Origin of the sequence: Prevotella sp. tf2-5 (assembly GCF_900115435.1) — a bacterium.
Classification (GTDB): domain Bacteria; phylum Bacteroidota; class Bacteroidia; order Bacteroidales; family Bacteroidaceae; genus Prevotella.
In genome coordinates this window covers 1-115,343 of the sequence record NZ_FOWK01000010.1, presented here as the reverse complement: position 1 = coordinate 115,343, position 115,343 = coordinate 1, and the positions used below count along the sequence as shown (strand labels likewise).

Here is a 115,343-nt window from a genome sequence, read left to right as displayed (position 1 = left end):
TCTGCCAATGGTTTCCGACAAACAACTCAAACGGTTGATAGGATAATATTTCCCAGATATACGTGTCTGACGCCTTCCTCCTCTGCAACCTGTTTGGCTGATTGTAATGTATGAAGAGGAGTTGGAGGGATGTCTTGCATCTTGTAGCGAGGGAAGAAACGGCTGAAATGGAGTGGTGCGTTGGCAAGGTTATTGTCTATGAGCCAACGACACATCCGACGAATCATATCCATATCGTCATTGATACCTGGAATCACAAGATTCGTGAGTTCAATCCACACACCAGCATTCCTCATAGCGAGGATGGTGTCAAGCACTGGTTGAAGATGCCCGCCACTGACTCTTTTGTAGATATCATCACTGAACGACTTCAAGTCGATGTTGGCAGCATCGAGATAAGGCAACAGTTCTTTTAATGGTTCCTGACAGACATAACCTGCTGTGACGAGGATATTCCAAAGACCAGCCTCGTGTGCCAGTCGTGCCGTGTCTGTGATATATTCGAGATAGGTAAGCGGTTCTGTGTAAGTATATGCGATGCCTGGACATTGGTGTTTCTGGCAGAGTACGACGACTTCCTCTGGTGTGAGGTGATAGTGGTCGACTTGTTCAGGTGATGCCTGCGAGATATCGTAGTTCTGACAGTTCAGACAACGGAAATTACAACCTGTACAAGCAATGGAGAGACACGTAGTACCTGGATGGAAATGATAGAGCGGTTTCTTCTCTATCGGGTCGATGGCAAGAGCGCAAGGCTTGGCATATACCTCACTGACAAGTACACCATTGTGGTTGCGACGACTGCGACAGAGTCCTGTCTTACCATCAGCGATATGACAGTGATGCGGACAGAGCAGACATCTTACCGCCCCCTCTTCCTCTCGCTCATAATATCGGCACTCGTTATATTTCAATTTTCAATTCTCAATTTTCAATTTAAAACACGATCGCTTCATAGACATATAGTTCGGCATCCTTCCAGCCATCCCAACCAAGTCCAGCCTTATCCTGCGAGCAATGCCCTACGAACTCTTCCTTCGTCCAGTTCACCTCATCGGCAACTTGAGGCAGGAAAGTTCCACTGCGATAACCCTTGCGGATATAAATACCATGCCGATGCAACTCAAACTCATCGAGACTCTGGATGCGACGCATGGGGGTGAGTACGGAAATCTCAATATCGATATCATCTAATTCCTCACGACTGACAGGCATGAAGCGTGGATCTTCGAAGGCAGCAGCACGAGCCATCTCTGCTACTATCTCATACAAAGGCACGTCTTCTCCGAAATGTCCGATACAACCACGAAGATGCCCGTGTTTGTGGAGAGAGACGAAAGCACCACATTTGCTTCGCAGTTGAGGGTTGAGCGTTAAGAGTTGAGAGTTTTCAATCGACTTGCCGTCAAGGGAGTCCTTGATGCTATTGAGGGCTATCTCCTTCAGTTGCTTCTTGTCTGCATCAGTAAGGGTGAAGCCTGCTTCTTTGCGAAGGAAGGCAAAGGAGTGATAGCCCACCACGCGAGAAGGATCATGGTTGTCAATATCACCCGAGTTCTGGTACATCAGGTGCTTGATATCGTATGGTCCGTCGAGCATCAGCATCAGTGTAATGATGGGAAATTCACCACAGGCACTCGTTGCCAAGTTGCGCTTACCACTACGTGCATTTGCTTCGATGGTGGCAATGAACTGTTCCACATCACCTGTCTCAATGGCTTTGCCTGTTATGGCATCCACCTCACAGGCATCCTCATACGACGGATAGTGGGAGAAGTCGCTGCTGATGATGAAGAGGTTCTCGTCTGTAAAATAGGATTTCAGCACTTCTGCCATCCGTTTCAACTTCTGAAAGTCGTTGGTGGAGATGATGATGGGGACAATAGGAGGCACTTCTTCAAACCTGCGCTGCAGGAAAGGCAGTTGCACTTCCAGACAATGTTCCCTGTCATGCGCCTTTGCTTGATAAGAGAACACGCTGTCTTTCTTCGTCAGTTCAACACAAGTCTCATGATCTACTTTCACATTGCCCAACGGTGTGGCGTAATAATCAGCCTCCGTGTTTATAGATGCTCCGTCGAGCCATTCGTGATGACTCGGTCCCAATAGGAATATCCGTTTGTATGGCTTATTGGTAGGAATCGTCATATAGGCGGATGCTGCCACATTACCAGAGAAATAATAACCAGCGTGGGGCACGATAAGGGCTGCCACATGCTCATACATGGTCCTGTCACGATGCAGTGCCAGGAAACTGTCAACCTCAGCACTCAGTTCCTTGGGGTTGCCTGTGTAGAAGCGATCTGCCTGAGTGGCAGGTCTCACCACAGGATTGTTTGTCTTTTCGTTACACGAATTCACCATCATCAATAATAATGAAACGATACTCAGAATCATGCCACAAATATACAATTATTTTGATAATAAACAAAATATTTGGGTATTTCAGAATAAAGATTCATCTTTTGTTATTCACGATTCTTGGTGTAATATTCCGATATGATACGAGGAAATATGCCTTATCGTCCTCGCCATCATCTGTGGGACTGAAATCATCGACATACCAGTCGTTACGCTCAAAACGAAGGGCAATCGTCGTTTCAGAGTCACTGAAATTATGAATGATAAGATCGACGAGACACGTAGAATCTGTAACGTTATAGACCTTTGCCACTTTGCAACTCCAATCGTCAGAGAAATCCTGTCCACAGACCCAATGGTCGTAGTCAAACAATATGTCATCCGTTTCGTGTCCGACTTCGACAGCCGCATTTTCTACGACCTTGTACTGCACTATTCCACGATTGGCGAGGACGAGAGCAATCCACGCTACTACCTGCACGACTGCTACCCAGCACAGTTCATCAACGACGAGCGCACGCAGGCCAACATTAAGAAGAATGCCATGCAGTGGGAGACTTTCACAAAGTATCTTGAGAGCAAAGGAAAGCTGAAGAAGTAAACGAACATGAACAAGCAAGAAAACTGGGGACTCTTGCTCTGGCAAGCGACTTTGTCGATGACTGACTGATCCACTTTCTTGTGTGATTATTTGAGGTGACAATGGACTATTATCTGCCGAGAATGAAATTAATATTAATTTATTTTGCATTCTTCTCGCTTATTCGTATCTTTGCAGCAAGATATAATGAAAGAAATGCGGAGGGTCAGCCCGATAACACAGGGACTATAAGATGAAGCATGACGAGATATATTCAGCAGCCCAACTGGACAAAAAAAAGAGCCGCAGATCTCAACATCTGCGACTCCTGGTTATTAATACTTTCTTTTTCTCTATTACTTCAGACCACGGTTGTTCATCGTTACGTTAAGCAGCATCACGTACTTCTTGTACTGATCGTGATTGAGCACGTAATTCATGAAACCAAGATCCTTCTTGACAGCAGCGTCGACACGAGCGTCACGCTCCTCCTTACCATACTGAGTGGCGAACATCAGCTCAGAGCAGAAGGTCTTGTGGATCTCAGCCACAGCCTCTACCTGGTCGTTGGCAAGATTCAGAGCCTTGCTCAACTGGTTCATGTTCACGCTCAGGTTGTAAGCCTCTGCGTTGTTTACACTGTTCATGTTCTCGTTCTCAGCAAATGTGAGCGTCATGCTCATCATAGCTACCATCGTTAAAAACAGCTTTTTCATTTTCGTTACCCTTTCTTTTCTTTACTCAGGGCGGTTGTGTTAATTCCGCTCTTACTTATTAATAATGTTATCCTGTTGCGCAGCCCTTTTGGCTTACGCTGCTTTCCCGTTTAACGGGCAAAGCTCAATTTTCTTTTGTCGCCCAGTTTTTTCTGTTTGACGATGCAAAGGTACGGTATTTTTCGATACACTCCAAACATTTGGGGGCACTGTGTGCGGAAACAGCCAAAATTCTTGACCTCCGTCAAAGAATCACAGTTTTCTTGTTTTTTTATCATTTTCGCATTAAACGTCCTCGTTTTTTGCCTATTTCAAAATAATTTCGTAACTTCGCAGCCAAATTGTAAAACTAAAGCAGACTATGAGTAATATGATTCATAAATACATTGCCGTGAGCTACCGTTTGTTTGTAGACGGCGATAACGGCAAGGAGATGGTGGAGGAAGCCACAGAAGAGCAGCCATTCCACTTCCTCACAGGTTTCGGCATCGCACTGGATGCCTTTGAGAAAAAACTGTTTGACGTGCCTCAGGGCGACAACTTCGAGTTCTCGCTCGACAAGGATGAGGCTTATGGTGACTATGTGCTGGAGCACGTGGTAGAACTGGACCGTGAGGTATTCTCCATCAACGGGCATTTCGACCATGAGCATATCTACGTAGATGCTGTAGTGCCTTTGCAGAACGAGGACGGCAACCGCTTCTATGGCAAGATTGTGGAGGTGGGCGAAGAGAAGGTCAAGGTTGATCTGAACCACCCATTGGCTGGTGAGACCTTGCATTTCGCAGGAAAGGTGCTGGAGAACCGTGAGGCTACTGATGACGAGGTCAAGGCAATGATTGCCCGACTGAGTGGTGGCGGCTGCGGGTGTGGCTGTCACGACTGCGAGGGAGACTGCGACGGTCATCATCATGATGGCTGCGACTGCGGACATTGCCATTAAGAGTGGAGAGTTGAAAGTTAAAAGTTGAGAGTTGAGGTGAACACATTTGGTAACATATTCACACTGACGACATTCGGAGAGAGTCATGGCGAGGCGATAGGCGGTGTCGTAGACGGCATGCCAGCCGGTATTCCCATCGACGTGGACTTCATCCAGAGTGAACTGAACCGTCGGCGACCTGGTCAGAGTTGTATCACAACAAGTCGTCAGGAAGGGGATGTCGTGGAACTGCTCAGCGGGGTGTTTGAAGGGTGTAGTACGGGATGTCCCATCGGCTTTATCGTGCGCAATACCAACCAACACTCGCAGGACTATGACAATATGCGACAATTGTACCGTCCCTCGCACGCAGACTTTACTTACGCTACGAAATACGGAAACAGAGACCACCGGGGCGGCGGCAGGTCTTCCGCACGTATCACCATCAGTCGTGTGGTGGCGGGGGCTCTTGCTAAGCTGGCACTGCGTCAGCTGAATATCAGCGTACAGGCATATACCTCACAGGTTGGGAATATCTTACTGGACAAGGATTATCGGAAATACGACCTGTCGATGACGGAGACGAATATCGTTCGCTGCCCAGACCCCGTGAAAGCGGATGAGATGATACAGCTGATCTCTGAGGTGAGAGCAGCGGGTGACACCATTGGCGGAGTCATCACCTGTGTCGTCAAAGGTTGTCCTGCAGGACTGGGAGAACCGGAATTCGGCAAATTGAACGCTGCTTTAGGCTCTGCGATGCTGAGTATCAATGCCGTCAAGGGCTTTGAGTACGGAGAGGGCTTCGACGGTGTCACCGCACGAGGCTCAGAACAAAATGATGTCTTCGTGAACAATTACGGACAGGTAGGTACGCTGACAAACCACAGCGGAGGTATCCAGGGGGGCATCAGCAACGGACAGGACATCTACTTTCGGGTGGCTTTCAAGCCTGTGGCTACCCTACTCCGCGAACAAGATACGATAGACATTTATGGCAATGCCACCAAACTGACGGCAAAAGGTCGTCATGACCCATGTGTACTGCCTCGCGCCGTACCTGTTGTGGAAGCAATGGCAGCCATGACCATTTTGGACTATTTTTTGCTCAATAAATCGACAAAATTATAGCTTTTTGAATTTTAATACAAAAAAACCAAAAAATTTTTGTAGTTCAAAATATTTGTACTATCTTTGCAATTGCATTTGAGGGGTTTGGGAAAATCCCGATATGCTTTAGTTAAGTCTAGTTTAGTTTTTGTGTTGGTTGAGAGCGGTTCATTTGACCGCTCTCAAGTTTTTCTACCCTAGACATCCTATAATCTCTGATATAGAACGGCATCCGTGATGGTCGAGCCAGTCATTAATACCATCACGCACCTGAATGGTGACTGCAGGATTGATGAAGTTTGCAGTACCAATCTCTATCGCCGTGGCTCCAGCCATGAAGAACTCGATGGCATCGCTGGCTCTCATGATACCTCCCAAACCCACAACAGGGATCTTGACGGCTTTTGCCACCTGCCATACCATGCGCAACGCAACGGGCTTGATGGCAGGACCACTGAGTCCTCCCGTATTGATGCTCAACAGAGGGCGACGCTTCTCGATATCTATCGCCATACCCATCAGGGTGTTGATCAATGACACGCTGTCTGCCCCCTGTGCCTCACAGGCACGGGCGATCTCCGAGATATTCGTCACGTTAGGAGAGAGTTTCACGATCAGCGTCTTATGATAACGCTCACGGACTGCTCTCACGACACTCTCGGCTCCCGCACAGGTGACACCGAAAGCCATACCACCGTCTTTCACATTGGGACAGGAGATATTCAACTCTATGGCTGGGATCTTCTCCAAGGCATCAATACGGGCGGCACATTCCGCATAGTCTTCCGGAGAGGAACCACTGACATTGACAATCATATTCGTATCGATATCCTTGATCTGCGGATAGATATGCTCACAGAAATAGTCAACACCCTTGTTCTGCAGTCCTACGCAGTTAAGCATCCCCTGCGGTGTCTCTGCCATACGGGGATAGTCATTGCCCTCACGAGGTTTCAGCGTAGTACCCTTCACGATAATACCTCCAAGACCATCTAAGGGAATAAAATCGGCAAACTCTAAACCATAGCCGAAAGTCCCTGATGCTGTCATCACTGGATTCTTCAGTGACATCTTACCTATTTTGACGCTTAAATCTGCCATAACAACTGTTTTACGTTAAACACTGGTCCTTCCTTACATACACAGAGGTTGCCATTCGTGGTCTTTTCAACACAACACAGACAGGCTCCCAATCCGCACGCCATCATATTCTCCAGCGATGCCTCACACTCCACTTTCGCTTTGTGAGCGTAACGCGCCACCGCTACCATCATGGGCTTGGGACCACAGGTAGCTATCCGGTCGAAATGTTCCTTCTGCAAGACTGAATGGTTGGTCACAAAACCTTTCTCACCCTCAGAACCATCCTCTGTCGTAATAAAGACACGTCCATACTGCATGAAAAGCTCTATCTCCAATAAATCCGCCTTTGTACGGGCTCCCAAAAGGAAGGTGGGCTCAATACCCGCTTTCCGCATCTCTGCACCCATATACAACAAGGGGGCTACACCAACACCACCGCCTACAAGCAGAATATGCTCCGCAGACTCCGCAGGCATCGTGAAACCATTGCCCAAGGGCAATACACAATTAACGATATCACCCACCTGGAGGCGACCTAACTGACGGGTTCCCTCACCAATCATTGCCACCATCAGCCATAACTCGTTACGTGTCTTATCCACAAAGTTTATAGAGATAGGACGACGTAGGAAAGTGGTCTCTGAACCGTCTACACGCACTTCCACAAACTGTCCAGGAAGCATGTCAGGAAGGGGAGCGTCATCGGTCAGTTTCAACAATACATGCTTAGGACTGATACGCTCAACTTGTTTGACGGTCAGGTCGAGAATATATTTCTTCATATACCTTATTATATTATAATTGGTGCAAAATTACGAAAAAAAAATGAGAACACCACTAGTGTGTCCTCATTTAGTCTTCATCGGAACGAAGGTTTCATAGGTCTGATCATCATAATAAACCCGTATTTCTGTTACCTTTCTTGGCTCTTTGTCAACTATTTTCAAAACTTTCGGTATGTTTTCAGGTGGTGTATTCCGTACACTCTGCGAGGAAGAGGCACCTGGATAGTCCGAAACAGGTTGATCGAAGTCCAGCATCTGTTCCGTCGATGACTGTTGGGTGACTTCAGAACCTTCTGAAAGTGGAGTCAAGTACATATTTCCATGACCCATCAACAACCAATCGGTGTTAATAGAGGGTAGTTTATTTTTGATCGCCTCGACCACATTCAGGGTGGGGCGGGTCCTACCAGTGAAAATACTACTTAAAGTTGCAGGGGATAATCCAATGAAATCTGCAAACACTTGTTGACTCATGTGCTGCTCTTCCATGATGCGTTTAATTCTGTCTTTCATCACTTATCAAGTCAATTTTGGGGTAAAATACTCATTTTTCTTTGATTTTACAAAGGTAAAACAAATTTTTGAAAGAAACAACAAATACGAAGAGATTTTTAAGATTTAAATTGTACATTTTGATATTTAAAGTTGTAAAATGTAATGTATAATCTGTATATTGTATATATTAGATTTGTAAATCTTAATTTAAAGATATAAAACGACGTCGTAACAAAATAGAGTATATTCATGTAACTAACTGATTTTGAATTTATTAATATTAATACACAAACGAAAAACACTAGATATATGCATTTTTGAGAGAAGATAATGCGATATAATTATCACCATTTACATGATTAAATACATATATCTATCTAGTTTTTAGAAATATATGATAGTTATACGGTCATGAATACCTATAAAACAGGGAGTTTTTTCGGATGCTTTTGAATGCAAAATTATAAATCTACATTTTAAAATGTGGATAATTTTGTAAATGAAGTATATTTTCAATTTAAAACAACAATTACAATTTCACTAGATTTAATTGTGTAAATTCACAAAACGATATCTTAAAAGAGTTTAAAACAAAATTTGGAACACCAAAATCAGCGAAAATTTAAAAATTTCGAAGAATTCCGAACGAGCGTTCAATTCATCAGAAATACGCAAAAACAGAGGGGGTAAAAAAGAGGAAAAACGCTTTATTTATCAGCGTTTGAAGCCCAAAATTTATGTTCAGGTTTTGAGTAAAAATAGAAAAAAAGGCATTAAAAAAATGCCATTTTTAGTGTAAAATGAAGAAAATTAGCTCCTTCATCAGCTCTCCAGAAGGGGTATTTGGGTTGTCTAAACCCTTACTTTTGGCATCAATTTCTCTTATTTTGCTGATAATTTGTAGCACTTTCATTCCAGTATAATTCCGCATACCTGTCATATAGTCTTTGGCTGCCCATGGACTACGTAGATCCAGCCATTGCGCTACCCCATCCTGAGAGTTTTTCTGGGGACAATAATGTGCTAACATTAGATTTTGGAAGTAATTAAAAAGCAACGGGAGAAAGGAATAGATACTTCCTGCCTTCGGATTTTCGTCAAAATATTTCATGATTTGGTTTGCTTTGAACACATTTCGGTTCACAATAGCATCCCGAAGCTCAAATCCGTTGAAATCTTTGCTCACCCCAATCTGATCCTGTACCACCTGAGGTGTCACTCTCCTATTATTTTCCGGAAGCGACAGCAAAACCTTGTCTAATTCACCCACCAGACGGCTTAAATCAGCTCCTACAGCGTCCGCAATCAGTTGGGTGGACTTTGCGTCAATACTGGCATTTTTAGCCGCCAGAAAGCCCTCTATAAAGGCAGGAAGGTCTCGATCACGTAATTTTTTGCTCTCAAAAAGCACTCCATTCTGCTGTATCGCCTTCACATACTCCTTTTTTCGCCCGTCTATCGTACCGTTTTTATGGCACATCACCAAGATGGTTGAGGGCATCGGAGACTTAAAATACTTCTCCAGAGGCTCTGTATTCTTCACGTTCTGGGCTTCCTTGACGATGATGACCTGGTATTCAGACATCATGGGATAGCGTTTAGCGGCATCCACTATTTGGGAAGCATTGACATCAGAGCCAAATAAGACGGTTTGGTCAAAGTCACGCCCTTCCGGTTGTAGCACATTGTCTGCCAACCAGTTACTGATCAAGTCAATATAATACGGCTCATCACCCATCAAATAATAGACAGGGTGAAAATGGCGAGTTTTCAGCTCACTCATTACAGAATCATATGTCACTGCAGCCTGAGCCATGTTGCAAAGTTACGAAAAGTTGAGAGCAAAACAAAAGATTTTATTCTTTTTTTGCCGAGACAGAGCAAGTTCGACGAAATCAGAGTTACAAAATATCTCAGGTGTGATTATCAGGAATTCTAAGGATAAAACGAGTTCCTTCCTTGTATGTATCATCTAACATTAAGTCCCCATTGATTTTTTGCGCTATACTGCGTGCCAACGGTAATCCTAGCCCTAAACCACGTTTAAATGAGTCCACTTTATAGAATTTCTCGAAAATACGGTCTCTTTGGTCCTCAGGAATACCTATTCCCGTGTCTGTCACACAGATATCTAGCATAGAGGAATCCTCACCCTTCCTGACCTGTAGTTTCACGCTTCCTTTCTCCGTAAACTTCAACGCATTACTGAGCAGTGGTCGCAGAATCCCCTCCAATGCCTTTAAATTGCTTATCACGGTGTGTTTATCATCTAGTTGCGACTCATAGGCAATCTCCAGTCTTCCATTATTGACCGCCTCAACCCTCTCCAGCAACCCCTGGCAGAACAGATAGACATTCACGCAGTCTTCCAATTTATAATTGTTCTGACTCTCTACCTCTGAGAAAATCAACAGTTCATTGACAAAGCTAGTAATCTCACGGGTATTCGTCTCTATGCTATTCACGATATTCCGACGTTCCTCCCCGTTCAGATGGTAGTCCGGGTTACCGATAACCTGCGAGAAGCCTGTTATTATATTAAGGGGAGTGCGTATTTCATGAGACACATGCTGGATAAAGGCAGTCTTCATACGATCACTCTCCTTAGAATGGTCAAGCGCTAGGGCAAGCTCGCGATTCTTCTGTCTTAAACGGTTCATGAAATAAAGCCCCAGCATCCCCATCAAAACTAAGGCTATGATAATCACCCCCAGCACAATATAGACTTGACGGGTCTTTACCTGTTGAGTCTCCCGCTCCATCTCATCCACTTTGTAAAGCGCATTAAACTCATTCAGTTGGTTTTTCACATCCTTGATATTCAGAGAATCCGACAGGAAAAACACCTGTTTGTAAAGGTCTGCAGCTTCCTCAAACTGATGCGACTGCAGCATGATTTCCGCCCGTTGTTTCTTGAGCATCAGCACACCCGACGGGTCTTCCTGGACAGTATAGCGCCCTATAATCTGGTTATTGAAGTTCAATGCTTTCTCATAGTCGCCCTTCTTCAAATAAAGTTGCCCAAGATTATAAAAAACAGATATCTGCGAGTTATCCTTCACATCCTTGGTCGCCTCATACGCTTTCATCAACAGATCCTCTGCCTCCGACAGTCGTCCCAGACCCATCAGGGCTGTGGCTCTTGAGTTATAATAATATGTATAATATGAGGAGCCTAATGATTTTCCCTGGTCCACTCCCAGTTCTTTCCGATGAGAATCCAAATAGACCCGCCAAAGATCCGTAATCTCCAGCATACGTTTATAATTCTTCACCTCCGAGAGAACCGAACAATAATACGGATAGACATCCAATAAAGTTGAACCTATCTTGGACTGATTCAGCGCCTTAATACACCGTTCATATGCCTGTATCGCCTCCTCGTGAAGACCAATATCCATATAGGCATTCCCCATGCCATAGGAAGCGAGTCCGATACCATAGCTGTTATCTCGTCGCTGGGCGTCCTCATACATCTTCTTTACCTCACGCAATGCCGTATTACTCTGACTGGTAAAGATATAATGGTTAACGATCAGCACCCATATATCATAATAGAGCTTCCAGTCAGAATGCTTTAGCATAAACATTTGGTGCTTGGGATACTCCGCCAACAGGGAGTCATCCTTATCAGTATTATAATAATAGTAAAGCAACGCTGTACGTGCCGTTGCCTGCATCTTCACATCGCCTTGCCGCTCTGCCTCTGCCAGTAAATCAGCAATAGTCTGACGTTCCTTCTGTGTCTCTCCCCCATAATAGTAGAGATTATATAACTTGTAATAAGCCTGTATACGTTCCTTACCCTCCAGTTTTGGCAATTCTTGCCGAATAGAGTCTACCCGGTTATTTAAAATCGTCTTTCCCTTCGCCGTATAAGAAAGTAAAAGCAGAAATAACAGACTTATTGTTATTAAAAAGCTTCTATTCCTCATAGTTTTCGGTTTTATTGGATGCAAAGATACAAAATAATTAGAAAATCTTCATACACAAAACGTTTAAAAAAGGATTAAAAAAATAGAAAATAGAGATTTTTTTGTACCTTTGCAATATGTACGAACTCAATCTGCCTACATATGAGGTACAACTAAGGGGTATGCGAGAGAAACCTGAGATTTTCGATTTTCTCCGACGCCGTTTTGTGAAACTGACTCCAGAGGAGTGGGTTCGCCAGCATTTCGTACACTGGTTGGTAGAGCATAAAGGATATCCTAAAGGGTTGTTAGGTAATGAGATAGAACTACAAGTAGGAGAAAAGAAACTACGTTGCGACTCCATTCTCTATGACCAACAGGCTCTACCCAAAATGATCATTGAATACAAGGCTCCCACCATTGCCCTTTCACAAAAGGTATTCGACCAGATAGCAGTATATAACCAACTCTTACACGTCGACTATCTGGTTGTCAGCAACGGGATACAACACTATTGCTGCAAGATGAACTATGAACGCAACAGTTATGAGTTCCTGATGGATATTCCTGATTATAAAACAATATAGGCGTGGAAAAATCCACGCCTATACTTTTATGCCTCTGTCTCAGGAGCCTGTGGCTCATCAGCGGCTTTCTTGGTGGTCTTGCGAATAGCACGCTTACGTGTCTTCTTTTCCTCTGTACCAGGAACCGCAACCTTCACTCCAGCAAGTTCTGGATCAATCATGATACGACCGCAATACTCACAGACAATAATTTTCTTATGCATCTTGATATCCAACTGACGCTGGGGTGGAATCTTATTGAAGCAACCACCACAGGCATCACGCTGTACATAGACGATACCCAGACCATTACGCGCATTCTTACGGATACGTTTGAAAGAAGTCAGCAGACGTGGCTCTATCTTTGCCTCTAAGTCTTTCACCTTAGCTTTCAGCTTATCCTCCTCGGCACGTGTCTCCTCCATAATCTCATCCAGCTCACCCTTCTTCACTTCCAGGGCTTGCTGACGGTCCTCTATGATATCCTGGTTCTTTGCCAGTTCCTCTTTCTTCTCCTCGATACGGATCTGAGCGTCCTTGATTTTCTTGTTACAAAGCTCGATTTCCAACGACTGGAACTCAATCTCCTTGCTCAGCGTGTCGTACTCACGGTTATTCTTCACGTCATTCAACTGGTTCTTGTAACGTTCCACACTAGCCTTTGCCGTCTCTATCTCACCTTTTTTCTGGTTGATAGCCATTTCATACTCTTTGATTTCGCTCTGAATCTTCTCAATACGAGTGGTCAAGCCCTCGATCTCATCCTCAAGGTCTTGTACTTCCAGAGGCAGTTCACCTCTCAACGCACGCTTCTCATCAATACTTGAGAGTGTGGTCTGCAGTTGATAAAGGGTCTTCAGACGCTCCTCAACCGGCATGTCCATAGGATCTTTTTTTGCCATAATTCTTTTTAATTTTTCGTTATTTCGTTATTTCGATATTTCGACTAAAGATAAATAATCGGATTCGTGCAGGTCTCTGCAATTTCCGTGCGTACCTCAGGACACTCCCCCTGGATGATGTCACGGAATATCTCGCTCGTAAACTGCTCGCTCTGATAATGGCCGATTACACATATCTGGAGACACTGCTCATAGCCGAAATACTGATGATAGTGCATCTCTCCTGTAATAAAGGCATCGGCACCTTGCTGAAGGGCATCACCCAAGAGGAAATCCCCTGCTCCACCACAGACGGCCACACGTTGGATAGGACGACGCAGGAGCTCGTTACACTGCATACACTCCACCCCAAACCGTCCCTTCACCAGATTGACAAAAGCCTGGGCATCCATGGCAGAGGGCAGACAACCTATCACACCGTTACCTGCCTCGATTCCCTCCACAGTCTTCTGAGCAAAGAAGGCACTGTCTGTCAAGCCTAATTTCTCTGCGATTTTCCAGTTCACACCGTCCAACGCATTATCCATATTGGTATGCATCGACACCACGACGATATCGTGTTTGATGACTTTGATGACACAACGCTGCACATAGTCGGCATCACTGATCTGCTTGAGTCCATGGAACAACAAAGGATGATGACTCACGATGAGGTTACACCCCTTCGCGATCGCCTCGTCCACGATTTGCTCGTTGACGTCCAGACACAATAATGCCCCTGAAACCTCCGCCTCTGTCAGTCCTACTTGCAGACCAGCATTATCCCAGCTTTCCTGCAAGGGCAGAGGCGCGAATCGTTCAAGGGCGCTCAGCACTTGCTTTATCTTCACGCTTCTAATATAATTACGGCACAAAGATACAGCTTTTTAAGCAGATATCAAACGCCGCAAACTATTTTTTAGAGTTATTTAAATATTTCGTCATCGTGCTCGTGGCAATAGCTAGAGCCATCGAAGCAGTGCGTACACAGATTCTCCTTGGGAATACCTATTGAGTCAATAAGATCCTCCAGAGAAGCAAATTTCACACTGGTCAGACCTAGTCTGCGGGCTATCTCATTCACCATCCGCTGGTATTCCGGAGTCCCTGTCTTGGCATATAACTCCAGGTTTTTCTTGTCATCACCTTCTATATCCTTAATGATACGACGGGTAATCAACTCCATATCCGTCTTCGACGAGGTGAAACCGATATAAGGACATCCATAGACCAATGGGGGACAGGAGATGCGTACATGCACCTCTTTCGCACCATTCTCAAAGAATGTGCGCACATTGTCACGTAACTGGGTACCACGGACGATGGAGTCGTCACAGAACACGATACGCTGGTTCTTCAAGATAGCAGGATTAGGAATCAGTTTCATACGAGCCACCAAATCACGACGCAGCTGGTTACCTGGGGTAAACGAGCGAGGCCATGTGGGGGTGTATTTCAGAACGGCACGCTTGTAAGGGATGTTCTTTCCATGGGAATAACCTATTGCCATGCCCACTCCTGAGTCAGGGATGCCACAAACAAGGTCGGCTTCCAAGTCCTTATCTTTCTCTCCGACAATCATACCATTCTTCTCACGTACATATTCTGTATTGATTCCCTCGTAATCACTGGCTGGAAAACCATAATAAACCCAGAGGAAAGAACAAATCTGACAGCGACTCAAGGGTTTTTGGAGTACCTCTTCCCCATCCTTCCGCAGTCTGACAATCTCCCCAGGACCAATATGACGCTCTATCTGGTAGTCAAGATTCGGAAAACTCGTCGTCTCACTCGATACGGCATAAGCCCCCTCCTTGCGTCCAATAACGATAGGTGTACGTCCCAGGAAATCACGGGCTGCAATGATACCGTCTTCTGTCAGAATCAGCATCGAGCAAGAGCCCTGGATCCTCTTATATACGTTATTGATACCCTCCACGAAAGAGTCTCCCATGTTAATCAGCAAAGCCACCAGCTCCGTCTGGTTAATCGTATTGGCAGACATCTCACTCAAGTGCATCCTTTGGGCAAGCAATTCATCGGTTATCTCACGTAAATTATTGATTTTCGCCACCGTCACCACAGCATAGCGTCCCAAATGGGAATTCACAATGATAGGCTGCGGGTCTGTATCACTGATGACACCAATACCCTGATACCCCTTGAAACTGTCAAGCTCATCCTCAAAACGGGAACGGAAATAATGGCGCTCCAATGAGTGGATAGAACGATGGAAACCGCTCTCCTCATCAAAAGTCACGAGTCCTGCACGTTTAGTTCCTAAATGCGAGTTGTAATCAGTGCCGTAAAACAAGTCGTTTACGCAGTCTTTTGTGGAAATAGTGCCGAAAAAGCCACCCATATTTCTTACCTTGATTATTAATTAATACCTTTTTAGGGCTGCAAAATTACAAAAAAATCAGAGATTATCTACTAACTATCTCATTTTTTTTGTAATTTTGTGGCGTTAATTGATGCACATGGGTATGTCACTACGACAACAAAATATGTTGGGATGGATATTGGTAGGACTGGGCGGACTGATTTATCTGGCTTTCCGTCCTACTACTTTACTCATGTTTCATGTCGCTGAAGGCATGGGACTGATGCCCTTGATAGCACAATGGAGAAGTTGGATGACTATCTGGCAACCTGCGGAGTTCTGGGTCTATTCCTTACCAGGGGGATTATGGGCGGCAGCCTATATCCTCCTCGCCTACGGGCTTCTGTCGCGTCAGTCAACCCTACTGCGACTAACTGTTGCCAGCAGCATTCCTATGACAGGTATCGTATCAGAACTTTTACAAGGGGGGCATTGTCTCCCGGGGGTCTTCGACTGGGCAGACCTGTTATGCTATGCTACACCATTGGTAGTATTATATATATATGTAATCATTAAAAATTTAAACATATGGCAAGTTTCTTTGACCGCTTCAACAGTAAGCAACTGACAATCGTTATCGTGTGTATTACAGCATGTTTTCTTATGATGGGCGCATGCACCATGGTCCTTGGCAATGAAGGAGAAGAAAGCAAGGAGAAAAAACTCGTCATTGACGACGATGACGATGGTTCCGATGTTGGTGGACGCAAATACAAGTTCACTGATAAGGAAGACCGCTCGGAGGGTGGTGAAGAGGGAGACAGCGTAAATGTCAAGAAACCTATTGAGGGTGATCCTTATAAGGAACTTGACGAACTGATTGGCTTGGATGCCGTCAAGGCGGAGGTACGTTCCCTCGCAAATTATGTGAAGGTGCAGAAACAACGTCAGGAGAAAGGTCTGAAGACACCAAACCTCAGCTATCACCTGGTATTCACGGGTAGTCCCGGTACTGGTAAGACGACGGTGGCTCGTATCGTGGCTCGTATCTATAAAGACTTAGGAATCCTCAAGAAAGGACACCTTGTGGAGACGGACCGCTCCGGACTCATCGGACAGTATGTGGGACAGACCGCTCCACGTGTCAATCAGATGTGCGACTCGGCACTGAATGGAGTTCTCTTCATCGACGAGGCATACGCCATTACCCAGAGCGATGCCGGCGCCGACTATGGTAAGGAGGCAGTAGCTACCCTTTTGAAACGTATGGAGGATGACCGCGACCGACTGGTAGTCATCGTGGCAGGTTACACCAACGAGATGAAGAAGTTTATTGACACCAACCCCGGCTTACAGTCACGTTTCAACCGCTATATCCATTTCCCCGACTATAGCTCCGACGACCTCTATAAGATTTTCCGCCAATACCTGAAGAAAAATCAGTATACCATTACCAAAGAGGCTGCCAGTTACCTGAAAGAGCAGTTAGACTATGCCGTCGAGCATAAAGACCGCAACTTTGGCAATGCCCGTTTCGTACGTAACACCTTCGAGAAGACCATCCAGGCACAGGCCAACCGTATTGCCAAGGCAGGAAAGGTTCCTGACGAAGAACTAGTGGAAATCACCCTTGCAGATATCAAGAGTGCGATATAACACCAATAAAGCCTGGGCGTCGCCCAGGCTTTATTCTTACCATTCAGAAAGATCAGACTTTGCCTCGATACGCCTCTCTATGTCATCATCAAGGACTGAGAAGAAATCGATACCTGTGAGCTGTTCTATCTCATCTATGGAACGGACTGTTTGGCGCATCGGTTGTCTGCTACCTACATTCTCGTAAATGAAACCGATGGCTGCAGGATTCTTGCCCGTGCGGAGCACTACTTTATAGAATGCCTCCGGGACTGTGATGCGTTTATTACGCTCACGTCCGATAGTCTTATGACTATTACCACGAAGGACGGGACCACAGACAATATAAATACGGTTATAGCGACGAGCCCAGGTGCGACACAACTGCTCCAAGTCGTTCCAGTCATTCTTGTTCAAGTTATGGTTCTGCGGACAGATATTGGTCATGAGGAATGTCTGTTCCTGAGCCGTACGGTTCCACTTGTTGTCACCAGCCGGACACATGTGACCACGGTCGTAGCCAGACTGCATATAGTCGAAAGTAGTGACTGGATTATGCGTATCTTCATCTGGCATAAAAGAGATACTCTTACGCTGACTCTTGCCATAGGTATGTTCCTTGGTGAGATACCACGACACGGCAAGGGGGATACGCATAGTCTCGGAATACCAAACTTTATAAGCATAACGCTGTAAAGGTGTGACATCCTGTCGAAGACGGACATCCGTGAGTCCCTTCTCTGAGGATGGAAGTTGTTCTACTTTCTGTCCACAAGACTGCAGACAAAGCAGCATTGTGGCTATTAATACGAAGGATAATCTTTTCATGTCAACTGATACGGGTATAGATATAGATGGAGAGTACTAAAATAAGCATCGTGCTGCTCAGTGCCGCTGCAGTCATCAGGACGAGGAAGGCAATGGCTTGCAAGGGCTGGATTCCACACAGGAGCATTCCACAAAGCAGGGAAGGCACGAAGACTAGTCCTACCAGTAATAACTGCTGTAAGACTGGTGTGAAGGCACGTGTAATCGCCTTCGTCAAGAAAGGACGTAATGCCTCCAACTGATGGGCTCCATTGCCACGAAGATACTCAAAGAGTTCCTTATGTGTTCGACGCTCCAGGACATAGGTCGTGATACCACGACGACAAACGAAGAGTGCCTCTGCTTGTAACATCGTCATGACAGGAAGGAAACAGGAGGCACCAAACAGATGGGGTACGTCCATCAACAAAAGGACTACTATTCCCATGATGAACGTCACCACCGTCATACTAATATAAATAGGTACCGACTGCCACCGTTTTCGACAGTAGACCGCTGTGGCAACACCACTGGACAACAGTACCCACAGGATGTTCACCCATGCCATGTCCCATTGGAATATATAGTAAAGACAGCCTGCCAACACCAATAATGTCACCGCCAACCGTCCAAGGACAGATGCTGACTGACGCAGGAAACGGCGGTCAAAGCGGAAAAGGATCAAGGCAGGTATCATTAGCAACAGGATACCGATAAGCATTCGTACAATCGTGATATTCATAGTTGTATCTGATTTTGTATGATTCGTGAGTTAACGGCAAGGACGGTAGTCCCCCTGCTTGCCGCCTCTTGCAACAGGCTGTCGACAGTCTCCATCACCTCCGCACTGATAGGCATGTCTGGCTCGTCGATGATCATCAAACGCTTGTCCAACTGCATCGCGTTCTGGAGTAACAGGAGGTAACGCTCATCCGCAGAGAGCTCTGTCCATCGACGTCCGTCTGCCGGTACCTTATAAGAGGTTCCACTCTTATTGACCCTCAATCCGAATAGCATCTCCGAGAGGTCAATAATACTGTCATAGTCCTCAATAGCCGACATGTGTTGCGGTACATAAGCTATCTGTCTGCGGAAATAGGGAGCCGACAGAGGGGTAAGCAACTCTCCGTCAATACTGATATGTCCGCTGTTGATAGGGATAAAACCCAGAATAGCACGTAGCAAAGTGGTCTTGCCTTTTCCCTCCGAACCACTTAGACAAACCAGTTGTCCATCACCTACTGTCAGTGACAGAGAATGTATCAATGGCTCTATCGTTACGTTGTGCAGTTCTAACATCATCGTATTTTTGTCGGCAAAGATAATAAATAATTCTCAATTATCAATTGCCAATTCTCAAATATTTCGTACCTTTGCACCCATGATTAAGTGTAAGAGGAGGATGCCTGCCGAGTGGGAACGGCAAAGTGCCGTGCAGCTGACTATGCCGCACGAGCATACCGACTGGGCTCCTATCCTGCCGGAAATACTTGCCGTCTATGAGGAGATGAGACGCGAGATCAGCAAGCGTGAGCCACTGATCATCGTTGATGACATCCCCCATAATGATACATGGGCAAGGGATCATGGTTTTATTACATGCCTAACCCCTAACCCCTCTCCTATAGGCGAGGGAGACGAAAAAGCCATTCTCCTTGACTTCAAGTTCAACGGCTGGGGGGAGAAATTCCCTGCGGAGTTGGATAATGAGATCAACCGCCATCTGTATGAGCGGGGTTTGGTGAAAGGTCTCTATGAAGACCATCTCGACTTTGTCCTGGAGGGAGGCAGTATTGAGAGCGACGGCAAGGGTACCATCTTCACTACGACCTGCTGCTTGATGGCTCTGCATCGTAACCAACCTCTCACACAACCAGAGATAGAGGAACGACTGAAGGAGTATCTGGGTGCTGAGCGCGTCGTATGGCTGAACCATGGAAGCCTCATTGGTGACGACACCGACGGACATATCGACACGCTGGTACGTATTGCTCCCGACGACACCTTAATATATATAGGGGGAGACGGCGACCATCCCGACTTGGTGGAAATGGAGAAAGAACTGATGGAACTACGGACGATGGAAGGAAAACCGTATAGGTTGTTGAAACTACCATTACCAAGACCCATCTACGACACGGCAGCCGGCAATCGCCTGCCTGCCACCTATGCCAACTATCTGGTCATCAACGGTGCGGTATTGGTACCTACCTACAACCAGTCCGACCTTGACGCAGAGGCGATGCGCATCATCGGAGAGGCGTTTCCTGACAGGGAGATCGTAGGCATCGACTGTCGTGCCGTCGTCCAGCAACATGGTTCTCTACACTGTTGCACCATGCAATATTATTGAAGATGAAAGATTAAAGATTAAAGATGAAAAGAGAAAGATGAAGATAGGACTGATACAACAGCACAATACTGCTGACCTTGCTGACAACAAGGCACGGCTTGCCAAGAAGATAGGCGACCTCGCCCATGAGGGTGCTGAGCTCATTGTACTCCAAGAGCTGCACAATGGTCTGTATTTCTGTCAGACAGAGGATGTCAACGTGTTCGACCAGGCTGAGACGATTCCTGGTCCCTCCACGGAATTTTACGGAAATCTCGCCAAACAACATGGTGTAGTGATTGTCACCTCCCTCTTCGAGCGCAGGTCAACAGGTCTGTATCATAACACGGCCGTCGTGCTGGAGAAAGACGGTACCATCGCTGGGAAGTATCGGAAGATGCACATCCCCGATGACCCCGGTTATTACGAGAAGTTCTACTTCACCCCTGGCGACTTGGGGTTCCATCCCATCCAGACTTCAATAGGTAAGTTGGGAGTCCTCGTCTGCTGGGACCAGTGGTACCCAGAGGCTGCACGGCTGATGGCACTGCAGGGAGCGGAGCTGCTCATCTACCCTACCGCCATCGGTTATGATCCCCATGACAGCAAGGAGGAACAGGAACGCCAGCGTATGGCATGGCAGACTGTCCAACGTGGTCATGCTGTCGCCAACGGACTTCCCGTCATCACTGTCAACAGAGTGGGAGAAGAAGACGGAGTTCCTTTCTGGGGCACCTCTTTTGTGGCTGGTCCACAAGGAGAACTACTCTACGAGGCACCCACCGACCAGGAGGTGGCTTTTGTCGTGGAGGTCAATATGCAACGTTCCGAACAGGTACGCCGTTGGTGGCCATTCCTCCGTGATAGGAGAATAGATGCCTACAAGGATATAACTAAACGATTCATCGATTGAACTAATAACTAAATAAAACTATATGAAGAAAATTTTTGTATGGATGCTTGCTACCAGCCTGTCGCTCTCTATGGTGGCACAGGAAAAATTCGAGTTGGGTAAGCCTGGTAATGACGACTACCGATACTTGGATGGGTATAAGGCTCTCAAAGACTACATTGATTACTCTAAGTACCCCAATTTCAAACTGGGCATCGGAACTATTGTCGACGACTACCTCAACAATTCCCTGGTCAAGAACTTGACTGAGAAAAACTTCACAGAGACAGTTGCCGGTAATGCGATGAAGATGGGTAGCTGTGTTGTTGATAATAATGGTACCATGAACTTCACAAAAGTGAAGAGCTATGTGAATACTGCCACCAATGCAGGGCTCAACGTCTACGGTCATGTCATCGCCTGGCACTCACAACAGCCTATTGGATGGCTCCAAACTCTCTTAGCAGATAAGCCAGACCCCTCTGGTGGTGATCCTGTATGGGCAACCATTACCAACAAGGATTTCCGTTCAGACAAGACGATTGGTTGGACATCCGATCAAAGCCAATACGGTTTCTCAACCAGTTTTAGCACCACCGAAGGATTGAAAATACATTGTACCAAGAAGAACCCCAACTACTGGGATGTGCAGATTGTCGCAATGGATAATATCCAAGTGCCTGCAGGCAAGACCTGCAAGATGATCATTACGATAAAAGGATCAAAAACAGGCACTATGAATTGCAAGATGGCAGGCAGCCTGAATGACGGCTACAGCACCGATTACTGTAAAGCCTTCAACTTTACAACTAGTTGGATAGATGTGGCCGTCGAGTTTAAACCGACATCTTCCAATAACATTATCATACTGCAGTGTGGCGACTTCATAGGCGATGTCTTTATCAAGAACATCAAGATAGAGGGTTACAAGCAAAAGACCATCCCCCTCACACAACAGGAGCGTCACGACATTCTCGTCGATGTTATGGACAAATGGATAAAGGGTATGATGGAAGCCTGCGACGGTAAGGTAAAGGCATGGGATCTTGTCAATGAGGCTGTTGCCGGCGAAGGCGATGACGGTGAGGGCAACTACCCTTTGCAACACTCTAATGGATATTCTGGTGGCGCATGGGATGTAGGTGGTGATAACTTCTTCTGGCAGGACCATCTGGGTGACCTGGACTATGTACGTCAGGTATGTCGCCTGGCTCGCAAATATGGTCCAGAGGGTGTAAAGCTCTTCATCAATGACTATAACCTGGAGTCTGACTGGGATGACAACAAGAAGCTCAAGTCGCTCATCAACTGGATTAAGAAATGGGAGGCTGACGGCATTACCAAGATTGATGGTATCGGTACCCAGATGCATATCAATTATTATGAGAACACAACCCTTCAGAAGAGTTCCGAAGACCACATCGTTAAAATGTTTGAGCTGATGGCCAATACTGGCAAATTGGTTCGTGTCAGCGAGTTGGACATGGGTTATGTTCGTGGGTCAAACAAATGGGCTACCCCTGTCTCTACCAATCAAATGACCGAGGCGGAGCACAAGAAGATGGCAGACTTCTACCAGTGGATCATCGAGGAGTACTTCCGCATCATACCTCCATCACAGCAGTGGGGCATCTGCCAATGGTGTCCTACCGACGCTCCCAACCACGGATGGCGAGCCAACGAGCCAGTAGGTATCTGGGACATCAACTACTATCGTAAACACGTCTATGCCGGTTTTGTACGTGGACTGAATGGTGGTGACCCCACAGGTATTAACAATATTAAGATGGACAAGACTACAGACACCTCAAAGGGTATTTTCAACCTCAACGGTGTACACATGCAGGGAACGTCACTCCATGACCTTCCTTCTGGTCTGTACATCGTTAACGGCAAAAAGATAGTCAAATAAACAGGAAAAAAATATGGCAAACAACTTAAGATTTCAGGTTGTAGAGGAGGCTTTCAAGAAGAGAGCACTTGATGTCAAAGTGCCTTCTGAGAGACCATCGGAGTATTTCGGCAAGTATGTCTTCAACAAACAGAAGATGTACAAATACCTGCCCTCCGATATTTACGAGAAGATGATTGACGTGATGGATAACGGTGCCCGTCTGGACCGTAGCATTGCCGACGCTGTTGCTGACGGTATGAAGAAATGGGCAATGGAGATGGGGGTCACCCACTATACTCACTGGTTCCAACCTTTGACAGAGGGTACGGCAGAGAAACACGACGCCTTCGTGGAGCATAACGGCAAAGGGGGTATGATAGAGAAGTTCAGTGGAAAACTACTCGTACAGCAGGAGCCTGACGCCTCCTCGTTCCCCAATGGTGGTATCCGCAACACCTTCGAGGCTCGCGGCTACTCCGCATGGGACCCGACATCACCTGTGTTCGTCATCGACGATACCTTGTGTATCCCCACCATCTTCATAGCCTATACTGGTGAGGCTCTCGACTACAAGGCTCCCCTCCTCCGTGCCCTCCACGCTGTCGGCAAGGCGGCAAAGGATGTTTGCCAGTATTTCTACAATGACGTGACGAAGGTACAGGTGAATCTCGGATGGGAACAGGAGTATTTCCTCGTCGACGAGGGACTCTATTCGGCTCGTCCTGACTTGATGCTGACAGGTCGTACATTGATGGGACATGAGAGTGCGAAGAACCAGCAGATGGACGACCATTATTTCGGCACCATCCCCGACCGTGTGCAGGCGTTTATGAAAGACTTGGAGATCCAGGCTCTGGAACTTGCCATCCCTGTGAAGACACGTCATAACGAGGTGGCTCCTAACCAGTTTGAGCTGGCTCCTATCTTCGAGGAGTGCAACCTTGCCGTCGACCATAACATGCTGTTGATGTCACTGATGAAGAAGGTGGCTCGTAACCACGGCTTCCGTGTGTTGCTGCATGAGAAACCTTTCGATGGCATCAACGGCTCTGGTAAGCATAATAACTGGAGTCTCAGTGCCAATAATGGTGTACTGCTCCATGCTCCTGGCAAGATAGACCCTTCGAATCCTGAGGCGACAGCCAACGAGACACTGCGTTTCGTGACCTTTATCGTAGAGACACTGATGGCGGTATATCGCCATAACGGACTACTGAAAGCCTCTATCATGAGTGCCACCAATGCCCACCGTCTGGGTGGCAACGAGGCTCCTCCTGCCATTATCTCGTCGTTCCTCGGGACACAACTCACGGAACTGCTGGATAAGATTGAGGAGTCAGAAGCCACTGAGCTCTTCACACTGAAAGGTAAGAAGGGTATGGAGATTGACATCCCACAGATTCCTGACCTTATCATTGATAATACTGACCGCAACCGTACATCACCCTTTGCCTTTACGGGTAACCGCTTCGAGTTCCGTGCTCCAGGCTCTACAGCCAACTGTGCCTCGGCAATGATCTCTCTGAATGCGGCAATGGCAGAGGCACTCGTCTCGTTCAAGGAACGTGTGGATCAGAAGATCGCTGAGTTCGCCGGGAAACCGGAATATTCCGCAGGCACTGGTCATACGGCGAAGTTCCATGCCATCGTAGAGGTACTGCGTGAGGATATCAAGACCTGCAAACCTGTCCGTTTCGACGGCAACGGCTATAGCGAGGAATGGGTGAAAGAGGCTGCGCGTCGTGGTCTCGATGTGGAGAAGTCATGCCCTGTCATCTTCGAACGCTATCTCGACGAGTCGAGTGTGAGGATGTTCGAGAGCACGAAGGTGATGAACCACAAGGAGCTGGAGGCCCGTAATGAGGTAAAATGGGAGATGTATGTCAAGACCGTGCAGATAGAGGCTCGTGTCCTTGGCGACCTCGCCATGAACCATATCATCCCTGTCGCCACTCACTATCAGAGTCAGCTCATCAAGAACGTACAGGGCATGAAGGATGTCTTCTCTGTGGAGAAGGCTGAACGTCTCTCTATCCGTAATATGAAACTCATCGAGGAGATTGCCGAGCGTACGGAGAAGATTGAGCAGTTTGTCGAGGAGTTGACAGAGGCAAGAAAGGTGGCTAACCGCATCGAGAACATCCACCAGCGTGCCATCGCCTATCATGACACGGTAGAGCCGCACATGGGTGCAATCCGCTATGAGGCAGACAAACTCGAACTCATCGTAGAGGACGGTCTCTGGACTCTCCCCAAATACCGTGAGTTACTGTTCATTAGATAAAGACATTTAGTTGAGGATATGTCTATTTTGACACACCCTCAATAACTTTAAACAATACAATTATGAAGAAAAGATTATTAGTATTGTTCCTTGCTGTCGTCGGAATGCAAATGTCGAGTGAAGCACAGACTGAATTAACGTATCCAAAATTCACAAAGGTTCTTGAAGTTACTTCAAAAAGCGTTAATATCAGGAAGGAGCCGTCCACGCAGAGTGCAAAGTTAGGGAATAGTCCAGAGTATCTGTTAGTACTTGATGAGAATGAAGAATGGTATCATGCATGTATCTTGAAAGAAGGTGCCGTTCTTCCACAGCCTGGTTATGTGTCAAAAAAAGTCTGTAAGGTAAAACCCTCTCCCAATCTTGACGATAATTATGTAAAACAGTGCTGGGATGGAGCCGGAGTAAGCATTGAGAACCGTACAAACGGGAAATATAAAGGATATTGTATTATTACATACTATGAGTTTTACTGTGGAGCGGAGAGAAACTGGATATTCATAGGGAAAAACAAGGGTAATGTTTGCATAGGCAAGCAATGTTATTATTGGCGTGTATGGTCGGACGATACGGAATATTCCCTGCAGTCTATTAATGGTGAAGCGCTGGAGGTTCCCATGAGTCGCATAGGCGATAGCGATGGTCCAGACTGGAACAAACTGACAGACCGTGAGATTGACAAGATTATGTCCTTTGATAGTATTGAACTGATGGTAGCTGGTAAACAGACACAGGCCTACAGGGATGGTCTGGGAACGACAACAGAGTCTGGGAAAGGTGTCGTTACATATTCTTTTGACAAAGCTAAATATATAGGTGAAACGATGATCACAAAATAAACATGATGAAACAGAAATTATTATCAATGTTTGTATTTCTGCTGATGGCGGCAGTGCAAGGTGAGGCACAAGTGACACTAAAGATTCCACAGTGGCAGAAGTTTGTAAAAGTTAATAAAAGTGCTTCTTTCAAGAAGGCTCCCAACGTAAAGAGTGCCACGCTTTGGGCAGACGGCGGCTCTACATCCGTCACTTTTTCCTGGAAGAAAGAAGAATACATGAGAAAGTATTACATGCCGAGTTTTTACCAAGAAATCTGCCCTGTCATCAAAGAAGTCAACGGATGGTATCTGGTGTACATTTGCGACGGCGGTCAGGGTCTTAGCGTAATGGAGGCTTACGTGCAGAAAAGTCAGTGCAGGGAAGTGAAAGTATCCTCCCAGCAGGTAACGCTTGACGATGACAACATAATAGCCAAAAGCAGCAAGGGTTGGCTGCGCAACCAAGGCTACGCCAATAGTCTGGAGTGGGCTTATATTGGTACGCGAGTTGGCAATCAGGTGGTGTGGATAGATTGCGGTGGTGTCTACGAAGGTCCCGCCATCGACTTCTTCACGAAGCATTGCGGAACACCCTTTGAGCCTAAGCCGTCTACGCTTAACGACAGGAACATCAGCGAGTTTTTGAATTCCAATACTCCACGCAGGTATGGTATAGAGTATCAATTCCAGGATGGTCATAGGGAAACCTTCTGGATAGAGGCTGACAGCTATAAATATCCCGTTAATACCATTGTAATATAATCCAAGTTTCGCAAGTTCCTAACTTGCCAGTTTTAATTGATAGATTTCAATAGCATATCTAGTCTTTTTCGAACTCACTTCATCCCCCTGTGAGCCTTGCAATACTAAATCAAAGCTGTTATGATACCATATAAGTGCAGAATACAGATAATGTTGCTTAAAGTATTCTGTCTTAAATTTGTTATCATAGTCTTTCTCATCGACTAAATCTGTATAAGGATGTTTATAAGACATGGCTAACATGAAACGTGCAGTATCAATTTCATGGATAAAATCGATTATGCGACGCCTTGTCTCAATATCGTTTGGTGTAATCGGCTACACAAGGTCTTTGTCTTCAAGGAAATGTGCAGGTTCTAGTAAACGATATGCTTCTTTAGTTGTCATGCTGTTATTTGTTTTTAGGGAAAAAATCGTCAAGCCAGCCTTTTTCTCTGGCTTTACTATATGCACCGCAAGAACCTTCTTTAAAATAGCTCCTCTTTTTATATTTGCATGCCTCAGCTTTACATGATTCGTACGTCCAAAAGTTTGTCAGCGGCTTAAACCATGTGTAATCATCTATCCAGCCATTCTTAAGAGCTAAGCTATGTGCTCTTACACAATGACGCTTAAATTCAGAACGGTTTTTATATTTCTTGGCTTCCTCATAACACGTTTCTCTATTCCAGTAATTGTACTTTTGTTTTTCGGAAAACCATATATAGTCATCAAGCCAGCCATTCTTTAATGCATTGTTATAACCAGAAACACATCCAACTTGAAATTGTTTTCTATTTTTGTATTTCTTTGCTTCCTCGTAACAATGTTCGTAATTATTCCAATAACCTACAGGTTTGGATTGGCGACTTTTTAGCCATGTGTATTCATCTAACCATCCCATTTTCCACGCTTTCCTATATCCTCCTCTGCAATTATTTTGAAACTCCCCACGTGTTTTGTATTTCTTTGCTTCTTCATAACAGGTTTTTTTATCCCATTTCTTCTCCCACAACACATCAAACCATGTATAATCTTTAATCCATCCATTTCTTCGAGCAGCATCATATGCACTACCATTAGCATTACCAAACTCGCTCGCAGATTTATATTTTTTGGCTTCTTCAAAGCAAGTCTTTCTATTCCATTTTCCATGGCTAATATATCCTAAAGAACCTTTACCTATTCCTGTAGCTAATCGGTTGAGCATAGTATACCCTTGCTGTTCATACCATTTTCGCCAATAATCCTCTCTATCTAATCCTTCTTCCAAAGTAAGATTGGACTCTATGATTTTCATTGGAGGGACTGGAACGTTATGCTTTTTTGCATACTTTGCGACATTATCGCTATCTTGACCAAAAACATGCTCTCTATCACGTTTCTTTTGCCTTCTCATCAAGGTTCTTCCGACATAAGCTGCTTTAGTTTCTTCAAATATATAAACATACACACAATCTATCCTATCTTTGATGATGTCAATTCGTTGGTCAATTAACCAATCATAGTCATCTAACCATCCATTAACAACTGCTGCATGATGAGCTGCAGAACAGCCTTTAAGAAATTCTCCTTTTGTATTGTATTTCCGAGCTTCTTCTTCACATCGTTTTCTTGTCCAATAACCATTGGGTTTCTTTATTTCCTCAAACCAATCAAATTCCTTGAAAAGCCCCTTATCGTATGCGTACTTAAAAGCTCCAGCACAATTTCTTTGAAATTCAACTTTTGTCTTATATTTCCTTGCCTCTTCGTAACAAGTCTCTTTTGTCCATTTCCTTCTTTTTATACCATTTTCGATATCCGAACATTTAGGACATCCGTGCCCCTTCAAGTGGCTTGATGGAATTTGCTTAAAAGAACCATGAATGGGACAAATAATATTGACATAGGTCATAGAATTGACATATTCAACAGCACTATAGTCATAAAAACCATTATGGACTACATTTGCTCTTTCTATGAATTTTTCTTTTCCGAGTTTATAACGAGTGGCTAAAGAAGCACGAAAACATTTTTCGCATCCTTGACCAGCAAGATGTTTTTGAGGAGATTGCATAAATTCTCCATGAGTAGGACATATTATACAAACTTTAGTTCTTTTATTTACATAGTTAACTTTGGAATAGTCGTACTTATTTCCATGTATTTCCCTTGCTAATTTAAGAAACTCATCAACAGGGTGTGTACGTTTTGTCCTTGTAGTTTCTATACCACAACTAGGACAACCAACACCACTCAAATGGTTACCTGCTTGTTGTAGAAACTCTCCATGTTTTTTGCAAATAATACAGACTTTTGTCGACGAGTTTACATACTCCACCTTGGAATAGTCATATCTATCCCCATGCACCTCGTGGGCTTTCTTTATGAATTCTTCGGTAGTCAGTTTTGCCATAAGAGCTGTAGCGTAAATTTAGGGACGTTTCTGCCTAATCCGATTGTGAATATACTTATTTGGAACATGAGTATTTTTTAAAAGTTACAACATCACAAAGGTACGGATTTAATTTCATTCTACAAAATTATTGAATAATAAAGTGAAGCTTTCGAAATTTTGGGACGGTTCTGAATGATCCACAAATGATAATAATCTCACGACTGGCAGAGCAACGATTCTGCCAGTCGTTTTCCTCCTAAAAAAAATCCTGCTATCCCTGCTACAAGGGGGCTGAAATGCCGATGTATAAAGGGTGGAGCCTGTAGCACGATTGGGATTTATCCTGCTACAATGGTGCTACAATCCTGCTACAGACAGCAACTCCCTTTGAGTTCCCTTTCATTTCAACTCCCTCAACAACAAATCCGTTTTTTGGGCATATCCCAAAAGGAAGGGTTACATCCTACTTTTTCCCAAACAACTCAGAATGGGAACCCAACGGACTAATTCTATAATGTCTGTATCAGGGTCTATCCAGATTAAAAGAAAGTCATTCTGGATATGACATTCCATACAACCCTTATAGTTACCATGCAACATATGGGGCAAATACTCTGCAGGAATAGGTTGATCATTTTGTAACTTTAGCAAAATCTCTCTAAGTGCCTCAAGTTTGGTAGGGTTGTTTTTGAACCGTTTTAGATCTTTCTTGTATTGAGTCGTTGGCTGAAGTTTTTTCATTCTTCGTTAAGAATATCGTTCATCATTTCATCCACATCTGTATACACCTTGTTGGGGTTCTTTCCTGACATAGCTTCGGAAATGGCTGATTTAGTTAGTTCATTAGGCTCATGATACACAACATCGAGCAAGACGCTCTCAACATAGTTGTTCAACGTCCTGTTCTCACGTGCTGCATTACGCTTCAGGCTCTCTAACAAGTCTGCCCTCAAGCGGAAAGATGCAGGTTTTCTGATAATCGTTGTCGCCATACTTTATATATTAATTGTAATACATTTGCATGCAAAGATAATACTTTTGCAATATATTACCAAATTATTCTTATCTTTTTGATGTTATTTCAACTCCCTCAACAGCAAATCGGGGTTTTGGGGCATATCCCAAAGACAAACGAGACCGAACCAATAGGGATAGCGACTGTTTTTGAGCGGTTTGCTTTCGGCTATAGCCGTTCAGTTGTTTGACTGGAGCCGTTCAGTCGTTTGGCTATAGGCAAACGGTTGAAAGGGCGTACCTTTCTCCCTCGAAGGTAGGCACTAACACCCCATCACCAGTAATCTTCTACCCATACACAAGGCAGTAAGATTGGCAGAAGTATCTACTATGAAAGTAAATTCAGTGTGTTTACTCAGTAAATTCAGTGAATTTACTCACCAAATTCAGTGAATTTACTGAGATAGGAGATATTGGAATGGTTCAGGGTTAAGGGTTAAGGGTTAAAAACGCCTCAACACCTCACCTGATATGGTTTAAACGAAGAAAGGCTTCAACAAGCATCGTTAATCAAAGAAACGATGAGAAAAACCTATGAGCCATGATTCTCATCATGAGCACTCATGTTCTTGATAAACAGATTGACAAGACGCTTCGTGATGATGGTATGACGAACGGCATGACGCGCCTTATCTGCCAATGAGTTCTTGTCGCCAGACGGTTTAGCAGCCTTTGCCTCTGCTTCTGCCACTTGTTGCTCGCGCTTGTCGATCTTAGCACGCAAGCTCTCTGAAGCGTGATTATAAAGGAAGGTATAGCAGGGTATAGCAGCCTTCATAATATAAGGTGTGAGGAAGGTGGTCACTACACTGGATGCCACGATGATAGGATAGATGATAGGATTGAGAACGCCCAGGCTGGTACCCAGACCTGCGATGATGAACGAGAACTCACCAATCTGCACAAACGAGAAGCTGGTAAGCATGGAGTCGCGCATCGTCTGACCGCCCCACCAGCAGCCCAAGGTGCCAAAGAGAATCATTCCGACGATAATTACCAGGCTGACATAGACGACACTCATCCAGTATTCCGCCAATGAAGCCGGATCAATCATCATACCCACAGAGATGAAGAAGATAGCAGCAAAGACATTCTTCAGCGGTGTCATCAGTTTTTCGATACGATGCGACTCCACCGTCTCAGCAAGGATAGAGCCCATCACGAAGGCACCGAGTGCACTGCTGAACCCTGCTTCCTCTGCCGTCAGCACCATACCCAGGCATAGACCCAAGGCGAGAATGATAAGCGTCTCGTCATTCAAATATTTTTTCACTTTGCGTATCAGAGTCGGGATAATCAGTATTCCGCAAATGAACCATGCCGCGAGTGTAATGGCAAGATCAAGGACCTTACTTGCCAGCTCGGCACCCTCGAACTGATGACGGATGGCTATACTGGAGAGCAATACCATCAGTACCACAGCCACCACATCCTCCACAATGAGGATGCTGGTCGCTCCCTTGACGAAACGCTCCTTACTCCAACCTGCCTCGTCAATGGCCTTCATCACGATAGTGGTGCTTGACATACAAAGCATGCCCGCCAGAAACAGGGAGTTGACCATATCAAAATCAGCATCCATTCCCACTGCGTAACCAAAGATCATCATACCCACGATGATTGTCAACGCACCTATTGCTGCCACCTTGCCGCTGCTGATGAGGTTCTTCAGGCGGAACTCCAGACCGATGCAGAACAAAACAAATAGTACACCGATATCGCCCCATGACTTCACATTGTCCGCATTCACAAAGGTCTTGCCAAACAGATACGGACCAACTAAGACACCCGCAACGATATAACCCAGCACCACTGGCTGCTTTAACAACTTAAACAGAATGCTGACTACAGCTGCAGTAATCATCAAAATGTATAAATCTTGTACCATATTCTTATATTTTTATATTATGCATTTCCAACGTTCCGTCGCCTACCCGTAACCTTTCAGAAGTAAAATTCTGGGTTGGAATTCTCTTATAACTTGTCTTGTTTTGGGTTAATATAGTATTACAGTTTTTGCAAAGTTAATAATTATCCTTTAAATAACCATACCAAAAAGCATTTTTATTTCAACTTCTGATAATTTGGGAACTCCGACCAATCCATTCGGTGAGGTTTGTCCAACAGATGATTTGATAAAATTCTCATGTCGATATCTCCCAAGGGGCGTGGCAATATCTGTTATCACCCATGGGAGATAAAAGAGAGCCCTGTCAACCGGCAGGACTCTCTTATAGGTATGCTTTCTATTCCTTTACTTCTTATTCCTGAAAGCCTCCAGTTCCTTGACGATGACATCGAAGTCGTCGGTGAGAGTCAGTTGGAGGTTCTTGTATTTCCCAAGTTTCACCATTTCCTGCAGGAAAGGATATACAGGCATCTCCTTAGTCCAGAAATCAGTGCCGAGGAAGATCATCGGACTGGCATAGCCGAACGACAGGTAGTGGTTCTGTACAGCATCCTGGAAGATCTCCTGCATAGTGCCCGCACTACCCGGAGTATAGATGATACCACCGAAGGCAACAGTGAGGATCAGGTCCTCGCGGATGCTGTTCTCGAAGAACTTGGCGATATGGGTAGCAAAAGGAGCGGAAGGCTCATGACCATAGAGATAGGTGGGGATGCCGAGGCTCACATAGTCACCCTGACGGGGGAAGCGCTTCATCACCTCAAAGGAAGAAGCCAGCCATCCCTTGTCGTTGAATGACGGAGCCACCTTCAGGATCTCGACGGCAGCATCCACATCAGCCTCCGTGCGTCCTGCAAGCCAAGCACCCAGATGGGTAGCCTCCATAGCACCAGGACCGCCACCGCTCAGCATAATGAATCCCTGTTCTGTGAGACGCTTGCTCAGGAGCACCACCTTCTTATACATCGGGTCGGTACGCTTCAAGGCGTGACCACCCATGATACCGAGACAGAGACGAGAATTGTATTTCTTAAAAAACTCGTTAAGAGCCACATGGATACCATTGTCGTGCAAAGAGCGGGCAAGAGACTCCTCTGCCGTCTGCGCCTGTTTACCCGTTGCCATGAAGTGCTTGTACACTTTCGTGTCGTAGCAGGTCTCGAAAGTCTCTGCTTTCTGGGGATCGTAACCGGCATAGAGTTCTTCCGCCGTGTAGAGTGACGTACGGTTGACATCAAAAGGTACAGCCTTCAGATAGTCCATCGCTTTCGGAGTGAACAGGTCGCTCATCGACTGTGCATTAACAGCTGTTGCAAGCATCATCATTGACATCATACAAATAATTCTTATTGTTTTCATAGCTATATTAATTAAATTATTACATTATTACATTTTTTAATTTTTACATTTTCTTCATTCGTCCCTGAGGCTGGGCATATTCCTGTCCGATATGTCCGTTGAGGTTCTTGGTGACATACTCAATGAAGATATCGTTATAGGTACGCTTCGTCTCCCATTTGATCTTACAACCCTTAAAGGCATTGTAGAGACCACCGTCCGTCACGCAATACTTCGTCGTGGCAACAGTATAGACACGGTCGAGGTTAATAGGCTCGTAATGCTGTGTATAGCTGTTGAGGACCTGTACGTCGCTCACACGATGCTCTTTCTCATGGATGACGAACTTCATGCCAGAGACCTGTGGGAACTGACCGTCAGGCTTGGGCAGGAAAGCCATCAACTTATTCAGCATGGCAACAATAGTACTGCCCTTCACCTCAGCCACCACGATATAGTTGTCGTAAGGCAACATCGAGAGGAGGTCGCCATAGGTCAGGTCACCAGCCTTCACCTCATTGCGGATACTGCCGCTGTTGAGGACGGAGATGTCAGAGCCTGTCACCAGACGGAAAGCATCCGTCACGATGTCGCCACCATTCGTCTCCCCCATACGGACAGCCTCACGCCCCTCGTCATCCGTAATACGCAGAGGTACCTCACTATGGCAGATCAGACGACTCGTCTGCGCATGAAGCATGGTGTTGATGCTGTCCACCAGATGGGCGACATAGGCGTTCTTCTCCTTCACACTCGCAATGGGGATGAGGGAAGTAGTCATCCTGCCATCCGGGGTGATGAGCAACTTACCGACATTGGCAAATTTCGTACCCGTCTGTGTCACGATGATGGGTTTTCCTGCCTTGTTCAGAACAGTATCAGCAGTGATGACGGCATGGGAATGACCATCCAGCACGATATCGATACCCGTGGTATTCGCCACTACCGTATGGGAGTCGGAATGACGGGCATTCTCATTCTCACCCAGATGCGAGTCCAGGATCACATAGTCGGCACCAGCCCTTCTCGCCTCATCAACGGCACGTTGTACCAAGACGGAGATATCCTCAGGTTGCAAGTCGTAGATGAGACTGTCACGCTCATCCTTGAACGCATACGCCTCATCCTCCATAGAGGTCGGTGTGACGACACCCACGAAGGCAATCTTCTTGTTACCCACCCGTTTGATGACGAAAGGAGCATACACCATCCTACCCGACCGCACATCATAGAGGTTGCAACACACGATAGGAGCAGGCACCTGACGCAGCAGTTCGAACATACGCTCCATGCCGTAGTCAAACTCATGGTTACCCAGTGTGACGGCATCATAGCTGAGAGCCTTCATCACATCCACCACATACTGTCCTTTTGAGATGGCACCCACCGTCTGTCCCTGGACATAGTCTCCATTTGACACCAGACAGACATCAGCGGTGTCGGCAATGGCGTCACGCAGTCCAGCCAGCTTGGCATAGCCGTCCATCGCACAGTGTGCGTCGTTCTCATAAAGGATGACGATGTTACGCTGTCTCAGACTTTGGCTGTACGTATACCCTGCATGGCAAAGCATCACATACGCCAACACAGAAATCCATACTATTCTTTTCATAACTTATAAGGTATTTGATTGATTACACACGCTCACGGCTTCTCGAAATGCTGATAGTCCTTGACGGTATTCCAGTTGCCGCCCCACTTGAACCCGTGCTTCATGAACAGGCGGTAGCAGAGGTCGCACTTCGTGATCTTGTATTTAAACTTCTTCTTACGGTCGACATAGGGTTTACCCGTAGCGGGCTGGATAAGGATAGTACCGTCCTTCTTCCTGCGTACACAAGGGTTGTAGAGCGGATTGATATCGATGGCAAGACCACGGGCATGGTTCGAGAGCTTGGTACTGCCTTCCACCACCCGGTAGCAGTAGCATGAGGTGTTGTTGGCACGCATCGAAGCCTCATCATCATCCCCATACTCGGAGATAGGACGCATGCGCTCAATAGGATATTTCGCCTTGTAAAGCTCCGCGAAGATTTCCTGCAGGTCCTTCGAAATCGTCTTGTTACAGACAAGGACACCCACCTGTGTCTTCCCCTCCCCGTCGATATGCTTAATATGCAGGGTGTCGAGGACAACACCGTCAGGCTGGGCCTGCGCTGTTAAATATAAAAATGACAGCATGAAAAATTGTATAACTATCTTTTTCATCTCTTTCTTCTCTCTATGTTTAGACTTTCGGGGACAAATGTACAACTATTATTTCAAATAAACAAGAAAAACATTTGGTTTTCTTGTTACTTATTCGTATCTTTGTCCCAACAAAACGAAGCAAGACGATGACTACAAAAAGACTATTCATGACGGCAATGCTGTTGACAGCAATACTGACCGCATGGGCGCAGTCAGTGGTAAGTGGAGTGGTGACCGACCGCCAGACGGGACGGGCACTAAGTCATGTGAGTGTCTCGGCAGAGGGTGGCAAGGCACATACCGTCACCAATGACGAGGGCTATTTTGTGCTGAAGACCAAGCAGACGCCGCAATACCTGCAACTGAGTCATATCGGCTACAAGACACGTCGCCACCAGTTGAAGGAGGGCACCCAGAACGTGCGGATCATGATGACCGCCAATGTGGTGGGGCTCCATGAAGTGGTAATTACCCGCAACGACCCTATGGAGATCGTGAAGGCTGCCATGAGTCGTATCGAGAAGAATTATCCTGACCATCCCGAACTGGTACGTTGCTTCTATCGTGAGACGGCACGTCGCGGCTCTCGTTTCATCGCTGTGGCAGAGGCTGTGGCGGATATGTACAAGAGCGGCTATAACCGTGGTCCTGAGCGTGATGCCGTTGCCATCCTGAAAGGGCGGCGGTTGATGAGTATGAAGGCGAAGGACACACTGGGGGTGAAGATACAGGGCGGTCCTGTGATGCCGCTGATGGTCGATGTGGCGAAGAACCCTGACTATCTGCTCAAAGAGGAGGAGTTCTACAAATATGCTTTCTCCATGGAGATGCCTGCCATCATCGACGACCGCCTGCAGTTTGTGGTGAGCATGGAACCCGTTGGGGCTTCACTCTATCCGCTGATGTACGGAAAACTCTATATTGACCAGGAGACACTGGCATTTACCCGTGCGGAACTGCAACTGGATACAAGAGACTGGCGCAGTGCCTCTGACTATATGTTGGTACATAAACCCTTCGGACTCCGTTTCCGTCCCAAGGAACTGAGTGTGACAATCGTCTATGAGACGGATGCACAAGGGGTTACACATATGAGCTATGTCCGTAATGAGATGCGTTTCAACTGTGACTGGAAGAAACGGTTGTTTGCCTCTCCCTTCACCACTGTCAGTGAGATGGTGGTGACCGACCGTCAGCAACAGGGTGATGGTGTGAAGCGACCCAAAGGTCGTAACTCGTTTGGTATCCGGGAACGCTTCTACGACAAGGTGGAGTATTTCGACGACCCCGACTTCTGGGCAGACTATAACATCATCGAACCGACGGAGAGTCTGGAACATGCCATTGGCAAGCTGAAGAAGCATGTCAGGAAATAGCAATGCAGGCCGTATCTCAGAAAAATGCAAATAAATTTGCTTTTTCGTTCATTTTGCACTACCTTTGCCCCCACAAACAGATTAAGACAATGGACAATAAGACAAACGAGATACTGCTGAAGAACGTCGCGCAGTTGTCGAAGCTCACAGAGCAGGAAGTGAAGATGATGCCCGCCATAGAGGCTCCGCTGCCCTCTGTGGAGCAGGTGAAGCAGATTGTGACGCTGGTGAAGAGTATCATCTTCCCCGACTATTTCAACAAACGCCAACCCGACGAGACCGTCCGCTCCTACTATATCGGTGTACACATGGAGGAGCTGTACGGGTTGCTGGTGAAGCAGATAGCCCACGGACTACAGTTCTGTGAGGACTGTGAGGAGATCACCACCAAGGAGAAGGTATACCAAGAGGCTGCGAGACTCGCCACTGTGTTTATCGATGAGTTGCCGGAGATCAAGCGGTTGCTCTATACCGATGTACAGGCGATGTTCGACAACGACCCTGCCGCCCCCAACTATGGGGAGGTGATTTTCTGCTATCCCGTGATGAATGCGATGACGCACTATCGCATCGCTCATAAACTGCATGAGTTGCAGGTACCTGTCATCCCCCGTATCATCACAGAGCTGGCACACTCCAAGACGGGTATCGACATCCATCCGGGTGCCACCATCGGAGAGTATTTCGCCATCGACCACGGCACGGGTGTGGTGATTGGTGAGACTTGTATTATCGGCAACCACGTGACACTCTACCAAGGTGTGACACTTGGTGCCAAGAGTTTCAAATACGATGAGAACGGCAATATGCTGAATGTTCCTCGTCACCCGATTATCGAGGATAACGTGACGGTCTACTCCAACGCCTCTATCCTCGGACGTATCACCATCGGTCATGACAGCGTGATAGGTGGTAACATCTGGGTCACCCACAACGTACCACCCTACTCCCGCATCCAACAGTCGAAAGCCGTGGAAGGCTCCTTCGACGGAGGATTGGGAATTTAACAACAAAAAAGAGAGCTATGAAGCTCTCTTTTCTTTATTTTTCCTTACTCTTAGCAAATTTGCCACTTGCCCTTACGCCATTGGAATCTGTAACAGACCGCATATTCCAATATCTACCCCAGTTAAAGGATTTGTCATACCACAAAGTAAAATGTATACGGTTGGCACTTACCCCATCATCCATATAACCTTCAAAGTATTCATAGTCTAGATGGTAGTCATAGATTAACACATCATTCCAACTATCATCATAACTAATGCGGATAACACCATTATAAATCTCCCAATCGAACGGACAATAGTAATAATCCCTATACGGACTATTTGTGTCATAGTCAACTTCATAACCAGTACCATCATAACGATCTATTCGATCAAAATACATCGTTGTACGAAAAGTACTCCCTGAGATACCCCATCGGTCATAATAATAGGTATCTATATATCCTGTCCACCCTCCGTTAAGTGTACCTGCTTCCATAGCATCTTTGTCACAACTCGTGAATGTCATCATGGTCAGTGCCAGCATGAGCACCATCATCGTGTTGGTATAAATTTTCCTCATATCTCTGCGTTTTAAAGTTTCTGTTGCAAAGGTAAGGAAAATATCCCATATATGCAAGATGAAATACCTAATAATGTGTAGGGAATACCCTATTTATAGGCAAAATAGATGTTTAATAACATAAACCTTGCATTTTGTCAAGAAAAAACATGGTGGATTCAAAAATATGAAGTATCTTTACATCATCAAAACGGAAATGACCACTTTTGAAGACAAAATACTAATATATAAGATACATAAATTTCTTTTCCATTATTAATACTATCATTTAGAATAAAGAACGGCACGGTTGTGAAACCCTGCCGTTCTTGTTTATTACTTGTTTTTACTTATTCCGCAGCATCTTCTGATTTCTTTTTACCAAACTCGGGGTCGACCTTGATAAATGCCGTCACAGCGAAGGTGATGGCACATAATGCCATGACCACGATGAAGAAAGTGCGATAACCCAGTATATCCTTCATCCATCCAGACAACATACCCGGCAGCATCAGACCCAGATAGGAGATAGCGGTGCAGAAGGCATAGTGTGAAGTTTGGAAATTACCCTTGCTGAAATAAAGCATGTAGAGTGTCAATGCCGTAAAACCGATACCATAGCCCAGCTGTTCCACAAACAGACAACTGCTGATGACAAAGAGGTTGTCGGGCATGGCATAACTCATATAGACATACACGATATCAGGCAGTGTGATGGCACATACCATCGGCCACAGCCAACGCTTGAAACCGTCACGGCCTGCCAGCATTCCACCTAAGATACCTCCAAGGGTCAGACCGATGACACCCACGGTACCACTTGCCAGTCCAAACTCCTGTGGTGACAATCCCAGTCCTCCCGCAGAGTTTGGTCGCATGAGGAAGGTCACACTCATCTTTGTAAGCAATGCCTCCGGGAAACGGTAGAACAACAAGAAAAGCATAGCGAAGAGCATCTCACGTGGCGGCAACTTCTGGAAGAATGTCTTAAAGGCTGTCACCACACCGTTTGCCACCTCACGGGCATTCGTCCGACGGGGAGCATCCGCTTTCGCTCTCGGCATAATATAAGCATGGTATAGCCAGATGGCGATAAACAGTGCTGCCAGACCGTAGAACACCAGACACCAGGTATAGGACATCTGATAACGGGTCACCACCTGCAAGATTCCTGCCACTGGTATCAACACACCATTACCGAAGATAACTGCCAAGCGGTAGAATGTGTTGCGGATACCCACAAACCACACCTGCTGATGGTCGTCCAGCTCCAGCATATAATAACCGTCGGCGGCAATGTCATGCGTGGCACTGGAGAATGCCATCAGGAAGAAACATGCCATCGTGCCCTGAAACCAGAACGGGGTGTTGAGCGTGAAGGCGACACCTGCCAGTGACGAGCCTAACAGCAACTGCATGGCGAGTACCCACCATCGCTTCGTACGATAGAGGTCGACGAACGGGCTCCATAATGGTTTAATGACCCACGGCAGTCCCAGCCATCCCGTATAGAGGGCGATGTCTGTGTCTGTCAGTCCTAATTGCATATACATGACCACTGCAACGGTCATCACTACCACATTAGGCAACCCCTCAGCAATATAAAGGGTCGGAATCCACGACCAGGGGTTTGTTACTTTTGAATTTTGATTATCGTTCATTGATATTTGATGATTAATATATTCGTTTGATCTCGGCACCACGGTAGTAGTGCAATAATATCTCATCGTATTTATAACCTTTCTGTCCCATCACGGCAGCACCAATCTGACAGAGTCCGACACCATGTCCCCATCCTTTTCCTTTCAGGCGGAAACCAGCAGGTGTCTTCTCCACATCGAAGGCAGAGCTATACAGATGACTCTCGCTGAGAGCACGACGGATCTCCAGTTCCTTGCCAATCGTCATGGTCTTCTTCGTTCCCACGATCTTCAGTTTCCAGATACGTCCACTCTTGCCACGCTCTACAGGAACAAGGTCTGTAATCTCGCCAAAGTCTTCCTTCAGGTTCTCCTTGACAAGCCGGGAGAGCTCATCAACAGTATATTCCACCGTCCAACGGTAGAAATCATTGGTCTCCTGGTCGTAATCGTTCAACACCTGTGAGAGCACCTCCTTGTCGTTGGTATTACAGAAGGGATCCTCTACAGATACCAGATAAGGCTTGGGAGTATCCTCCCAACAGTACTGGAATTCCTCCGTCACACCGCCACAACACTTGGAGAAGCGGGCGTCACATATCTCGTCACCATAGCAGAGGATACAGCCACGGGTAGCTTTCAACGCTTGCTCGACAGCGTCACTGGTCTGTTTAGTGATACCTTGATAACGCTGGCAATGGTCGTCTGCACATACATCGAAAATCGTATGATCCTCACGGTCATACCAACGGATGATCTCATCGTCTTTCTTGATAAAAGAGAAGAAACCGTCTTTATGCTCTTTGTTCTCTTCCCTGCGTCTCATCTGTGCAAGGAGCCAGGAGCGACTGATGACGGCATGTGCCTTCAACAGTTCCAGTCCTGCCGTCGCCTTCATCTCACTGCTGATGACACTGGCGAGATATTGCTCGACAGGTAATTGGTTGATGGCGGTAATCTTGTCTGCCTCCACTACCAGACGCAGAGTGCCGAGGAACACCTGTGTCTCCTTACGCTCCCAATGGAAGTTCACACCAATCGTGACATCGTGAAGCGAGAATGATGCTGTTGATGACTGTGGCGTAAACGTCAACTCACGGTACTGCATTCCCCGCCAGAGAATACCACCTTCTGAGAACTCCACCGTCTGCTCACCCTCAATCAATTCTCCTTTTGCCATATAAGGTGCATTAAGGGCAAACTTTATCTTCTGTCCGCTCACAATACCCACTGCCACATTGGGTTGCTTAGAGGCAACAGATGTAGTATGGGTTTCCAAGGAATAGTTCTTCAGTTTATCCATCACTTCCTGCACCTGCTCCGAGGTGAGCGATACTTCCTGATAAATACGGTGAGCCACCTCTGGAGTTATCTTACGGAAGTCTTCCTCACGGGGGGTGATCAACAAGCCACCCATATCTACGGCACCCGGACTGATGATATACTGTTCCTCTCCCTCTGCCGTATAACAGGCTGGGCGATGCTGTCTTCGAGGCAAGACGACACTCAGCATCGTGTCACCTTGTCGCCATGCAATGATATTCATCATCGGCTCCGTCTCGTCCTCACGCTGTGGCAGACAGGCATAAAGTGACTTGAAAAGTCGCTCATGGCTTTCCTGAGAATTGCCACGAACCAAGAAGGCGGCAACCGGATAGTCAGCAACAAACCAGATACCGCTATCCTCTTCTTTCTTCACGACCTCCACCAAATGACGGCTCAGTCGTTGCCAGTTTTTCTGTAATGGTAGGATTCCCGTACTGACAGCCTGCAAATGGGCATGATCAGGAGCTGACGCCCCGCACTTGGGTCCATTATACAATATAGTAAGTCCCGCATCCTTTTCCAGAAGTCGGAGGATTTCCCCATACATCGGACCGATAGACTGTGGCTGGTGCTTCAACGTAGGCAACGTAAAATGAACGGGAAGGATTGGGAATGGATTGACTAACAGCTCATACTTTCCGTCTACCACACGGTGTATCTGTTCCTTGGGACGGTTCTCTGCACAAAGGAAACAAGGGCGTTCTGCCAATGAGCGGGCATCGATCTTCGCTCCTGTCGAACGGATACGGGCGGGGTTCCACTGTACTTTCAAGGGCATCCCCTCGCCTACCAGTTCACGGGTCTCGACATTCGTCAGGTCACGATAACGCTGGCGAACCTCTTCCCACGTCTTCAACTGTCTGTCAAAGAAACGCATCAATGACGACTGACTCATCTGTGTCTTTTCTCCTTTATTCATCTGCTGGCGAGCCTTCACCTCCATGGTGCGCAAGCGGTCCTTATAGAGATTATTGGCATTGACTTTCTCCACGGAGAGCGCCGCATCAGAGTTTCCTCCCCACCGACGACAGAGATACAGTTCTGTATAGATCCTGCCGATACGATAACAACGGGAGAACATCAAGCCAAGGGCATAGTCCTCTCCATAAGAGGTGTTGGGAAATTGCACCTGTCGGAGCAACGGGGTAAAGAAAGCTCGTGGCGCACCCAAGCCATTGATACGCAAGGCGTTATTAGGACCGTTCTCGTCCGTCCATTCTTTATGGTCGATGAGTCCTGGCGGCAAGGTGTTCAGCTCGAAATCACACATCCGATAGGATCCAACGATCATGGCAGCATGCTGCTTATGGAAAGCATCCACGACTGTCTGTAAGGTCTTGGGAGAGGAATAGAGGTCGTCTGAGTCTAGCTGGACGGCAAAGCGTCCGCAGTAGACACTGTTAATCGCCTCATTCCAACAACCACCAATACCGAGGTCCGTTCGCTCGGGGACAATCACATATAGTTTGTTGGCATGGCATGACAACAGACTGGACAGAATCTCCCCAGTACCGTCTGTGGAGTGATTATCCACCACGATGACGTTATACTTGAAACTTGTCTTCTGGGAGAGGGCACTCTCTACGGCATCCCTGATGGTCTTCTCACGATTGAACACTGGAATGACAACAGATGCCTCCACCTCAAATTCCTGTTCGTCGAAATCCACTTCCTGATACTGACTCGTATCTACCAAAGCACCAATCTGACGGAGATGAGCGGTGCATGCCTGTTCCATCTCTATCTGCACTTCACGATTGGCAGGATTCACATAGTCAAACTGTTTCACACCAGAAGCCCTGAGGTCTGTCTCCTCCTCTGTGTAAAGGTATTCATTCAAGTGGAACAATGTCCCTTCCCTACTCAGAAACAGACGGAGATCATAAAAACCTGCCCAGTGATAATCACGCTCATGGTCACTGGTAGCATATTGGTGTATCAAGGAGGTGCGAACCAACATCAGACTGCCGAAATCGAAATCGTTACGCAAGGCACCTTCCTGGTAGTCAATGACAGGATGCGTCTTACGGACTCCCTCCTCCATCTGCCAACGGTCGCTATATACCATCGCAGCCTTGGTATCCTCTGCCACTAGGAGCATACGCTCCAAAGCAGTAGCCCCCATCGTGACAGGGGTAGGTTTCATGCTCAGCAAAGTATAGGCTGCCACAGCATGTTCCGCAACCTGCATCACATACTGACTGCTCTGCAATTGATCCACCACTAGTACTGTACAGTCTTGAGGAGCCTCAACTTCTGTCTCTTTACTCACCAACAAAAAGATATGTCTCACAACTGTGCTTCGTCGCAACTGCGCTATGGTGTCTGCCAATATTTCTGTCGACTCACAGGCAAGGAAGCAATCTATTTTTTGTTTCATTTCGTTGTCATTGGATTGAAATTAGCGACAAAGGTACTATTTTTTCCTTAAACCACAAAATAATCAATTATCAATTATTAATTCTCAATTAAAAGTTGTACCTTTGCACGCATGATTTTAAAGAAGAGATTGCTGGGAATGACCCCAACGGAGCTAAAGGACATCGTTGGAGGACTGGGTATGCCTGCCTTCACAGCTAAACAGATTGCACAATGGCTCTATGGGAGACATGTCAAGAGCATCGATGAGATGACGAATCTCTCGAAACAGAACCGTGAACGTCTGAATGCAGAATATGAGGTAGGAGCATTAGCACCTATCAACTGCCAACGATCCAAGGACGGGACTGTCAAATATCTCTTTCCCGTTTGTTGCGAAAAAGACGCTCAACACTCGACACTCGACACTCAACTATTTGTTGAGACCGTCTATATCCCCGATGGCGACCGTGCCACGATATGTGTATCATGTCAGGTGGGATGCAAAATGAACTGTCTGTTCTGTCAGACAGGGAAACAGGGATGGCACGGCAACCTCACCACTGCGGATATACTTAACCAGATATATGCATTACCTGAGGCTGAATCGCTGACAAATATCGTGTTCATGGGACAAGGGGAGCCCATGGATAACCTCGATGCTGTCCTGCGGGCTTGCGAGATCATGACGGCTGACTGGGGATACCAATGGAGTCCCAAACGTATCACGGTCAGTTCTGTTGGCATTCGTGGCAAACTAAAACGCTATCTTGACGAGAGTGACTGCCATGTAGCGATCTCGATGCATTCCCCCTTACATGAGCAACGCCAACAACTGATGCCTGCCGAAAAAGCTATGCCTATCGCAGAGACGGTGGAACTGTTACGCCAGTATGACTTCACCCACCAACGCCGCTGTTCCTTCGAATATATCTGTTTTGGAGGACTCAACGACTCACCACTCTTTGGACGGGAGATCGCCAAACTGCTGAACGGTCTGGAATGTCGTGTTAACCTCATCCGTTTCCATGAGATTCCAAATGTCGACCTGCCCTCGTCTGACGAGAAGCGAATGGAGGCTTTGCGTGACTACCTGACACATCATGGCATCACCACCACCATCCGTGCCAGTCGTGGACAGGATATCCTTGCCGCCTGTGGCATGCTGAGCACAGCGAAGCAGTCGCAATAATCGAACTTGAAATAACGAAATCTCGAAATAAAAAAATATGGAAGAAAAAATGATTCGCGTGGCTATCACGCAAGGAGATACCAACGGTGTCGGCTATGAGGTGATTCTCAAGACATTCTCCGACCCTGCTATGCTAGAGCTTTGCACTCCTATCATCTATGGCTCGCCCAAAATTGCCGCCTACCATCGTAAGGCGCTTAACCTGGAGACGAACTACAGTATTATCAATAAGGCAGAGGATGCTCGTGATGGCAAACTAAACCTCCTCGCTTGCTTCGATGAGGAAACGAAGGTGGAACTCGGACAACCTTCCGCAGAGGCTGGACAGGCTGCCTTCAAGGCTCTCGACCGTGCTATGACGGATTTTCGCGCTGGACTGTATGATGTTCTCGTGACAGCACCCATCAACAAGGCGACGATTCAGAGTCCTGGTTTTCACTTCCCTGGTCATACAGAGTATATCGAGACTAGTGTGGGAGATGGTAACAAAGCACTGATGATTTTGATGAATGAGAGTCTGCGGGTGGCACTAGTCACGACACACCTACCTATCAAAGAGGTCTCCAAGGCAATTACCAAAGAGGCTATCATGGAGAAGGCGACAATCTTCCACAAAAGCCTGAAACGTGACTTCCGTATCTCCAATCCTCGCATTGCCGTGCTCTCATTGAACCCTCATGCCGGAGATGACGGACTATTGGGCTCAGAAGAGAAAGAGGTGATTATACCTGCCATCGAAGAACTGGAGAAACAGGGTATCCAAGCGTTTGGTCCCTACCCTGCTGACGGTTTCTTCGGCAGTAACACTTACGACTATTTCGACGGTGTACTTGCCATGTATCACGACCAGGGACTGGCTCCTTTCAAGACTATCGCCTTGGAGAGTGGTGTTAATTTTACGGCAGGACTTCCTATCGTAAGGACCTCACCGGATCATGGGACGGCTTATGATATCGCAGGGCAGGGAAAGGCTGACGAGAACTCTTTCCGTCAGGCTATCTATACGGCTATCGACGTGTTCCGCAACCGCAAGAACTATGACGAGCCATTGACGAATCCGCTACCCAAACTTTTCCACGAGAAACGTGATGACAGCGAGAAAGTACGCTTCGCCATCCCAAAGGCAAAAGAACAGCAGAGTTAAATTTCTGCCAAAGTATGCCAATATGTCAGATTTTCTTCGTACCTTTGCAGGCTGAATGAAGAGTTCGGAGCTACAGAGCATCAAACAACGGTACAATATCGTAGGAAACTGCGAGGCATTGAACCATGCACTGGATGTCGCCTTACAAGTGGCACCCACTGACTTGAGTGTGCTCATCGTTGGCGAGAGTGGTGTGGGTAAAGAGATTATCCCTCGTGTCATTCATGACAATTCTCCTCGCCGTCGCGAAAAATATTTCGCCATCAACTGTGGCTCTATCCCTGAAGGGACGATCGACAGTGAACTGTTTGGACATGTCAAAGGCTCTTTCACGGGTGCTATTAACGATTCTCCTGGTTATTTTGGTGTTGCCAACAAAGGAACATTATTCTTGGATGAAGTGGGTGAACTTCCGCTTGCCACACAGGCAAGACTGCTTCGTGTGCTGGAGACAGGTGAGTATATCCCTGTAGGAGCCACAGAAGTCCGTAAGACGGATGTGCGCATCGTTGCTGCCACCAATGTCAATATCAGACAAGCTATCAGCGAAGGACGTTTCCGTGAGGATCTCTACTACCGTCTGAACTCCATCCCCATCCAGATACCACCCTTACGTGACCGTGGTGAGGATATCGTACTGCTATTTCGTCTCTTTGCCATGCAGATGGCAGAAAAATACCGTATGGACAAGATCGTGTTGACAGAAGAGGCGAAATTGATGCTCATGCGCTACAAATGGCCTGGAAATGTGCGACAACTGAAGAATATCACAGAACAGATTTCCATCCTCTCTACAGAGCGACAGATAACCCCTGAGATATTAGCTCGCTTCATCCCGCAGGATCAAGAGACGACCCAGCTTGCCACCATCCATAACGATGGTGACCATTCTTTTGAGAACGAACGTGAAATTCTATACAAGATCCTCTTCGAACTACGCAGCAATGTCAACGATATGCGCCGTGAGATGAGCACACTGAAGAAACAGATAGAGGACGTGAAGACAGTGCCCTCAACAACGGTGCCCGCCTCCTCTACCATCCCTACAATACCCACGATCCCCACGACTGCACCTTTAGAGGATGCTATAGCTGAGGAATATGTGGAGCCTGTCAAGGAACCTGAGAACCTCAACCTCGACGCATGGAGCCGTCAAGCTTTGGAAAAGGCACTCGACCGTAATGGCGGTAACCGCAAGAAAGCGGCATTGGAACTGGGTATCAGCGACCGCACCTTATACAGAAGACTGAAACAATATGGACTGGACAAATAACATACGGCATATCTGGTTTTGTCTGATGACAGCCCTGCTGTTGTCGGCATGCTCCGTCAGTTACAAATTCAACGGAGCAAGCATCGACTATTCCAAGACGAAGACGATCCAGATCGCAGAGTTCCCTATTCGTTCCAGCTACGTATGGGGTCCCATGGGACCGATGTTCAACAACCAACTCAAGGATGAGTTCGCCAACCACACCCGTCTGGAACAGGTACGACGTAACGGCGACTTGAAAATAGAGGGTGAGATTACGCAATACCAACAGCGTAACAAGTCTGTATCGGCTGAGGGATACTCCGCACAGACAGAGCTCTCTATAACCGTCAACGTGCGTTTCACCAATAACGTCAACCACAACGAGGACTTCGAGCGTCAGTTTACGGCGACTTCGACATATGAGACCACACGATCACTGAACTCTGTCCAGGAGGAACTGGTGTCACAAATGGTCAAGGACCTGTGCGAACAGATATTCAATGCCACAGTAGCGAACTGGTAATAACAAAAGAAATGGACTTAGTAGAGTTGATAAACCACCCAGAACAGATGGACCGCGACACATTGTATGAGTTGCGATCTCAATTGGCGCTACATCCCTACTTCCAAACAGTACGTCTACTGATGCTCCAGAACCTCTACCTGCTCCACGACCCCACCTTCGATGAAGAGCTACGCCGTGCGGCAATCTATATCACAGACCGCAGAAAACTCTTCGATTTGGTAGAAGCAGCCCACTATCAGCTCCAAGCTGACAAACGGGAAGCTCAAAGCTCAAAAATCAAAGCTGAAAGCTCAGAAAACCGCACGATGGCACTCATCGATACTTTCCTTGACTCCATCCCCGTAGATGAGCCTGAGGAGAAAAAAGAGAAACGACGTCCTACACCAAAAGATGCTACTGTCGACTATGTCGCCTATCTGCTGGAGAACGAGGAAGATAAGTCCGTTGAGGAGACACCACAGATGCAAGGACAAGACCTCATAGACCACTTCCTACAAGAAGAACAAGGACGTATCCTACTCAACGAACTGAAAGACGAGGAAAAGCCGGTAGAGGCTCCCATCCTCGAGGATGGACCCGCTGAGGAGGAATACTTCACAGAGACACTGGCACGTATCTATATCAAACAGGGACGCTACGAGAAGGCACTTGACATCATCCAACGACTCAGTACCAATTTCCCTGAGAAAAACGCATACTTTGCCGACCAGATACGATTCCTGGAGAAACTAATAATAAACAGCAAGAAAAATTCAAAATTAAATAATTAAAAAATCAAAGATTATGTACACATTATTTGTAATTCTTATTGTGATTGCAGCCATACTGATGATCGGTATCGTGCTGATTCAAGAGTCTAAGGGTGGCGGTCTGTCATCCAGCTTCGCCTCCTATAACCAAATTGGCGGTGTTCGCAAGACTACTGATTTCGTGGAAAAAGCAACATGGGGACTTGCTTTCGCTATGGTGCTCTTCAGTGTTGTTTGCGCATGGGTAGCCCCCACTGCAAGTACAGAGGGTTCTGTTATGGAAAACTATCAGGCTCCTGCCACCAATCCTAACAACCTGCCAGGCTTCGGAGCCAGCCAGACGAAGGATGCTGCCGCTCCTGCCGCACCTAAGACAGACAACAATGCCCCCGCAGATGCTCCAAAAGCACCTGCTCAGCCTGCTAAGTAAAGAAAATCTGCAAAAAGTATGGGAATTATTTGGTAATTTCGAATAATTCCCGTACCTTTGCACTCGCTTTTCGAAAGAAAGTGCACGATGGTGCCCGTAGTTCAGTTGGTTAGAGCGTCAGATTGTGGTTCTGAATGTCGACGGTTCGAGTCCGTCCGGGCACCCCAAGAAGAAAAGTCCTGTAATCCAAGAGATTACGGGACTTTTACTTTTTCAGAGCGTCAATTTTTGATGGAACATTTTTAGGGCGAAGGTGCCGCCTCCGAGGGGTGTAGGTGCCGCCTCCGTGGGGTGAAGGTGCCGCCTCCGTGGGGTGAAGGTGCCGCCTCCGTGGGGCTTGGGAATAATCCCCAAGGGTCTTGGGGATGCCTTCTATACCCCCTTGGGGATGCATCCCAACACTCATGGGAGGTATCTTAATACCCCCATAGAAGGTATCGGAACAAGTGATGAACGATATCTTAAGCAAATGGAGGCTTTAATTGACCCGATTAAGGGCTTTAATCGGTAGGAAAGTGGGCTTTAATCGGTAGGAAAGTGGACCTCAGTCGGTAACAAAACAGGGATCAGTCGGTAACTGATTTATATGTATTTTCGAAAAACATATAACCTTATAACATGATGGGTCTCTAATGCCGACGTACAGAGGGATTGACGTATGTTAGATGTTGCTCAAACATATAACATACATATAACAGTTATCTGAACCTCCCACTAACCTCCAACTCATCACCCTTTAATCTCTTCCAATGTTCCCGTCTCTGAATCAATGATAAACCCACGAACCACGATATCCTTCGGCACCAGCGGATGGGTCTTGATGGTCTCAACGGTCTTGCGGACAGAAGTCGGTGTGTCCTTAAAGCCCTCTAACCACTGGTCGAGGTCGATGCCACACTTGCGGATGATGTCAAGCGTCTCGTCAGTCACGCCACGGGCAATCATCTCATGGTGGAAGTGGTCGTAGCTCATGTGACAGGCTCCGCAGTGCGAGTGAGCCACCACCATAATTTCCTCCACACCTAGCTCATAGATGGCTACTATCAAGCTACGCATGGCAGAGTCAAAAGCGGAAATCACCAAGCCACCGGCATTCTTGATAATCTTGGCATCACCGTTCTTCAGACCGAGGGCAGCAGGGAGCAGTTCGGTCAGTCTGGTGTCCATACAAGAAAGGACCGCCAACTTCTTGTCGGGGTACTTGTCGGTCAGATACTTCTCGTAGCCCTTCTGAGCTACAAACTCCTTATTGTAATCAATAATCTGGTCTATCATATCATAAAACAAAATAAAACTGTTGCAAAGCTAGCGTTCTCATCTAATATTTAAAAAATTTAGATGACAACAGCCGTTCCGCTGGTGGCAACCATCAGCATTGAGCCTTTAGCTCCGACGGTCTCATAGTCGATGTCGATTCCTACGATGGCATTGGCTCCAAGAGCCTGAGCACGCTGCATCATCTCCTGCATGGAGGCGTCCTTGGCTTCGGAAAGCACCTTTTCATAAGCACCTGCTCGACCACCTACGATGTCGCGGATGCCAGCAAACAAGTCCTTGAACATATTAGCACCAATAATCGTTTCACCTGTCACAATACCCTTATACTCGCGGATGGTGTGACCTTCAATCTGTGGGGTTGTTGATAGTATCATAATCGTTTTCTTTAAAAGTTTCTATCTGTTAGACGTTAGAGTGAGGCAAAAAGTTGCACTCAGATTTCAATAGTTTCTCCTTCCCTGTTGATTTCCCAGAAAGTAATGTTCTTTTCATCCGTAAATTCCTTCATACGCCAAGAGGATTCAAAGCCTGTAGTGAAGTGCATAGGGACGAACAGTCCGACTTTGAACCGCTCGATGAATTGCCGGCCACCAAGGGTATAGCCGTTGCCGACACGTCCATCTATGGGAAACATCACCACATCGAAACTATCGGCGACCTTGCGGATGTCCTTCAATTCGCCAAGGAATTGCTTCTCGTGAGCTATCGGGTTGAACGTCTCTTCCATCTCAAAGCTGTATCGCTGCTGATCAGGATTGTCGTCCGTCAGGAACTTGGCATACCAGTTGTTCAGGTCGCCCGCATGAAAGATACGTTTACCTTCGGTCTCAACAATCCACGACACGCCGCTGTCTGTGCTGCCTAATGCCCATACGGATATGGTATCGTCAGACCATATACCACCTTTTGCCAACCATACGTCAGCATCCTCCTTGCTGGCTCTCCGATGTTTGTAGATGTCCTTGGAGAGAATGTAGGTGACACCCTCACGCTGCTTCTTCCACTCAAAGATATCCTTCGTAAAGTGGTCTTCATGGAAGTGGCTGGAGAAGACATACATGGGCTTCTCGCTCTGTATCACGCTGTCCATCACACCACTGGGATCAAGCCAGTAGTCGAATACCAGGATGGACTGCTCCGTTTCGAGCACAAAACCACTATGGAAGATGTAGGTCAGCGTCATGGAATCCTTAATTGTTGCTTATCAAATATATGAGGGCAATCTGTGCCAACAGAATCAGTGGAAGTCCATACTTGAACTTCTTGTGCATCGTCTTGTGGCGCCACACTTGCATGCCCAGCAAAGCACCGATAGTGCCTCCGATGACTGCAAGCATCAGCAAAGTTGCTTCCGATATGCGCCAGCTTCCTTGCTTCGCTTTCCACTTATCAATACCGTACACGAGAAATGTAACGATATTAATAAATATCAGATAATATGGAAATACGTTGTTAGTCATTTACATGTTCTCGTCTGGCAGCTGGCCGTCGTGAGCCTTCCATGCACATTCGGTGATTTTCATATCGGAGAATATGGCTGTAAAGGATGACTCTTCGGGCGAGCAGGCATAAATGCCGAAGCTGATTTCATCGGCGGCTACAGGTATGTGGCAGACACGCATCTGGCTGAATGCCTGTCCGTCGGAAGAGCACTCGATGCAGTAGTCATCCTCGCGGCGGGAGAATCTATACCACATGGTTTTCACATTAGCGGGGATGGCCGTCGTGGCCCAGTCAGAGTAGCCATTGTTCGTCACTACGCTGCCCAGATGTTGGAACTCGTCGTTCTCGTATTCCACAGAGCCTTTCAGCCAGTTCTCGCTGTCGAGATACATCACGATGCCACACTGGTCAAAACGGTGATGACTGCCTGTAAAATCGGTCTTCACCACGAAGCTGAAAAACTTCTCGCGGGTCTTCATCTGCAATACAGGTGCATTGTCGTTCTGGAAGTGATAGTAAGTGCGCTGCCAGAGGTCGGTCTTTGGTGCGGTGGTGATAAGGATTGTGTCGTCCTTCACCTCATAGCCCTTTGGTTCCCTTGTCCATTGAAGGCTGTTTAAATCAATGCGCCCGCTGTCGGCGAGTGCTGTCTGAACATCATCTGTGAAGTCCATTGTCGTTTCATTTTTGTTCTGCTGTCCGCATGCTGTCAGTATGAGGCCAATGCATAATATTGAGAACTGTTTCTTTTTCATATGACGTTTTTATTTCAATTGCTTGCCGTCAGCGAAAGCATTGCCTACGGACTTACCTAGCTGGATGTAAGTATGATGAACAGGATCGAAGGTGATCAGATTCATCTTCTCCACATCGGGTTTGCCATCTTCTGCCAGATACTTTTCATCACAGAGGATGTTCACGATTTCAGCTACGAGGTAATAGCCGGTCTCACTCTCGTCAATTTTCTGCTTTACACGGCATTCAAGCGTCATAGGAAACTCCTTGAATACAGGTGCATTCACATTGGGAGCCTTCTCGATAGTCCACCCCGCTTTCTGCATCTTGTCAGGGGTGTTCCTGCCACTGGCGATGCCCACATAGTCAGATGCTACTAAAGTGTCAGCAGTTGCGAAGGTAACTGTGAACTCAGGGTTAACGGCAAGGTTGTCCGTCGTCTGATGTGAACCAAGTGAGATCATAATCTCATGCATATCCCACTGACCTCCCCAAGCGGCATTCATGGCATTGGGCTTTCCTTCTTTATCGTAAGTGCCGATAATCAGCACTGGTTGTGGCAGTAGCCACGCTGTAGACTTAAAACTCTTCATAATATTTGTTTTTAAATTCTCTTTTGCATAAATACATTTAAATATGGTGACAAAATTACCAATTATCAGCGTAAAATCGCTATCTTTGTGCCAAGATTTGAGAATAATTAGGATTTGGAGATGGGTAATATCAAGATAATCAAAGGTGTGTTCGACACCAAGCTGGAATTGGAACATGCTGGAGTAGCAGCAGGATTTCCCAGTCCGGCTGATGATTATAGGCATGAGACGCTGGACTTTAATCGTGACTATATCCGTCACCCTGAAGAACGGCAAGGGAAAGGCTGAAGTGTTTGCCAATGCCATCAAGCACGATTTTAGAAGTAAGAATCCGACCACCCGTTGGAGCGACATTATAAAACTCAAATAAAAAAGATAGACTATGGCACATTTTGGACAATCTGACGATTACCGACGTGATGAACTGATACGAATCATCGAGCATTCTGTTGAGAAGTTGACGTTAGCAGAGTTAGAGGCCCTGTATTACGATATGTCAACGAAGAACTATATCAACGAAAGCTAATGAATATGCGACCGTTATCAACAAGAACAGCAGAATTTACCGATTCCGTTATCCGTAGGATGACAAGGATATCAAACAGGTACGGAGCCATCAATCTCTCTCAGGGATTCCCAGACTTCTACCCTCCAAAGGAGATAACAGACCGTCTGGCGGAGATTGCCCCTCGTGGCCCCCACCAGTATGCAATTACATGGGGAGCGCAGAACTTCCGTGAGGCATTGGCTAAGAAACAAAGTCACTTCACTGGTCTGGACATTGACCCCGATAAGAATATCGTGGTGACATGCGGTTCTACAGAGGCCATGATGGCAGCCATGATGACCGTTGTGAATCCAGGCGACAAAGTGGCCATCTTTTCACCGTTCTATGAGAACTATACGGCAGACACCATTCTGAGCGGTGCTGAGCCGATATACATCCCGCTCGTGCCGCCTACATTCTTTTTCGATGCCAACCTGATAGAGGATGCCTTCAGACAGGGTGCCAAGGCATTGGTGCTCTGTAACCCGTCTAACCCCTGCGGTAAGGTTTTTTCACGCGAAGAACTCCAGACGATAGCAGATATCGTCATAAGGTACGACGGCTATGTGATAACCGATGAGGTCTATGAGCACATCGTCTATACGCCTCACAAGCATGTCTATATCTCCACACTTCCAGGCATGTTGGAGCGCACCATCTCATGCAGCTCGCTTTCCAAGACCTACAGCATCACAGGTTGGCGACTTGGCTATGTCATTGCCCCGGAACGCATCATCGACCGGGTGAAGAAGGTGCATGACTTCCTGACTGTTGGTGCAGCGGCTCCGCTGATGGAGGCTGCCACAGTTGGCCTATGTTTCCCAGATTCCTATTACGAGGGCTTGCAGGCACATTATACTCACATGAAACATCTGTTTTGTGACGGATTGAGACAGTTCGGATTGGAGTTTACTGATCCCGAAGGAGCCTATTATGTGATGCTTGACGTCTCAAAGTATGGTGTGAAGGATGACCTGCATTTCTGCGAATGGCTCGCTGAACATGTAGGTGTGGGAGCTGTTCCTGGCAGTTGCTTCTTCAAAGAGGATGTGCATCATCTGATTCGTTTCCATTTTGCCAAGCGCGACGAGACATTGCAAGCTGCACTTGACCGCCTTTCAGACCTCGATAGCAAGGCAAGAAACTACAAATAAGTAAGGCTTTCTTTTTGGAATCTCTCGCCTACGAAACCGTTGCCGACCTCGCCTGCAATGAGGTCGAAATGTTGGAATACAGGTGGTACCGGAGAAAGGCTACGGATAGGCGAGCTCTGCTCGGGAATTAGATCGTAATAGTCCATCTCGGCTATTGGCAGGCAGAAATATTCCATCTGGCGTACTTTTATATGTAAAAAGGGAACTCCCATTTCTGAGAATTCCCGTGTCCTTTTGAAAGGCATATATAGAGGCAAACGTATGCTTTATCTGCGTCCAAAGTGACCTGCGTTGCTATGTCCGTGACGTGGTGTATTGTTTGCCAAGGTGTGGTTTGTAATACCGTGACGCTTGTCAACTTTCATAGGAGCTTTTGGATGACGCGGAGCTGGTGCCGGATGATGTACAGTTGGAGCGTGGTGATGTGCTGCGGGCTTGTGCATATGAGCATAGTGTGAGCCGTGAACTCTGTTGTGACCACCCTTGTAGGTCACATACACCTTTGGATGCGCATTATAGAAATGGCTTCTGTTGTAGTGAGCGTACACTGCGAATGTCCAGCTACCAGCCTTCCATGCCACAGGGCGATAGAAGTGAGAGAGAGCCACATACTTGTCATACTGCCAGCTGTTCAGGACATAACGGAGATCAGTGTTACGACGATCCCACCAAATGCCGAAGACATCACCGTGTCCGTTCAGACTCATCAGGTAGTCGAGATTGATCTCATAGACTGCCTCATACTGTGCAGCGGTGAGGTTGAGCTCGTAAGCCATCTTGTCAGAGAGGAAGAGGGCTTCGTTCTTTGCTGCGTTATAGCTCATGGCGTTGGCTGAGATAGTCATGACCATCATCATTGCCAGAATCATCAACTTCTTCATATCTAAATCTCCTATACTTTAAAGAGTTAAACATTTATTTTCTTAATCACGATGCAAAGTACGGCATTTTTCGGCTGATTTGCAAAGGATATATCCTAAAGTGGAGGGGTGAAACTCCTATAAGTTAGTAGGATTTCCCCCCTCCAGCATCTTTGTTCTGTAAGAAAATAGAAACTTTGTAGCCTTTACGACAATTGTAGAGTGGCCGTTTCGAAGTTGATAGCGATGAAGTCCCTAATCAGTATTCATATCTTAATAACACGCCATTAATTATGTTGTCGTCTATTATCCTTCATTGGTTTTTTGTGTATTTAATAATCTTCGTAGGACAAGCCTTCTCACATTTCCTGCATTTCAGACAATCAGGATGCAGGTAGCCCAACTGTTCGCCTCGGCTACTGTAAGGGGTGAGCTGCATAGGACAAACGCGGGCACACAACTTGCACTTCTCTTCACACAGGCTGCTGACGTGAATACTCTTGTATGCTTTGGGCAGCGGGCCTTTCTTGGGAGCCACCCATGATGAAAGTGATCCCATCGGACAGAAGCTACACCATGTGCGAGGAGCATATATGAAGGACAGGGTTATTCCTACGATGGTGGTCAGCAGGATAATTTTCCAAAACACAAAGCCCATTGCGCCCCAGTCGCCCCAGGCAAAATACATCTGAATACCAAACATGGCAAAGATGAAGAACACCATAAACAGGCGAAACCCGAAGGTACGGACAAATCTAGGAATAGGACGATGGGGGGGAATACTTCGACAGCAGGCGGTCATACATGTTGCCTCTAGGACATACATTACCGCACCAGAAACGCCCTTTCCAGACAGATGTCAGGACGGGACCTATCATGCAAATGAGGGCAGCCCAACCCAATACAGGGAAAAACCAACCCAGTATCAGGTATGCGAAGATAATCCAAAACAGCTGTGGACCTTTTGTCGCATAATGTCGATGAAATTGTTTTTGTGCCATATCTATACTTTTCTCTTCTTCACCTTGTTATATTTCGCCTTGACTATTTCGTATGAGTTTCGTGGCTGTTTCCTAACTCTCCTTGCACTTTGCCACTAAGCGCTTTCCTAACTCGTAGGCTTTTTCGAGGTCAATCGGGAACGTCAATCAGCATATTCTCCATAATTCACAATTCTTCTTAAATCTTGGTGCAAATATACAAAAAAACGGATATTATTTTCTATATTTGCCCCAACTTTATGATTAATTATAGAAAGAAGTGACAATGAAAAAGGTAATAAATCAAATAAACAAAGACTTACAAAAACTAAACGAATATGAAGACAAAGAATTTACTTTCAAGTTCTGATTATGGAAAAGGTCTGTATAGAGGCTGGTGTTCTTATCGACACCTTCACTCCTATGCGCGAAGACTTCTTGAAATAACTATTTCAATAAAAAATCGCTATATAGTCTTATCGCATCCTGCATGATATCACAATGGTCGAATGCCAGATGTGGCAAATCCGACAGTGGCCACCATTTTGCTTCAGCAGCATCATCTTGTCCAACAACAGTAATAGGTTCATCGATGATGGCTAAATAAGCAACCGTTATAGTCCTACCTCTTGGGTCACGATCAACCTTGGAATAAGCACCAATCTGATATACTTTGCTAACCTTCAGCCCCGTTTCCTCTTCAAGTTCCCTTATGGCACATTGTTCCGTCGTCTCATCCATATTCATGAAACCACCGGGGAATGCCCAGCATCCCTTGAAAGGCTCATCGCCACGTTCAATCAGCAGCACCTTCGGTTCTGCTTCTCTCGTCATCACCACGCAGTCTGCCGTCACTGCCGGTCTTGGATATTTATATGTGTATGTCATAAACAGCTACCTGCTATATCATCAATAATTGCTCCTAACATAGCTATCACCAATTAGGAGGCAATACAATATTCTTTACCTCATGTGCCTCTTCGAACAGTGGGGAGATTTCATCATCCGTGAATCCTGCAATGCCACAACCAATACGAGTAACGAGAAAGGTAAGTTCGGGATGCTGTTTGGCAAACTGGATAAACTCATCCACATACGGACGGATTGTTTCCACACCGCCCTGCATGGTGGGAATGGCGTAACTTTGTCCTTGCAGACCTACACCCTGCCCCATGATGGCTCCAAACTTGCGGTAGGCGACATATGCCGCTCCACCGCCGTGCATACCTCTCAGATTGCTGCCAAACACAAAGATCTCGTTCGGCTCCAGCGAAGTAATAAACTCCGGTGTTGTTCTTTTCTGCTCCATAACCTCTTCTTTTATGAAATCCATATCCCGGCATGACCTCTGTCGATACATGTCCGCCAAAGAGCCTGGCATTGTAGGTGCAGGCATCGAAGCCTCTCCCATCGCAGCCTCGCGACTGACAATCGCTCGCTCGTCCATCACTTCTGGCATATCCAAGTCCATGTCGAAGTTCTTCTTGAAATATGGTATGATAATTTCTTCCTTTAGTTTCTTGTATTTCTGCGAGATGGCCGATGGGGTCATCCCCATCTCAGCCGCAATCTCTTTCCCCTTAAAACCACGTAACAGCAGCATGTCGATAAGTAGCCTTTCTTGTCTGTCAAGTGGCGCATGGTCACAAACATCTTCCACCATCCGATTAAACTGTAGCCGCAAGTCGTTCGTCACGTCAAATGACCGTAAATAATCCTCAAACGTGATACTGCCATACTCTTTCTTGTACCATTTCAACGCATCAAGTACCACATAACGGAACCCATTGATGAACCATGTCTTCAGGCTTACATTCGGAGAGTGATCCTCCAAAGGTTTCCAGTCATGCTCCATCAAATAGATAGCATATTGATGAGCGAGCGACATAAAATCCAGATTTTCCTTCTCACTCAACTGATAACGCTGGTCAAAGATATAATAGCCAACCTGACAATATCCATAGAAATATTCTCGGATAATATCGGCATCCCCTTTACGGAATCCACTGATGATAGCCTGTTCTGACAACTGACGATGATACATAAAAATGATATTTGGGGCGAAGTTACAAAAAAAAAACGAGTAATGCTCTCTTTCTGAATATTAATTTATAACTTTGTAGTCAAAAACTTCTTATGAACAATCTTAGTAAATTGACAACTGTTACCTTACTGATGGCTATACTGATTGTTAACACATATGCTCAAAAAACAATCCCAAAGCCTTGTGGTCCTGTGCCTACGGAGAACCAGCTTCGATGGCAGGACATGGAGATGTATGCATTTATACACTATTCTCTCAACACCTACACCGATCAGGAATGGGGATTCGGTAATGAAGATCCGAAACTATTTAATCCCGCAGACTTGGACTGCCAACAGTGGGCACGTGTCTGCAAACAGGCAGGCATGCGGGGTATAATATTTACAGCTAAACACCACTGCGGTTTCTGCATGTGGCCATCTGCCTATACAGAATACAGCGTAAAAAACTCGCCTTGGAAGCAGGGTAAGGGTGATGTGGTACGCGAACTGGCCGAAGCATGTCGTGAGGAGGGGTTGAAGTTTGCTGTCTATCTCTCGCCTTGGGACCGCAATCATCCAGAATATGGGCGACAAGCATATGTAGATTATTTCCGCAACCAACTACGAGAATTGCTTACCAATTACGGTGATATCTTCGAGGTATGGTTCGACGGAGCCAATGGTGGCGACGGTTGGTATGGTGGCACCAACGAAACACGTAAGATTGACCGCACCACCTATTACCAGTGGCCTGAAACCTACAAGATGATTCGCCAGCTGCAACCCAAATGCTTGATTTGGAACGACGGCAGTGACCGTGGCGATCTGCGTTGGGTAGGTACAGAAGCTGGCAATGTGGGGGAAACCAACTGGAGCCTGCTGAACGGGGATGGCGAGGTGACATGGTCCATGCTGCACCACGGATTAGAGGACGGCGACTCATGGGTACCTGGTGAGACAAACACTAGCATTCGTCCGGGCTGGTTCTACCATGACACGGAAAACGAACATGTCAAAAGTCTGACTAAACTGATGGACACCTATTATAAATCAGTAGGTCGGAACTCCACATTGTTGCTCAACTTCCCTATAGCACCCAATGGGCGTATTCATCCAAATGACAGTCTGCGGGGCATTGCCTTCAAGAAGATGATTGACGAGGTTTTTAAGGATAACCTCTGTAAGAAAGCTAAGATAAACACTCAAGGGGATATGACCCTCATTGAGTTTAGAAAACCTATGCGCTTCAACCGCTTTCTGGTAGAAGAGGATATCCGTTACGGACAGCGAGTAAAGAAATTCTTGCTCGAAGCTTGGGTTGACAGACAATGGCATCCTCTGAAGGATGAGTTGTCGGAGAATGGTGATGGACTTACCACCATCGGTCATCGTCGAATCATCTGCTTCCCAACCATCAAGGCTACCAAGTTACGTTTCACCATTACCGATGCAAAATGTGAACCTATCATCAAAAAACTAGGCGTATATCTGGCTCCCGAGCTCACGGCTGACATACCAAACAGCGGAGAGAAAAAATCCTCCAGCCTGCACATCTTCTTCAGCAGTCCTCGTCAGATGATCATCGACTGGGACCGGGAACAGACCGTCACCTCGTTCCGTTATCTGCCACCGCAAGAGTCGAAGGACGGCACAATTACCCACTACACCCTTTGGGGGTCTACCGACTGGAAAAACTGGACCAAGATTGCCTCCGGTGAATTCTCGAACATTGTAAACAACCCTATTTGGCAGACTATCAAACTTAATCCCACCAAAGTACGCATACTCAAACTCGATGCCGACCGACTGGTCTCTGGCGAGCGAATAGGTTATGGAGATATTGAAGTGATAACAGAATAATACCAAGACCATGAGAAAAATTTTGCTTATCGTATTAACATGCTCAGCCTTGTTGGGATGGGCACAGACAACCCACGACTGGGAGAACCCTGCTGTATTAGGTATTAACAAACTGCCGTATCATGCAACATTACAGTTGCCTTCGAAATGGAAGGAATGTAAGGAAATCATGAGTCTTGACGGACAGTGGTTTTTCCATTGGAGCCGCAAACCAGAGGAAAGACCTGTGGATTTCTATCGCGAAGATTACGATGTGAGCAACTGGGACAAAATTACTGTTCCTGGTAACTGGCAGACCCAGGGCTATGGCATACCCATCTACACCAATATCGAATACCCCTTCCAACGCAACCGCCCCAGTGTAACAAGTGAGCCACCAAAGGACTGGACAGCCTATGAGAACCGCAACCCTGTGGGTTCGTATGTTACGTTCATTGAAATAACGAAGGAGATGATTTCACAGAATCTCATCCTACATTTCGGTGGCGTTCATTCGGCTATGTACGTTTGGGTGAACGGCAAGAAGGTGGGCTATAGTCAGAACTCCATGTCGCCTGCCGAGTTTGATATTACGAAGTTCTTGAGTGTTGGTAAGAATAAACTCGCCGTAGAGGTATATCGCTGGTGCGACGGCAGCTATCTCGAGGATCAGGACATGTGGCGTCTGAGTGGTATTTTCCGTGAAGTGCAGCTATGGGTGCGTCCGTTGGTGCATATTGCTGACTATCATGTGACTGCTGTGCCCGATCAAGACTTCACACAGGCTGACGTGACAGCTGATATTACCATCTGTAATACAAGCCGACAGAAGGCAAGATACTTGAAGGTCCTACTGAAAATCGATGGCAAAACGATAGAAGGACGGCTAAATGGTCTCGTTGCCGGTGACACTACTCATATACAACTCAAGTATCAGATGGAGCACCCAAGAATATGGTCGGCAGAAAAGCCGAATCTCTATCCATTCAGCGTAGAGCTTTATGATGCAAAAGGCTTCGTTGTAGAGCATTTCGACTATCATCTGGGAGTAAAACGTGTGGAATGTGTAGGCGAGGTGTTCAAAATCAACGGCAAGAACGTAAAGTTACGTGGTGTTAACCGTCATGACCATCATCCAAAGACAGGTCGTTATGTGGATGACGCTACATACGAACAGGATATCCGTCTGATGAAACAGGCTAACATCAATTTCCTGCGCACCTCTCACTATCCCGATCGTGAGTATCTTTATGAGCTTTGCGACCGCTGGGGACTTTATGTGATGGATGAAGCTAATCAGGAGAGTCATGGCTATGGTTATGCCAATGAGGAAATGGGGCATGACGAAGCTTGGCACAATGCCCATGTTGACCGTGCCGAATCATTGGTGAAGCGTGATTTCAACCATCCTTGTGTCATTCTCTGGAGCCTTGGAAATGAGGGAGGGATAGGTCCCAATATCCAGGCAATGTATGACAAAGTGTGCGAACTCGACTCTACACGTCTGCCTTTCTACGATTGTCATCCACGTTATTCTGCTCTCCATGACTATGGTTATCCTTCACCAGAAGATTTGCGCCGTGAGGCTGAGAAGGAAACGGAGAAACCGCTTATTGCCAGAGAGTATGCCCATGCTATGGGCAATTCGATGGGGAACTTACAGGAGTACTGGGATGTGATCTATGCTGACTCCAGCATCGCCGGTGCTGCCGTATGGGATTGGGTAGATCAGGGTCTTCTAAAGAAAGATGGTAATATTGAATTCTATGCCTATGGCGGTGACTATGGTGACAAGCCTAACCTTGATGCTTTCTGCATCAATGGGCTGTTGGCCCCTGACCGTACACCACACCCTCATTACTATGAAGTGCAGCATATTTATCAACCTCTGCAATTCACACTTAAAGACAACCAGCTCGATATTGTTAATCGCGACTATTTTACAGATATAAGTGAGTACGACATTACCTGCGACACCATCGTTGTTGATAAAGAACGCTTGCTGAACGTCCATGCCCGCTTAAAGACAGACAAGCCATGGGCGAAGAAAGGCTTTGTGGTGGCTAGCGCACAGTTTGTTCTCTCTCCCTACGTTTCCCCCAAAGCAATAACAGCCACTGCAAAAGGCTCAGCAAAAGGCATTACCATTGATGGTAACACCCTAACCTCGTGGATTGTCAATAACCGGGAGGTGTTGAAAGCTCCTCTTGAGCCATATTTCTGGAAACCTGAAAATGACAACCAGCATGCTGCTGGCTTTGCCAGTCGTGTAGCCGTATGGAAACAAGTAACAGATGTCACTGTGAAATACACCGTTATCGATGATCACAGCATCCTTGTCAATATGGACTACCTGCCCACGGCTGGTGACAGACCTGTCATCCCCAAGTTAGGCATGCGGATGCGCATTCCTGCCGACATGACCCATATCGAATATTATGGTCGCGGACCATGGGAGAACTATCCGGATCGCAAACACAGTGCTTTTCTCGGACATTACAAAATGCCGCTTTCTGAATATGAGACAGAATACATCCATCCGCAGGATAATGGTTGTCGGACCGATATACGCTGGTTTTGCATTACGAATGGAGAAAATACTCTTCGCATTGATGGCTTACAGCCGCTTTGTATTCGTGCTTGGAATTATGGAGAAGAGAATTTAGAAGGAGTTCGCCATCCCCATGAAATACAGCGTGGTCAATTTGTCAATCTGAATATCGACCTCAATATTCATGGTGTGGGAGGCATCGACACATGGGGCAGACGTACCCTGCCACAGTACACCATAGATAGTAACAAGCCATATCATTATGCTTTTATACTTAGTTGGTATTAACTATAGCTGTTCACTATGGACAATGGTGATGGATCTGAAGCATCCGTCAGTTACCTACTATTCCCGTCGGCATTTTGACAAGCCATTACATTTTGAACTTTCACAGACGAATTAAGATGTATAAATCCCGCAATCTCCCCAACACCCGAATCGATGTAGCCGATGCCCTGAGAGGCATCGCTGTGACAGGCATTATCCTGTATCACTCCGTTGAGCACTTTGACATCTTTACCCAAGAACCGATAGCCCATACGCTACCTTGCGACCAGATGGTGTCGGATGTTCTTGCGTGGCTGCTATCAGGCAAAATGTACGGCATCTTCGCCATGCTCTTCGGCTTGAGTTTCTTCATCATGAACGACAACCAGCAGCAGAAAGGAAAGAATTTCTCCTTACGCTTTGCTTGGCGCATGTGCCTGTTATTCGGCTTTGGTATTGTCAACGTGGCGTTCTATGATGGCGACATCCTGATGCTCTATGCCTGTTATGGCTTGCTGCTCATCCCGATCAGTTATCTGTCATCAAAGTGGGTGTGGTGCATCATCGCCTTATTAGCTGTCCAGCCCGTAGAACTTTTTTGTCTGCTGACTGGCACCACGATCGACCACAGTTCCTTGTTTGAAATGTATGGCAAGATCATCAGTACACATGAGCATGGTACATTCTGGGAGAACACCCTCACCAACCTGCGATATGGATTTGAGCTGAATCTGCGCTTCAATATCTTTAGCGGACGACTGACACAGTTACTCTGCCTCTTCATCCTCGGTATGCAGTTAGGGCGACAGAGACTTTTCTATAACGAGGGGCACCACCTGAAGATATGGCATAACATCCTCATTTGCTCAGTAATCCTAGTCCTAGTGTTGAGCTTCGTGGATTTCGGTGAACTTGACTCATGGCTCAAGCCCATCTACAACCTTATTATCCTGCTGATGATCGTCTCGGCAATAGTTTCTGCCTGGTACGCTTTCGAGGGCGTTCGCCGAGTGCTGCATCACCTCTGCATTTTTGGTCGCATGAGTCTTACCAACTATCTGCTTCAGTCCGTCATCGGCTGTGCCATCTTTTGCGGCTATGGTCTCGCCTGTTATCACCATTTAGGTGTTACCTATGCCGTCATAGTTGGATGCGGAATGGTCGTCTGCCAGTATCTATTTGCCCGATATTGGTTCGCCAGTCATCCTCGCGGACCGTTAGAAGGTCTTTGGAGAAAACTGACATGGATTTAATGAGTTACTCGCTATAATTGTGATCCACTACAATGGCAACTTGCATGTCTGGTACTAAAGTCCCATAATCTTAATCTTTTTATGATAAAGGTGGTTGATCGTCACCGACCAACCACCTCTATAAAATTAAACAAATACTCTTTATGAATTTAACACCTGTGATTACAATTCGGGAGAGATGATGGCTATCCAGGTCTCAATGCGGGTGTCCGTCTTGTCGTCCTCGTTGATGTCATCAAGAGGCAGACCGATAAACTTGCCGTCAATCACAGCCTCTGAGTCATCGAAGGTATAGCCGCCAGTCTCAACAGCACCAATGAAACGAGCTCCGCTGTCTTTAATACCGTTGTAGAGTTCTCCCATGCCACCTACGAAGGTGTCGCTGTACGAAGAACAGTCACCACAGCCGAAGATGGCGATGGTCTTGCCACTCAGGTTGGCATTCTGGAGAGTTTTCAGTCCGTCGTACCAGTCATCCTGCAATTCGCCTGCGCCCCAAGTCGAGGTGCCGAGAATCAGATTCTGGTTAGCGTCCACGATATCTGCTGTCAAGTCCTGTACATTCAGTGTCTCGCAGCCCAGTTTTGAGGCGATCTTCTCTGCGATAGCCTCGCAGGTTCCCGTCGAGGAACCATAGATTACAATTGTTGTGTTCATGATTAAAGTATTCTATTGATTTAATTCTTGTTAATGCATATACCCTCACATTTCCCCTTGCGTTTACAATACCGCTCACACTGTGCGCAGATGTCATAGCCGAGCATGGCACCGAGGATAAAGTCCTCTTCTGGCGTAAGCTGGTTCAGGGGACGGGTGACGATAAGGCGTATTGCCTCCAGACACTCACGCCGTCCGAAATAGACATTCAGGTTCTGCTGACCAGCAGGCTGTAGTATATATGGGATACCTTGGCTTTCCAAACGCGCCACAACTTGCTCACCATGTTTTTTGTTGCACGTAAACAATACCATCTGCCGCACCCCTTTGTGCAGTTCGTAGATGTGGTTCATCAGTACTTTCATCTCTGTGGAAATCGTCATTCTTGTTTTCATGGTGCAAAGGTAGGGCAAATTAATAAGGTGCGCAATACCTAAAATGCAGTGTTTTAAGTATTGCACACCTGAAAACTTCTACAAGATTATTAATCAAAAGTAGGTATAATGGTTAACTTCATCCCTGCCGGTCACAACCGGGACATAGGGTCTATCATCTTCATTATTCAATCACTTCAATATAAAAACTGAACGGACGGAAACCGTCATTGCAACTGATCATCGCACTCATGGGATTCTTCATCCAGCCATCGAAGAAATCACCTTCTCCCCTTGCCAATGACTCCACGAACTCACGCATTGAGCCCCATGCCGACGGGCACATTCCCTCAGGACAATGTCCGTCAATGGAGATCCACTGCTGACCCTCACTGACATCACAAGTATGCTCAATGGGATTCTCGTACTTTGCCATCAAATCATGATAGATGGTCTGACGAACTGCTGTTATTCGTACTTTGTTCATTACATCTTCTATAAATATATATCGTTATAATTATTAATTCCTGATGCAAAAATAATCATTTTAGCTGAGACACAACCCCTTTTTCACTATTTTCATTCCAAAGCTATTGGTATTTTCAGACTTTTCACTATATTTGAATGCAATATGAACTAGATGACTTCACGGTATAGTATGTCGGCAGCCACAATCCTGTAAAAAAATCTCATATCAACTTAATTATTTCCGAAAAATATCTTTAAAGAGATAAAGACATGTCGAAATAAAAGAAGTATTCACCATTTAAAACATTACAATTATGAAAGATTCGATTAAGAGAGAGAAAAATGAGTTTACTCATTCTTCCGAGCGTGAGAATTTTCGCCCAGAAGGCAAATTGCAAGATCCTATTCCAACCAAGCGAGTACACAACCTGATTATCGTTGACGAGAGCGGTTCTATGTCCATCATCCGCAAACAGGCTTTTACGGGTATGAACGAGACACTACAGACCGTGCGACAGATGCAGAAGAAATTCCCGGACCAGGTACAGTTCGTCACCCTGCTTACCTTCGACAGTTGTCACACCACCTGGCATTACGACAACGCTTCTGCACTAAAGACCAAAGACCTCAGTTGGAAAGCCTACAATCCTGGTGGCGGCACCCCACTCTATGATGCCATAGGTAAAGGTATCTCGAAGGTCAACGCACAGGTTGAGGACGGTGACCATGTGCTGGTGACCATCATCACCGACGGTGAGGAGAACAGTAGTCAGGAATGGACACTGAAGATGATCCGCACGATGATTGAGAAATTGAAGAAACAGCACTGGACATTCACGCTCATCGGCACCGACAACCTCGATGTAGAGGCGATGGCTCATTCCTTTGCCATTGAAGAGCATCTGGAGTTCCATCAAGACATGGCGGGAACCAAGGCTATGTTTGCCCGAGAGCGTCGTAGCCGTGAACGCTACAACTGTTGTGTCGCCGAGGATGCCGCTATGCCTGTAGGCTCATTCTTCGAGGAGAACTGATGCATGATAACACCGTTTTTGCAAGGTAACACTTGCAAAAACGGTTCATATCATAAGAGATAATCCCCGAAGCATCTCTTGAACTCACTCTCGAAGTTAGGAGTCAGGACACCCGTCTTCTCCATTGCCTCGCGAATCTCCTGCATCGTCCAGAAACGACCACCATCCAGTTCCTCTGTTGACGGACGGATCTCTCCGTCGTAAGTGGTACGACTCACATACACCAACTCACGCTCACGTTTGCTTTGAAAAACATATTTGTCAACAAACTCAGAATGGAAATCCGTGATACCCAGTTCTTCACGCACCTCACGGCACAGAGCCTCCTCTGGAGTCTCGCCATAGTCCACATGACCACCCACGGCAGTGTCCCACTTCCTCGGCTGTATGTCCTTCCACTCAGGTCTTTTCTGCAGGTAGATGTCACCCTTTGAGTTGAACACATGCAGATGCACAACAGGGTGAAGCAGCATGGAGCCGCTATGGCACTCACCACGAGTCGCCGATCCTATCACGTTCCCATCCTCGTCAACGATTGGGAATATCTCTTCCAGATTATCCATCTTGTTAATATTTATAATGCAAAGATAGTAATATTATCCAGTATAACGAGATTTTTTAGGATTTTCTGCTTAGATTCGATAAATAATTATTATTTTTGCACTATCTTGGGATAATCTATACTTATCAGAAGTTGAGAAACACCAAGGATATTAAAAATGCCAATATATGACACCAGAAGAAAAAGCAAGGGTTAAGATAGACCAGATGTTTGATGATGCTGGTTGGAAAGTTGTGGATAGAGATTTCTATTCGCCCACCATTACGGCTGCTGCCATTCGTGAAGGATTATTAGAAGGCAATCGTGAGGCTGATTATTTTTTATTCGTTAATGGAAAGGCTGTTGGTGTATTAGAGGCAAAACGTAAAGAAGTGAATGTCGCCTCGGATATCGTATGTGACCAAGCTATCAGATATACCCGTTACGTACCCAAGTGCTATCAGGCATATGCTCGTCCGCTTCCATTTATTTATGTATCTAATGGTGAAGAAACATATTTCCGCGATTGTCGTATAGAGGAATCTGATTTGGAAGAGACAAACAGAATTCACACGCCGAAGGAAATCGTCAAGATGTTAGGTATAGAAGACCCGTTTGCTGGTTTACCCACACTGAAGAAAAAAGGCTTGCGTGATTGTCAGTATGAAGCGATTACCGAACTTGAGAGTAGTTTCAGAGCTGGTCAGAATCGTGCACTCATTGTCTTAGCGACAGGTGCAGGAAAAACCTATACTGCATGTTTGGCTGCATATCGTTTACTTGCCTATACGCCGATGAAACGTATATTGTTCTTGGTGGATCGGAATAACTTAGGGAAACAAGCAGAGGGAGAGTTTGGCATGTTCCGCCTAACGGAGAATGGCGATCCATTCAATACTATCTATACAGTCAATCGCCTGAAATCAGCCAAAGTTCCATCCGATAGCAATGTGGTCATCTCGACGATACAACGTCTATTCTCTCTCCTTACAGGACAGGAAATCGTGGATAATGATGATGACGATGAAGATACCACCACGAGTGAGGTACAGTTATCAGGAACTATGACCTTGCCACCCGATTTCTTCGACTTAATTATCATTGACGAATGCCATCGCTCCATCTATGGCAACTGGAAGAAGGTGTTGGAATACTTCAATACTGCCAAACTCATTGGCTTGACTGCAACACCAGTGCCAGAGACGAAAGCATTTTTCAATAACAACATCGTTGTAAACTATACTCTTGAACAGTCTATCGTAGATGGTGTGAATGTGGATGCCCGTATATATCGTATCAAGACCGAAGCGACAGAAAACGGCGGTGCTATCTTGAAGGGCGACAAACTGAAGCGCGAAACACGCTACACAGGAAAGGTAGAAACCGTTCGCAACGAAGAGACCAAGAACTATACCAAGGAGGAATTGAACCGAAGCGTCATCAATCCGGCTCAAATCAAGTTGGTGCTTGAAACATATCGAGATGCTGTCTATACGGAAATGTTCACCGACCCTCAGCGTGAACCGAACATGGACTATCTACCCAAGACGCTTATCTTTGCTTTGAACGAGATACATGCCAACAATATAGTGCGTATCGCCAAAGATGTGTTTGGTCGTACAGATGAAAAGTTCGTGCAGAAGATAACCTATTCCGCTGGTGACAGTAACGAGTTGATACGCCAGTTCCGCAATGATAAGGAGTTTCGTATAGCTGTGACTTGTACGCTTGTGGCTACAGGAACGGATGTAAAGCCGCTTGAAGTGCTGATATTCATGCGCGACGTTGCTTCCGAACCACTGTATATCCAGATGAAAGGTCGTGGCGTCCGCACCATAGGCGATGACCAGTTACGCAACGTCACACCAAACGCCTTTAGCAAAGACTGCTTCTTCCTTGTTGATGCCGTGGGCGTGACAGAAAGCCCAAAGACAACAACGAGTCCAGGAGAAGGGGAACCCGTACAGACCATCACGCTCAAACGTTTATTGGAACTGCTGACACATGGAAATGTCAACGACGACTATCTGCGTTTGATCGCTGCAAAGCTTGCCCGTATCAATAATAAATGTACGGAAAAGCAAAGGGAAGAATTCCTGAAGTTAGCATATAGCGGAATGCAGGAAATCTCTGCTGCCATCTTTGATGCATTGGAAAAGAACGAACTGCCTCCATACGAAAGTATTGATGAGCCAAACCTTGAACGAAAGGGATTGGTAGCTCCGCTGACACATCATCCAGAGGCACGACAATACCTGCTCATCCTTGCAGCTGGCTTCATTGAGACATTGATGCCAGGGGAAGACCAGCTTATCTCCAAAGGTTTCTCCGAGGAGGAAGCCAAAGAAGTGACCTCTGCTTTTGAAAAGTATTGTGACGAACATCAGGACGAGATTGAGGCTCTACGTATAATCTACAATAACGACGGAGAACCATTGACTTATGCCTCATTGAAGGACTTGGAAAACAAGCTGAAACTGGCGAACAACAAATTCCAGACTTCGCGTCTGTGGAACTGCTACACGATAGTCAATCCGCAATCTGTCAAGAAACACAGCACCAAAGAGGAGAAAGAAGCTCTGACTAATATCATCCAATTGGTTCGTTTCGCCAACCATCAGATTGAAACCCTTGAGAGTTTGTATCCTTCAGCACAGCAGCGTTTCAACCTGTGGTATGGACAGGTGCAGCGTACTGTGACGGAATCACAGATAACCATCATCCGTCAGATTGTTGACTACATCGCCTCCAATGGCGCTTGCACCATCAAGGATATTATTGACGATGACAAGACGCGAGCAGCACAACTCATCAAAGCCTTTGGTGGAAAGTCACTGGCAGACGAGGCTCTTGCCTCTTTATCGAAATTCTTATTATATAGAAAAACAGCTTAATTATAGATATGGCAACAAATAAAGAGACATCACTTACCAAGAAAGTGTGGACGTTGGCAACAACCCTTTCGGGTCAAGGTATCGGCTTTACGGATTATATCACCCAGCTCACTTATCTCCTCTTCCTGAAGATGGACGATGAGAATGTAGAGACCTTTGGCGAAGACTCTGCCATCCCTGAGGGTTACCGCTGGAAAGACCTTATTGAACTGGATGGTCTTGACCTTATCAATCAGTATGAAGAGACACTTAAGAAGCTGTCAGAAGAAGAGAATCTTATTGGCACTATCTTCGTCAAGGCGCAAAATAAGATTGACAAGCCCGTTTATCTTCGCAAAGTTATCACGCTGATTGATGAAGAGCAGTGGCTGGTGATGGATGGTGATGTCAAAGGTGCCATCTATGAAAGCATCCTTGAAAAGAATGGTCAGGACAAGAAGAGCGGTGCGGGACAGTACTTTACACCTCGTTCTTTGATTTCTGCAATGGTGGATGTCACCCGTCCTCAAATCGGCGAAACAGTATGCGACCCAGCCTGTGGTACAGGTGGATTTCTTCTGGCTGCTTACGACTACATGAAGAACCAGTCGCAGGATAAAGCTAAACGAGATTTCCTACGTGAACATGCCTTGTTAGGTTATGATAATACCGCATTGGTGGTAACGCTTGCCTCCATGAACCTCTATCTTCATGGCATCGGTACTGACCGTAGCCCAATTCTCTGTGAAGACTCCTTGGAGAAGCAACCGCAAAAGTTGGTAGATGTCATCCTTGCCAATCCTCCTTTTGGTACCCGTCCGGCAGGAAGTGTTGACATTGACCGTCCCGACTTCTATGTAGAGACGAAGAACAACCAGCTCAATTTCCTCCAACACATCATGGTTATGCTGAAGAACAGCGGACGTGCAGCCGTTGTCCTTCCCGACAACGTGCTCTTTGAAGGTGGTGCCGGTGAGACTATCCGCAAGGAAATGTTGAAGAACTTCAACCTGCATACCATACTTCGCCTCCCTACAGGTATCTTCTATGCCCAAGGTGTGAAAGCCAATGTACTTTTCTTCAAGAAAGGTGAGCAGACAAAAGATGTATGGTTCTACGACTACCGTACAGGCATCAAGCACACATTGGCAACCAAGCCTATGATGCGCCACCATCTGGATGACTTCATTTCTTGCTATCATGCTGAGGACATCAGTCTGCGAAAGGAAACATATAGTGAAGATAATCCTAATGGTCGTTGGCGCAAATACCCCGTTTCGGAACTGCTGAAGCGCGACAAGACCAGCCTTGATATTTCCTGGATCAAGCAGACCAACGACGATGATGACATGACATTGGCAGAATTGATGCAGACCATCCAACAGAAGAGTGACAATATCGGCAAGGCCGTGGCAAAGCTGCAAGAGTTAATGTCAAATATCAAGGAGGATTAAGCATGAATGATATACAGTTAAGGGAAGATGCTCTTTTTGAGCGCATATCCGCATTGATAGACTTTGCCCGCAAAAGGGTTAAGACCGCTATTGACACAACAATGGTTTACACCTATTATGGTGTTGGACATTATATTGTTGAGGACGAACAGCAAGGAGAACAACGCGCTCAATATGGTAAGGCAGTTTTGAAAAATCTATCAACCAGATTGACTGACAAGTACGGAGAAGGTTGGTCTGTCGAAACTTTGAAAAAGTGTCGCTTTTTCTATTTGACATATAAGGACGATAAGATTGGGTCTACAGTGTGGACCCAATTGGATCAACCTACAAGAAATGATTCGGTCAACGGTGTGGACCCAATTCAAGACAAAAACGAAAAACAGTGTTTACCCAATTCCAGCAATCATACTCCTGCAAATTCCGAAACACCGTTTCGGGAATCTGAGAACAAACAGTCATTTACTCTTTCCTGGTCCCACTACCTTATTCTTATGCGCATTGACAATCCCGATGCCCGCAGTTTCTATGAGATAGAATGTGCACAGCAGCAATGGAGTGTACGCCAGCTAAGTAGGCAAGTGGGTAGCAGCCTGTATGAAAGGTTGGCACTGAGCCGTGATAAGAACGAAGTGATGCGTTTGGCTACGGAGGGACAGACCATAGAGAAGCCATCAGACATCATAAAGAATCCACTTACGTTGGAGTTTCTTGGTCTGAAGCCCGATGTTTCTTATTCCGAAAGCAAACTGGAGAATGCAATCATTAGTAAAATGCAACAGTTCCTGCTTGAACTGGGTAAGGGATTCCTATTCGAAGCTCGTCAGAAGCGTTTCACTTTTGACGAACAGCATTTCTATGTAGATCTGGTGTTTTACAATCGATTACTGCAATGCTACGTGCTGATTGACCTCAAAACCGATAAACTAACACATCAGGATTTGGGACAAATGCAGATGTATGTCAACTATTACGACCGTTATGTCAAGCAAGATTTTGAGAAACCAACTGTTGGCATTCTACTCTGCGAACGTAAGAACGATGCACTTGTTGAACTAACATTACCAAAAGATGCCAACATATATGCGTCTGCCTATCAGTTGTATCTACCCGACAAGGCTCTGCTGCAAGCAAAAGTAAGAGAATGGATTGCTGAGTTTGAAGAAAGCAAGGAGGATTGATATGGATACAAAGAAACTACGCCAAAAGATACTCGACCTTGCCATTCATGGTAAGCTCGTGCCACAAGACCCGAATGATGAACCAGCATCCGTATTGCTGGAGCGTATTCGTGCCGAAAAAGAAAGACTTATTAAAGAAGGAAAGATCAAGCAGAGCAAAAAATCTGCTAAATCTTCTGATACACGCCATTATGAGAACGTGCCATTTGAGGTGCCAGAAGGATGGGAGTGGACAACAATAGGCGAACTTTGTTCATTTCTTTCTCGAGGAAAATCTCCAAAGTATTCAGAGGAAAGAAAATATCCTGTATTTGCTCAAAAATGTAATTTGTATGACGGAGATATTTCACTGGAGAAGGCTCGTTTCTTAGATCCTGAAACGATTAGTAAATGGAGTGATGAATACAAATTAATTGATGGGGATATCCTTGTTAATTCAACAGGAACAGGAACCGTGGGAAGAACAAGATTATTCCATAGTGATGTTCTTGGTGATTATCCTTTTGTTGTTCCTGATTCTCATGTATCAGTTGTCCGATCATTTGAAGAAATAGAATCTAAGTTCGTATTGGCCTTTCTTTCATCAGATTATGGACAAACATACATTGAAGATAATCTTGCAGGCTCTACAAATCAAAAAGAGTTATATATTGGCATATTAGATAATATGCAGTTCCCATTACCACCGCACGAGGAACAACTTCGCATAGTTACAACAGTTGATAAGTGGTTCTCACTGATTGACACATTGGAAACAGCAAAAGAAGATTTGCAAGCGTCCATTGCACAAGCTAAATCCAAAATTCTTGATCTCGCCATTCACGGCAAACTTGTTCTACAAGACCCGAATGACGAACCCGCCATTGAGCTCTTGAAGCGCATAAATCCCAAGTTTACTCCTTGTGATAACGGGCATTATGAGAATGTGCCGGAAGAATGGACTGTTTGTAAGGTTAAGGACGTGTTTAGAATTAATCCCAAGACAAAGGCAGATGATGGCTTAGACGCAGGTTTTGTCCCAATGTCGAACATTCATGATTCATTCAATAATAGCTTTAGTTTTGAACCAAGGACTTGGGGAAGTATCAAAAAAGGATACACTCATTTTGAAGATGGCGATGTTGTAGTCGCCAAGATATCACCTTGTCTTGAAAATCGAAAATCTGCCGTTATTGTAGGTTTGCCAAATGGAATTGGGGCAGGAACAACGGAACTTAATGTCTTTCGCTCAGATTATGTGTATCCTCTTTACGGACTATTCTTTTTTAAATCAGACTATTTCATATCCCAATGTGTTGGAACATTCAATGGAGTAGTTGGACAACAGCGCGTTTCAACGAAGATTATTGAAGATATGGTATTTCCTGTACCTCCTCGCCCAGAACAAGAACGTATAATAAATAAGGTAAACGATCTATTCCAAATCCTTGATGACATCAGTGCCGAATTATAGATTGGCACTGATGTCATCCAATATACGATAATATTGCTCAATTGCTTCAACTATTCTTTCTTGTTCTTCTATTGGGGGAACTGGAATAACCAATTCACGGAACATTTTTTTGTTCAAATGTGGGATGGCAGAGCCAACCTTATTTTCTCTTAATGCCTTTTGATAAAGCTTTACGAAAAAGAGAACATACTGAACATTCATGCTGTTATTAATGTCAAGCACTTTCATTGTACTTCCTTGATAGCCTTCCTCTGGAGTGTGAAATACCTCTCCAGAGTTCTCCCCATCAACAAGAATCAACGTTGTACCTGCTGGCACGTACTTCCCTGATTGTTTTGAGGCATAGTTGCCTGTCCTTAATCCTTTGACATCAATATAAGGATATTCCTTATCAGTAATAGGCTCACCTTCATTCAGAGTGCAGATATTTCCAAGGGGAACTTTGAACCAGGAATCGGGCACATTCTCATAATGCCCGTTATCACAAGGAGTAAACTTGGGATTTATGCGCTTTAATAGTTCAATAGCAGGCTCGTCATTCGGGTCTTGTGGCACAAGTTTCCCGTGGATGGCGAGATCAAGAATCTTGGATTTAGCTTTCTGTACAAAAGAATTCATTTCTTCTATTTCGTCTTCAAGTAACGATATATAGGAGAAATAATCATTGACGGATTCAATAATTCTATGTTGCTCTTTCTCTGGAGGTAACGGAATTAATATCTTATTCAAATTGTCTTGGGTCAGCTTTGGTTGAGCAGAACCTGTAATATAGTCATCCAACGACATCGAATTGACAACAAAAGCGACATAATCCAATACGGATTTACTTGGACAATCCAAAACGTGGGCATGATTATTTACCCAATATTTTCCTTCTGCAAAGAATGCGTTATTCTTGCTTCGCGAAAGAAGGTTCGCCCCATCTTCGCCAATAAGGAGTAAGCGTTCATCGAAAAGATAGTTTTCTACTTTGTCTATAACTCCTGCAGCCCCATAATAATCATAGACCTTGTTTTGCTGCTTTTTTCTCACAGCCAGAGAAAGCGGTATGCGTTCTGCATCACGGTTTACAGTGACATCTTCTATTACAGTCCACTCCCATCCTTCCGGCACCTCAAATGGCACGTTCTCATAATGGCGTGTATGTTTAGCAAGGGACTGGTACCTGTCATCCGAATACATTGTGAATGGCAAATCGGCTATCGCCTCGCTATATTCTTGACCTTCTGCTCTCTGTGATTAACGTTTCTGTGCAGACAGTAGATATCGTAAACGCATTACCAAAACTTAAATTTGAATAGAAATCTATTTTATAAAAAACCTCTAACCTCCAACTGATTTCTTCTGAAATGCCGATGTACAGGGCGTTTGCGGGCAGTTGGAGGTTACTCTAACCTCTAACTAACCTCCAACTAACCTCTAACATAGTGGGTGATGAGTTGGAGGTTAGTGGGAGGTTCAGACAACCTCCCACTGGTCTTGCGCCCTTTATTTATCGAGGTTTGCGGCATTTTTAGTGGGAGGTTAGGGGTATTATCGAAAATCACCGGTTTTCTCCCCCATATAATTTTTAAAACCCTTGTCACCGTTGCCGCCTTGCAAAACTGTTTGGTAATCAGACGGTTGCGGGTAACAACGAGGTGACAACGGTGACAACGAATATAAAGAAATATCTCCTATGAAAGTAAATTCAGTGTGTTTACTCAGTAAATTCAGTGAATTTACTCACCAAATTCAGTGAATTTACTGAGATAGGAGATATCGGAATAAAAAGCAACTAAGAGGGGGCTTTACGAAGGCGGCACTTCCTGCCCTTGAAGGTGCCGCTTCCTCGGGTCGAAGGCGGCACCTTCAAGGGTCGAAGGCGGCACCTTCAAGGGCAGGAGGTGCCGCCTTCATATTTCAGGGTAGTTTCTCGGTAGGAAAAGAGGCTTTAATCGGTAAGAAAAGAGGCTGTATTTCTTGCGTTCTCCAAAAGAAAATTAAATCCTTTGTCCTCACTTATCCGAAATTTTCGTAATTTTGCAGCCTGGAACAACAATAAAAACTAGAACGATGATAAGGAAAGCAGAGAAAAGAGACATCAAGGGACTGCTCAAGCTACTCTATCAAGTCGATGCCGTCCATAGCGGTATACGACCCGACCTGTTTAAGTCGAACACCCCAAAGTATGACGAGCAAGCACTGGAGCACATCCTTGAAGACGATGACAAGCCCATCTTCGTCTATGACGACGGAGAGGTGTTAGGACACGCCTTCTGTCAGATTACCGAGGTCAGGAACCACAGACTGTTGCAAGACATCAAGACCCTGTATATTGATGACATCTGTGTCGATGAGGTCGTACGGGGCAAGCACATCGGACAAGCATTATACGAGTATGTCCGGGACTACGCCAAGTCTATCGGCTGCTATAACATCACCCTCAACGTCTGGGAGGGTAATGACCCCGCATACAGTTTTTACAAGAGTATGGGGATGAAAGTACAAAAGACGGGAATGGAGACTATTTTGTAGGAGGATAGTCGTACATCACCTTAGCATGATTCGTGCGGATGAGTTGTTTCTCAATGCAGTTGCCAGTGACCCGGTCGAAGACATCCCTATAGACCTGTCCGTTACGGTAGACGACATCCCCTTCCCTATCGAAGCTCTCGTTCTCCACATGGATATGGAACGTATGCTGCAGAGCCACAGAGGCACGTAGTTCCCCACAGAGATACTCCCCGTCCACCCATAGATGGAGCTGGTACGTGTTGTCTGTCTCGTTCTTCACCCGATAGTCGATATAGTTATACGAGATACTAGTTCCTGTGCCGAAGGGAATCTGTCTGCCAAAGTCAGGGAAGAGGTCCAAGCCGTCATGATGATGATGCTCCGTGATTGTAAGGTCACTATGCAGCACCATCCAATGGATGAGGTTAGACAGCTGGCACAGACCACCCCCGATACCCTGTGACGGTTGTCCCTTGGCAATAGTCAGTCCCTCCTTATACCCCTTCCGTTTCGTGGTACGTCCGACCTGTCTCCAGACAGAGAAAGTCTCCCCCGGACGCACCAGCAGACCGTCGATCTGCTTCACCGCCAAAGCAAGGTTCACCGCTTTGTTTTCCTGCAGTTGCATATTGACATTCCCCAAGCGTCTGCGTATCAGGGACTTATGACTATAGACAAGAACCGGTAAAGACTCCTCCGTACGCACTTTAGCAAAACACGTCTTCCCGAGGAAGTCCCTCAGATGACGCTTCATAATCTCTTTCTCCATCGACAAGCGGTAAGTGAAAGGGCATAACTCGCAAAATAATATCCGTCTCATATCAAGATGCAAAGGTACATCATCTTATAGAAAAAACCAAATTTTTGCGGATATGAAAAGAAAAATGTGTAATTTTGCACCAGATCAATCAAACCGTCAAAAAGATATGAAAAGACTAAACATGCTAGTACTCTCGGGACTGATGGTCCTGACGACATGGGCACAAGGTGCTGACGTGATGAGTCAGTTGAAGGCGAATCCGAGGAAAGCCTATGGCAACGACCTCCCCTATCTGTTCACCAACGCCGTCGACACCAAGGCGCCAAAAGGTTACAAACCATTTTACATCAGCCATTACGGTCGTCATGGGTCACGTTACAACTGGAGTTCCAAACTATACAAAGACCTGGACACCCTGTTGACGACTGCCCATGAGAAGCAGTTGCTGACCCCAGAGGCAGAGACCTTCTACCAGCAGTTCGAGGCTGTCAAGGACGAGTTGATGACAGGTGTCGGAGAACTGACCCAGTTAGGATGGGAGCAGCACCAGGGTATCGCCCGCAGGATGTACAACCAGTTTACCGATGTCTTCAAGAAAGGAGGTAACGTCCTTGCCGTCTCCTCCCTCTCCGGACGTTGTGTACTGAGCATGGCAGCATTCTGCCAAGAGCTGGTGCAGTGTAACCCCAAGATAGAGATCCGCGAGCAGTCCTCCCGTTTCACCCTTGACGCCGTTGTCCCTAACGACCGTCAGAATCCCCACAAGCGTGATTTCCCCAAGGCGAAGCCCCGTTATGAGAAGAACCGGAGCCAGTTCAAGAGCGAGAACACGTTGGTGGACAAGGTGCTGGCAAGGACATTCACCAGTACGGAGGGACTGCCAGGCGACAATCACAAGAACGCCTATGTCCTCATCGACTTCTATAAGACACTGCCCAGCATCAACTACGAAGGGATGATGGGCAACCTGGTCACTGACGAGGAGATTGCCGGGCAGTGGGAGGCATCCAACCTCGGCTCCTACTCCTGGGTATTCTCTGATAAGTATGTGGTCATCCCCATTCTGCAGGACATCCTCGAGAAAGCCGATGCCGTATTTGCCGGCAGCAGCGACCATCTCGCAGACCTCCGTTTCGGACACGACTCCTTCATCGGACCGCTGACTGTCCTGATGGGTATCAATGGCGCCGACCTCGACCCAGAGGATCCCTATGAGGTCAAGAACTGCTATCAGAACTGGGAGACCTGTAAGGCATGTAACATCCAACTGGTGTTCTATCGTGGCAAACAAGGACGTAACGACATCCTCGTGAAATGCCTGCTCAACGGAGAGGAGGCGAAGCTGCCCGTACCCACCACCCAGGCACCTTATTATAAATGGACGGACTTCCGTGATTTCTACACGAAACGCTGTCAGGAAGGGTACACTGCACAAAAAAATTAACACCAAAACAACATTTTAGTTAAAAAATAGTCCATCGTTAAGAAAAATTTATTACTTTTGCAGTCAGATAGACGAAACTTTAAACATTAAATATTATATCTAAATCATTAATTCATTAAAAAAGAGAAAGTATTATGGCTTATCAAGAAGTGACAACCACAGGGTATGGAACCCGTGTGGGTAACTCGTTCAAGAGTATTGGTACAGGCTTCGTCTTGCTGATTGCCGCTACAGCATTGCTGTGGTGGAATGAGGGACGTGCAGTGAAAACGGCTAAGATGCTCGAGGAGGCAGGAAGTGCCTATGTAGAGATGCCTAACCCAGACAAGAAAGACGCCTCACTGGACGGTGAACTGATCTGCGGTACCGCTATGGCAACCACAGAAGACTCACTGTCAGACAACCAGTTCGGCATTGGTGCCAAGGCTATCTCTTTGAAGCGTAAAGTAGAATACTACCAGTGGATAGAGCACGCTTCTGAGGAGAAAGAGGACAAACTGGGTGGTAAGGAAGTGACCACCACGACCTACACCTATAGTAAAGAATGGGTGAGCAGACCAGTAGAGTCCGCACAGTTCAAGGATCCCGCTTATCAGAAGCTGAACACCGTCCTGACGACTTATGAAGACCAGGAGCAATGGGCAGAGAACGTTAGCTGGGGAGCTTATAAGCTCAGCGAGAGCCTCATCCACAGTATCTCCTCCAAGGAGGCAATGGATCTCGCCATCAGCGAGGACCTGCTGACACAGTTCGACAAGGCTACCAAGACCGCTTACGAGCGTTTCTATGGTGTGAAGCAGCCTACCCAACCCGCTCAGTCCGCACAACCCGCACAGACAGTGGTGCTCTCTGATTCCGCCAAGGCTGTCGCAGACTCTCTGCAGGCTGTCAATGACTCCATCAACAAGGCTATGGCTAATGCTGAGAACAAGAAAGACCTGGAGTATATCCACCAGGCTGGTAACGTCCTCTACTTCGGACGTGTTCCCGGCTCTCCTGAGGTTGGTGATGTCCGCGTGACCTTCGAGAAAGTCGTTCCCGCCAAGGTGACAGTGATGGCTGTTGTTGACGGTGACACCTTCAAGCCCTTCAAGGCTAAGAACGGTAAGCGTTTCGAGACCCTCGTGATGGGTAAGAAGACAGGTGATGAGATCATCGAGGATGCCCAGGACGCCAACTCCACATGGACCTGGATCCTGCGTATCGTAGGTATCCTGCTGGTTATCTCCGCCTTCAAGTCTATCTTCGGTTTCCTGACCATGATCCTGAAGGTCGTTCCCTTCATTGCCAACATCATCGGCTTCGGTGTCAATATCGTATGCACCATCCTGGGTATCTTCTGGTCACTCATCATCATTGCCCTTGCATGGCTGTTCTACAGACCTCTCCTCTCTATCTGCCTGTTGGCTATCGGTGCCTTCCTCGTATGGGTATTCGCCTTCAAGGGTAAGGATAAACTGAAGGAACTGGCTGCCAAGGCTGGTAACAAGACTGCTCCGCAAGCTGCTCCTGTAGCTCCCGCAGAGCCCGCCGCACCTACTACAACTAATAATACTGAGGCATAATGAGAAAAATCACATTATCCATCATCCTGAGTCTGTGTGCCTTCGTGGGCATACAGGCTCAGTCTGCTGACTGCCAGCAACAGAAGAAGGCACAGCCTATCCAGATGATTCTGGACTCCGACTTCGGAAGTTCTACGGACGACCTCTTCGCCCTGATGATGCTCCATCATTATATTGATGACGGACTGGTAGACCTGAAAGGTATCATCGTTGACCGTGAGGGTGACAAGAACGCAGGTATCGTGGATATCTTCAACAACTATTACGGACACCCCGACATCCCTGTAGGACTGGAGCGCAACGGTGTGAAGAACCCTCGTTGCTTTATCCCTTATAATGGTATCTGCGACCTCAAGGACGCACAGGGCAACCCCCTCTTCAAGCGTACCCTTGACACCAAGAAACTGCCTGACGGCTATAAGCTCTATCGTAGACTGCTCAGCAAAGCTGAGGACAACTCCATCGTGATTGTCGCCATCGGCTTCGCCACAACCCTCTCCCAGCTCTTTGAGTCTGGCGGTGACGAGTATTCCAACCTCAGTGGTCTGGAGCTCTTCAAGCAGAAGGTGAAGGCAGTGTACATCCAGTCAGGACGTTTCGAGGCTGGTGACAGCCTCAGCGGTTACAACATGCGTGCCGCCTCCAAGCAGTCGGCTATTTTCTACAGCAAGCTCCCTGAGAAAGTTGACCTTATCATGTCACCCAGTAACATCGGTGACAAGATGAACTATCTGCCACAGGACGTGGTAGCAGACCTCTCCTATACAGACTGGAACCCCATCAAGGCAGTGTATACCAACTACACCTGTGACACTGGTCAGCGTATGTGGGACACCAACTGTCTTGTACAGGCTGTCCTCGGCGACAACGCCTATCACCTCTCTCCCCGTGGATGGGTGACCTTCATCGACAAGGGGGAGATGTCGGAGATGCTCTTCAAGCCGGATCCTAACGGTAACGCCCGCTATCAGATGCCTGGCGACAGCTATTTCTTCATGGATAAGCTGATGGACATCCGTCGTCACAACCGCATCAACAAGTATCCTTCCCGTTATACCATCGAGGCTCCCCAGCCTACCCTGCTGAACGCAGATGCCACCGCATGGGCAAAGCCCCGTACACAGTTGCTTATCGACAAGTATCTTGCCACCGCCGGTAACAAGCTTGATCCCGATGAGTTCCGTCAGGTATTCCAGCCTATCGGTTACTATGGTGGTAATGTCACAGCCTATCGTGACGCAGAGAAAATGGTGGTTGACGAGTTATATACCGTCATGCTCGACAGAGCGGCACGTGCTGGCAAGAACACCATGACCATCATCACCGGTGCTCCAGCCAGTGGCAAGAGTACTGCCGCCCGTAAACTGAACCTCAAGAACGAGGGATTGGTTTATGACGCCGCACTCTCTGGCGGTACCCAGCGTCTGGAGAATGTCATCCAGCGTGCCAAGGCGAAAGGTCTTGATAAGATCACCGTCATGCTGGTCTATAACGACATCCTGACATGTTTCAAGAACTCCATCAACCGTGGTCAGAACACCAACCGTTTCTGCACCATCGACTATATGTACCAGTCTTTCGAGGATAACAAGGGTAAGATTGAGTGGTTGCAGAAACAGCATCCTGAGATTACCATTATCCCTGTTACATGCGAGGGCAACAACGGTCCTGTGAAGGTGAGTGTTGAGGATGCCAAGAAATGGGACTATGACGTATCGGAAGAGGAAGTCAACCAGATGCTGTCTGTCCTGCTTGATGTTGTCAACAGCGGAGAGCTCTGGGAGCAGCAGCTTCCCTCTCTCGTCGGCGACCTCTCTTCCATTCCTAACCTGAGCTCAAGAAACAAGAAGCTGGCAGAGGAAATCAATAAGCGTGTAGAGGAATTACTCCACAATTACAGAAATTAAAGATGAACATCAAGTTTCAGATAACAAAAGTGGCTGCCATCGTCATGATGGCAACCACTTTTACGGTTTTTACAGGATGTAAGACCCAACAGAAAGCAACGTCATCAACAGAGGCGTCACAGCCCATGCTCATCAATGAGGAGGCGAAAGCCTGGGCGATGGCTCACACCACGGAGCTCATCGACAAGTACCTCGTGACGGCAGGTAACAAGATTGACCCTGACGAGATGCGTCTGTTGTTCAAGCCCATCGGCTATGACGGTGGTTCCAACACCGTCTATTACCGCGATGCGGAGAGATACCTGGTGGACTCACTCTATAGTGTGATGCTCCAGCGTGCCGTAGATGCCGGCAAGACACAGTTTGTCATCTTCACAGGTCCTTCAGCAAGTGGCAAGAGTACTGCTGCCAAGGAGATGGACTTCTCTGAGACAGGACTGGTATATGACGCTGCTTTCAACTCTTACAAGAAACTGGCTGGCGCCATCAAGAAGGCAGAGCGTTACGGGATGAAAGAGATACGGCTTATTGCCGTCTACAACACCATCCGCAACTGTTTCAAGAACTCTGTGGAAAGGGGCAAGAAGAACGGACGTTTCATTCATATCCCCTATATGATAGAGTCGTTTGGCAACAATATCCATAAGATGGAGCTGATGAAGCAGAACTTCCCCGAGGTAGAGTATTTCTGCTTCGACAAGAGCGACAACGTACATGCCAAACCCGTCACCATCGACGAGGCATGCAAGTGGAACTTCCACGTCAGCCAGGACGACATCACTTATCTTTTCAATGTACTTCGTGATGAAATTGACAAAGGAGACCTTACACCACATCAGCTTGCCTATATCAAGGGAGACATACTATCAATTAAGGGACTGTCAGATTCCAATCGAGCACTGGCCCAGGAGATTGACAGAAGAATACGTGAGATGGCAAGATAAGATATCTGAGGAGTTGTGGGAGCAATCTCCACAATTAGGAACTGAAAGCCTATAGACTATGAGAAAAATTGTATTATTCGCTTTTTGCGTAGCAGTTGCTATGATCAGCTGCAAGAACAAGGGACAGGCTGCCGGTGAGACAGATGCCGACTCCACAGCCGTCAGCGACTCTGCTGCCAGTGTGGAACAACAGGACACCACACCCCTGCCCATGTTCCTCTATTATATGAATCCCTCCTATATGCAGACTATCTACTGGACAGGCGTGGAGGAACCGAAGAAGGACAAGGACAATGCCGAGTACTTCGACGGCATGTATGCCAGTTGGTCACTGCAGGAGATGTCACGCCGTAATGCCGCAGGCTATACGAAGATGCTGGTGGACGACAACAAATGGGTGGACATCAAATATATCGGTGAACTGCTTAAGAATCCCGACGGAGAGGTGATGTATGGCGGTGAACTGCACAGTCGCCCCGCTATCCCCTCCCCTGGTCTGAAGTATGCCCTCGTCAATCCGAAGGATGCGCCCAAGCGCGATTACGAATATGGTGAGTTCTATATCATCGTCCATCAGGACTACCTGAAGACACGTAAGGTGCTGAAGATAGAGATTCCGAAGAACGTGAAGCCCATGCCTAAGGCTGTCATCAAACAGATGGAGGAGAAATACGGTATGAAGGCTGGTCGCTCCATGATCTGCTCGACGATTGACGGTCGCTATACACAGGGCTTCATCCAGTTCAATGGCGAGTTCAAGAATGCCCCCAAGGACAAGGACCGTGACTATAAGAAGGCACTGGCTCTGGAGATCGTTGCTGACGGTGATAAGGTCTATGCCTTCGAGGAGTTAGGCTACTACGAGACGGAGGGAGGCTACTGCACATGGAATGCCGATGACGGTGGTGAATACTGTCCCACCAGTATCTGTGCTGCCTTCGAGGGTCCTGACGGTCTGGAGCTCTGCTATGAGCACGGTGCCCCAGAGAGTTCTACCGTCGGTATCTTCCGTGTTCGTGACGGTCAGCTCACCCAGACAGAGTATGAGTGCTACCACCGTTTGATCGATGAGTCGACACCGCTCTGGAAGAAGGACATCGCCCAGTTGAAGAAACTCTTCGCCAGCAGTTCGAAAGGTTCGTTAGACAAGTACCAGTTCCTCTATCTCGACGAAGACAATATCGAGGAGATATGGATGCGTTCTGATGACGACAATCATGGAGCTGTCTTCACCTTCAAGGACGGGAAACCCCAACTGGTTGCTATAGAGGACGACAAGACGGGTATTGCCTTCTACCAGGGTAATGGCAAGGGATATGTGAAGATAACCAGTGAAGACGGTAGCTTCAGAACCACCAAGCTCTATGCCATCAAGGGCAGTCAGGTGGTGGAACGCTTCTCGATGAAGGATTTGGACGGAGAAATCACAGAGAGCAAGCTCAATGGCAAGACACTCACGAAATGGGAGGCTGCCGACTATCTAGACAAACTTCCTCTCAACGAATACAAGGTCTATCCCTACTGGAAGGACATCAACGAAAAATAGTAAAATCAATAAAGGCTCCCTTGCAGGAGCCTTTATTTTTGGTGGAGCTGGAGGGAGTCGTCATCGACAAAGTCGCTTTTACAAAGCGTAGCGACTAAAAGAACCCTCACGAGGGTGAGAGTTCTTCCTGCGTAACATAGTGGAGCTGGAGGGAGTCGAACCCTCGTCCAAACAGGGAAACCATACGCTTTCTACATGCTTATTCCAGCCTTCATTTTCGTGATGCGGCAAGACCTGGACCACCAACCGCAACCTTATCCTCTAAGTTTTCATCCCCCAGCCGAGGCTTCCAAGAGACTATTCCCGATTTTCCTGCACCGCTGTACCTTCCTGATTCGGAACAACATCCAGAAGAGCGATGTCTCGTCCCTTCACCTAGTGAGGGGATAAAGCCAGTAAACTACTGTACTTCGTTTAGGCAGCGAGAGCGTACTTTGTTTCGCCAATTAATTTTCCGACCGAATGGATTATGGAGTATACAGCCGTCACTCCGCATGCTTACGTACCATCTCAGCCCGCTGTCAAATCCAGTCAACCCCAAGATTGTGATACTGTAATCGGATGCAAAGATACACAAAATTCTCCATTCTCCCATGTTATTTCCTAAAAATTGTGTAAATTTGCGCAATAATTCACACCTTTGCGTGTTATTATATAATAATTTTAGCACTGATTATGATGAAACGGACATTCATTATCCTCATGTGTCTCACCCTGGCAACTTCCATAGGATGGGCACAATCTGGTATGACCGACAACCAAGTACTCCAATATGTCATGCAAGAACGTGAGAAGGGAACCTCCCAGTCTCAAATTGTGTCACGTCTGCTCCAGAGAGGAGTAACAGCAGCACAGATCCGCAAAGTCCGCAGGATGTATAACGACATGCGGAAAGGTTCCACCTTCTCTGACATGACGGTAGGTAATGCTGACAACAAGGACCGTATGCGTACCAATAACGGTATCAGCCGTTTGGAATCAGGACAGTCTCCCCAAAAGAAGTCCGACATGGATTATGATGACTACCTGGAAAATGAGAGGTATGCCGGGGAGTATGCCCAAGGGCGCATCACCGGTTATCGTAACAACCGCACCTATGATGCCAATGATCCTGATTACATAGAACTGGAGGAGGAGCTGGATGCGTGGATACCTCAGGATACTGCCCAGTTGGTCAAACACTTGCAGAACGAACTGGAACGGTATAAGACTAAGAAAAACAAGAAAAAGGTCTTCGGACGGGATATCTTTAACCGCAGGGACCTGACATTTGAACCGGAGATGAACATCGCCACTCCCCAGAGTTATGTGCTGGGACCTGGTGATATCGTCAATATCGATGTATGGGGAGCTTCCCGTGACAATATCAGTACCACGATTTCCCCTGACGGTACCATCACGGTAGAGAATGGCGGTGTCATCGAACTCAGCGGATTGACGGTGGCACAGGCGAAGCAACGGCTGAGGAACCGGTTGGGATCCTTCTATCAGGATTCTCAGATCCAGATGACCCTAGGACAGACGCGTACCATTACAGTACATGTGATGGGTGAGGCCAGAAAACCGGGCAGTTATACGCTCTCTGCCTTTGCTACGGTATTCCATGCCCTGCACATGGCTGGTGGTATCAGCGATCTGGGTACCCTCCGTAACATCAAGGTGTTCCGTGGTGGCAGACTGTTGAGTGTCGTCGATGTCTATGACTATATGCTCAATGGCAAACTGACGGGTAATGTCCGCTTGGCCGACAATGACATCATACAGGTAGGTACCTACGACAACCTGGTGAATATTGACGGTAAGGTAAAACGTCCTATGTGGTATGAGATGAAGGCAAACGAGTCGCTCGCTACCCTCCTCCGCTATTCCGGAGGCTATACCGGTGATGCCTTTACCAAATACACCCGTGTCTATCGGAAGGCAGCAGGCAAATACAACGTGTTCAACGTCGAGGAGTTTGATGCCAACTCTTTCCGTTTGTACGACAATGACTCTGTCACTGTCGACTCCATCATTCCCCGTTATGAGAATATGGTGGAAGTCAAGGGTGCCGTCTTCCGTCCTGGTATGTACCAGATAGGAGAACAGATCAACAGTGTACGTACCGTGATAGAGGCTGCCTCAGGTGTCACGGAATATGCTTTTGCCCGACATGGTATCATCCAGCGCATGAAAGCCGACAGGAAACTGACGACCATTGCCGTGGATATCGAGGGCATCATGAACGAGACCGTCCCTGATGTCACCCTGCAGAGTGAGGATGTCCTCTTCGTTCCTACCCGTACCGACATCCAGGAGAAAGAGACATTGACCATCCTGGGAGAGGTGCAGTTCCCCGGAACCTATACCTTCTCTGAGAATACCACGATTGAAGACCTCATCCTACAGGCTGGCGGACTGAAGAACTCCGCATCCACCAGTAAGGTAGAGGTGGCACGACGGATGGTCAATCCCGCCAGTGAACGGGTAGACTCTATGATTTCCCGTACCTATTCCTTCGCACTGAAGGACGGACTTTTCATTGACGGAGAACCCGGATTCGTATTACAGCCCTTCGATGAGGTATTCGTCCATCAGAGTGCCGGCTATAGCGTCCAACAGAATGTGACTGTATCAGGAGAGGTTATGTTCTCTGGTATCTATTCCCTCTCGAAGCGGGAGACGCGCCTGAGTGATGTCCTCAAGATGGCAGGAGGTCCCAACCAATATGCCTATGTCAAGGGAGCCCGTCTGGAACGGAGAGTCAATGAGGAAGAGCGTCACAAACTGGAAGAAGCCTATCGGATGGCACGTCGTGAACAACAGAACAACCTGATGGAGACGGCATTGGGAAGTAGCAATGCCATGGCTATTGCCCAGTTGGCAGAGAAACAAAGTGCCAGTGAACTGGAGAAGTTCCAGATTCCCGACATCTACCCCGTTGGTATCGAGCTGGACAAGGCACTGGCACATCCTGGTGGCGAGGAAGACATCCTGCTGCGGGAAGGCGACAGGATTTTTGTACCACAGTATAACGGAACCATCAGAATCAACGGTGCCGTCCTCCATCCTAACACGGTAGGCTATAAGAAGGGTAAGAAACTCAGCTACTACATCGATCAGGCTGGAGGCTATAGTAAGAGTGCCCGTAAGAAACATACCTATATCATCTACATGAACGGTATGATAGCCCGGGCTGGAGCCAAGGTAAAGATAGAACCTGGCTGTGAGATTATCGTCCCCAGCAAGGCACAGGGTAAGATGACGATGGCAGAAAAGATGGCCATGGCGACATCAGGAGCCAGTCTGGCTACGATGGCTGCCACAGTTGCCAACCTGTTTAAGTAATGAAGAGGAATATGGAAGAAAAGAAAACACTTAAAATCATAGATCTTCGCAAAATCATCAAGAAGATTGGAAAGAACAGGAAAGTGTTCTATAAAACACTACCTGTTGCTTTCATTCTTGCATGCATCTATATATTTAGCATTCCAAGGTATTATGCCTCAGAGACTAAACTTGCACCAGAAATTGATAATTCACTCGGAAAAGGGGCTCTCAATTCCATTGCATCATCTTTTGGCTTCGATATTGGAGAAATGCAAACTTCTGATGCTATCACCCCACTTCTATACCCTAATCTGATGGAAGACAACGGGTTTGTAGCCAATCTTTTCTCTCTTAGAATAAAAAATGAAGACGGCACGATTAACAGTACCTATTATGACTACTTAGCTACTGGGCAGAAAAAGCCCTGGTGGAATTCCATTTTCAGCTTCTTTAAAAGTGAAAAGCCAAAAGAACTGCCCAATAGCAAAGATCCTTATAACTTGTCGAAACCCCAAGATGACATTGCTGAAAAAATCAGAAACGACATTACCATTCATGTCAATTCAAAATCTGGGGTCATCACTATTACCACACAAGCCCAAGATCCTTATATATGCAAAGCACTTGCGGACTCTGTCAGAGAACAACTTCAAGCTTACATCACTACATACCGTACTAACAAAGCCCGTATAGACTATGAGTATTACAAGCAAGTAACGGCAGAGGCAAAGCAAGACTACGAGAGAGCCCGCCAGCGTTATGGTGCCTATATAGACGGCAATGTCAACATTGCCATGCAAAGCGTTCGTCTGAAGGCTGAGGAGATGGAAAGTGAGATGGAACTGAAACTGAACAATTACAACACTTTCAACACCCAGATGCAATCGGCAAAAGCCAAGATTCAGGAACGTACCCCAGCATTCACCATATTGAAAGGTGCGGCTGTACCTACTAAGCCTGCAGCTCCTAAACGAATGATCTTTGTTGCTGTCATTACGCTGTTGGCATTTATAGGAACTTCTATTTGGATTATACGTAAAGACATCTCAGAGATTTTCGTATAATGGCTATCAGTTTTTATACAAAACTAGGTATTCTTTTTAAAAAGATTACTGGAATCAAGGATATTTCTTTGATGCGCAAGAATCTTCATAAAAGAATTGGGATGATTTTCTATAAAAAGAAATATACCAGTAAAGACATTATCGAAGCAATGGCCAGAATGGGGGTCAAACCAGGATGCACACTCTGTATTCATGCATCAATGAAAGAATTCTACAATTACCAAGGGACAGCAATAGAACTGATTGATGCCATCACCAACTATTTGACACCCGAGGGTACACTTATGATGCCAGCGATGCCTTTCACAGAACTACGATGCGTGGATCTCGACAAATATATCTTTAATCCAAAGACCGACAAGACGGCTGCAGGCTATTTAGCAGAAACATTCAGGACCTATCCTGGCGTATATCGCAGCATCAACATCCAACATTCCGTCTGTGCTTGGGGCAAACATGCAGAATGGCTAACCAAAGACCACCACAAAGGCCAGAACTGTTGGGATGAAATGTCTCCTTACTATAGGATGACTCAACTGAATGGCATCGTCGTCAATCTTGGAATGCCAGCTTTCTATATCGGGACTTTCGACCATTGTGTAGAGGCCACCTTATATAGGGAGCACCCCTATTGGCAACAATTCCTCAACAAGCAACAAACCTTCCGCTATTATAATGAAAATGGTAAGATATGCCAATATACCTGCTATACTGGCGACATTGATTGCCGCTCCAGAGAGAGCAGACTTATTAAGCACTTCAACAGCAATATCCATAAACAGGAGAAAATCTCCAATCTCCTAATCAACGTATTCTATGCAGCTCCCTGTTTACAAAAAATGCTGGAATTAGGGCGCAAGGGAATAACAATGTATTACGTGCCATCACCCAAAAAGTATAAGTTTTGAAGAATCATATAAAAGAAATATCATCATCTTCTCTTATACGGAACAGCGTGAAGATTTCCGTGAGCAACATTCTCATGTACATGTTGCCATTATTCGTTACGCCAATACTCACACGCCTATACACCCCAGAAGCATTTGGAGAATGGGGAGTGTTTTCTGCATTTGTCGCAATAGCCAACATCGGTCTGTTTCTTGGATTTGAGAACGTCATCATCCAGGCAAAAAACGAGGAAGTTCCTGACATCATCAAACTATGCATCGGAGTGAGTTTTTGCATTATTACAGCTATAGCAATTCTGTTTGGGGGATGCATATTGGGAGGAGTCCGTTTCTTTACAGAATTCCCAACACCAGGAATCCTTATCGTATACCTTTTTCTTTATACCGCATATACTATCTTATACAATATAGCCAACAGGCATGAGCAATACTACACCCTATCCTTTTCCAATATTGTCCAAGGAGGTTCACAAGCTCTATTCCGAATTCTGCTGGCATTTGCCTGTCTGGCAACCATTAATGGACTTATATTAGGCACAACAATAGCCCAGGGTCTCACTGCCATTTTTTTACTTATTTTCTTGCTGAGAAAAAAACTCATATGTGTGAATGGCAGTTTTTGTTTCGCAAAAATAAAACAACTGGCATCCCGATATCGTAACTTCCCACTCTACGATGCACCAGCATGTATGCTTTCGTTTGCCGCTTTTAACTTACCCGTCATCATCCTGTCCGTTTATTTCGACAAAGCAGCCATTGGATGTTTTTCCATCGTCTTGCAATTATTGCTGATGCCGATGTCACTGGTTGGGTCGGCAATGGGAAAAGTATACTATCAGAGAATCTGCGTTAACGAAAACAATATCAGTTATACGACCCACGAGATGCTGCGAATACTCTCTGTCATTGCTATTACCCCTCTTCTGTTCATCGCCTGTGGAGGCGACAAGATCATCGTCCTGTTCCTCGGCTCGCAATGGGAATCTGCAGGGAAAGTTGCCCTTTGTCTTGCATTATGGTCTTTCCCCACTATTCTAACACAACCACTTCTCCCTCTTTTCCGTGTTAAGAACAAGCAAAATATACTCCTGAAATATGATCTGCTGTATTTTATTTGTGGTATTGGAAGTATATGTATACTATGTGGTTTCATCCATGACATCTATCTGATTCTTCTCGTCTATGCAATATGTTGCTTTATTGTAAAAGGCATATTATTCCTAAGAATTCTCTCTTTCAGCCAACTCTCTATTAATAAATATAGGAATAGTGCTTTGTTGTGGGGAACTGCTATGCTTATACTTATATTTCGTTTAAAAGAGATTATCTAATGCCTATGAAGACCATATTACATATACTCTTTGATGCAGATAGTCTTACAAGTAGGATTTTATGTGTATTAGTATATATACTTCTTTATGATTTTATATATGAGAAGTACATTTATGGAGTATTTGGATATATGGAAGGTATAGATTATAATCCCATGGGCATAATCTATTTCATTTCGTGGATAATTATATCCATACTCCCTATCTTTTTTTATCATCGCATTAATGAGATATCAACCTTCTTGTGCCTTTTTGTATATATTCTCGTATATATTCCTTTTGTTCACGGATTATTTGTCATTGACGGTATGTCTGCTGCTGAAATATTCTCATATGCCATCATCCTATGCTTATTTTTCGTTTTGTATTTCCAGTTACACAGAGTTCCTCTTATAGTTGGAATTCAAATAAAGCCAACAATGCCGCTGTATGTTATTGAAATCATCACTTTGGCTTTGACCCTTATATTCATTGCCTCCAGAGCTAGTTCAATGCATTTTGTCAACATATTTACCCAAGTGGATTTACTTTATGATCTAAGATCTGAAAATGCAGAAAAGGTCGGAGAAAGAAGTCTTATCCTATATATTCAAGGATGGTTAGTCGGAGCTTTTTACCCCTTTTTGTTAGTCTGGTATCTCAAATATAAATCATATATTAAATCTGTATTAATTCTTGCAGGCTATCTCGCGTTATTCATGGTTGACATGCAAAAAAGTACATTTCTAATTCCCTTTCTACTTGTCAGCTTTTATCTCCTTATTAAATGGAAAGAGGAACTGATATGCGACAGGCTGCACTCCTTCATTTTTTGGATTATTATTATATCCTCTTCATTTTTGATGTTAGTCAGTGATTCTGGAAACGAACTGCTATTCACTATTGCTGCCATTGTATTATTAAGAACAATATGTGTTACAGGCTGGTTAACACAAATGTATCTTCATTTCTTCCAAGAAAATCCCTATACATATTATTCCCACATAAATATTGTAAATGCCATTACAAACGCATACCCTTATGATGTTCCATTAGGAATGGCTGTTGCATATAATACTCAAAATGCTAATGCGACTTTCTTTCTTACAGAAGGAATAGCCTCATGGGGATTAGTCGGAGTTTTTATCACTGGTCTAATTTTCCTCATTCTTCTATACTTTATTGACTCAATTACATCCAGATATCAAAAGAGTGATATCTTTGTTATTTTTATACCATCGCTTTTCAGTATGCTAAATGCCTCTATTTTCTCAACTTTACTTACTGGAGGCCTATTTATCCTATTCCTTCTTTTTGCATGTTTTGATCCAAATGAAGAAAAGACAACAATCATACAATATAATATTTAAATCCTCGTTGAAATAATATATGGAAATGATAAAAGAAAATATAAAAATCTGTGTCATCGGACTAGGCTATGTAGGCCTTCCTTTGGCTCGTTTGTTCTCCACGAAGTACCCCACTATCGGCTTTGACATGAATCAACAAAGAGTTGATTCACTCATGCAAGGACATGATTCAACATTAGAGGTTAACGACGAACTACTTCAACAAGCTTTACAGCAAGGGTTTATATGCACGACGGATCTTGATGAGATACGTTCATGCAATTTCTATATTGTGGCAGTACCTACTCCTGTTGATGAAAACAATCGCCCAGACTTGAAGCCTCTATGGAGTGCTAGTGAAACAGTAGGAAAAGTTATATCTAAAGGAGATATCGTGGTGTACGAATCAACTGTTTACCCAGGAGTAACAGAGGAGGAATGTCTGCCTGTAGTAGAAAGAGTCAGCGGGCTAAAATTCAACGAAGAGTTCTTTGCAGGCTATTCTCCTGAGCGTATTAATCCTGGCGACAAGTTACACACTGTCGAAAAAATCAAGAAAGTAACATCAGGTAGTACACCCGAGATTGCAGATATTGTTGACAACGTGTATAATTCCGTATTAGTCAATGGTACGCATAAAGCTCCAAGTATTAAAGTCGCAGAGGCTTCAAAGATTATTGAGAACTCCCAGCGTGACGTTAATATCGCTTTTATGAACGAACTTGCAAAAATATTCAATGCAATGGGAATTGACACTCATGACGTTATAGAAGCAGCTTCTTCGAAATGGAACTTTATCAAGCTAAGCCCAGGACTGGTTGGTGGACATTGTATCAGCGTCGACCCATACTACCTTATTCAAAAAGCGCAAGTTTATGGAGTCCTTCCTAGAGTGATGTCAAATGCTCGCAGGCTGAATGATGGTATGGGCGACTATGTTGCCAATCAAGTTATTAAATTAATGAACAAAAAAGGTGTTATAGTGAAAGACTCAAAGATTTTGCTTTTAGGTGTCACTTTCAAAGAGAACTGTCCAGACATTCGTAACACAAAAATCGTAGACATCTATCACACACTAAATGAATACACTAATAAGATAACTATCTATGATCCTTGGGCAAATGCAGAAAGGGTACAAAAGGAATATGGTATCAACATCTCTTCTGAAAACATTAACAATCTCAAAGGTAAATATGATGCCGTTGTATTATGTGTTGCCCATAATGAGTTTAAGAACGAAGACATCCGAAGTTTCCTCTATGACAGAAACCAAGGCATTGTATATGATGTAAAAGGAATCTTAGACAGAACGCAGATTGATGGAAGACTATAGTAACATATGTGTTATCACAAACATCGGTACTCATTATCGCTTTCCAATTTACAACAGAATGGCCGATGAGTTCTCATGTGCTTTCTATTTAGGTAATAAGGTCGAGACCCCTATTAAGACATTCGACTATAATCAATTAAAAGGCTATAAAGAAACATTAGCGAATCGCTACTTCCATCATTTCTATTGGCAGAAAAACTCTGTTAAGTTAATCTTCAAGTCATATAAATATTACATTTTAGATGGAGAGCCATATTGTCTTTCTTCATGGATAATCCTTTTACTTGCGAAGTTACTTAACAAGAAAACCATTGCATGGACACATGGATGGTATGGGCGCGAATCCAGCATTAAAAGAATCATCAAGAAAGTATTCTTTTCCCTTCATAACAAATTAATGGTATATAATAATTACGCCATTGACTTGATGGAGAAAGAAGGCATCTCTCCTAACAAGATGTATTGCATTGCTAATTCGATGGATTCAGACAAAGAGAAACAGCTGCGAAACACTTTAAAAAGAACAACTATCTATAGAGAACATTTCAATAATGATGCCCCCACGATCATCTATTGTGGAAGAATACAAAAATGGAAAAAATTAGAAATGCTTGTAGATTGTGTAAAAAAACTAAAGCAAGAAGGTTTTCTGACAAACTGTGTGATGGTTGGCAAAGATGTTGAAGATGTTCATATTGACGACTATGCGAAAAGTCAAGGTGTAGAAAACCAAATATGGATGTATGGTCCATGTTACGACGACAATATCCTAGGCGAATTATTTTATAATGCCCATGTATGTGTTTCACCAGGAAATGTTGGCCTTACAGCAATTCATTCTTTGACTTTTGGCTGCCCTATCATCACTCATGGCGACTTTCCTTATCAGGGACCAGAATTTGAAGCCATAAAACCAGGTATCACTGGCGATTTCTTCAAAAGAAATGATACAGATGATTTGAAACAGAAGATGTTACCGTGGCTAAATATTAACGAATCTCAACGTGAAACAATTAGAAAAGCTGCCTTTGAAGAAATTGACCAAAAATGGAATATCCATTACCAAATAGACGTTATTAAGAAAGTAATAAAGGATCTCAATGAGCACGCTTAGACAATTTGCCAGAAATAGGGTTTTGGACTTGCTAGGAGCTTTCTCGCGCCCAGCCAATGGCATACATATATTAAATGGTCACAGGACCATTGACGAGAAAGAGCCCGAAACTTTTCGACATATGCTGAAAGTGCTCAGTCGATATGTTACGTTTATAAAGATAGAAGATGCTGTGCGAATGATTATGAATCAGGAACAGCCCAGCAAGCCTTTTGTAGCATTCACTTTCGATGACGGTTTTACAGAGTGTTATGATTACTTTGCACCTGCCTTAGAAGATTATGGTATTAATGCCCTATTCTTTATCAATCCCAATTATGTGAAAGGGAACCAAGAATACATTGACAATTTTAACAATAACATCGTCATGACTCCCAACAAACACCCTTTGCGATGGGAGCAAATAAAGGAGTTGTCTGAAAGAGGTCACATCATCGGCGCCCATACGATGGATCATTATATGATCAACACAAATGATGAAGAGACATTAAAATATCAGATTTGCGATTGCAAAAAAGAGATTGAAACAAATATTGGCAAGACATGCGATTATTTTGCTTTCCCATATGGAAAACTGACACACGCCAACAAATTATCTATCGACATTGCCTGTCAACATTATAAATTTGTATTCTCTCAGTCTAACTACAAACACTATTTCTCTTTTGGGAACAGAGTTATCAACAGACGGCATTTTGAGCCGTTCTGGCCTCTTCGTCACGTATTCTATTTCTTAAGCTGTAACAAATCATACTAATGCCGAAACTATTACAAATAAATATCACAGCCAACTGGGGGTCGCATGGTAAGATTGCAGAAGACATTGGCGCTCTGACCATAGAAAACGGTTGGGATAGTCATATCGCTTATGGCAGACGGAGCAATGAGAGCAAATCTCAACTCTATCACATTGGTAATATGGCAGATGAATATCTTCATGGAATCGCTTCCCGCATATTTGATAATCACGGACTGATGTCTGTTGGTGCTACCAAGAAACTAATTGACTATATCCGACAAATCAATCCAGACATCATTCATTTACACAACATTCATGGCTATTACTTAAATTATCCTCTATTGTTTGAATATTTGTCTAAATATGGCAAGCCTGTAGTTTGGACGCTCCACGATTGTTGGACTTTTACTGGTCATTGTGCACATTATATGTTCGCTAATTGTGAGAAATGGAAAACAGAGTGTAACAATTGCCCTCTACTTTCTAACTATCCCGCAAGTATGCTATTTGACAGATCCAAGAAAAACTTCCAACAAAAAAAACAATCCTTCCTTTCTGTTGACAATCTCACCCTTGTACCTGTAAGCAAATGGTTGGAAGGAGAATTACGTCAATCATTTTTTAAAACAAAAAATATTCATCTTATTCAAAACGGCATTGACGTCCAACGATTTACGCCTATAGGACAAAAAGATAATATATTGGCGAAATACGGCATTCCCCAAAATAAGAAAGTAATATTAGGAGTTGCATCCAACTGGTATAGAAAAGGACTAGATGATTTTATCGCTATAAGGCACATGCTTCCTAACGATTATCATATCATTCTTGTGGGACTCAGTAAGAAAGACAAAAAGAAACTCCCCAACAACATTATTGGTATTATGCGAACAGAGAATATCGATGAACTTGTAGCATTATACTCTGCCTGTGATGTTTTCTTCAACCCAACTTGGGAGGATAATTTCCCCACGACCAATCTTGAAGCAATGGCATGTGGAACACCTGTAATTACGTATAATACAGGTGGAAGTCCTGAAGTCATCACCCCAGAAACGGGCATAGTCATCGAACGAGGCGATTTACAATCCGCTGTTAATGCAATCAAACAAGTATGCATCAAAGGGGAAAAAACATACAATGATGTATGTAGGAACAATATCCTTGAGCATTATAATAGAATGACAATGCTAAACAATTATATGGCATTATATCATTCTTTGTTGTAACAATGTGTGAAAATATCTCCATCTCTCCCATCATCGCTGGAATTCCCTTTGTAGAAAGGCGTTCTGACACGGGAGAGATTATTTTTATCTCTCCAATATCTCTCCTTCATCTTCGATAATAGCTGCTCGTTGTTCATCAATAACGCACGCTTAATTTTCAATAACGATGCATTATTTGCGCTAGACGTTCCCTTACTGGGAACTATTTATTCCCAGCGTGGGAACAAAAGATTCCCTGCCTGGGAACAAAATATTCCCTCCGTGGGAATAATCGCTTAATTTTGAATACTAGAAAAAACTAAGAGAACGATCTAATCTCAAAAATCTTATACAGGAACTTCATACTGATCATCAAGGAATTGGTGTAGATACCATTCTCACGACAACCTCGGACATCGTCCTTGATGAGTTGCAGACGACTCTTGACGTTACGGGTACTGGCACCGCCTGTACGCATCGTTACAAAATCCATCGGCAGATATTTCGCATTGATATGATGCACCAGAAACAGGCGTACCATCATCTCATAGTCAGAGCCTATCTGATAATCCGTTTTATATAGTCCTGCCCTTTCATAAACTCCTCTACGACAATAGAATGAGGGATGGGCAGGCATAAAGCCAAAGCGAAGCCATAAGGGTCGGAAGGGTTTGGAACTGTAATAACGGACACACTTGTCGGGCTCACCATCGTGGATGAAATGGATGTCACCATAGACGGCATCCAATGACTGATCCTCAAAAGCTGCTACCATCCGCTCTATGACATCATTCGCAGTGAAGAAGTCATCAGAGTTCAATATTCCGACAATATCACCAGTAGCCATCTGGATCCCTTTGTTCATGGCATCATAAATACCCTTATCAGGCTCTGAGACCCATCTCATCCTGTCTCCGAACAGAGGCTCGTATGAGCGGATGACATCTTGCGTCCCATCCTCAGAGGCACCGTCCACCACGATATACTCTATGTCCTCATACGTCTGGGTCAGAACCGACTTCATGGTATCGCCCAAGGTACGGGCACTGTTATAGGCTGCTGTTATGATAGAGACTTTTGCCATGTATTGTCTTTTAAGATTAAACGCAGAAGACTCCCTTATATTGTATCTGTCCCCTGAATCTCCACCAAAGAAAAAAAAACGAAACACACAATATAAGACAGAATTGTCAGTTATATATAATATATAACCGAAAATTGCTTATGACAATATATCTACTCGTGGCATTTCTTTTAAGTCTGGTATGTGGAGTTGTTTTTACTCCGCTTATTCTTGATTTTTGCAAACGAAAAAGACTCTACGACATTCCCAATGAACGGAAAGTCCATAAGAATGCTACCCCACGGATGGGAGGATTCTCATTCTTTCCTAGTATGCTGATAGCCTTTACTGCCATCTTAATGTTTGTACCTATTACAGACAAATACAATCTGTCTGTCAATATCTGGAGTGCAGTATTCTTTATTGGCCTGCTGGTCATTTACCTTACTGGCATTGTGGACGATTTAGTGGGTCTCAAGGCACCCACAAAGTTCATCGTACAGATTGCCACAGCATGCCTATTACCTTTCTGTGGGCTGTATATCAACAACCTCTACGGACTATTTGGTATCCATGAGATACCTTATTATATTGGTATTCCTCTGACCATTTTCATCATGGTATTGATTGATAATGCCATTAACCTGATTGATGGCATTGACGGACTAGCCGCCAGCATATCATTACTTGCCCTTACGGGTTTTCTGGTATATTTCAGACATTATCAGGTGTTTGTCAACACCTACTCTATACTGACAGCCGGTATGATGGGGGCATTGGTCGCCTTTCTCTACTTCAACCTTTTCGGGAAAATAGAGAAGAACACCAAGATATTCATGGGTGACTCCGGCTCTTTGTCGTTAGGTTTCACTCTGGGGTTCCTGTTTATCAAATGCGCCTCGGATAACACGGCGATATGGCAAACACGCCAGGAAGCACTTCTTGTACCCCTCACCCTACTCTTCGTCTCGATGGCAGATGTCGTCAGGGTGACCATCTATCGGTTTATCCATCACAAGCCCCTCTTCTTGGCTGACAAGAACCATATCCACCACAAACTGATGAGGGCAGGACTTACTCAGCATCAGACTCTTGCCTGCATCCTCTGTCTGTCGGTGTTTTTCGTCATCCTCAACTACCTCCTTTACACGGTACTATCCTCTACCTGGATTCTTGTCATTGACATCCTTTGCTACAACCTGTTCAATACGGGTATCAACACCCAAATTCAGAACCACGCCTGAACCCTACTGCTGTTCAAGAGTAAGCGCACCAAGAGCGGAATGGTATACTGGGTAAAACAGAAAGAATAAAAAAAGGGCTGTGCAGACAATAATCATATAAGGTATGCCGTTCTATAGATAAAATAAACTGCTGATGGAACAACACTACCCGTATATCTATGATGGGATGAATGCTTTTGAACGAGAGGTCAAACGGTGGTTTGACTTTTTCGGTGCCTTGATATTCCTCATCCTCTCCTCTCCCCTCTTCCTCATCTGCTACATCATGATCATACGGGAAGACAAAGACGGACCGGTCATCTATAAACAAGAACGCATCGGACGCTTCGGACGACCCTTCACCATCTATAAGTTTCGCAGCATGGTGGTTAATGCGGAGGAGAACGGACCAGAGCTCTATAAGGCAGATGGAGACCAACGATTGACCAAGACGGGTAAGTTCCTCAGAAGTCACCATCTGGATGAACTACCCCAGCTCTGGAACGTACTGAAAGGGGACATCTCTTTTGTCGGTCCACGTCCTGAGCGTAAGTTCTATATCGACCAGATTATGAAACAGGACTGCCGGTATAAGTACCTCTACCAGATACGACCGGGTGTCACCTCGTATGCTACCCTCTACAATGGTTATACGGACACCATGGAGAAGATGCTCAAGCGTCTGGAGATGGATCTCGACTATCTCAAGCGCCGGTCATGGTGGGAGGACATCAAGATTATGTTCCTCACCGTCACCCATGTAGCGGCAGGCAAGAAATTCTAAATACCCTTTAAGCCTATGACAAACAAATACCTTTACCTCGTCCTTGCCCTCCTCACTCATACGTCAGTGGCAGGAGCACAGGACTCACTGGGTACCCACATCACCTACGACGTGACGGCAGAGACTGCTGTGGGTACTGGTGACTATACCGCTTTTCAGTTGGCGACCAACCGCCATCACGCCCTGGGAACCCGCTCCAATACGGCATATCTGCGTGGGGCTGTGAACATAGAACATGTTTTCAACAAAAACTGGAAACTGTCAGGAGCTGTTGATGCCATCGGTTCCCTGCATGCTGACCATAAGGTCTATCTTCAGCAGTGTTATGTCAACCTCTCATGGAAGTCGTTCTTCTTCGAAGTGGGCAGCAGGGAGATGCCACAGGTTGTTCGTGACAACTTGCTGTCCAGCGGTTCTTTCGTCAAGGGTACGAATGCCAAGCCCATCCCACAGGTTCATGTGGGTACCAACGGGTTCTGGACAGTACCCTATACCAAGAACTGGGTGCAGATTAATTTCGACTTCGGCTACGGAAAGTTCTTGGACAGCAAATACCGTGAGGATATGTTCTACAAGACAGACGTGAATGCCATGTATGCCACCGGAGCCTATTACCACCAGAAGCACTTGTATATCCGCAGTAATCCCGAGAAACCTGTCTTTGTCATGGTGGGCATTGAGCATGCAGTACAGTTTGGCGGCACCAACTACAGTTATGTGGACGGAGTACTGACTCCCAAGAAGAAGCCTGCCAATCTAAAAGCATTCTGGAGAGCCATCCTTCCGACAGGAGACAGCAAGTATTTCGAGAATAACGCCATGGAGGACTGGGTCTATGGCAACCACATCGGTGTGATGACCTATCAGATTGGCTGGAACATCAACAAGGACCATCAGGTACAGGCATATCTCGACAATCCTTTTGAGGATGGGTCTGGTATCCGAAAGGGTAATGGATGGGACGGTCTGTGGGGACTACAATACACCAACAAGACGACAGGGAGACAATATGTCAGGGGTGCCGTCTTTGAGTATTTCCAATCAACCAACCAGTCGGGTCCCCTGCACTGGGACAGTGGGGACTATCCAGAACCCATCCGCAGTCAGATTACTGACATGGTAACAGGTGACGACAACTACTACAACCATAGTTTCTATGACAGCTATGCACACTATGGCATGACACCGGGCAACCCGCTGATTACCTCCCCTATATATAATAAGGAGGGATACACCACTTTCCGTGACAACCGCATCAAGGCATGGCATCTGGGGGTCAATGGCGAGATTTCGGACCGGCTGTCATACCTGATTAAAGGATCCTACAAGGAAGGATGGGGCACGTATGCCAATCCACTTGTCCAAAAGCATCACTCTTTCGATGCCATGTTCCAAGGCATCTACCAGTTAGGACCCTGGCAATTCTCTGCGGCGTATGCTTTCGACAAGGGCAATATCTATGGCGACTGTTCTACGTTTAACTTCAAAATTAACTTCCATGGCAAAATCTTATAAAATCATCAGACATCTGACATCATACATCTTACTTCTTACATCATCCATCTTCCTTCTCAACTCCTGCCAGGAGGGAGGAGAAGCAGGTGACTTATTTGGGCAATGGAGGATGGCAGACTCTGACAGTAAATACGTTAGTTTCTCTGGATCACTTACACGATTCAGGGACAAAGATGCCAGTGAGGTCTATGGCAATTTCCAACATAAGGGTGACAGTCTTTTCATCCAGTGCTACTCCAAGGAAGCGTTGAAATCCGATACTGTGATGGTGGAAGAGTCCTTCGGTTTCAAACCTTTTAATAATATCCGTGTGAAGATAGAGGCACTCAATGGGGACATCCTCGTATTGAGTAAGGAAGGGCAGAAGTGGAACTTCTATAAATACTAACCCACCTCATCTTTCATCATCCATCTTACATCTTACATCTTACATCTTACATCTTCACTATAGGGATTTCCCCCACACAGTTTAGGGGAAATCCTTTTTATATGCCTTATTTTCTTCCTACTTTTGCAGTGTAAAAAGTAATAAATGTCGAACATTAAAATATTAAGAGATATGAAGAAGATGATGATCGCCCTGGTAGCAATGCTGTTAGTTGCAGCAACGGGCAAGGCAATGAGCTACGAGCAGGCTCGCAACGAGGCCCTCTTCCTGACGGATAAGATGGCTTACGAGTTGAACCTGACAGAAGAGCAGTATGAGGCTGCTTATGAGATCAATCTCGACTACCTGATGGGAGTCACCAGTTATGATGATGTGTATGGCACCTACTGGGAGCGTCGTAACCTCGACCTGAGCTATATCCTGCTCGACTGGCAGCTGAGTGCTTTCCGTGCCGCCACCTATTTCTACCGTCCCCTCTACTGGTCAGATGGTTTCTGGCACTTCGGCATCTATGCCCGTTATCCACATCGTGACTATTTCTACTATGGTCGCCCCGTATTCTACGCCAGCTATCGTGGAGGTCATGCCTGGCATCGTGTAGGAGGACATGGTTGGTATCACAGCCGTCGTGACCACTACATCCACCATCACAACACCCGTCATTTTGGAATGCGTGACGGTTGGAACCGTGGAGACTACCGCCACCATCATAATAACGGGGTACGCCACAGCTCTACCCGTACGACGGTCAACCATCGTGACATGAATCGTCACCACGAGAGTAATAACCGTGATTACAACCGTAACAGGGATTACAATCGCAACAGAGACTATAACCGTGACAACAACCGCAACAGGGACTATAGCCGCAATAGGGACTATAACCGCAATAGGGATTACAACCGTGACAACAATAGCGGTAGCCATCATCGCCACATGGAACAGAGGAGCATCGAGAATCGTCCTACCAGAACGATCAGCGGCAGTGGGATTTCCTCACACAGCAGTGGCTCCTTCAGCAGAGGCAGCTCCTCACACAGCAGTGGTTCCTTCGGTGGAGGTTCCTTCAGCAGAGGCAGCTCCTCACACAGCAGTGGAGGTTCATTCAGCAGAGGCGGTGGTAGTTTCGGAGGAGGTCACCGCTCTGGAGGCGGCCACAGCTACGGAGGACGTCGTTAAGACACGCACCTCGGCATTCATCATCCGCTGTACCTCCTTCATAGAACATGAAGCATAAACGGCTAATATCGCTTTATTGATAATACCGTGTCCGACAGCCACCACTCGTTTTCCTTCGTAGGTGGCTGTCATTTTTTTCAGGAAGTCATGGGCTCTTTGCATCATGGCTTCCTCCGTTTCGATATCATCAGGCCATACCTCTCCCCGCAGATCCGGGATGAAACGTCCCGTAAAACTGCCCCAGTCCCGTTCTCGGAGCAAGGGAGTTGTCACCACCGGCAAGTGATGAGGTTCCGCAATATATTCCGCCGTCTGTATGGCACGACGCAAGTCACTCGCCACCACAGCGTCAATCTCCTCCGTGGCAAGGCGTTCCGCCACCTGCCGGGCTTGTTCCCTACCCTGTTCATTCAACTCCCCAGGAGTCTGTCCTTGCATGATCTGGCGGGCATTATCCACCGTCTCCCCATGTCGTACCAGAAAGATTGTTGTCATTTTCATAGTGCAAAGATAGGCATTTTGGGAAAAAATGCCTATCTTTGCAGCGGAAAAAATAAGTAAAAAGACATGAAACTATTACAGAGTTCTATCTTCCGTGCGTTATGCTCCGTCATCATCGGAGTATTGTTGTTGAAATATCCCGATAATTCCGTCACATGGCTGACCATGGCAATAGGTATCCTCTTCCTGTTGTCGGGCATCATTGCCTTGATATCCTATTGGAATGCCAAGCGTCACGCAGGGGAATTAACCATTACGGATGCCCGTGGAAACATCATCAGAGGCACCCAGCCAGCCTTCCCCTTGGTAGGCATCGGCAGTGTCCTCCTCGGTCTGACCCTCGTCCTCAGCCCCGATATGTTCGTCAAATGGCTGATGTATATCTTAGGTGCCATGCTGATATTAGGCAGCATCAACCAACTCATCGTATTGGTAGCGGCACGCCGTTACGGTTCCATCGGTGCTTTTTTCTGGATAGCCCCCATCGTACTTCTTATCGCCGGTATCCTGATCTTCGTCAAACCCATGGAGAGTGCTGAGCTGCCTATGATTATCCTGGGCTGGTGTATGCTGGTATATGGTGTCACCGAGACCATCAACTCCATCATGGTCTATAGCCTTCGCCGACAGATGAAACGCCAACAGGAGGAGTCAGAAAGGGGTTTAGAGGCTGAGGAGATAGCCACAGAGATCAAAGAGGAAAAGCCCTCACTGCCTGTGGAGGAGATTATCGAGGAGGTACCTCAGAGTGATATCATCGTGGAGGAGGAATAATTCGTCAGATACAAAAAATAGTTAAATTCTTAAAAATCTTTAATCTTTAATCTTTAATCTTTAATCTTTTTTGTACCTTTGCACCCGCTTTTATGCATATATAGTAAATAACAGATAATAATTAAAGTAAAATGAAAAAAGGTATTCATCCAGAAAACTATCGCCCCGTCGTGTTCAAGGACATGTCCAACGGCGATATGTTCCTTTCGCGTTCTACCGCAAAGACAAATGACACCGTAGAATTCGAAGGCGAAACTTACCCAGTGGTTAAAATCGAAATCTCGAGCACCTCTCACCCCTTCTATACCGGTAAGAGCAAGCTCGTGGATACTGCAGGTCGCGTAGACAAGTTCATGAGCCGCTACGGTAAGGCTGCGAAGAAATAAGATATTTCCACAGTAAAGAGATAAAAGGTGCTGCCTGGTAGTTGCATATGCCAAGGATAGCACCTTTTTTGTGTGAATAGGTTTCTACACAAAAAAATCCAAAAACATTTGGTCAACCCAATGATTCTTCGTATCTTTGGAGAAATTTAGGACAGACACCTATTATTAATTAAAAATATGAAAACGGTCTATGATTTCTCTGTCAAGGACAGAAAAGGAAAGGATGTTTCGCTGAAAGAGTATGCGAACGAGGTATTATTGATTGTCAACACGGCAACAAAATGTGGGTTCACCCCTCAGTATGAGGAACTGGAAGCCCTCTACAAGAAGTACCACAGCCAGGGTTTTGAGATTCTCGACTTCCCCTGCAACCAGTTTGGTCAACAGGCTCCCGGTACGGATGAGTCCATCCATGAGTTCTGTAAACTGAATTTCGGCACGGAGTTCCCTCGTTTCAAGAAAGTCAAGGTCAATGGAGAGGAGGCAGACCCACTCTTTAAGTTCCTGAAAGAGCAAAAGGGTTTCGCAGGCTGGGACCCCGAGCATAAGCTCACCGCTATCCTCGATGATATGCTGTCAAAGGCAGACCCCGACTACAAGCAGAAGCCCGATATCAAATGGAACTTCACCAAGTTCCTCATCAATAAGAAGGGACAGGTGGTAGCCCGTTTCGAGCCCACAGAGAAGATCGAGCATATCGCCAAACAAGTCGAGGAGCTCCTCTAACCGCTAAACGCTAAACTCTAAACGCTAAACTCTAAACTTTATGAGAACAAAGTGCCTCATTATCGGCAGTGGACCTGCAGGTTATACTGCAGCCATCTATGCCTCACGAGCTAATCTCAACCCGATTGAGTATTGTGGTATACAACCAGGCGGACAACTCACCCAGACCACGGAAGTGGAGAATTTCCCGGGTTATCCCCAGGGAGTCGATGGTAATCAGATGATGATGGACCTTCGTGAACAGGCAGAACGCTTTGGCACCGACATCCGTGATGGTTCCATCACCAAGGTCGACTTCTCCCAAGCCCCCTATCACTGTTGGGCAGAGGATGGTGAGGAGATCATCGCAGACACCGTGATTATCGCCACAGGAGCCTCCGCGAAGTATCTTGGACTGGATGACGAGCGTAAATACAACGGTCAGGGAGTCTCTGCCTGTGCTACTTGTGACGGTTTCTTCTATCGTAAGAAGACAGTGGCAGTAGTAGGTGGTGGTGATACCGCCTGTGAGGACGCCCTCTACCTGAGTCACCTTGCCGCCAAGGTATATATGATTGTACGCAAGCCCTTCCTCCGTGCCTCGAAAGTCATGCAGGAACGAGTCATGGCAGCAGAGAACATCGAGATCCTCTTCGAGCATAACACCCTCGGTCTCTTTGGTGAGAATGGTGTAGAGGGAGCTCATCTGGTAAAACGGAAGGGGGAGCCCGATGAAGAACTGGTGGATATTGCCATCGACGGTTTCTTCCTTGCCATCGGTCACAAGCCCAACACGGATATCTTCAAGGAGTGGTTAGATACTGATGAGGTAGGTTATTTGAAGAAGATAGAGGGGACACCGAAGACTAAGATCCCTGGTATTTTCGTGGCGGGCGACTGTGCTGACCCCACCTACCGTCAGGCTATCACTGCTGCAGGTACTGGTTGCCAGGCAGCGATCGAAGCGGAGCGTTTCCTTCTCAACAACGCATAATCTCACATCAGACCTCAGACATCAACCATCAGACATCTACAGGATCTGTGTGACAATAAAAACAAAAAAGACTCGCTTCACAGCGAGTCTTTTCGTACTTTAAAAAACTAAATTAATCAACCATAAACCTTAACCATTAAAAATCTAAACAAAATAATCTTTTTCCTTTTCAGAACATCACGTTCTTACTTCTAGAAAAAAGTGACTGAAAAAACTCTTTTTCTTTCACTGGTGCAAAGATAGTATATTTCAGGCATCATCAAGTTCACTTATCATTAAATATGGTTTGAAATCCGTGAAAATCACGAATTATAAACCATAAATAACCGATTTCAAACTATTTTAGTTGAAAAAACGACTTTTTCCCCACTTTTGTTGGAGATAAAATAAAAAAAAAGTATCTTTGCATCCAACAAACTAATAAATAATGATGAACCTAACCACCCTGGTTATCCTCATAAGCATCCTACTGGTCATCGTGTTCTCCTTAATAGGGCGGGCACTTTATCGTCGTAGCGTACGAATCCGTAACCAGCTGCAGATGAGTTATATTTTCACGAATATCACCCATGAGTTGCTTACCCCCCTGACCATTGTGTCAGCATCAGTGGAACGCCTTCGTAAGACAGCCCCCGACAACAGCAGGGACTACGACCTGATGGAACTGAATATCGCCCGTGTCGTACGACTGCTCCAGCAGATCCTCGAGACCAGTAAGTCCCAGTCAGGAGAGCTGAAGCTCCGTGTGAGTAATGGAGATGTGATGAACTATATCCGGGAGACCGCCCTGTGTATAGAGCCCCTGATGGCAAAGAAGGGCATGGAGTTTACCGTTCGTTGCAAACCAGAGAGTATGATGGGATGGATAGACACCGACAAACTCGACAAGATCATCTTCAACCTCCTGTCGAATGCCGTCAAATACACCGGCAAGGAAGGAAAAGTCACGATGGATGTCGCCACCAATTCCCGTTACGACAAAGTCATCATCCGGGTCAGTGACAACGGCACAGGTATTCCCCATGACAAGATGAAACACCTCTTCACCCGTTTCCACGATGGAGAATACCGCAAGCACGGCACCTTTGGCACCGGTATCGGACTAGCCCTCACCCGTGACCTGGTATACCTCCACAGAGGCACCATCCAGTGTCAGACCTTTGAGGGACAGGGCACCACCTTCATCATAGAGCTGCCTATTAAGAAGAACGCCTTCTCAGCCTCCCAGATCGACGAGAGTCACCAGATCAATCCCACAGAGGCACATAGTAATATCGCCGACATGGCGACAACTCTCGAGACCCCACAGGAGGACACCACTCCCCTTCCCATCATCGAAGAGGAGAATGATGACATCTACACCATCCTGGTGGTAGAGGACAATATCGAGCTGTTAATGCTCATGAAACAGCTGTTGCAGCAACACTACCACGTCCTCACCGCCTCCAATGGTGTGGAGGCCCTTGACGTGATACATGCCCACGACCTCGACCTGATTGTCTCTGATGTGATGATGCCAGAGATGGATGGCAACGAACTGGTGACCCGTCTGAAGGCAGACCCGGACTACAGTCACCTGCCCATCATCCTGCTGACGGCAAAGACACAGGAGGAAGACCGTAAGGAAGCCCTGCTCTTAGGAGCCGACGACTATGTCACCAAACCCTTCCGCCTGGGAGACCTCCAGCTCCGCATCGACAATATCATCGAGAATCGCCGGCGTATCCGCCACCTCTTCCAGCAACAGAGCACCGAGGAGAATATCGAGCAGATCAAGGCGACAGCTCCCACTACCGATAATGATTTCCTCCAGCGAGCCATAGAGTGTCTGGACGCCCATCTCTCAGACAGTGATTACGACCGTGACAGTTTTGCCCGTGACATGGGAGCCAGTGCCTCCACCTTATATAATAAGCTACGTGCCGTAACAGGAATGAATGTCTCAGGCTTCATCCGTAACTACCGTATCAAGACTGCCTGTCGCTTAGCCCAGCAACAACCAGACCTGCGAGTCAGTGACATCGCCTATCAGGTAGGTTTCAAGGATCCCAAATACTTCGCCACCACTTTCAAGAAGGAAATGGGAGTCCAGCCCTCCGAATATTTTGAGGAACTGAGAAAATAGGTTTTTATGGGCTATGGATTATTAGTGATAGGATATTTCTGTCTGTTGTTTAGCATCAGTTGGTGGACAGGCAGGAAAGCAACGAATGAGACATTCTACAGGGGCAACCGACAGTCACCTTGGTATATGGTGGCTTTCGGTATGATAGGAGCCTCCATCTCCGGTGTCACCTTTGTGAGCGTACCAGGCATGGTGAATACCATTGACATGACCTATCTCCAGACCTGTCTGGGCTTTATCCTAGGATATATCCTCGTCGCATTCCTGTTGTTGCCATTGTACTACCGGCTGAACCTCACCACGATCTACTCCTATCTCGGACAACGGTTAGGTCCCCGGTCGTACCAGACAGGAGCCTCTTTCTTCCTGTTATCGAAGATGACAGGAGCAGCCGTACGTTTCTATGTCGTCTGTATCATCCTCCAGCGTTTTGCCTTCGACACCATGGGTATTCCCTTTGTATTCACCGTCCTGGGCATGGTACTCCTCATCTGGCTCTACACCTGTCGCGGAGGTATCCGTACGTTAGTATTCACGGATGTCCTCCAGACCATTTTCCTCTTCACGGCACTCCTGTTGATCATCTGGCAAGTGGTGAATGACCTGGGGATGACATGGGGAGAGGCAGTACAGGCAGTAGCGTCAGACAGCAAGAGTCGTATCTTTGTCTTTGACGACTGGATGTCGAAACAGCATTTCTGGAAACAGTTTCTCAGTGGTGTGTTCATCGTCATCGTGATGACAGGTCTCGACCAGGACATGATGCAGAAGAACCTCACCTGTAAGTCACTGCGTGATGCCCAGAAAGATATGTGTACCTATGGTGTGATGTTCTTTCCCGCCAACCTCCTCTTCCTGTCGTTAGGTATCCTGTTGACACAGTGGTATGCCACACATGGCATCACCCTTCCAGCTGCGGGTGACGAACTCCTTCCCACCTTCATCACCCATCATACCTCTTCCATCACCCATCTCACATCTTACCTCTTCGTCCTTGGAATCTTAGCGGCATCATTCTCCAGTGCCGACTCAGCCATGACAGCACTGACGACCAGTTTCTGTGTGGATATCTGTCGTCGACCAGGTGACGAGACACTGCGTAAAAAGGCTCATATCCTCGTGGCGGTAGTGTTTACGATCTTTATTTTGTTGTTTAAGGTATTGAACTCCACCAGCATCATCGATGCCATCTACATCCTCTGTTCCTATACCTATGGTCCCCTGTTAGGGCTCTTCGCCTACGGATTATTCACCAAGCGTCCTGTGAACGACCGTTTAGTGCCTTATATCTGTATTGCCTCCCCTATCCTCTGTTATCTTCTGGATTGGTTTGTAGGGCAATATACGGGTTACCATTTCGGTTACGAGCTCCTCATGTTGAACGGTATGATCACGTTCCTCTCCCTTTCCCTCATTAAAACTAAATCGCCTTTTTAAAGTCACACAGATCTCACAGATCCCCCAGATTTATTTTCCACAGATTTTTATTAGAACACGATTGCACGAATCTTACTAATTTACACGAATAAGAGTAGCCCCTTTGGGGCTATCCATAAATTCGTGGCAAATAAATCCGTGGGATCTACTGGATCTGTGTGACAATAAAACAAAAAAGTCCCCCCTAAACAGGGGGGATTTAGGAGGGTCCGGGTCTCCTTATTAAATAATCTTTTCCAACTGCGAGACATTCTTTTCAATCTCCTCATCCGTTACCGTGTAATTCTGGAGATCACCACTGATAAACTGCTCATACGACGGCATGTCAATCAACCCATGTCCAGAGAGGTTAAAGAGGATCACCTTCTCCTCCCCACTCTCCTTACACTTCTTCGCCTCCCGTATCGTAGCAGCAATCGCATGACAACTCTCAGGCGCAGGGATGATACCCTCCGTGCGAGCAAACAACATACCCGCCTCGAAGGTCTCCAATTGAGGGATATCCACACCCTTCATATAGCCGTCCTTGATGAGCTGAGACACGATCATACCAGCGCCATGGTAGCGCAAGCCACCCGCATGGATATTACTCGGTTTGAACTGATGCCCCAGCGTATACATCGGCAGCAGAGGCGTATACCCCGCCTCGTCCCCGAAGTCATACTGGAACTTTCCGCGCGTCAGTTTCGGACAGCTGTCAGGCTCAGCGGCGATGAACACCGTCTTCTTCCCTTCCAGGATGTTATGACGCATGAAGGGGAAGGCGATACCACCGAAGTTACTACCACCGCCGAAGCAGGCGATCACCATATCTGGATACTCCCCTGCCATCTCCATCTGTTTCTCAGCCTCCAGTCCGATAATCGACTGGTGCAGCGCCACATGGTTCAGCACAGAGCCCAGCACATATTTACATTTCGGAGTCGTCGTGGCAAGCTCCACAGCCTCCGAGATAGCAGTACCCAGAGACCCTGGATGCGTAGGATCCACCGTCAGGATATCCTTTCCCGCACGGGTAGACATCGAGGGAGAGCCTGTCACCGCAGCCCCGAACGTCCTCATGATACTCGAGCGGTACGGTTTCTGCTGCATGGTGATCTTCACCTGATACACCGCACAGTCCAGTCCGAAGATCTTTGCCGCATACGACAGGGCGGCGCCCCATTGTCCGGCACCCGTCTCCGTCGTGACATTCGTTGTCCCCTCCTGCTTCGCATAATAGCACTGAGGCAGAGCGGAGTTGATCTTATGCGAGCCCAGCGGGTTCGTCGACTCATTCTTGAAATAGATATGTGCGGGAGTCCCTATCGCCTTCTCCAGCTCATAGGCGCGCACCAGGGGCGTAGAGCGATAGAACTTATATTTCTCGAGCACCTCCTCCGGGATATCGATCCACCGGTGCTCCATGTCCAGTTCCTGTTTCGAGCACTCCTCCGGGAAGATATGAGCCAGGTCCTGCCATGTCAAAGGCTGTTTCGTTGCCGGATGAATCGGTGGCAACGGTTTGTTAGGCATATCCGCCAGGATATTATACCACTGTGTAGGAATCTCACTCTCAGGAAGGATAAATTTCTTTTGTCTTGTCATTTGTCTGAATGTTTTTGGTTATTTAGTCTAGTTGTTCGTATTTGGAATTATTGGATTTAAACTCAGGAACGATCTCCTTCATCTTCTTCACCGTCGCCATATCGTCATACTCCTTGGAGATGGCTATCAGCTCGTCGATATCCTTAGCCGCCTGCTCATAGTCATACTCCCGTACCTGGGCGATACGTATCTTCTTATGGAATGTCGGTTTGGTATTCTCCGCCTCGCTGAGCACCTCCTCATAGAGTTTCTCACCCTCACGGAGCCCCGTATACTCGATCTTCACGTTCTTCGCCCCCGATAGTTTGATCATACGGGCAGCCAGGTCAGCGATACGCACCGGTTTTCCCATGTCGAAGACGAAGATCTCACCGCCATTACCCTTCGTGCCAGCCTCCAGCACCAGTTTACAAGCCTCAGGGATGAGCATGAAGAAGCGGATGATGTCAGGATGTGTCACCGTCACCGGTCCACCGTTCTTGATCTGTTCCTTGAACAACGGTATCACACTGCCGTTAGAGCCCAGCACATTACCGAAGCGAGTCGTCACGAACTGAGTCAGCGGCTCACTTTGTTTATTCTTCATCTGTTCCAGTTTCAGCTTACGGTCCAGCGACTGTACGTAGATCTCACAGATACGTTTCGAGCAACCCATCACATTCGTGGGGTTCACCGCCTTGTCCGTAGAGATCATCACGAATTTCTTCACCCCGTATTTCACTGCCATATCGGCGATCACCTTGGTACCGTAGATATTGTTCAGCACCGCCTCCGAGGGGTTATCCTCCATCATCGGCACATGCTTATAGGCAGCGGCATGGAACACATAATCCGGACGGAACGTCCTGAAGAGGGCATCCATACGGTTCTGACGACTGATACTTGTCACGATGGTCTCCGCCTTGACCTCCGGGAAGTCCTTCGCCATCATCAGACGGATATCATGCTGGGGAGTCTCCGCCTGGTCAATGAGCACCATGGCAGCAGGTTTAAACTTAGCCACCTGTCGCACCATCTCCGAGCCGATAGAGCCAGCGGCACCGGTGATCAGCACCTTCTTACCCGTCAACAGCTCCTCGACCGACTTCAGGTCCACGCTGATCTCCTCACGGGGTAACAGATCCTCCACGCTGACCTCCTTCAGTTGCAGGTCATTCATGTTCGACTCAGTTCCCTCGACATTCATTTCCTTGGCAACTTGCGCCAGGAATATTTTCAGTCCGGCACCGATAAAGATATCCTGTAGCTCCTGGTTATTCTGGAAGTCCTGGATACGGAGAGGCGACACCAGGATACCCTCGATACCTTTATCTTTGATGATTTTCGTGAAATCGTCATGAGTCGAATATACCTTCTCGCCCATCAGTCGGAAGTGCTTGGCATGCTCATCATGAGAGATGAATCCACACAACTGGAATTTCCTGGGCGTCTGACTACGGATCATCTTCGCAAGACCGACACCTCCCGACATCGCCCCATAGATCAGAACCCGCATGGCACGCTTGTCTGAGAAGGTAACGTCATAGAGTGTCTTCACCAAGATGCGTGAGGCCCACATCATCAGGGTAGCGATAAAGAAGGTGAGGCATGTCTCCGTCAGTGACAGGATACCGACCTCCGGTACCTTCCATATATCCAGCAGGTACATGACAACCACGGAGAGGACGAGTCCCACGAGGTTACCCCATGCGACCTTCGTCAAGTCCACGAATGACGAATAGCGCACAATACCAGAATACGTATGGAACAAGCGGAAGCCCACCCAGCTCAGGGCGATATAGATCAGAAGGGTGTTCAGCACATTGAAACGGTGCTCCACCAACGCATTGGTCTTGTTAAACAGCCAATACGAGAAGATACCCGACAAGAGCATCAAGAAGCAGTCAAACAGGAAGATACACCAATACGGTAGTGAGTTCTTTTTGAAATACCAACTAACTATTTTATAAAATGGATTCATAGCGCTTTCCTTAATATTCGGTTGCAAAAGTAATATTTTTTTCGCAATGTTCCAAATTTATTCCTCACTATTTCAACCTCCCCTCATCGATTAGGTCACACAGATCCTGTAGATCCCCCAGATCTCTTTGCCACATCTCAAAAAATTATTCAATCCTGCGGACTCCTTTAATCTCAGGTAGAATACAATATTACAGCACTCTAATTAGATGTTAGATAAACGATGGATGAAGGATGATGTCTGAAATAAGATGTAATCACTAACCGCTAACCTCTCAATGCGCCAGCTTGAATAATTTTTTGAGATGGTTTGGGATGTAACATCATCGAAAAGATGATGCAAGCTCACAGGGGGACTGTCCTAGGTTGTTAAGTTAGCATACCATTTTATGCTATATTTTTAACCACATTCATTCTTTTAATGGAGGGGTTTGGCAATAAGTTGTCCCCTCTCCATTTCTTGATGTCGGTAATGGTAGTTCTGGCAAGCAAATGGCTGACGTTAAAATTTCTACAGTCATCAATTGTGCTGACTTTGAGTGACAGCGGAATCAATAGCACAAGTGGTGTGTATCCGTTGTTCTTGTTGGGTGACATCCTTGCTTTGAAACATCCGAATGTCGACTCGATGATGTCTGAGGTTATGTT

The 115,343-nt window shown here is 46.1% G+C and carries 102 protein-coding genes, 1 tRNA gene, 1 other RNA gene and 1 pseudogene (1 of these 105 running past the window's edge); 59 read left to right on the top strand and 46 right to left on the bottom strand.

What is annotated here, in order from left to right; all coding sequences use genetic code 11:
• Positions 1-46 carry the end of an AlkZ-related protein gene (locus BM257_RS11095; RefSeq protein ID WP_092072436.1) on the top strand. The gene continues 623 nt to the left of window position 1, outside the view, so the window shows 46 of its 669 coding nt (coding positions 624-669); the start codon falls outside the window, past its left edge; its stop codon occupies positions 44-46.
• Here the strand turns inward: BM257_RS11095 and amrS are convergent.
• Both amrS and amrB read right to left on the bottom strand, forming a co-directional pair.
• A complete protein-coding gene (gene amrS, locus BM257_RS11090) occupies positions 27-914 on the bottom strand; it encodes an AmmeMemoRadiSam system radical SAM enzyme (RefSeq protein WP_092072433.1) in 888 nt (295 codons plus the stop codon). The genes BM257_RS11095 and amrS overlap by 20 nt on opposite strands.
• A gap of 22 nt (positions 915-936) precedes the next feature.
• Positions 937-2,397, bottom strand: coding sequence for an AmmeMemoRadiSam system protein B (gene amrB / locus BM257_RS11085; protein WP_255405816.1), 1,461 nt, complete (start codon positions 2,395-2,397; stop codon positions 937-939).
• A gap of 220 nt (positions 2,398-2,617) precedes the next feature.
• Between amrB and BM257_RS11075 the strand changes: the two genes are divergently transcribed.
• Positions 2,618-2,962, top strand: coding sequence for a hypothetical protein (locus BM257_RS11075; protein ID WP_143096837.1), 345 nt, complete (start codon positions 2,618-2,620; stop codon positions 2,960-2,962).
• Between the two features lie 335 nt (positions 2,963-3,297).
• On the opposite strand, the gene BM257_RS11070 is transcribed toward BM257_RS11075, so the two are convergent.
• Positions 3,298-3,657 carry a hypothetical protein gene (locus tag BM257_RS11070; protein WP_092072424.1) on the bottom strand — a complete coding sequence of 120 codons (360 nt, stop codon included), beginning with the start codon at positions 3,655-3,657 and terminating at the stop codon, positions 3,298-3,300.
• A 361-nt stretch (positions 3,658-4,018) separates the two neighbouring features.
• Here BM257_RS11070 and BM257_RS11065 point away from each other — a divergent pair, with 361 nt between their 5' ends.
• Both BM257_RS11065 and aroC read left to right on the top strand, forming a co-directional pair.
• Entirely contained in the window at positions 4,019-4,600 is a 582-nt protein-coding gene (locus BM257_RS11065; RefSeq protein WP_092072421.1) for an FKBP-type peptidyl-prolyl cis-trans isomerase, read from the top strand.
• Between the two features lie 36 nt (positions 4,601-4,636).
• Positions 4,637-5,710: a chorismate synthase gene (gene aroC, locus BM257_RS11060; RefSeq protein ID WP_255405814.1), complete on the top strand. Its 1,074-nt coding sequence runs from the start codon at positions 4,637-4,639 to the stop codon at positions 5,708-5,710.
• A gap of 171 nt (positions 5,711-5,881) precedes the next feature.
• Here aroC and BM257_RS11055 read toward each other — a convergent pair whose 3' ends face one another.
• The 5 genes from BM257_RS11055 to BM257_RS11035 form a co-directional block, all read right to left on the bottom strand.
• Entirely contained in the window at positions 5,882-6,790 is a 909-nt protein-coding gene (locus BM257_RS11055) for a dihydroorotate dehydrogenase (RefSeq protein WP_092072415.1), read from the bottom strand.
• Positions 6,778-7,554, bottom strand: coding sequence for a dihydroorotate dehydrogenase electron transfer subunit (locus BM257_RS11050; RefSeq protein WP_092072412.1), 777 nt, complete (start codon positions 7,552-7,554; stop codon positions 6,778-6,780). The genes BM257_RS11055 and BM257_RS11050 overlap by 13 nt, the downstream gene beginning before the upstream one ends.
• A gap of 66 nt (positions 7,555-7,620) precedes the next feature.
• Positions 7,621-8,070, bottom strand: a complete 450-nt coding sequence (locus BM257_RS11045; RefSeq protein WP_092072409.1) for a helix-turn-helix domain-containing protein — start codon at positions 8,068-8,070, stop codon at positions 7,621-7,623.
• Positions 8,071-8,842: 772 nt separating this feature from the next.
• Positions 8,843-9,835 carry a DNA polymerase III subunit delta gene (holA, locus tag BM257_RS11040; protein ID WP_369821323.1) on the bottom strand — a complete coding sequence of 331 codons (993 nt, stop codon included), beginning with the start codon at positions 9,833-9,835 and terminating at the stop codon, positions 8,843-8,845.
• Between the two features lie 130 nt (positions 9,836-9,965).
• Positions 9,966-11,873: a tetratricopeptide repeat-containing sensor histidine kinase gene (locus tag BM257_RS11035; RefSeq protein ID WP_177216097.1), complete on the bottom strand. Its 1,908-nt coding sequence runs from the start codon at positions 11,871-11,873 to the stop codon at positions 9,966-9,968.
• Positions 11,874-12,103: 230 nt separating this feature from the next.
• Between BM257_RS11035 and BM257_RS11030 the strand changes: the two genes are divergently transcribed.
• Positions 12,104-12,553 (top strand): type I restriction enzyme HsdR N-terminal domain-containing protein, encoded by a 450-nt coding sequence (locus tag BM257_RS11030; protein ID WP_092072400.1) that lies wholly within the window; start codon positions 12,104-12,106, stop codon positions 12,551-12,553.
• Positions 12,554-12,579: 26 nt separating this feature from the next.
• Here BM257_RS11030 and BM257_RS11025 read toward each other — a convergent pair whose 3' ends face one another.
• The 3 genes from BM257_RS11025 to BM257_RS11015 all read right to left on the bottom strand — a co-directional run bounded on the left by BM257_RS11025 (position 12,580) and on the right by BM257_RS11015 (position 15,775).
• On the bottom strand, positions 12,580-13,434 hold the full coding sequence (locus BM257_RS11025) for a zinc ribbon domain-containing protein (RefSeq protein ID WP_092072397.1): 855 nt from the start codon (positions 13,432-13,434) through the stop codon (positions 12,580-12,582).
• 44 nt (positions 13,435-13,478) lie between these two features.
• Positions 13,479-14,273 carry a Nif3-like dinuclear metal center hexameric protein gene (locus tag BM257_RS11020; protein WP_177216100.1) on the bottom strand — a complete coding sequence of 265 codons (795 nt, stop codon included), beginning with the start codon at positions 14,271-14,273 and terminating at the stop codon, positions 13,479-13,481.
• Between the two features lie 65 nt (positions 14,274-14,338).
• Positions 14,339-15,775 carry an amidophosphoribosyltransferase gene (locus BM257_RS11015; RefSeq protein ID WP_092072391.1) on the bottom strand — a complete coding sequence of 479 codons (1,437 nt, stop codon included), beginning with the start codon at positions 15,773-15,775 and terminating at the stop codon, positions 14,339-14,341.
• Positions 15,776-15,899: 124 nt separating this feature from the next.
• Between BM257_RS11015 and BM257_RS11010 the strand changes: the two genes are divergently transcribed.
• Positions 15,900-16,364 (top strand): hypothetical protein, encoded by a 465-nt coding sequence (locus BM257_RS11010; RefSeq protein ID WP_143096836.1) that lies wholly within the window; start codon positions 15,900-15,902, stop codon positions 16,362-16,364.
• Positions 16,325-17,392, top strand: a complete 1,068-nt coding sequence (locus BM257_RS11005; RefSeq protein ID WP_092072385.1) for an AAA family ATPase — start codon at positions 16,325-16,327, stop codon at positions 17,390-17,392. The genes BM257_RS11010 and BM257_RS11005 overlap by 40 nt, the downstream gene beginning before the upstream one ends.
• A 36-nt stretch (positions 17,393-17,428) precedes the next feature.
• Here BM257_RS11005 and BM257_RS11000 read toward each other — a convergent pair whose 3' ends face one another.
• From BM257_RS11000 to BM257_RS10990, 3 genes are read right to left on the bottom strand one after another with little or no spacing between them, the layout of a single operon-like run.
• Positions 17,429-18,199 carry a DNA/RNA non-specific endonuclease gene (locus BM257_RS11000; protein ID WP_092072382.1) on the bottom strand — a complete coding sequence of 257 codons (771 nt, stop codon included), beginning with the start codon at positions 18,197-18,199 and terminating at the stop codon, positions 17,429-17,431.
• A 1-nt stretch (position 18,200) separates the two neighbouring features.
• Positions 18,201-18,920 carry an ABC transporter permease gene (locus BM257_RS10995; protein ID WP_092072379.1) on the bottom strand — a complete coding sequence of 240 codons (720 nt, stop codon included), beginning with the start codon at positions 18,918-18,920 and terminating at the stop codon, positions 18,201-18,203.
• Entirely contained in the window at positions 18,917-19,480 is a 564-nt protein-coding gene (locus BM257_RS10990) for an ATP-binding cassette domain-containing protein (RefSeq protein ID WP_092072377.1), read from the bottom strand. Before BM257_RS10990 ends, BM257_RS10995 begins: the two co-directional genes overlap by 4 nt.
• A gap of 79 nt (positions 19,481-19,559) precedes the next feature.
• On the opposite strand from BM257_RS10990, the gene BM257_RS10985 reads away from it, so the two are divergent.
• The 6 genes from BM257_RS10985 (at position 19,560) to BM257_RS10960 (ending at position 27,162) form a co-directional block, all read left to right on the top strand.
• Positions 19,560-20,531 carry an agmatine deiminase family protein gene (locus BM257_RS10985; protein ID WP_092072374.1) on the top strand — a complete coding sequence of 324 codons (972 nt, stop codon included), beginning with the start codon at positions 19,560-19,562 and terminating at the stop codon, positions 20,529-20,531.
• Between the two features lie 37 nt (positions 20,532-20,568).
• Positions 20,569-21,423, top strand: coding sequence for a carbon-nitrogen hydrolase (locus BM257_RS10980; protein WP_092072371.1), 855 nt, complete (start codon positions 20,569-20,571; stop codon positions 21,421-21,423).
• Between the two features lie 22 nt (positions 21,424-21,445).
• Positions 21,446-23,314, top strand: coding sequence for an endo-1,4-beta-xylanase (locus BM257_RS10975; RefSeq protein ID WP_143096835.1), 1,869 nt, complete (start codon positions 21,446-21,448; stop codon positions 23,312-23,314).
• Between the two features lie 13 nt (positions 23,315-23,327).
• On the top strand, positions 23,328-25,580 hold the full coding sequence (locus tag BM257_RS10970) for a glutamine synthetase III family protein (RefSeq protein ID WP_092072368.1): 2,253 nt from the start codon (positions 23,328-23,330) through the stop codon (positions 25,578-25,580).
• A 62-nt stretch (positions 25,581-25,642) separates the two neighbouring features.
• A complete protein-coding gene (locus BM257_RS10965; protein ID WP_092072365.1) occupies positions 25,643-26,419 on the top strand; it encodes a hypothetical protein in 777 nt (258 codons plus the stop codon).
• A gap of 2 nt (positions 26,420-26,421) precedes the next feature.
• Positions 26,422-27,162, top strand: coding sequence for a hypothetical protein (locus BM257_RS10960; protein WP_092072362.1), 741 nt, complete (start codon positions 26,422-26,424; stop codon positions 27,160-27,162).
• A gap of 391 nt (positions 27,163-27,553) precedes the next feature.
• Here the strand turns inward: BM257_RS10960 and BM257_RS10950 are convergent, their stop codons facing one another.
• From BM257_RS10950 to BM257_RS10920, 7 genes are all read right to left on the bottom strand, one after another.
• Positions 27,554-29,539 (bottom strand): hypothetical protein, encoded by a 1,986-nt coding sequence (locus tag BM257_RS10950; RefSeq protein ID WP_092072356.1) that lies wholly within the window; start codon positions 29,537-29,539, stop codon positions 27,554-27,556.
• Between the two features lie 438 nt (positions 29,540-29,977).
• Positions 29,978-30,262, bottom strand: a complete 285-nt coding sequence (locus tag BM257_RS10945) for a type II toxin-antitoxin system YafQ family toxin (protein WP_369821322.1) — start codon at positions 30,260-30,262, stop codon at positions 29,978-29,980.
• Entirely contained in the window at positions 30,259-30,513 is a 255-nt protein-coding gene (locus tag BM257_RS10940; RefSeq protein WP_092072354.1) for a toxin-antitoxin system protein, read from the bottom strand. Before BM257_RS10940 ends, BM257_RS10945 begins: the two co-directional genes overlap by 4 nt.
• Before the next feature lie 554 nt (positions 30,514-31,067).
• Positions 31,068-32,423: a cation:proton antiporter gene (locus BM257_RS10935; protein WP_092072351.1), complete on the bottom strand. Its 1,356-nt coding sequence runs from the start codon at positions 32,421-32,423 to the stop codon at positions 31,068-31,070.
• A gap of 366 nt (positions 32,424-32,789) precedes the next feature.
• On the bottom strand, positions 32,790-33,803 hold the full coding sequence (locus tag BM257_RS10930; protein WP_143096834.1) for an LOG family protein: 1,014 nt from the start codon (positions 33,801-33,803) through the stop codon (positions 32,790-32,792).
• A gap of 43 nt (positions 33,804-33,846) precedes the next feature.
• A complete protein-coding gene (locus BM257_RS10925; RefSeq protein WP_092072345.1) occupies positions 33,847-35,394 on the bottom strand; it encodes a bifunctional metallophosphatase/5'-nucleotidase in 1,548 nt (515 codons plus the stop codon).
• Between the two features lie 32 nt (positions 35,395-35,426).
• Positions 35,427-35,990, bottom strand: a complete 564-nt coding sequence (locus BM257_RS10920; protein WP_092072342.1) for a M15 family metallopeptidase — start codon at positions 35,988-35,990, stop codon at positions 35,427-35,429.
• A 128-nt stretch (positions 35,991-36,118) separates the two neighbouring features.
• Between BM257_RS10920 and BM257_RS10915 the strand changes: the two genes are divergently transcribed.
• Positions 36,119-37,348 carry a carboxypeptidase-like regulatory domain-containing protein gene (locus BM257_RS10915; protein ID WP_092072339.1) on the top strand — a complete coding sequence of 410 codons (1,230 nt, stop codon included), beginning with the start codon at positions 36,119-36,121 and terminating at the stop codon, positions 37,346-37,348.
• Between the two features lie 89 nt (positions 37,349-37,437).
• Complete coding sequence (gene epsC / locus BM257_RS10910; protein WP_092072336.1) at positions 37,438-38,355, top strand: serine O-acetyltransferase EpsC; 918 nt, start codon at positions 37,438-37,440, stop codon at positions 38,353-38,355.
• 34 nt (positions 38,356-38,389) lie between these two features.
• Here epsC and BM257_RS10905 read toward each other — a convergent pair whose 3' ends face one another.
• The 3 genes from BM257_RS10905 to BM257_RS10895 form a co-directional block, all read right to left on the bottom strand.
• Positions 38,390-38,920, bottom strand: coding sequence for a hypothetical protein (locus BM257_RS10905; RefSeq protein ID WP_092072333.1), 531 nt, complete (start codon positions 38,918-38,920; stop codon positions 38,390-38,392).
• A gap of 329 nt (positions 38,921-39,249) precedes the next feature.
• Positions 39,250-40,560, bottom strand: a complete 1,311-nt coding sequence (locus BM257_RS10900; protein WP_092072330.1) for an MFS transporter — start codon at positions 40,558-40,560, stop codon at positions 39,250-39,252.
• Positions 40,561-40,573: 13 nt separating this feature from the next.
• Positions 40,574-44,245 carry a DUF4922 domain-containing protein gene (locus tag BM257_RS10895; protein ID WP_092072327.1) on the bottom strand — a complete coding sequence of 1,224 codons (3,672 nt, stop codon included), beginning with the start codon at positions 44,243-44,245 and terminating at the stop codon, positions 40,574-40,576.
• A gap of 111 nt (positions 44,246-44,356) precedes the next feature.
• Between BM257_RS10895 and rlmN the strand changes: the two genes are divergently transcribed.
• The 7 genes from rlmN to BM257_RS10860 all read left to right on the top strand — a co-directional run bounded on the left by rlmN (position 44,357) and on the right by BM257_RS10860 (position 49,686).
• Positions 44,357-45,415, top strand: coding sequence for a dual-specificity RNA methyltransferase RlmN (gene rlmN / locus BM257_RS10890; RefSeq protein ID WP_092072324.1), 1,059 nt, complete (start codon positions 44,357-44,359; stop codon positions 45,413-45,415).
• A 37-nt stretch (positions 45,416-45,452) separates the two neighbouring features.
• On the top strand, positions 45,453-46,559 hold the full coding sequence (gene pdxA / locus BM257_RS10885) for a 4-hydroxythreonine-4-phosphate dehydrogenase PdxA (protein ID WP_092072321.1): 1,107 nt from the start codon (positions 45,453-45,455) through the stop codon (positions 46,557-46,559).
• Between the two features lie 55 nt (positions 46,560-46,614).
• Positions 46,615-47,832 (top strand): sigma-54 interaction domain-containing protein, encoded by a 1,218-nt coding sequence (locus BM257_RS10880; protein ID WP_092072318.1) that lies wholly within the window; start codon positions 46,615-46,617, stop codon positions 47,830-47,832.
• Complete coding sequence (locus BM257_RS10875) at positions 47,816-48,337, top strand: LptE family protein (RefSeq protein WP_092072315.1); 522 nt, start codon at positions 47,816-47,818, stop codon at positions 48,335-48,337. The genes BM257_RS10880 and BM257_RS10875 overlap by 17 nt, the downstream gene beginning before the upstream one ends.
• Positions 48,338-48,348: 11 nt before the next feature.
• Positions 48,349-49,110, top strand: a complete 762-nt coding sequence (locus BM257_RS10870; protein WP_092072312.1) for a hypothetical protein — start codon at positions 48,349-48,351, stop codon at positions 49,108-49,110.
• Positions 49,111-49,123: 13 nt separating this feature from the next.
• A complete protein-coding gene (gene secG, locus BM257_RS10865) occupies positions 49,124-49,519 on the top strand; it encodes a preprotein translocase subunit SecG (protein WP_092072310.1) in 396 nt (131 codons plus the stop codon).
• Positions 49,520-49,609: 90 nt separating this feature from the next.
• Positions 49,610-49,686 (top strand) — tRNA-His (locus BM257_RS10860).
• 562 nt (positions 49,687-50,248) lie between these two features.
• On the opposite strand, the gene BM257_RS10855 is transcribed toward BM257_RS10860, so the two are convergent.
• The 6 genes from BM257_RS10855 to BM257_RS10830 are packed head-to-tail and all read right to left on the bottom strand — an operon-like array spanning position 50,249 to position 53,568.
• Positions 50,249-50,794 carry a beta-class carbonic anhydrase gene (locus BM257_RS10855; protein ID WP_092072307.1) on the bottom strand — a complete coding sequence of 182 codons (546 nt, stop codon included), beginning with the start codon at positions 50,792-50,794 and terminating at the stop codon, positions 50,249-50,251.
• A 59-nt stretch (positions 50,795-50,853) separates the two neighbouring features.
• Positions 50,854-51,171 carry a heavy metal-binding domain-containing protein gene (locus BM257_RS10850; protein WP_092072304.1) on the bottom strand — a complete coding sequence of 106 codons (318 nt, stop codon included), beginning with the start codon at positions 51,169-51,171 and terminating at the stop codon, positions 50,854-50,856.
• Positions 51,172-51,230: 59 nt separating this feature from the next.
• Positions 51,231-51,980, bottom strand: a complete 750-nt coding sequence (locus BM257_RS10845; RefSeq protein WP_092072301.1) for an MBL fold metallo-hydrolase — start codon at positions 51,978-51,980, stop codon at positions 51,231-51,233.
• A 7-nt stretch (positions 51,981-51,987) separates the two neighbouring features.
• Positions 51,988-52,257: a DUF1294 domain-containing protein gene (locus tag BM257_RS10840; protein WP_092072298.1), complete on the bottom strand. Its 270-nt coding sequence runs from the start codon at positions 52,255-52,257 to the stop codon at positions 51,988-51,990.
• Positions 52,258-52,995: a DUF1349 domain-containing protein gene (locus BM257_RS10835; protein ID WP_255405804.1), complete on the bottom strand. Its 738-nt coding sequence runs from the start codon at positions 52,993-52,995 to the stop codon at positions 52,258-52,260.
• A gap of 9 nt (positions 52,996-53,004) precedes the next feature.
• On the bottom strand, positions 53,005-53,568 hold the full coding sequence (locus BM257_RS10830) for a flavin reductase family protein (RefSeq protein WP_092072295.1): 564 nt from the start codon (positions 53,566-53,568) through the stop codon (positions 53,005-53,007).
• Between the two features lie 259 nt (positions 53,569-53,827).
• On the opposite strand from BM257_RS10830, the pseudogene BM257_RS14595 reads away from it, so the two are divergent.
• The 3 genes and pseudogenes from BM257_RS14595 to BM257_RS10820 form a co-directional block, all read left to right on the top strand.
• Positions 53,828-53,938, top strand: a pseudogene (locus BM257_RS14595) (DUF4113 domain-containing protein); the annotation flags it as partial.
• A gap of 12 nt (positions 53,939-53,950) precedes the next feature.
• A complete protein-coding gene (locus BM257_RS14905; protein WP_177216096.1) occupies positions 53,951-54,094 on the top strand; it encodes a hypothetical protein in 144 nt (47 codons plus the stop codon).
• Between the two features lie 59 nt (positions 54,095-54,153).
• Complete coding sequence (locus BM257_RS10820; protein ID WP_218154508.1) at positions 54,154-55,269, top strand: pyridoxal phosphate-dependent aminotransferase; 1,116 nt, start codon at positions 54,154-54,156, stop codon at positions 55,267-55,269.
• A 266-nt stretch (positions 55,270-55,535) separates the two neighbouring features.
• Here the strand turns inward: BM257_RS10820 and BM257_RS10810 are convergent, their stop codons facing one another.
• The 5 genes from BM257_RS10810 to BM257_RS10795 all read right to left on the bottom strand — a co-directional run bounded on the left by BM257_RS10810 (position 55,536) and on the right by BM257_RS10795 (position 58,418).
• Positions 55,536-56,150 carry a hypothetical protein gene (locus tag BM257_RS10810; RefSeq protein WP_092072292.1) on the bottom strand — a complete coding sequence of 205 codons (615 nt, stop codon included), beginning with the start codon at positions 56,148-56,150 and terminating at the stop codon, positions 55,536-55,538.
• 292 nt (positions 56,151-56,442) lie between these two features.
• Positions 56,443-56,955 carry a 4Fe-4S dicluster domain-containing protein gene (locus BM257_RS10805; protein ID WP_218154507.1) on the bottom strand — a complete coding sequence of 171 codons (513 nt, stop codon included), beginning with the start codon at positions 56,953-56,955 and terminating at the stop codon, positions 56,443-56,445.
• The gene (locus BM257_RS15320) at positions 56,885-57,130 is read right to left on the bottom strand and encodes a 4Fe-4S binding protein (protein ID WP_218154506.1); all 246 of its coding nucleotides are present in this window, start codon (positions 57,128-57,130) and stop codon (positions 56,885-56,887) included. Before BM257_RS15320 ends, BM257_RS10805 begins: the two co-directional genes overlap by 71 nt.
• Before the next feature lie 426 nt (positions 57,131-57,556).
• On the bottom strand, positions 57,557-57,997 hold the full coding sequence (locus BM257_RS10800; RefSeq protein ID WP_092072289.1) for an NUDIX domain-containing protein: 441 nt from the start codon (positions 57,995-57,997) through the stop codon (positions 57,557-57,559).
• Positions 57,998-58,043: 46 nt separating this feature from the next.
• Positions 58,044-58,418: an A1S_2505 family phage non-structural protein gene (locus BM257_RS10795; RefSeq protein ID WP_092072566.1), complete on the bottom strand. Its 375-nt coding sequence runs from the start codon at positions 58,416-58,418 to the stop codon at positions 58,044-58,046.
• 827 nt (positions 58,419-59,245) lie between these two features.
• On the opposite strand from BM257_RS10795, the gene BM257_RS10790 reads away from it, so the two are divergent.
• The 3 genes from BM257_RS10790 to BM257_RS10780 all read left to right on the top strand — a co-directional run bounded on the left by BM257_RS10790 (position 59,246) and on the right by BM257_RS10780 (position 65,044).
• Positions 59,246-60,994 (top strand): alpha-L-fucosidase, encoded by a 1,749-nt coding sequence (locus BM257_RS10790; RefSeq protein WP_092072286.1) that lies wholly within the window; start codon positions 59,246-59,248, stop codon positions 60,992-60,994.
• Between the two features lie 10 nt (positions 60,995-61,004).
• Positions 61,005-63,812, top strand: coding sequence for a glycoside hydrolase family 2 TIM barrel-domain containing protein (locus tag BM257_RS10785; protein ID WP_092072283.1), 2,808 nt, complete (start codon positions 61,005-61,007; stop codon positions 63,810-63,812).
• 116 nt (positions 63,813-63,928) lie between these two features.
• Entirely contained in the window at positions 63,929-65,044 is a 1,116-nt protein-coding gene (locus BM257_RS10780) for a DUF418 domain-containing protein (protein ID WP_092072280.1), read from the top strand.
• Between the two features lie 162 nt (positions 65,045-65,206).
• Here BM257_RS10780 and fldA read toward each other — a convergent pair whose 3' ends face one another.
• The 3 genes from fldA to BM257_RS10765 form a co-directional block, all read right to left on the bottom strand.
• The gene (gene fldA, locus BM257_RS10775; RefSeq protein ID WP_092072277.1) at positions 65,207-65,701 is read right to left on the bottom strand and encodes a flavodoxin FldA; all 495 of its coding nucleotides are present in this window, start codon (positions 65,699-65,701) and stop codon (positions 65,207-65,209) included.
• 20 nt (positions 65,702-65,721) lie between these two features.
• Complete coding sequence (locus BM257_RS10770) at positions 65,722-66,096, bottom strand: DUF2023 family protein (RefSeq protein ID WP_255405795.1); 375 nt, start codon at positions 66,094-66,096, stop codon at positions 65,722-65,724.
• A gap of 163 nt (positions 66,097-66,259) precedes the next feature.
• Entirely contained in the window at positions 66,260-66,562 is a 303-nt protein-coding gene (locus tag BM257_RS10765; RefSeq protein WP_092072272.1) for a TIGR04076 family protein, read from the bottom strand.
• Between the two features lie 295 nt (positions 66,563-66,857).
• Between BM257_RS10765 and BM257_RS10760 the strand changes: the two genes are divergently transcribed.
• Positions 66,858-67,577 (top strand): vWA domain-containing protein, encoded by a 720-nt coding sequence (locus BM257_RS10760; protein WP_092072269.1) that lies wholly within the window; start codon positions 66,858-66,860, stop codon positions 67,575-67,577.
• Positions 67,578-67,627: 50 nt separating this feature from the next.
• Here the strand turns inward: BM257_RS10760 and BM257_RS10755 are convergent, their stop codons facing one another.
• Positions 67,628-68,140, bottom strand: a complete 513-nt coding sequence (locus BM257_RS10755; RefSeq protein WP_092072264.1) for an NUDIX hydrolase — start codon at positions 68,138-68,140, stop codon at positions 67,628-67,630.
• A 166-nt stretch (positions 68,141-68,306) separates the two neighbouring features.
• On the opposite strand from BM257_RS10755, the gene BM257_RS10750 reads away from it, so the two are divergent.
• Genes BM257_RS10750 through BM257_RS10735 form a run of 4 tightly spaced genes read left to right on the top strand, consistent with a single transcriptional unit; the run spans position 68,307 to position 75,079 of the window.
• Positions 68,307-71,012 (top strand): type I restriction endonuclease subunit R, encoded by a 2,706-nt coding sequence (locus BM257_RS10750; RefSeq protein WP_092072261.1) that lies wholly within the window; start codon positions 68,307-68,309, stop codon positions 71,010-71,012.
• An 8-nt stretch (positions 71,013-71,020) separates the two neighbouring features.
• Positions 71,021-72,445 (top strand): type I restriction-modification system subunit M, encoded by a 1,425-nt coding sequence (locus BM257_RS10745; protein ID WP_092072258.1) that lies wholly within the window; start codon positions 71,021-71,023, stop codon positions 72,443-72,445.
• Positions 72,446-72,447: 2 nt separating this feature from the next.
• Positions 72,448-73,626 (top strand): PDDEXK nuclease domain-containing protein, encoded by a 1,179-nt coding sequence (locus tag BM257_RS10740; RefSeq protein WP_092072255.1) that lies wholly within the window; start codon positions 72,448-72,450, stop codon positions 73,624-73,626.
• Between the two features lies 1 nt (position 73,627).
• Complete coding sequence (locus BM257_RS10735; protein WP_092072252.1) at positions 73,628-75,079, top strand: restriction endonuclease subunit S; 1,452 nt, start codon at positions 73,628-73,630, stop codon at positions 75,077-75,079.
• Here the strand turns inward: BM257_RS10735 and BM257_RS10730 are convergent.
• Positions 75,074-76,204, bottom strand: a complete 1,131-nt coding sequence (locus BM257_RS10730; protein ID WP_255405792.1) for a restriction endonuclease subunit S — start codon at positions 76,202-76,204, stop codon at positions 75,074-75,076. The genes BM257_RS10735 and BM257_RS10730 overlap by 6 nt on opposite strands.
• A gap of 930 nt (positions 76,205-77,134) precedes the next feature.
• Here BM257_RS10730 and BM257_RS10725 point away from each other — a divergent pair.
• Complete coding sequence (locus tag BM257_RS10725; RefSeq protein WP_092072247.1) at positions 77,135-77,596, top strand: GNAT family N-acetyltransferase; 462 nt, start codon at positions 77,135-77,137, stop codon at positions 77,594-77,596.
• Here BM257_RS10725 and BM257_RS10720 read toward each other — a convergent pair.
• Complete coding sequence (locus BM257_RS10720) at positions 77,586-78,395, bottom strand: VanW family protein (protein ID WP_092072244.1); 810 nt, start codon at positions 78,393-78,395, stop codon at positions 77,586-77,588. The genes BM257_RS10725 and BM257_RS10720 overlap by 11 nt on opposite strands.
• A gap of 106 nt (positions 78,396-78,501) precedes the next feature.
• On the opposite strand from BM257_RS10720, the gene BM257_RS10715 reads away from it, so the two are divergent.
• From BM257_RS10715 to BM257_RS10695, 5 genes are all read left to right on the top strand, one after another.
• Positions 78,502-79,779, top strand: a complete 1,278-nt coding sequence (locus BM257_RS10715) for a hypothetical protein (protein ID WP_092072241.1) — start codon at positions 78,502-78,504, stop codon at positions 79,777-79,779.
• Between the two features lie 134 nt (positions 79,780-79,913).
• Positions 79,914-81,344, top strand: coding sequence for a TMEM43 family protein (locus BM257_RS10710; RefSeq protein ID WP_092072238.1), 1,431 nt, complete (start codon positions 79,914-79,916; stop codon positions 81,342-81,344).
• The gene (locus BM257_RS10705; RefSeq protein ID WP_092072235.1) at positions 81,344-83,251 is read left to right on the top strand and encodes a nucleoside hydrolase; all 1,908 of its coding nucleotides are present in this window, start codon (positions 81,344-81,346) and stop codon (positions 83,249-83,251) included. Before BM257_RS10710 ends, BM257_RS10705 begins: the two co-directional genes overlap by 1 nt.
• Positions 83,252-83,253: 2 nt before the next feature.
• Positions 83,254-84,195 (top strand): P-loop NTPase family protein, encoded by a 942-nt coding sequence (locus BM257_RS10700; protein ID WP_092072232.1) that lies wholly within the window; start codon positions 83,254-83,256, stop codon positions 84,193-84,195.
• 58 nt (positions 84,196-84,253) lie between these two features.
• The gene (locus tag BM257_RS10695) at positions 84,254-85,741 is read left to right on the top strand and encodes a hypothetical protein (RefSeq protein ID WP_143096833.1); all 1,488 of its coding nucleotides are present in this window, start codon (positions 84,254-84,256) and stop codon (positions 85,739-85,741) included.
• Between the two features lie 137 nt (positions 85,742-85,878).
• Here the strand turns inward: BM257_RS10695 and ssrA are convergent.
• Positions 85,879-86,280: a transfer-messenger RNA gene (gene ssrA / locus BM257_RS10690) on the bottom strand.
• Positions 86,281-86,419: 139 nt separating this feature from the next.
• Between ssrA and BM257_RS10685 the strand changes: the two genes are divergently transcribed.
• The 9 genes from BM257_RS10685 to BM257_RS10645 all read left to right on the top strand — a co-directional run bounded on the left by BM257_RS10685 (position 86,420) and on the right by BM257_RS10645 (position 98,096).
• The gene (locus BM257_RS10685; protein ID WP_092072563.1) at positions 86,420-89,068 is read left to right on the top strand and encodes a polysaccharide biosynthesis/export family protein; all 2,649 of its coding nucleotides are present in this window, start codon (positions 86,420-86,422) and stop codon (positions 89,066-89,068) included.
• An 11-nt stretch (positions 89,069-89,079) separates the two neighbouring features.
• Positions 89,080-90,114, top strand: a complete 1,035-nt coding sequence (locus tag BM257_RS10680) for a GumC domain-containing protein (protein WP_092072560.1) — start codon at positions 89,080-89,082, stop codon at positions 90,112-90,114.
• Between the two features lie 200 nt (positions 90,115-90,314).
• Positions 90,315-91,022, top strand: coding sequence for an AAC(3) family N-acetyltransferase (locus BM257_RS10675; RefSeq protein ID WP_255405790.1), 708 nt, complete (start codon positions 90,315-90,317; stop codon positions 91,020-91,022).
• A complete protein-coding gene (locus tag BM257_RS10670) occupies positions 91,019-92,353 on the top strand; it encodes an oligosaccharide flippase family protein (RefSeq protein WP_092072223.1) in 1,335 nt (444 codons plus the stop codon). Before BM257_RS10675 ends, BM257_RS10670 begins: the two co-directional genes overlap by 4 nt.
• 5 nt (positions 92,354-92,358) lie before the next feature.
• Positions 92,359-93,702, top strand: a complete 1,344-nt coding sequence (locus BM257_RS10665; RefSeq protein WP_092072557.1) for a hypothetical protein — start codon at positions 92,359-92,361, stop codon at positions 93,700-93,702.
• A 19-nt stretch (positions 93,703-93,721) separates the two neighbouring features.
• Positions 93,722-95,014, top strand: a complete 1,293-nt coding sequence (locus BM257_RS10660) for a nucleotide sugar dehydrogenase (RefSeq protein WP_143096832.1) — start codon at positions 93,722-93,724, stop codon at positions 95,012-95,014.
• A complete protein-coding gene (locus BM257_RS10655; protein ID WP_092072220.1) occupies positions 95,001-96,128 on the top strand; it encodes a glycosyltransferase in 1,128 nt (375 codons plus the stop codon). The genes BM257_RS10660 and BM257_RS10655 overlap by 14 nt, the downstream gene beginning before the upstream one ends.
• Complete coding sequence (locus BM257_RS10650) at positions 96,115-96,885, top strand: polysaccharide deacetylase family protein (RefSeq protein WP_092072218.1); 771 nt, start codon at positions 96,115-96,117, stop codon at positions 96,883-96,885. The genes BM257_RS10655 and BM257_RS10650 overlap by 14 nt, the downstream gene beginning before the upstream one ends.
• Positions 96,885-98,096 (top strand): glycosyltransferase, encoded by a 1,212-nt coding sequence (locus tag BM257_RS10645; protein WP_092072215.1) that lies wholly within the window; start codon positions 96,885-96,887, stop codon positions 98,094-98,096. The genes BM257_RS10650 and BM257_RS10645 overlap by 1 nt, the downstream gene beginning before the upstream one ends.
• A 298-nt stretch (positions 98,097-98,394) precedes the next feature.
• Here the strand turns inward: BM257_RS10645 and BM257_RS10640 are convergent, their stop codons facing one another.
• A complete protein-coding gene (locus BM257_RS10640; RefSeq protein WP_092072212.1) occupies positions 98,395-99,159 on the bottom strand; it encodes a glycosyltransferase family 2 protein in 765 nt (254 codons plus the stop codon).
• A gap of 140 nt (positions 99,160-99,299) precedes the next feature.
• Here BM257_RS10640 and BM257_RS10635 point away from each other — a divergent pair, with 140 nt between their 5' ends.
• From BM257_RS10635 to BM257_RS10615, 5 genes are all read left to right on the top strand, one after another.
• Complete coding sequence (locus BM257_RS10635) at positions 99,300-100,382, top strand: glycosyltransferase family 4 protein (protein WP_092072209.1); 1,083 nt, start codon at positions 99,300-99,302, stop codon at positions 100,380-100,382.
• Positions 100,383-100,515: 133 nt separating this feature from the next.
• Positions 100,516-101,145, top strand: a complete 630-nt coding sequence (locus BM257_RS10630) for a sugar transferase (RefSeq protein WP_092072206.1) — start codon at positions 100,516-100,518, stop codon at positions 101,143-101,145.
• Between the two features lie 15 nt (positions 101,146-101,160).
• On the top strand, positions 101,161-102,660 hold the full coding sequence (locus BM257_RS10625) for a capsule assembly Wzi family protein (RefSeq protein ID WP_092072204.1): 1,500 nt from the start codon (positions 101,161-101,163) through the stop codon (positions 102,658-102,660).
• Positions 102,644-103,048: a lipocalin-like domain-containing protein gene (locus tag BM257_RS10620; protein WP_177216095.1), complete on the top strand. Its 405-nt coding sequence runs from the start codon at positions 102,644-102,646 to the stop codon at positions 103,046-103,048. The genes BM257_RS10625 and BM257_RS10620 overlap by 17 nt, the downstream gene beginning before the upstream one ends.
• Before the next feature lie 171 nt (positions 103,049-103,219).
• Positions 103,220-104,227 (top strand): hypothetical protein, encoded by a 1,008-nt coding sequence (locus BM257_RS10615; protein ID WP_092072551.1) that lies wholly within the window; start codon positions 103,220-103,222, stop codon positions 104,225-104,227.
• On the opposite strand, the gene BM257_RS10610 is transcribed toward BM257_RS10615, so the two are convergent.
• Positions 104,150-104,722, bottom strand: coding sequence for a histidine phosphatase family protein (locus tag BM257_RS10610; protein ID WP_092072548.1), 573 nt, complete (start codon positions 104,720-104,722; stop codon positions 104,150-104,152). The two genes, BM257_RS10615 and BM257_RS10610, sit on opposite strands and share 78 nt — an antisense overlap.
• A gap of 72 nt (positions 104,723-104,794) precedes the next feature.
• Here BM257_RS10610 and BM257_RS10605 point away from each other — a divergent pair, with 72 nt between their 5' ends.
• From BM257_RS10605 to BM257_RS10580, 6 genes are all read left to right on the top strand, one after another.
• Positions 104,795-105,502 (top strand): HdeD family acid-resistance protein, encoded by a 708-nt coding sequence (locus BM257_RS10605; protein ID WP_092072198.1) that lies wholly within the window; start codon positions 104,795-104,797, stop codon positions 105,500-105,502.
• Positions 105,503-105,633: 131 nt separating this feature from the next.
• Complete coding sequence (locus BM257_RS10600; protein WP_092072195.1) at positions 105,634-105,888, top strand: type B 50S ribosomal protein L31; 255 nt, start codon at positions 105,634-105,636, stop codon at positions 105,886-105,888.
• A gap of 177 nt (positions 105,889-106,065) precedes the next feature.
• Positions 106,066-106,614, top strand: a complete 549-nt coding sequence (locus tag BM257_RS10595) for a glutathione peroxidase (RefSeq protein ID WP_092072193.1) — start codon at positions 106,066-106,068, stop codon at positions 106,612-106,614.
• 40 nt (positions 106,615-106,654) lie between these two features.
• Positions 106,655-107,587, top strand: a complete 933-nt coding sequence (gene trxB, locus BM257_RS10590; protein ID WP_092072190.1) for a thioredoxin-disulfide reductase — start codon at positions 106,655-106,657, stop codon at positions 107,585-107,587.
• Between the two features lie 427 nt (positions 107,588-108,014).
• On the top strand, positions 108,015-109,712 hold the full coding sequence (locus BM257_RS10585; RefSeq protein ID WP_092072187.1) for a hybrid sensor histidine kinase/response regulator transcription factor: 1,698 nt from the start codon (positions 108,015-108,017) through the stop codon (positions 109,710-109,712).
• Positions 109,713-109,718: 6 nt separating this feature from the next.
• The gene (locus tag BM257_RS10580; RefSeq protein WP_092072184.1) at positions 109,719-111,149 is read left to right on the top strand and encodes a sodium:solute symporter; all 1,431 of its coding nucleotides are present in this window, start codon (positions 109,719-109,721) and stop codon (positions 111,147-111,149) included.
• Between the two features lie 222 nt (positions 111,150-111,371).
• Here the strand turns inward: BM257_RS10580 and BM257_RS10575 are convergent, their stop codons facing one another.
• Positions 111,372-112,736: a TrpB-like pyridoxal phosphate-dependent enzyme gene (locus tag BM257_RS10575; protein ID WP_092072181.1), complete on the bottom strand. Its 1,365-nt coding sequence runs from the start codon at positions 112,734-112,736 to the stop codon at positions 111,372-111,374.
• A 22-nt stretch (positions 112,737-112,758) separates the two neighbouring features.
• On the bottom strand, positions 112,759-114,696 hold the full coding sequence (locus BM257_RS10570) for a polysaccharide biosynthesis protein (protein ID WP_092072178.1): 1,938 nt from the start codon (positions 114,694-114,696) through the stop codon (positions 112,759-112,761).
• Positions 114,697-115,343 lie beyond the last annotated feature (647 nt).

Coding starts and splice junctions, on each gene's coding strand:
- BM257_RS10800 (WP_092072289.1), bottom strand. CDS start 57,997: ATGACATACACATATAAATATCCAAGACCGGCAGTGACGGCAGACTGC.
- BM257_RS10760 (WP_092072269.1), top strand. CDS start 66,858: ATGAAAGATTCGATTAAGAGAGAGAAAAATGAGTTTACTCATTCTTCC.
- BM257_RS10645 (WP_092072215.1), top strand. CDS start 96,885: ATGCCGAAACTATTACAAATAAATATCACAGCCAACTGGGGGTCGCAT.
- BM257_RS10905 (WP_092072333.1), bottom strand. CDS start 38,920: ATGAGGAAAATTTATACCAACACGATGATGGTGCTCATGCTGGCACTG.
- BM257_RS10725 (WP_092072247.1), top strand. CDS start 77,135: ATGATAAGGAAAGCAGAGAAAAGAGACATCAAGGGACTGCTCAAGCTA.
- BM257_RS10895 (WP_092072327.1), bottom strand. CDS start 44,245: ATGAAACAAAAAATAGATTGCTTCCTTGCCTGTGAGTCGACAGAAATA.
- BM257_RS10795 (WP_092072566.1), bottom strand. CDS start 58,418: ATGGAGCAGAAAAGAACAACACCGGAGTTTATTACTTCGCTGGAGCCG.
- BM257_RS10685 (WP_092072563.1), top strand. CDS start 86,420: ATGAAACGGACATTCATTATCCTCATGTGTCTCACCCTGGCAACTTCC.
- BM257_RS10605 (WP_092072198.1), top strand. CDS start 104,795: ATGAAACTATTACAGAGTTCTATCTTCCGTGCGTTATGCTCCGTCATC.
- secG (WP_092072310.1), top strand. CDS start 49,124: ATGTACACATTATTTGTAATTCTTATTGTGATTGCAGCCATACTGATG.
- BM257_RS10785 (WP_092072283.1), top strand. CDS start 61,005: ATGAGAAAAATTTTGCTTATCGTATTAACATGCTCAGCCTTGTTGGGA.
- rlmN (WP_092072324.1), top strand. CDS start 44,357: ATGATTTTAAAGAAGAGATTGCTGGGAATGACCCCAACGGAGCTAAAG.
- BM257_RS11075 (WP_143096837.1), top strand. CDS start 2,618: ATGAATGATAAGATCGACGAGACACGTAGAATCTGTAACGTTATAGAC.
- BM257_RS10840 (WP_092072298.1), bottom strand. CDS start 52,257: ATGACTAACAACGTATTTCCATATTATCTGATATTTATTAATATCGTT.
- BM257_RS10700 (WP_092072232.1), top strand. CDS start 83,254: ATGAACATCAAGTTTCAGATAACAAAAGTGGCTGCCATCGTCATGATG.
- BM257_RS10680 (WP_092072560.1), top strand. CDS start 89,080: ATGGAAGAAAAGAAAACACTTAAAATCATAGATCTTCGCAAAATCATC.
- BM257_RS11010 (WP_143096836.1), top strand. CDS start 15,900: ATGTCACTACGACAACAAAATATGTTGGGATGGATATTGGTAGGACTG.
- BM257_RS10810 (WP_092072292.1), bottom strand. CDS start 56,150: ATGAAGAAGTTGATGATTCTGGCAATGATGATGGTCATGACTATCTCA.
- BM257_RS11025 (WP_092072397.1), bottom strand. CDS start 13,434: ATGGCAAAAAAAGATCCTATGGACATGCCGGTTGAGGAGCGTCTGAAG.
- BM257_RS10790 (WP_092072286.1), top strand. CDS start 59,246: ATGAACAATCTTAGTAAATTGACAACTGTTACCTTACTGATGGCTATA.
- BM257_RS10750 (WP_092072261.1), top strand. CDS start 68,307: ATGACACCAGAAGAAAAAGCAAGGGTTAAGATAGACCAGATGTTTGAT.
- BM257_RS10960 (WP_092072362.1), top strand. CDS start 26,422: ATGATGAAACAGAAATTATTATCAATGTTTGTATTTCTGCTGATGGCG.
- BM257_RS11050 (WP_092072412.1), bottom strand. CDS start 7,554: ATGAAGAAATATATTCTCGACCTGACCGTCAAACAAGTTGAGCGTATC.
- BM257_RS10805 (WP_218154507.1), bottom strand. CDS start 56,955: ATGTATGTCCTAGAGGCAACATGTATGACCGCCTGCTGTCGAAGTATT.
- BM257_RS10830 (WP_092072295.1), bottom strand. CDS start 53,568: ATGAAGAGTTTTAAGTCTACAGCGTGGCTACTGCCACAACCAGTGCTG.
- epsC (WP_092072336.1), top strand. CDS start 37,438: ATGGACAATAAGACAAACGAGATACTGCTGAAGAACGTCGCGCAGTTG.
- BM257_RS10970 (WP_092072368.1), top strand. CDS start 23,328: ATGGCAAACAACTTAAGATTTCAGGTTGTAGAGGAGGCTTTCAAGAAG.
- BM257_RS10875 (WP_092072315.1), top strand. CDS start 47,816: ATGGACTGGACAAATAACATACGGCATATCTGGTTTTGTCTGATGACA.
- BM257_RS10930 (WP_143096834.1), bottom strand. CDS start 33,803: ATGAAAACAATAAGAATTATTTGTATGATGTCAATGATGATGCTTGCA.
- BM257_RS11030 (WP_092072400.1), top strand. CDS start 12,104: ATGTACGAACTCAATCTGCCTACATATGAGGTACAACTAAGGGGTATG.
- BM257_RS11005 (WP_092072385.1), top strand. CDS start 16,325: ATGGCAAGTTTCTTTGACCGCTTCAACAGTAAGCAACTGACAATCGTT.
- BM257_RS10720 (WP_092072244.1), bottom strand. CDS start 78,395: ATGAGACGGATATTATTTTGCGAGTTATGCCCTTTCACTTACCGCTTG.
- BM257_RS15320 (WP_218154506.1), bottom strand. CDS start 57,130: ATGGCACAAAAACAATTTCATCGACATTATGCGACAAAAGGTCCACAG.
- BM257_RS10620 (WP_177216095.1), top strand. CDS start 102,644: ATGGCAAAATCTTATAAAATCATCAGACATCTGACATCATACATCTTA.
- BM257_RS10990 (WP_092072377.1), bottom strand. CDS start 19,480: ATGATGTTAGAACTGCACAACGTAACGATAGAGCCATTGATACATTCT.
- BM257_RS10625 (WP_092072204.1), top strand. CDS start 101,161: ATGACAAACAAATACCTTTACCTCGTCCTTGCCCTCCTCACTCATACG.
- BM257_RS10850 (WP_092072304.1), bottom strand. CDS start 51,171: ATGATACTATCAACAACCCCACAGATTGAAGGTCACACCATCCGCGAG.
- BM257_RS10610 (WP_092072548.1), bottom strand. CDS start 104,722: ATGACAACAATCTTTCTGGTACGACATGGGGAGACGGTGGATAATGCC.
- BM257_RS10640 (WP_092072212.1), bottom strand. CDS start 99,159: ATGGCAAAAGTCTCTATCATAACAGCAGCCTATAACAGTGCCCGTACC.
- BM257_RS10585 (WP_092072187.1), top strand. CDS start 108,015: ATGATGAACCTAACCACCCTGGTTATCCTCATAAGCATCCTACTGGTC.
- BM257_RS10845 (WP_092072301.1), bottom strand. CDS start 51,980: ATGACGCTGACCTACATCTTCCATAGTGGTTTTGTGCTCGAAACGGAG.
- BM257_RS10980 (WP_092072371.1), top strand. CDS start 20,569: ATGAAGATAGGACTGATACAACAGCACAATACTGCTGACCTTGCTGAC.
- BM257_RS10940 (WP_092072354.1), bottom strand. CDS start 30,513: ATGGCGACAACGATTATCAGAAAACCTGCATCTTTCCGCTTGAGGGCA.
- BM257_RS10650 (WP_092072218.1), top strand. CDS start 96,115: ATGAGCACGCTTAGACAATTTGCCAGAAATAGGGTTTTGGACTTGCTA.
- BM257_RS10665 (WP_092072557.1), top strand. CDS start 92,359: ATGAAGACCATATTACATATACTCTTTGATGCAGATAGTCTTACAAGT.
- BM257_RS14905 (WP_177216096.1), top strand. CDS start 53,951: ATGGCACATTTTGGACAATCTGACGATTACCGACGTGATGAACTGATA.
- BM257_RS10715 (WP_092072241.1), top strand. CDS start 78,502: ATGAAAAGACTAAACATGCTAGTACTCTCGGGACTGATGGTCCTGACG.
- BM257_RS10770 (WP_255405795.1), bottom strand. CDS start 66,096: ATGAAAACAAGAATGACGATTTCCACAGAGATGAAAGTACTGATGAAC.
- BM257_RS10655 (WP_092072220.1), top strand. CDS start 95,001: ATGGAAGACTATAGTAACATATGTGTTATCACAAACATCGGTACTCAT.
- BM257_RS11000 (WP_092072382.1), bottom strand. CDS start 18,199: ATGAAAAGATTATCCTTCGTATTAATAGCCACAATGCTGCTTTGTCTG.
- BM257_RS11065 (WP_092072421.1), top strand. CDS start 4,019: ATGAGTAATATGATTCATAAATACATTGCCGTGAGCTACCGTTTGTTT.
- BM257_RS10575 (WP_092072181.1), bottom strand. CDS start 112,736: ATGACAAGACAAAAGAAATTTATCCTTCCTGAGAGTGAGATTCCTACA.
- BM257_RS10820 (WP_218154508.1), top strand. CDS start 54,154: ATGACAAGGATATCAAACAGGTACGGAGCCATCAATCTCTCTCAGGGA.
- BM257_RS10765 (WP_092072272.1), bottom strand. CDS start 66,562: ATGAACAAAGTACGAATAACAGCAGTTCGTCAGACCATCTATCATGAT.
- BM257_RS10965 (WP_092072365.1), top strand. CDS start 25,643: ATGAAGAAAAGATTATTAGTATTGTTCCTTGCTGTCGTCGGAATGCAA.
- BM257_RS10915 (WP_092072339.1), top strand. CDS start 36,119: ATGACTACAAAAAGACTATTCATGACGGCAATGCTGTTGACAGCAATA.
- BM257_RS10740 (WP_092072255.1), top strand. CDS start 72,448: ATGAATGATATACAGTTAAGGGAAGATGCTCTTTTTGAGCGCATATCC.
- BM257_RS10975 (WP_143096835.1), top strand. CDS start 21,446: ATGAAGAAAATTTTTGTATGGATGCTTGCTACCAGCCTGTCGCTCTCT.
- trxB (WP_092072190.1), top strand. CDS start 106,655: ATGAGAACAAAGTGCCTCATTATCGGCAGTGGACCTGCAGGTTATACT.
- BM257_RS10855 (WP_092072307.1), bottom strand. CDS start 50,794: ATGATAGACCAGATTATTGATTACAATAAGGAGTTTGTAGCTCAGAAG.
- BM257_RS10710 (WP_092072238.1), top strand. CDS start 79,914: ATGGCTTATCAAGAAGTGACAACCACAGGGTATGGAACCCGTGTGGGT.
- BM257_RS10600 (WP_092072195.1), top strand. CDS start 105,634: ATGAAAAAAGGTATTCATCCAGAAAACTATCGCCCCGTCGTGTTCAAG.
- BM257_RS10570 (WP_092072178.1), bottom strand. CDS start 114,696: ATGAATCCATTTTATAAAATAGTTAGTTGGTATTTCAAAAAGAACTCA.
- BM257_RS10780 (WP_092072280.1), top strand. CDS start 63,929: ATGTATAAATCCCGCAATCTCCCCAACACCCGAATCGATGTAGCCGAT.
- BM257_RS10835 (WP_255405804.1), bottom strand. CDS start 52,995: ATGAAAAAGAAACAGTTCTCAATATTATGCATTGGCCTCATACTGACA.
- BM257_RS10900 (WP_092072330.1), bottom strand. CDS start 40,560: ATGAACGATAATCAAAATTCAAAAGTAACAAACCCCTGGTCGTGGATT.
- BM257_RS10985 (WP_092072374.1), top strand. CDS start 19,560: ATGATTAAGTGTAAGAGGAGGATGCCTGCCGAGTGGGAACGGCAAAGT.
- amrB (WP_255405816.1), bottom strand. CDS start 2,397: ATGATTCTGAGTATCGTTTCATTATTATTGATGATGGTGAATTCGTGT.
- BM257_RS10675 (WP_255405790.1), top strand. CDS start 90,315: ATGAAAGAATTCTACAATTACCAAGGGACAGCAATAGAACTGATTGAT.
- BM257_RS10880 (WP_092072318.1), top strand. CDS start 46,615: ATGAAGAGTTCGGAGCTACAGAGCATCAAACAACGGTACAATATCGTA.
- pdxA (WP_092072321.1), top strand. CDS start 45,453: ATGGAAGAAAAAATGATTCGCGTGGCTATCACGCAAGGAGATACCAAC.
- BM257_RS10935 (WP_092072351.1), bottom strand. CDS start 32,423: ATGGTACAAGATTTATACATTTTGATGATTACTGCAGCTGTAGTCAGC.
- BM257_RS10870 (WP_092072312.1), top strand. CDS start 48,349: ATGGACTTAGTAGAGTTGATAAACCACCCAGAACAGATGGACCGCGAC.
- fldA (WP_092072277.1), bottom strand. CDS start 65,701: ATGAACACAACAATTGTAATCTATGGTTCCTCGACGGGAACCTGCGAG.
- BM257_RS10745 (WP_092072258.1), top strand. CDS start 71,021: ATGGCAACAAATAAAGAGACATCACTTACCAAGAAAGTGTGGACGTTG.
- BM257_RS10630 (WP_092072206.1), top strand. CDS start 100,516: ATGGAACAACACTACCCGTATATCTATGATGGGATGAATGCTTTTGAA.
- BM257_RS10615 (WP_092072551.1), top strand. CDS start 103,220: ATGAAGAAGATGATGATCGCCCTGGTAGCAATGCTGTTAGTTGCAGCA.
- BM257_RS10595 (WP_092072193.1), top strand. CDS start 106,066: ATGAAAACGGTCTATGATTTCTCTGTCAAGGACAGAAAAGGAAAGGAT.
- BM257_RS10705 (WP_092072235.1), top strand. CDS start 81,344: ATGAGAAAAATCACATTATCCATCATCCTGAGTCTGTGTGCCTTCGTG.
- BM257_RS10755 (WP_092072264.1), bottom strand. CDS start 68,140: ATGGATAATCTGGAAGAGATATTCCCAATCGTTGACGAGGATGGGAAC.
- BM257_RS10580 (WP_092072184.1), top strand. CDS start 109,719: ATGGGCTATGGATTATTAGTGATAGGATATTTCTGTCTGTTGTTTAGC.
- BM257_RS11015 (WP_092072391.1), bottom strand. CDS start 15,775: ATGGGTGGCTTTTTCGGCACTATTTCCACAAAAGACTGCGTAAACGAC.
- BM257_RS10635 (WP_092072209.1), top strand. CDS start 99,300: ATGACAATATATCTACTCGTGGCATTTCTTTTAAGTCTGGTATGTGGA.
- BM257_RS10695 (WP_143096833.1), top strand. CDS start 84,254: ATGAGAAAAATTGTATTATTCGCTTTTTGCGTAGCAGTTGCTATGATC.
- BM257_RS10660 (WP_143096832.1), top strand. CDS start 93,722: ATGGAAATGATAAAAGAAAATATAAAAATCTGTGTCATCGGACTAGGC.
- BM257_RS10920 (WP_092072342.1), bottom strand. CDS start 35,990: ATGAAAAAGATAGTTATACAATTTTTCATGCTGTCATTTTTATATTTA.
- BM257_RS11055 (WP_092072415.1), bottom strand. CDS start 6,790: ATGGCAGATTTAAGCGTCAAAATAGGTAAGATGTCACTGAAGAATCCA.
- holA (WP_369821323.1), bottom strand. CDS start 9,835: ATGAGTGAGCTGAAAACTCGCCATTTTCACCCTGTCTATTATTTGATG.
- BM257_RS11045 (WP_092072409.1), bottom strand. CDS start 8,070: ATGAAAGACAGAATTAAACGCATCATGGAAGAGCAGCACATGAGTCAA.
- BM257_RS11070 (WP_092072424.1), bottom strand. CDS start 3,657: ATGAAAAAGCTGTTTTTAACGATGGTAGCTATGATGAGCATGACGCTC.
- BM257_RS10995 (WP_092072379.1), bottom strand. CDS start 18,920: ATGAATATCACGATTGTACGAATGCTTATCGGTATCCTGTTGCTAATG.
- BM257_RS10925 (WP_092072345.1), bottom strand. CDS start 35,394: ATGAAAAGAATAGTATGGATTTCTGTGTTGGCGTATGTGATGCTTTGC.
- BM257_RS10945 (WP_369821322.1), bottom strand. CDS start 30,262: ATGAAAAAACTTCAGCCAACGACTCAATACAAGAAAGATCTAAAACGG.
- BM257_RS10735 (WP_092072252.1), top strand. CDS start 73,628: ATGGATACAAAGAAACTACGCCAAAAGATACTCGACCTTGCCATTCAT.
- BM257_RS10950 (WP_092072356.1), bottom strand. CDS start 29,539: ATGGCAAAACTGACTACCGAAGAATTCATAAAGAAAGCCCACGAGGTG.